Origin of the sequence: Flavobacterium sp. Root901, from assembly GCF_001429765.1 — a bacterium.
Lineage (GTDB): Bacteria > Bacteroidota > Bacteroidia > Flavobacteriales > Flavobacteriaceae > Flavobacterium.
In genome coordinates this window covers 117,604-232,946 of the sequence record NZ_LMJB01000005.1, presented here as the reverse complement: position 1 = coordinate 232,946, position 115,343 = coordinate 117,604, and the positions used below count along the sequence as shown (strand labels likewise).

At 33.9% G+C, this 115,343-nt stretch carries 93 protein-coding genes, 1 pseudogene and 2 riboswitches (2 of these 96 only partly in view); of the genes and pseudogenes, 57 read left to right on the top strand and 37 right to left on the bottom strand.

What is annotated here, in order from left to right:
• A protein-coding gene (gene purH, locus ASE21_RS04700; protein WP_057121423.1) for a bifunctional phosphoribosylaminoimidazolecarboxamide formyltransferase/IMP cyclohydrolase crosses the window boundary here: on the bottom strand, positions 1–356 show its 5' end (the start). The gene continues 1,171 nt to the left of window position 1, outside the view; only the first 356 of its 1,527 coding nucleotides appear in the window; its start codon is at positions 354–356; the stop codon falls past the left edge of the window.
• A gap of 164 nt (positions 357–520) precedes the next feature.
• On the opposite strand from purH, the gene ASE21_RS04695 reads away from it, so the two are divergent.
• Positions 521–1,768 (top strand): ABC transporter permease, encoded by a 1,248-nt coding sequence (locus ASE21_RS04695; RefSeq protein WP_057121422.1) that lies wholly within the window; start codon positions 521–523, stop codon positions 1,766–1,768.
• Between the two features lie 85 nt (positions 1,769–1,853).
• Positions 1,854–2,738 (top strand): cupin-like domain-containing protein, encoded by an 885-nt coding sequence (locus tag ASE21_RS04690; RefSeq protein ID WP_057121421.1) that lies wholly within the window; start codon positions 1,854–1,856, stop codon positions 2,736–2,738.
• Between the two features lie 93 nt (positions 2,739–2,831).
• On the opposite strand, the gene accD is transcribed toward ASE21_RS04690, so the two are convergent.
• The 3 genes from accD to ASE21_RS04675 all read right to left on the bottom strand — a co-directional run bounded on the left by accD (position 2,832) and on the right by ASE21_RS04675 (position 7,449).
• Complete coding sequence (accD, locus tag ASE21_RS04685; protein WP_017498373.1) at positions 2,832–3,686, bottom strand: acetyl-CoA carboxylase, carboxyltransferase subunit beta; 855 nt, start codon at positions 3,684–3,686, stop codon at positions 2,832–2,834.
• 79 nt (positions 3,687–3,765) lie between these two features.
• Positions 3,766–4,833 (bottom strand): class II fructose-bisphosphate aldolase, encoded by a 1,068-nt coding sequence (fbaA, locus tag ASE21_RS04680; RefSeq protein WP_057121420.1) that lies wholly within the window; start codon positions 4,831–4,833, stop codon positions 3,766–3,768.
• Between the two features lie 60 nt (positions 4,834–4,893).
• Entirely contained in the window at positions 4,894–7,449 is a 2,556-nt protein-coding gene (locus ASE21_RS04675; protein ID WP_057121419.1) for a BamA/TamA family outer membrane protein, read from the bottom strand.
• A gap of 37 nt (positions 7,450–7,486) precedes the next feature.
• Between ASE21_RS04675 and ASE21_RS04670 the strand changes: the two genes are divergently transcribed.
• Positions 7,487–8,215 carry a TrmH family RNA methyltransferase gene (locus tag ASE21_RS04670; protein WP_057121418.1) on the top strand — a complete coding sequence of 243 codons (729 nt, stop codon included), beginning with the start codon at positions 7,487–7,489 and terminating at the stop codon, positions 8,213–8,215.
• Between the two features lie 9 nt (positions 8,216–8,224).
• Here ASE21_RS04670 and ASE21_RS04665 read toward each other — a convergent pair whose 3' ends face one another.
• The 4 genes from ASE21_RS04665 to ASE21_RS04650 form a co-directional block, all read right to left on the bottom strand.
• Complete coding sequence (locus tag ASE21_RS04665; protein WP_057121417.1) at positions 8,225–8,941, bottom strand: porin family protein; 717 nt, start codon at positions 8,939–8,941, stop codon at positions 8,225–8,227.
• A gap of 1 nt (position 8,942) precedes the next feature.
• A complete protein-coding gene (gene ubiE, locus ASE21_RS04660; RefSeq protein WP_057121416.1) occupies positions 8,943–9,674 on the bottom strand; it encodes a bifunctional demethylmenaquinone methyltransferase/2-methoxy-6-polyprenyl-1,4-benzoquinol methylase UbiE in 732 nt (243 codons plus the stop codon).
• 540 nt (positions 9,675–10,214) lie between these two features.
• Positions 10,215–10,697 carry a dihydrofolate reductase gene (locus ASE21_RS04655; protein WP_057121415.1) on the bottom strand — a complete coding sequence of 161 codons (483 nt, stop codon included), beginning with the start codon at positions 10,695–10,697 and terminating at the stop codon, positions 10,215–10,217.
• Positions 10,698–10,706: 9 nt separating this feature from the next.
• Positions 10,707–11,051 carry a 2TM domain-containing protein gene (locus tag ASE21_RS04650; protein ID WP_057121414.1) on the bottom strand — a complete coding sequence of 115 codons (345 nt, stop codon included), beginning with the start codon at positions 11,049–11,051 and terminating at the stop codon, positions 10,707–10,709.
• A gap of 238 nt (positions 11,052–11,289) precedes the next feature.
• Between ASE21_RS04650 and ASE21_RS04645 the strand changes: the two genes are divergently transcribed.
• Positions 11,290–11,586: an isoamylase early set domain-containing protein gene (locus ASE21_RS04645; RefSeq protein WP_057121413.1), complete on the top strand. Its 297-nt coding sequence runs from the start codon at positions 11,290–11,292 to the stop codon at positions 11,584–11,586.
• 38 nt (positions 11,587–11,624) lie between these two features.
• Here the strand turns inward: ASE21_RS04645 and ASE21_RS04640 are convergent, their stop codons facing one another.
• From ASE21_RS04640 to ASE21_RS04625, 4 genes are all read right to left on the bottom strand, one after another.
• Positions 11,625–12,476: a thymidylate synthase gene (locus ASE21_RS04640; protein WP_057121412.1), complete on the bottom strand. Its 852-nt coding sequence runs from the start codon at positions 12,474–12,476 to the stop codon at positions 11,625–11,627.
• An 83-nt stretch (positions 12,477–12,559) separates the two neighbouring features.
• Positions 12,560–13,183 carry a bifunctional nuclease family protein gene (locus ASE21_RS04635; protein WP_057121411.1) on the bottom strand — a complete coding sequence of 208 codons (624 nt, stop codon included), beginning with the start codon at positions 13,181–13,183 and terminating at the stop codon, positions 12,560–12,562.
• A gap of 163 nt (positions 13,184–13,346) precedes the next feature.
• On the bottom strand, positions 13,347–14,315 hold the full coding sequence (locus tag ASE21_RS04630; protein WP_057121410.1) for an electron transfer flavoprotein subunit alpha/FixB family protein: 969 nt from the start codon (positions 14,313–14,315) through the stop codon (positions 13,347–13,349).
• 74 nt (positions 14,316–14,389) lie between these two features.
• Positions 14,390–15,136, bottom strand: coding sequence for an electron transfer flavoprotein subunit beta/FixA family protein (locus tag ASE21_RS04625; protein WP_057121409.1), 747 nt, complete (start codon positions 15,134–15,136; stop codon positions 14,390–14,392).
• Between the two features lie 502 nt (positions 15,137–15,638).
• On the opposite strand from ASE21_RS04625, the gene ASE21_RS04620 reads away from it, so the two are divergent.
• The 5 genes from ASE21_RS04620 (at position 15,639) to ASE21_RS04600 (ending at position 23,262) form a co-directional block, all read left to right on the top strand.
• The gene (locus tag ASE21_RS04620; protein WP_057121408.1) at positions 15,639–16,616 is read left to right on the top strand and encodes a pyruvate dehydrogenase complex E1 component subunit beta; all 978 of its coding nucleotides are present in this window, start codon (positions 15,639–15,641) and stop codon (positions 16,614–16,616) included.
• 70 nt (positions 16,617–16,686) lie between these two features.
• Complete coding sequence (locus ASE21_RS04615) at positions 16,687–19,188, top strand: DUF5686 and carboxypeptidase-like regulatory domain-containing protein (protein WP_057122329.1); 2,502 nt, start codon at positions 16,687–16,689, stop codon at positions 19,186–19,188.
• A gap of 175 nt (positions 19,189–19,363) precedes the next feature.
• On the top strand, positions 19,364–19,963 hold the full coding sequence (locus tag ASE21_RS04610; RefSeq protein WP_057121407.1) for a DNA-3-methyladenine glycosylase family protein: 600 nt from the start codon (positions 19,364–19,366) through the stop codon (positions 19,961–19,963).
• Between the two features lie 131 nt (positions 19,964–20,094).
• Positions 20,095–20,625, top strand: a complete 531-nt coding sequence (locus ASE21_RS04605) for an inorganic diphosphatase (RefSeq protein WP_057121406.1) — start codon at positions 20,095–20,097, stop codon at positions 20,623–20,625.
• A gap of 111 nt (positions 20,626–20,736) precedes the next feature.
• The gene (locus ASE21_RS04600; protein WP_057121405.1) at positions 20,737–23,262 is read left to right on the top strand and encodes a sodium-translocating pyrophosphatase; all 2,526 of its coding nucleotides are present in this window, start codon (positions 20,737–20,739) and stop codon (positions 23,260–23,262) included.
• 1,183 nt (positions 23,263–24,445) lie between these two features.
• Here the strand turns inward: ASE21_RS04600 and ASE21_RS04585 are convergent.
• The 3 genes from ASE21_RS04585 to ASE21_RS04575 all read right to left on the bottom strand — a co-directional run bounded on the left by ASE21_RS04585 (position 24,446) and on the right by ASE21_RS04575 (position 26,498).
• Entirely contained in the window at positions 24,446–24,952 is a 507-nt protein-coding gene (locus tag ASE21_RS04585; RefSeq protein WP_128414657.1) for a hypothetical protein, read from the bottom strand.
• A 128-nt stretch (positions 24,953–25,080) separates the two neighbouring features.
• Positions 25,081–25,695 (bottom strand): deoxynucleoside kinase, encoded by a 615-nt coding sequence (locus tag ASE21_RS04580; RefSeq protein ID WP_053470079.1) that lies wholly within the window; start codon positions 25,693–25,695, stop codon positions 25,081–25,083.
• Positions 25,695–26,498, bottom strand: a complete 804-nt coding sequence (locus tag ASE21_RS04575) for a hypothetical protein (protein WP_057121401.1) — start codon at positions 26,496–26,498, stop codon at positions 25,695–25,697. Before ASE21_RS04575 ends, ASE21_RS04580 begins: the two co-directional genes overlap by 1 nt.
• Positions 26,499–26,728: 230 nt before the next feature.
• Between ASE21_RS04575 and ASE21_RS04570 the strand changes: the two genes are divergently transcribed.
• From ASE21_RS04570 to ASE21_RS04560, 3 genes are all read left to right on the top strand, one after another.
• Positions 26,729–27,616, top strand: coding sequence for a GLPGLI family protein (locus ASE21_RS04570; protein ID WP_057121400.1), 888 nt, complete (start codon positions 26,729–26,731; stop codon positions 27,614–27,616).
• A 58-nt stretch (positions 27,617–27,674) separates the two neighbouring features.
• Positions 27,675–30,362, top strand: coding sequence for a carboxypeptidase-like regulatory domain-containing protein (locus ASE21_RS04565; protein WP_057121399.1), 2,688 nt, complete (start codon positions 27,675–27,677; stop codon positions 30,360–30,362).
• A gap of 93 nt (positions 30,363–30,455) precedes the next feature.
• A complete protein-coding gene (locus ASE21_RS04560) occupies positions 30,456–32,687 on the top strand; it encodes a hypothetical protein (protein ID WP_057121398.1) in 2,232 nt (743 codons plus the stop codon).
• A 110-nt stretch (positions 32,688–32,797) separates the two neighbouring features.
• On the opposite strand, the pseudogene ASE21_RS21715 reads toward ASE21_RS04560, so the two are convergent.
• The 3 genes and pseudogenes from ASE21_RS21715 to metK form a co-directional block, all read right to left on the bottom strand.
• Positions 32,798–32,937, bottom strand: a pseudogene (locus ASE21_RS21715) (methionine adenosyltransferase); the annotation flags it as partial.
• Between the two features lie 31 nt (positions 32,938–32,968).
• Positions 32,969–34,744, bottom strand: coding sequence for a DUF4153 domain-containing protein (locus tag ASE21_RS04555; RefSeq protein ID WP_057121397.1), 1,776 nt, complete (start codon positions 34,742–34,744; stop codon positions 32,969–32,971).
• 155 nt (positions 34,745–34,899) lie between these two features.
• On the bottom strand, positions 34,900–36,150 hold the full coding sequence (metK, locus tag ASE21_RS04550; protein WP_057121395.1) for a methionine adenosyltransferase: 1,251 nt from the start codon (positions 36,148–36,150) through the stop codon (positions 34,900–34,902).
• A gap of 529 nt (positions 36,151–36,679) precedes the next feature.
• Between metK and ASE21_RS04545 the strand changes: the two genes are divergently transcribed.
• The 11 genes from ASE21_RS04545 to ASE21_RS04495 all read left to right on the top strand — a co-directional run bounded on the left by ASE21_RS04545 (position 36,680) and on the right by ASE21_RS04495 (position 50,326).
• Positions 36,680–39,526: a TonB-dependent receptor plug domain-containing protein gene (locus tag ASE21_RS04545; protein WP_057121393.1), complete on the top strand. Its 2,847-nt coding sequence runs from the start codon at positions 36,680–36,682 to the stop codon at positions 39,524–39,526.
• Between the two features lie 398 nt (positions 39,527–39,924).
• A complete protein-coding gene (locus tag ASE21_RS04540; protein ID WP_057121391.1) occupies positions 39,925–40,113 on the top strand; it encodes a hypothetical protein in 189 nt (62 codons plus the stop codon).
• Positions 40,114–40,179: 66 nt separating this feature from the next.
• The gene (locus ASE21_RS04535; protein WP_057121389.1) at positions 40,180–41,484 is read left to right on the top strand and encodes an O-acetylhomoserine aminocarboxypropyltransferase/cysteine synthase family protein; all 1,305 of its coding nucleotides are present in this window, start codon (positions 40,180–40,182) and stop codon (positions 41,482–41,484) included.
• 168 nt (positions 41,485–41,652) lie between these two features.
• Positions 41,653–42,741: an aspartate kinase gene (locus ASE21_RS04530; protein ID WP_057121387.1), complete on the top strand. Its 1,089-nt coding sequence runs from the start codon at positions 41,653–41,655 to the stop codon at positions 42,739–42,741.
• Positions 42,742–43,285: 544 nt separating this feature from the next.
• Positions 43,286–43,486 carry a hypothetical protein gene (locus ASE21_RS04525; protein WP_057121385.1) on the top strand — a complete coding sequence of 67 codons (201 nt, stop codon included), beginning with the start codon at positions 43,286–43,288 and terminating at the stop codon, positions 43,484–43,486.
• Positions 43,487–43,677: 191 nt separating this feature from the next.
• Positions 43,678–43,786: riboswitch (SAM riboswitch) on the top strand.
• Positions 43,787–43,865: 79 nt separating this feature from the next.
• Positions 43,866–44,849 (top strand): alpha/beta fold hydrolase, encoded by a 984-nt coding sequence (locus ASE21_RS04520; protein WP_242410222.1) that lies wholly within the window; start codon positions 43,866–43,868, stop codon positions 44,847–44,849.
• Between the two features lies 1 nt (position 44,850).
• Entirely contained in the window at positions 44,851–47,265 is a 2,415-nt protein-coding gene (thrA, locus tag ASE21_RS04515; protein ID WP_057121381.1) for a bifunctional aspartate kinase/homoserine dehydrogenase I, read from the top strand.
• Positions 47,266–47,407: 142 nt separating this feature from the next.
• Complete coding sequence (locus tag ASE21_RS04510) at positions 47,408–47,836, top strand: OsmC family protein (RefSeq protein ID WP_057121379.1); 429 nt, start codon at positions 47,408–47,410, stop codon at positions 47,834–47,836.
• 110 nt (positions 47,837–47,946) lie between these two features.
• Positions 47,947–49,119, top strand: a complete 1,173-nt coding sequence (locus ASE21_RS04505; RefSeq protein ID WP_057121377.1) for a trans-sulfuration enzyme family protein — start codon at positions 47,947–47,949, stop codon at positions 49,117–49,119.
• A 163-nt stretch (positions 49,120–49,282) separates the two neighbouring features.
• Positions 49,283–49,783, top strand: a complete 501-nt coding sequence (locus ASE21_RS04500; protein WP_057122328.1) for an RDD family protein — start codon at positions 49,283–49,285, stop codon at positions 49,781–49,783.
• 132 nt (positions 49,784–49,915) lie between these two features.
• Positions 49,916–50,326 (top strand): RrF2 family transcriptional regulator, encoded by a 411-nt coding sequence (locus ASE21_RS04495; RefSeq protein WP_012023576.1) that lies wholly within the window; start codon positions 49,916–49,918, stop codon positions 50,324–50,326.
• 76 nt (positions 50,327–50,402) lie between these two features.
• Here the strand turns inward: ASE21_RS04495 and ASE21_RS04490 are convergent, their stop codons facing one another.
• Positions 50,403–51,185 carry a sulfite exporter TauE/SafE family protein gene (locus ASE21_RS04490; RefSeq protein WP_057121375.1) on the bottom strand — a complete coding sequence of 261 codons (783 nt, stop codon included), beginning with the start codon at positions 51,183–51,185 and terminating at the stop codon, positions 50,403–50,405.
• A 298-nt stretch (positions 51,186–51,483) separates the two neighbouring features.
• On the opposite strand from ASE21_RS04490, the gene ASE21_RS04485 reads away from it, so the two are divergent.
• The 16 genes from ASE21_RS04485 to ASE21_RS04410 all read left to right on the top strand — a co-directional run bounded on the left by ASE21_RS04485 (position 51,484) and on the right by ASE21_RS04410 (position 70,672).
• Complete coding sequence (locus ASE21_RS04485; protein WP_057121374.1) at positions 51,484–52,371, top strand: sulfite exporter TauE/SafE family protein; 888 nt, start codon at positions 51,484–51,486, stop codon at positions 52,369–52,371.
• Positions 52,372–52,393: 22 nt separating this feature from the next.
• The gene (locus tag ASE21_RS04480; RefSeq protein ID WP_057121373.1) at positions 52,394–53,104 is read left to right on the top strand and encodes a phosphoadenylyl-sulfate reductase; all 711 of its coding nucleotides are present in this window, start codon (positions 52,394–52,396) and stop codon (positions 53,102–53,104) included.
• 235 nt (positions 53,105–53,339) lie between these two features.
• Positions 53,340–54,239, top strand: a complete 900-nt coding sequence (gene cysD / locus ASE21_RS04475) for a sulfate adenylyltransferase subunit CysD (RefSeq protein WP_012023580.1) — start codon at positions 53,340–53,342, stop codon at positions 54,237–54,239.
• A gap of 141 nt (positions 54,240–54,380) precedes the next feature.
• Positions 54,381–55,625 carry a sulfate adenylyltransferase subunit 1 gene (locus ASE21_RS04470; RefSeq protein WP_057121372.1) on the top strand — a complete coding sequence of 415 codons (1,245 nt, stop codon included), beginning with the start codon at positions 54,381–54,383 and terminating at the stop codon, positions 55,623–55,625.
• An 86-nt stretch (positions 55,626–55,711) separates the two neighbouring features.
• A complete protein-coding gene (locus ASE21_RS04465; RefSeq protein WP_057121371.1) occupies positions 55,712–57,802 on the top strand; it encodes a HEPN domain-containing protein in 2,091 nt (696 codons plus the stop codon).
• Complete coding sequence (cobA, locus tag ASE21_RS04460; RefSeq protein ID WP_057121370.1) at positions 57,795–58,568, top strand: uroporphyrinogen-III C-methyltransferase; 774 nt, start codon at positions 57,795–57,797, stop codon at positions 58,566–58,568. Before ASE21_RS04465 ends, cobA begins: the two co-directional genes overlap by 8 nt.
• A 219-nt stretch (positions 58,569–58,787) precedes the next feature.
• The gene (locus ASE21_RS04455; protein WP_057121369.1) at positions 58,788–59,372 is read left to right on the top strand and encodes a bifunctional precorrin-2 dehydrogenase/sirohydrochlorin ferrochelatase; all 585 of its coding nucleotides are present in this window, start codon (positions 58,788–58,790) and stop codon (positions 59,370–59,372) included.
• A gap of 237 nt (positions 59,373–59,609) precedes the next feature.
• Positions 59,610–60,662, top strand: coding sequence for an NAD(P)/FAD-dependent oxidoreductase (locus tag ASE21_RS04450; protein WP_057121368.1), 1,053 nt, complete (start codon positions 59,610–59,612; stop codon positions 60,660–60,662).
• Between the two features lie 219 nt (positions 60,663–60,881).
• On the top strand, positions 60,882–61,016 hold the full coding sequence (locus ASE21_RS22380) for a hypothetical protein (protein ID WP_262487399.1): 135 nt from the start codon (positions 60,882–60,884) through the stop codon (positions 61,014–61,016).
• A 216-nt stretch (positions 61,017–61,232) separates the two neighbouring features.
• Positions 61,233–61,350, top strand: a riboswitch (SAM riboswitch).
• A 305-nt stretch (positions 61,351–61,655) separates the two neighbouring features.
• Entirely contained in the window at positions 61,656–62,657 is a 1,002-nt protein-coding gene (locus ASE21_RS04440) for a homocysteine S-methyltransferase family protein (RefSeq protein WP_057121366.1), read from the top strand.
• A 147-nt stretch (positions 62,658–62,804) separates the two neighbouring features.
• Positions 62,805–63,125, top strand: a complete 321-nt coding sequence (locus ASE21_RS04435) for an NTF2 fold immunity protein (RefSeq protein ID WP_157848770.1) — start codon at positions 62,805–62,807, stop codon at positions 63,123–63,125.
• 245 nt (positions 63,126–63,370) lie between these two features.
• Complete coding sequence (metH, locus tag ASE21_RS04430) at positions 63,371–66,046, top strand: methionine synthase (protein WP_082603437.1); 2,676 nt, start codon at positions 63,371–63,373, stop codon at positions 66,044–66,046.
• Between the two features lie 95 nt (positions 66,047–66,141).
• Positions 66,142–67,098 carry a methylenetetrahydrofolate reductase [NAD(P)H] gene (gene metF, locus ASE21_RS04425; RefSeq protein ID WP_057121364.1) on the top strand — a complete coding sequence of 319 codons (957 nt, stop codon included), beginning with the start codon at positions 66,142–66,144 and terminating at the stop codon, positions 67,096–67,098.
• A 173-nt stretch (positions 67,099–67,271) separates the two neighbouring features.
• Positions 67,272–67,925: a class I SAM-dependent methyltransferase gene (locus ASE21_RS04420; RefSeq protein ID WP_057121363.1), complete on the top strand. Its 654-nt coding sequence runs from the start codon at positions 67,272–67,274 to the stop codon at positions 67,923–67,925.
• A 23-nt stretch (positions 67,926–67,948) separates the two neighbouring features.
• A complete protein-coding gene (locus ASE21_RS04415) occupies positions 67,949–69,172 on the top strand; it encodes a dicarboxylate/amino acid:cation symporter (protein WP_057121362.1) in 1,224 nt (407 codons plus the stop codon).
• A 90-nt stretch (positions 69,173–69,262) separates the two neighbouring features.
• Positions 69,263–70,672, top strand: coding sequence for a pyridoxal phosphate-dependent decarboxylase family protein (locus ASE21_RS04410; protein WP_057121360.1), 1,410 nt, complete (start codon positions 69,263–69,265; stop codon positions 70,670–70,672).
• Positions 70,673–71,021: 349 nt separating this feature from the next.
• Here the strand turns inward: ASE21_RS04410 and gldA are convergent, their stop codons facing one another.
• Positions 71,022–71,918, bottom strand: a complete 897-nt coding sequence (gene gldA / locus ASE21_RS04405) for a gliding motility-associated ABC transporter ATP-binding subunit GldA (RefSeq protein ID WP_057121358.1) — start codon at positions 71,916–71,918, stop codon at positions 71,022–71,024.
• A 145-nt stretch (positions 71,919–72,063) separates the two neighbouring features.
• On the opposite strand from gldA, the gene ASE21_RS04400 reads away from it, so the two are divergent.
• Positions 72,064–72,642, top strand: coding sequence for an outer membrane beta-barrel protein (locus ASE21_RS04400; RefSeq protein WP_057121356.1), 579 nt, complete (start codon positions 72,064–72,066; stop codon positions 72,640–72,642).
• A gap of 187 nt (positions 72,643–72,829) precedes the next feature.
• On the opposite strand, the gene metE is transcribed toward ASE21_RS04400, so the two are convergent.
• Positions 72,830–75,151: a 5-methyltetrahydropteroyltriglutamate--homocysteine S-methyltransferase gene (gene metE, locus ASE21_RS04395; RefSeq protein WP_057121355.1), complete on the bottom strand. Its 2,322-nt coding sequence runs from the start codon at positions 75,149–75,151 to the stop codon at positions 72,830–72,832.
• Positions 75,152–75,308: 157 nt separating this feature from the next.
• On the opposite strand from metE, the gene ASE21_RS04390 reads away from it, so the two are divergent.
• A complete protein-coding gene (locus ASE21_RS04390; RefSeq protein ID WP_057121353.1) occupies positions 75,309–75,770 on the top strand; it encodes an Lrp/AsnC family transcriptional regulator in 462 nt (153 codons plus the stop codon).
• Between the two features lie 85 nt (positions 75,771–75,855).
• Entirely contained in the window at positions 75,856–77,202 is a 1,347-nt protein-coding gene (locus ASE21_RS04385; protein WP_057121351.1) for a deoxyguanosinetriphosphate triphosphohydrolase, read from the top strand.
• A gap of 68 nt (positions 77,203–77,270) precedes the next feature.
• Here ASE21_RS04385 and ASE21_RS04380 read toward each other — a convergent pair whose 3' ends face one another.
• The 3 genes from ASE21_RS04380 to ASE21_RS04370 are packed head-to-tail and all read right to left on the bottom strand — an operon-like array spanning position 77,271 to position 81,013.
• Positions 77,271–78,272 (bottom strand): DUF3078 domain-containing protein, encoded by a 1,002-nt coding sequence (locus tag ASE21_RS04380; protein ID WP_057121349.1) that lies wholly within the window; start codon positions 78,270–78,272, stop codon positions 77,271–77,273.
• Between the two features lie 42 nt (positions 78,273–78,314).
• Positions 78,315–80,096: a 1-deoxy-D-xylulose-5-phosphate synthase gene (locus tag ASE21_RS04375; RefSeq protein WP_057122327.1), complete on the bottom strand. Its 1,782-nt coding sequence runs from the start codon at positions 80,094–80,096 to the stop codon at positions 78,315–78,317.
• Between the two features lie 53 nt (positions 80,097–80,149).
• Positions 80,150–81,013: a hypothetical protein gene (locus tag ASE21_RS04370; RefSeq protein ID WP_057121347.1), complete on the bottom strand. Its 864-nt coding sequence runs from the start codon at positions 81,011–81,013 to the stop codon at positions 80,150–80,152.
• A gap of 62 nt (positions 81,014–81,075) precedes the next feature.
• Between ASE21_RS04370 and ASE21_RS04365 the strand changes: the two genes are divergently transcribed.
• The 3 genes from ASE21_RS04365 (at position 81,076) to ASE21_RS04355 (ending at position 82,985) form a co-directional block, all read left to right on the top strand.
• The gene (locus ASE21_RS04365) at positions 81,076–81,519 is read left to right on the top strand and encodes a nucleoside deaminase (protein WP_057121345.1); all 444 of its coding nucleotides are present in this window, start codon (positions 81,076–81,078) and stop codon (positions 81,517–81,519) included.
• Positions 81,520–81,678: 159 nt separating this feature from the next.
• A complete protein-coding gene (locus ASE21_RS04360) occupies positions 81,679–82,350 on the top strand; it encodes a hypothetical protein (RefSeq protein ID WP_057121343.1) in 672 nt (223 codons plus the stop codon).
• A gap of 2 nt (positions 82,351–82,352) precedes the next feature.
• Positions 82,353–82,985 carry a hypothetical protein gene (locus ASE21_RS04355; RefSeq protein WP_057121342.1) on the top strand — a complete coding sequence of 211 codons (633 nt, stop codon included), beginning with the start codon at positions 82,353–82,355 and terminating at the stop codon, positions 82,983–82,985.
• A 231-nt stretch (positions 82,986–83,216) separates the two neighbouring features.
• Here ASE21_RS04355 and ASE21_RS04350 read toward each other — a convergent pair whose 3' ends face one another.
• Positions 83,217–83,747: a hypothetical protein gene (locus tag ASE21_RS04350; protein ID WP_057121341.1), complete on the bottom strand. Its 531-nt coding sequence runs from the start codon at positions 83,745–83,747 to the stop codon at positions 83,217–83,219.
• Positions 83,748–83,966: 219 nt separating this feature from the next.
• Between ASE21_RS04350 and ASE21_RS04345 the strand changes: the two genes are divergently transcribed.
• Both ASE21_RS04345 and pbpC read left to right on the top strand, forming a co-directional pair.
• Positions 83,967–89,645 (top strand): alpha-2-macroglobulin family protein, encoded by a 5,679-nt coding sequence (locus tag ASE21_RS04345; protein WP_057121340.1) that lies wholly within the window; start codon positions 83,967–83,969, stop codon positions 89,643–89,645.
• Positions 89,646–89,759: 114 nt separating this feature from the next.
• Positions 89,760–92,135 carry a penicillin-binding protein 1C gene (gene pbpC, locus ASE21_RS04340; protein ID WP_057121339.1) on the top strand — a complete coding sequence of 792 codons (2,376 nt, stop codon included), beginning with the start codon at positions 89,760–89,762 and terminating at the stop codon, positions 92,133–92,135.
• Between the two features lie 10 nt (positions 92,136–92,145).
• Here the strand turns inward: pbpC and ASE21_RS04335 are convergent, their stop codons facing one another.
• From ASE21_RS04335 to ASE21_RS04325, 3 genes are all read right to left on the bottom strand, one after another.
• On the bottom strand, positions 92,146–92,778 hold the full coding sequence (locus ASE21_RS04335; protein WP_057121338.1) for a hypothetical protein: 633 nt from the start codon (positions 92,776–92,778) through the stop codon (positions 92,146–92,148).
• A gap of 146 nt (positions 92,779–92,924) precedes the next feature.
• Entirely contained in the window at positions 92,925–94,469 is a 1,545-nt protein-coding gene (locus ASE21_RS04330; RefSeq protein ID WP_057121337.1) for a ribonuclease E/G, read from the bottom strand.
• Between the two features lie 392 nt (positions 94,470–94,861).
• The gene (locus tag ASE21_RS04325; RefSeq protein ID WP_007805026.1) at positions 94,862–95,152 is read right to left on the bottom strand and encodes an HU family DNA-binding protein; all 291 of its coding nucleotides are present in this window, start codon (positions 95,150–95,152) and stop codon (positions 94,862–94,864) included.
• 139 nt (positions 95,153–95,291) lie between these two features.
• Between ASE21_RS04325 and mutY the strand changes: the two genes are divergently transcribed.
• Genes mutY through gldD form a run of 4 tightly spaced genes read left to right on the top strand, consistent with a single transcriptional unit; the run spans position 95,292 to position 98,694 of the window.
• Positions 95,292–96,338, top strand: coding sequence for an A/G-specific adenine glycosylase (mutY, locus tag ASE21_RS04320; protein WP_057121336.1), 1,047 nt, complete (start codon positions 95,292–95,294; stop codon positions 96,336–96,338).
• Positions 96,339–96,374: 36 nt separating this feature from the next.
• Positions 96,375–96,815 (top strand): single-stranded DNA-binding protein, encoded by a 441-nt coding sequence (locus tag ASE21_RS04315; RefSeq protein WP_057121335.1) that lies wholly within the window; start codon positions 96,375–96,377, stop codon positions 96,813–96,815.
• Positions 96,816–96,838: 23 nt separating this feature from the next.
• A complete protein-coding gene (locus ASE21_RS04310) occupies positions 96,839–98,134 on the top strand; it encodes a gliding motility-associated protein GldE (RefSeq protein WP_057121334.1) in 1,296 nt (431 codons plus the stop codon).
• Positions 98,134–98,694, top strand: coding sequence for a gliding motility lipoprotein GldD (gene gldD / locus ASE21_RS04305; RefSeq protein WP_057121333.1), 561 nt, complete (start codon positions 98,134–98,136; stop codon positions 98,692–98,694). Before ASE21_RS04310 ends, gldD begins: the two co-directional genes overlap by 1 nt.
• A 66-nt stretch (positions 98,695–98,760) precedes the next feature.
• Here gldD and ASE21_RS04300 read toward each other — a convergent pair whose 3' ends face one another.
• Positions 98,761–99,135, bottom strand: a complete 375-nt coding sequence (locus ASE21_RS04300) for a heavy-metal-associated domain-containing protein (RefSeq protein ID WP_057121332.1) — start codon at positions 99,133–99,135, stop codon at positions 98,761–98,763.
• 103 nt (positions 99,136–99,238) lie between these two features.
• On the opposite strand from ASE21_RS04300, the gene ASE21_RS04295 reads away from it, so the two are divergent.
• Positions 99,239–100,105, top strand: a complete 867-nt coding sequence (locus ASE21_RS04295; protein ID WP_057121331.1) for a DMT family transporter — start codon at positions 99,239–99,241, stop codon at positions 100,103–100,105.
• A gap of 377 nt (positions 100,106–100,482) precedes the next feature.
• Here ASE21_RS04295 and ASE21_RS04285 read toward each other — a convergent pair whose 3' ends face one another.
• A complete protein-coding gene (locus ASE21_RS04285; RefSeq protein ID WP_057121329.1) occupies positions 100,483–102,531 on the bottom strand; it encodes an insulinase family protein in 2,049 nt (682 codons plus the stop codon).
• A 12-nt stretch (positions 102,532–102,543) separates the two neighbouring features.
• Positions 102,544–103,866: a M16 family metallopeptidase gene (locus ASE21_RS04280; protein WP_057121328.1), complete on the bottom strand. Its 1,323-nt coding sequence runs from the start codon at positions 103,864–103,866 to the stop codon at positions 102,544–102,546.
• A 272-nt stretch (positions 103,867–104,138) separates the two neighbouring features.
• Here ASE21_RS04280 and rplU point away from each other — a divergent pair, with 272 nt between their 5' ends.
• The 4 genes from rplU to ASE21_RS22195 all read left to right on the top strand — a co-directional run bounded on the left by rplU (position 104,139) and on the right by ASE21_RS22195 (position 106,293).
• Positions 104,139–104,579, top strand: coding sequence for a 50S ribosomal protein L21 (rplU, locus tag ASE21_RS04270; RefSeq protein ID WP_057121326.1), 441 nt, complete (start codon positions 104,139–104,141; stop codon positions 104,577–104,579).
• Between the two features lie 24 nt (positions 104,580–104,603).
• Positions 104,604–104,864, top strand: a complete 261-nt coding sequence (gene rpmA / locus ASE21_RS04265; RefSeq protein ID WP_008466657.1) for a 50S ribosomal protein L27 — start codon at positions 104,604–104,606, stop codon at positions 104,862–104,864.
• Between the two features lie 137 nt (positions 104,865–105,001).
• The gene (locus ASE21_RS22200) at positions 105,002–105,544 is read left to right on the top strand and encodes a hypothetical protein (RefSeq protein ID WP_242410221.1); all 543 of its coding nucleotides are present in this window, start codon (positions 105,002–105,004) and stop codon (positions 105,542–105,544) included.
• 8 nt (positions 105,545–105,552) lie between these two features.
• The gene (locus ASE21_RS22195) at positions 105,553–106,293 is read left to right on the top strand and encodes a hypothetical protein (protein ID WP_242410220.1); all 741 of its coding nucleotides are present in this window, start codon (positions 105,553–105,555) and stop codon (positions 106,291–106,293) included.
• An 80-nt stretch (positions 106,294–106,373) separates the two neighbouring features.
• Here ASE21_RS22195 and ASE21_RS04255 read toward each other — a convergent pair whose 3' ends face one another.
• Together ASE21_RS04255 and ASE21_RS04250 are read right to left on the bottom strand one after the other, a co-directional pair.
• Positions 106,374–109,130, bottom strand: a complete 2,757-nt coding sequence (locus tag ASE21_RS04255; RefSeq protein ID WP_057121325.1) for an AsmA-like C-terminal region-containing protein — start codon at positions 109,128–109,130, stop codon at positions 106,374–106,376.
• Between the two features lie 43 nt (positions 109,131–109,173).
• Positions 109,174–109,755, bottom strand: coding sequence for a tRNA-(ms[2]io[6]A)-hydroxylase (locus tag ASE21_RS04250; protein WP_057121324.1), 582 nt, complete (start codon positions 109,753–109,755; stop codon positions 109,174–109,176).
• A gap of 115 nt (positions 109,756–109,870) precedes the next feature.
• Here ASE21_RS04250 and ASE21_RS04245 point away from each other — a divergent pair, with 115 nt between their 5' ends.
• Complete coding sequence (locus ASE21_RS04245) at positions 109,871–111,115, top strand: glycosyltransferase (RefSeq protein WP_057121323.1); 1,245 nt, start codon at positions 109,871–109,873, stop codon at positions 111,113–111,115.
• Here the strand turns inward: ASE21_RS04245 and ASE21_RS04240 are convergent.
• The 4 genes from ASE21_RS04240 to ASE21_RS04225 form a co-directional block, all read right to left on the bottom strand.
• Entirely contained in the window at positions 111,112–111,990 is an 879-nt protein-coding gene (locus ASE21_RS04240; protein WP_057121322.1) for a helix-turn-helix domain-containing protein, read from the bottom strand. The genes ASE21_RS04245 and ASE21_RS04240 overlap by 4 nt on opposite strands.
• An 89-nt stretch (positions 111,991–112,079) precedes the next feature.
• Positions 112,080–112,610, bottom strand: a complete 531-nt coding sequence (locus ASE21_RS04235) for a carboxymuconolactone decarboxylase family protein (RefSeq protein ID WP_057121321.1) — start codon at positions 112,608–112,610, stop codon at positions 112,080–112,082.
• 357 nt (positions 112,611–112,967) lie between these two features.
• On the bottom strand, positions 112,968–114,815 hold the full coding sequence (locus tag ASE21_RS04230) for a hydrolase/aminopeptidase (protein WP_057121320.1): 1,848 nt from the start codon (positions 114,813–114,815) through the stop codon (positions 112,968–112,970).
• A 112-nt stretch (positions 114,816–114,927) separates the two neighbouring features.
• Positions 114,928–115,343, bottom strand: partial view of a dihydrolipoamide acetyltransferase family protein gene (locus ASE21_RS04225; protein WP_057121319.1) — the end only. Its footprint extends 1,228 nt past the window's final position; only the last 416 of its 1,644 coding nucleotides appear in the window; its start codon lies beyond the right edge, outside the window — the gene reads right to left on this strand; it ends in the stop codon at positions 114,928–114,930.

The following is a 115,343-nucleotide window of genomic DNA, read 5'->3' as shown; positions in this document are numbered from 1 at the left end:
CTTGCACCAGAAGCAACAGTTTTTTCAAAAGGATACAAATCAACAATCACTAAATCAATTTGAGGAATATCAAATTCTTTCATTTGCTGGACATCACTTTCATTATCCTGACGGTTCAAAATTCCGCCAAAAATTTTTGGATGTAAAGTTTTTACTCTTCCTCCAAGAATTTCAGGGAAAGAAGTAATGTCTTCAACAGGAACTACCGGAATTCCAAGGTTTTTAATAAAATCTTCTGTTCCTCCGGTTGAGTAAAGTGTTACGTTTTGCTCATGTAATTTTCTAACGATTGGCTCTAATCCATCTTTCGAAAAAACAGATATTAACGCTGATTGTATTTTTTTAGTTGTGCTCATTGTGTAGTTATGATTTTCAGACTGCAAAAGTAGTTTTTTTATATATTATTTTAAAAGAAATTAATGTAACATTCTCTTAAAAAAATCTACTGATGAGTAAGTTAACTTTTATTAGGTTTTTGTTTTTAAATTATTGAATTTTACTTTATTGAAAAATACATAATATGCTTCTTTATCTACGATTATTAAAAGAAAGTCTCAGTTTTGCCATAAACGCATTACGCAATAATAAATTACGGACTTTATTGTCGCTGTTAGGTGTTACAATTGGTATTTTTTCAATTATTGCCGTCCTGGCCGCAGTTGATTCTTTGGATAAAAAAATCTCTAAAGATTTGAGCAGCTTAGATAAAAATACGATTTATTTAATGAAATACTGTTTTGGACCGTCTGAAATTCCACAATGGAAAAGAGAACAGTTTCCAAATGTAAAATATGATGAATATATAGGTCTGAAAAATTCAATGAATAATACAGATCAGGTAGGATATCAACTGTTTGTAAATCACGAAACTTTAAAATATGATTCAAAAACGGTTGCCGATGTAAATATCGTTCCTTCTTCTTTTGAGATGGTAGATATTGACGGATTAAGTTTTGATAAAGGAAGATTCTATAATGAATCTGAATCAAACTCAGGAACTGCAGTTATTGTTTTGGGGTATGAAATCGCTGAAGGTCTTTTTGGTTCCAGTGATCCAATTGGAAAAAATATTCGATTGTATGGACAGCGTTTTACAGTTATTGGCGTAATTACAAAACAAGGAGCAGGATTTTTTGGAGACAGCAACGATACATCTGTTTATCTGCCGGCAAATTTTTTACGCAGAATGTATGGTGACAGCGACGCCATGACACCGGTTATTGTTTTAAAGCCTACAAAAGGTGTTGATATGGATGCTTACAAAGCTGAAGTTGCGCAAAAGCTGCGAGCAATTCGCGGAATGAAAGCAGGAGAAATGGACAACTTTTTTATTAATGTGCTTTCTGGATTTACAGATTTTATCGACGGAATTTTAGGCCAAATGAATGTTGTAGGATGGATTATCAGCGGATTTTCTCTTTTAGTCGGCGGTTTCGGAATTGCTAATATTATGTTTGTTTCGGTTAAGGAAAGAACCAATTTAATTGGAATTCAAAAATCATTGGGAGCCAAAAATCGTTTCATATTATTTCAGTTTTTGTTTGAAGCCATAATTCTATCTGTAATTGGTGGAATTATTGGATTATTGATGGTTTGGGGAATTTCAATTATTCTGACAAAAGTACTTGATTTCGAATTTGTTTTGAGTCTGGGAAATATACTTTTAGGAACCGGTTTAGCAGCATTGATTGGATTGATTTCGGGAATACTTCCGGCAATTTCTGCTGCAAATTTAGATCCTGTTGAAGCTATCCGAACGGGAATGTAGCTGTCATTTTTATTTTATGTAATTCTTGAAGACTGGAGTTGGTTGGATTTTTTTGTGTAAATAACAATTTAAATCACTAAAAAAAATGAGCTTTATATTAAAACATGTTGATATTATTGAGTCTATTTCCAGAGATGATTTTAAAAAGAATTATTTAGATAAAAGGAAACCTTTAATTATAAAAGGACTAACAAAAGACTGGCCCGCCAGAGAAAAATGGTCGACGGAATATTTTAAGCAAATTGCAGGAGATATTGAAGTAAAACTAGTGGACAATTCTAAAGCCGATCCCGCTAAAGTAATTAATGCTTCGATTGCCAGTATGAAATTTGGCGATTATCTCGATTTAATAAAAAGAGAGCCAACAGATTTGCGTATTTTTTTCTTCAATCTCTTTAAACACAAACCCGAATTAGTTAATGATGTAAAAATCCCAAAAGAATTAATGGGCGGTTTTATAGAAAGCATGCCGGCAATGTTTTTTGGAGGTTCAAAAGCAATTACTTTTTTGCATTATGATATTGATCTGCCACATCTTTTTCATACTCATTTTGGAGGCAGAAAACATATTATATTATTTGATAATAAATGGAAGAAAAGGTTGTATTGTCTTCCTAATACCACTTATGCATTAGAAGATTACGATGTTGCCAATCCCGATTTTGAAAAATTTCCGGCTCTAAAGGGAGTAGAGGGTTATGAGGTTTTTCTCGAACATGGAGATACCTTATTTATGCCAACAGGAATGTGGCACTGGATGCGCTATATTGACGGTTCTTTTTCGTTGACACTTCGTGCATGGGATAGTTCTGTTTCAAGAAAAATCGCTAGTGTATGGAGTTTATTTATGCATGGCGCAGTCGATAGTGCTATAAAAATAGTTTTTAGAGAACGTTATGCTAAATGGCGTGAGAAATTGGTTTTCAAAATTGCTGAAAGAGAATTAAGAAATGACAGACCAAAAAACTAATCTAATTTTGCAATTATTTAAAGGCAAAACTTAAATATAAAAAAATCCCAAGAAGCAAATCTTGGGATTTTATATTAATAGCAGTTTTAAAAACTATCTGATATCATTATTCTGAATCAAATCGATATATAAATTGATTTTATCTTTCAATTCTTTTCTTGGTGTAATAAAGTCAAGGAAACCGTGTTCTAAAAGAAACTCAGCAGTTTGGAAACCTTCCGGTAAATCTTTTCCTGTAGTGTCACGAACAACACGCGGACCGGCAAAACCAATCAAAGCGCCCGGCTCAGAGATGTTGATATCTCCTAACATTGCGTAAGATGCAGTTGTTCCCCCAGTTGTCGGGTCTGTACAAAGAGAAATGTATGGCAGTTTAGCTTCAGCTAACTGAGCTAATTTTACAGAAGTTTTTGCCAATTGCATTAAAGAATAAGCAGCTTCCATCATACGGGCACCACCAGATTTAGAAATCATTACAAAAGGAAGTTTGTTTTTGATCGCGTGATCAATACCTCTTGCAATTTTTTCACCTACAACCGCACCCATAGATCCACCAATAAAAGCAAAATCCATACAGCAGATTACAAGTTCTTTTCCTTTAGATTTCCCTACTCCCGTACGTACAGCGTCTTTAAGATGAGTTTTTTCCATTACATCTTTTAATCTTTCTGCATATTTTTTTGTGTCCACAAAATGCAGAGGATCTTTTGATGTCATGTTTTTATCTAACTCAACAAATTCGTTATTGTCGAATAAAATTTCAAAATAGGTTGCGCTTCCAATTCGAACATGAAAATCATCTTCAGGGCTTACGAATAAGTTGCGTGCTAATTCGTCTGCATCAATAATTTTTCCAGTAGGAGATTTGTACCACAATCCTTTCGGAACGTCCATCTTATCTTCTGTAGCGGTCGTAATCCCTTTTTCTTGTCTTTTAAACCAAGCCATATTTTATTGTTTTTTTTGTTTCAGGTTTCAAGTTTCAGACGTGAACTTGAAACTTTAAACCTGATACTTGAAACTTTTATTATAATGTGTTCACATTGTTTAAGTCAGCAAAAGCTTGTTCAAGTCTTGCGTTGAATGTTACTTCACTTTCACGAACCCATCTTCTTGGGTCATAATATTTTTTGTTTGGAGCATCAGCACCTTCAGGGTTACCAATTTGTGATTTTAAATAGTCAAGATTTTTAACCATATAATCACGAATTCCTTCTGTGTATGCAAATTGTAAATCTGTATCGATGTTCATTTTTACAACTCCGTAGCTGATTCCTTCTCTGATTTCTTCAAGTGTAGAACCTGAACCTCCGTGGAAAACGAAATCTACCGGATTGTGTCCAGTGTTGAATTTGTTTTGTACGTAATCCTGAGAATTTTTTAAGATTTTTGGAGTCAATTTTACGTTTCCTGGTTTGTAAACACCGTGAACGTTTCCAAAAGCAGCAGCGATTGTAAATTTAGGACTTACTTTAGATAATTCTTCGTAAGCATAAGCTACTTCTTCTGGCTGTGTATATAATTTTGAGCTGTCTACGTCTGAGTTGTCAACGCCATCTTCCTCACCACCTGTAATACCAAGTTCGATTTCTAATGTCATTCCCATTTTGCTCATTCTCGCTAAATATTCTTTACAGATTTCAATGTTCTCTTCGATTGGCTCCTCAGACAAATCGATCATGTGAGAACTAAATAATGGTTTTCCTGTTTCTGCAAAATGTTTTTCAGAAGCGTCTAACAAACCATCAATCCAAGGTAATAATTTTTTTGCACAGTGGTCAGTATGTAAAATTACAGTTGCACCGTAAGCTTCTGCTAATGTATGAATATGTAATGCTCCAGCGATTCCACCAGCAATTGCTGCTTTTTCGCCTGCGTTAGATAAACCTTTTCCTGCGTTAAATTGTGCTCCTCCGTTTGAAAATTGAATAATAACTGGCGCATTTAGTTTTGCTGCAGTTTCAAGAACCCCATTGATTGTACTAGAACCAGTTACGTTTACAGCTGGTAAAGCAAATCCTTTTTCCTTTGCATAATTAAAAATCTCCTGAACCTGATCTCCTGTAGCTACTCCTGGTTTAATGTTGTGTGCCATTGTAATTTTTTTTATAGTTGTTTTTAGTTTTTAGGTTGCAAAAATAAGAATTAATTAGCATTAGAAAGGATAATTTATACCAAAATTTAAAACAGAGTGTCCAAAATTGTACTCTTTAAACCATCGGTCACCCTTGTCATGTGCCGGATTATAAGTCTTGAAGCCTAAATCTAAACGAATAACAAAAAAGCTTAAATCATATCGTAATCCAAATCCTGAACCTAAAGCAATTTCTTCTAAATCGTTTAAGTTGTCGAATTTTGCTTTCGGGTCTATTACATTATCGAGTACATTCCAGATATTTCCGGCGTCTGCAAAGATCGCTCCTTTAACATCGCCAAAAATTTTAAATCGGTATTCGGCACTAAGGGCAATTTTCATATTTGCTTCGTTAAAATCGTTTAAAGCATTTGTGCTTCCCGGACCCAGAGAGTATGGCTGCCAGGCTCTGTTGTCGTTTGATCCCCCGGAATAATAACTTCGTGAAAACGGAATGTAGTTTGAATTACCAAATGGAATGGCAATTCCAAAAAAGCTTCTTACGGCTAATACTTTTTCTTTTCCAAAATCCCAGTGCTTTATATAATCAAATTCTCCTTTAATATATTCAGCATACTCTAAATTGAAAATCTCGTAATTGCCATTGGTGTTTTTAGTTAAGTTTCCAATGCTGGAAATGGCTGATAATAAAGTTCCTGCAGATTCTAATTTAGTTTTAAACTGATAAAAAGTATTATCTGCCAAATCTGTTTTAGTGGTTTTCGTAAAAGTATAACTGGTAGAGAGAATAAAATCATTTTCAGTTAAACGAACCCTTCTTTCTTCTATACTTTCTACATCTTTATATTGTGCATCGCCAGGTTTTAAGTCGGTTTGCTGCGTTAATACTTCGTTTGTAAAATTAGTTGTCCCCGAAGGTATAATTAAGTTTCCGTCTCCATCAATATTTCCGGCAGAAGGATTGTGATCCTGTGCAATACTATTTAATTCATTATAAGAAGATTTATAAACATTGAAATAGTTATTTGGGTTTAGGTTTCGAACATATTGAGCGTTCAATAAATCAAATTTTACTGTATTACGTCTTTTAGGAGACCAGTTGTAAGCGATTCCTCCGGTAAAATTTTCTTTATCTAAACCAATATTCCGCTGTTTTGAAAAACCTGCAGCAATTGAGGTAGAAGGAATCATTCTCTTCGGAATAATTTTTTCTGTTCCAAAAGGCATCAGGATTCTTGGAAAATTAAGTTTTAAATCCAATCCGTATTCCGAAACGTTGAAAAAGTTATTGTTTGGGTTTGCCATGTCTTTTGAGGAACCAATATTGGCCCGCGCAGAAATCTCTAATGTTTCGGCCCTGTTAAATACATTTCGAATAGTTTCTGAAACACTGGCTCCAATTCCAAAATCCTGAATATTAGAATGGGTAAAATCTAATGTTGCTCCAAAACTGTATTTTTTTCTTGGTGTTAAATAAACTTTGGCAATTAAGGATTCTCCGGTTGGGTCGCGTTTATCAACTTCATACTGAATAGAGGGATAATTGAAAATTTTAAGGTTATTCAAATATCTTGAAGAAAGTGTGGTTCTTGTATCAGAGAAAACGCTTCCTTTAGTAATAAAAATGGCATCTGTAATTGCGCGTGGTTTGTATTTTAGTTTCTTATAACTGTACAGGTTAAAATTATTGTATGTTGTGCTGTCGTTAATTTTACTTTTTGCATTTGCAGGAGAATAATCAGTGTAAATGTTCACATCACTGATAGTGTACAATTTGAATGGCTCTGTTCTGCTTGAATCTCTTTCCTGAATGTTGTTATTGTTGATTATTAAAGTTACATCGGCTTTGTTTTTTTTACCAATTGTATCGATATCAAAAGTTACGTATGTTGGCTGAAAAAAGTAAGCACCGTGATTTCTGTAATAAGTTGTGATGCGGTTTTTTTCATCTTCAAAATCAGTAGTTTTATATTGATTTCCTGATTTTAAAAATGAAGGTTCATTGTTTGTTTTATACAACGAATCGAGTGCAGGAGTTAATATTTTGGTTTTAATAGTATCAAGAATATAAGCAGGGCCCGTTGTAATGTTATAATTTACAGCCGCTTTTTTTCGGGCAATACTATCTATTGTATAATCTGTTACAACATTAAAATAACCATTGTTAAAATAATAAAACTTTAAACGCTGTAATGATTTTTTAGTTCTGGCGGTGTCGATAATAACTGGCGGTTCTCCGGTACTTTTTAAAAACTCATGTATTCCTTTATATAAAAAAGACTGGCCCAGCCTGTCTACCTGTTTGGCTGATAAAATTTTAGCCTGACGTTCGTATAACCCGGGATTGTTTTTAAATTTTGCCTGATAAGTAGAATCTGGATTCAGGTTGGCAAGATTATATAAATTTAAACGCAATTTATAGCCTAATAAAGTACCATTTGGTTTTTGATACAACTGATTAGATGCGTTTTCATCATTTGTAGATTTTCCGTTTACAAGAATATTATTTTTTACAAGAAGGTTTTTTCCATCCGGAACTCTTTTTACAGCATTACAAGCGCAAATAAGTATTGCTATTAGGATAAATGCTATTATTTTTGTGGAATTATTTTTCAAGTGTTTTTTAATATTTAATTCAAAAGTACATTATTTTATGGTTAGTAAAAACCAAATAAAGCTTATATCAGGTCTGCATCAAAAAAAACAGCGTTTTGCAAATCAATTATTTTTTGCCGAAGGGGTAAAGGTAATTCAGGAATTGCTGCAATCCAATTTTGAATTAGAACATTTATACACCACTTTAAACGATTTTGAAAAAGTTCACGAGTCAAAGCGAACTCTCATTAATGAACAAGAACTGAAAAAAATAAGTGCTTTAACTACGCCAAATTCCTGCCTGGCAGTTTTTAAAATGCCTGTCGAAAATCAAATTATAAATTCAGGTTTAATTCTGGCTTTAGACGATATTCGTGATCCCGGAAACTTAGGTACAATTATGCGTCTTTGTGACTGGTTCGGAATCAGACAAATTATCTGTTCAAAAGAAACAGTCGATATTTATAATCCAAAAGTAGTTCAGGCTACTATGGGATCAATTGCCAGAGTAAACGTAAATTATGTTGACCTGAAAACTTTTATAAGTCAGACAAAACTTCCTGTTTTTGGAACTTTTATGGATGGCGATAATATTTATCAATATGATTTACCGCAAAACGGGATCATTATTATGGGTAACGAAGCCAACGGTATTTCAGCAGAAATTGAAAAAATAGTTACCACCCGAATCACAATTCCAAGATTTGGTGAGCTGCAAAAAACGGAAAGTTTAAATGTAGCTACAGCAACAGCAATTATTTTAAGTGAATTTAAACGAAATAGTTAATATTTTGTTTTAATGAAATGTGAAATTTATTAAAATCGCTCTGGATTTCATAGAATCGATATTATCTGTCCACGGACTCGGACCGTTTACAGGCTTATCGCGAATTAATTCATCGCCTATACCAAACATTCCTCTTACTGAGGGAGAGAAAATAAAATATTCAGTAAAGAAATCAATTCCAAAACCAAGTTCATAAGCAGCAGTCCATTGTTTTACCCTGAATTTGCCTTCAAAGTTATCATCATTTGAGCTTGAATTGCTTGATAAATTTAAAGTAGTAGACATTCCTCCAACTAAATACGGGCGGATATTTCCGGTTCTTAAAGAAGAGAATTTCAACAATAAAGGAAAGTGAATGTAAGTACTGTTTACTTCTCTGAGATAATCTTTCTCTAAATTTCCTACGCCGGGATAATACAAATCTCTTTTTGTATAATATAATCCCGGTTCAAAACGAAGATTAATATATTCCTGAAGTCTTAAATCGGCAACAACACCTACATTAAATCCGGTTGTCTTTTTTACCTGAATGTCACCTTGAACTGGATTTTTGTAATCAAATTTAAAATCGAAACTGTTAAATCCTAAATAATAACCAAAATAGACACGCTGTTTCTGCCAGTTTTCAAGGTTGATAATAGGATCTTTACTAAACATACTTTTAGCAAATTGAGAGTATCCTTTTGTCGTTAAGACCAGTAAAATTACGATTACAATTTTTTTCATACTATTTTTTAGATGCTGAATAAATGGTTGCTACACCAAAAGTTTGCGGCATTGCTGCAACATCTATAAACCCAGTTTTTCTTAAAATATTGTTTAACGCCTCGCCATAAGGAAAAGCCGCTGCAGATTCAGACAAATAACCGTAAGCCGAATTGTCCTTAGAAAACAATTTTCCAATAACCGGAAGTATATTTTTAGTGTAAAATTTATATCCTTGTTTATATGGTGTTTTATCAGGAACAGAAGTTTCCAGGATTACAAATACACCATTTGGTTTTAGAACCCGTAAAATTTCGGCAAATCCTTTTTCTAAATTTTCAAAATTACGCACTCCGAAACCTACTGTAATGGCGTCAAAATAATTATCTTCAAAAGGAATGTTTTCAGAATCGCCTAAAACTAAATCAATAACATTGGAAAGTTTTTTTTCATCAACTTTTTTTCTGCCCACTTCAAGCATTCCTGCCGAAATATCAAGACCAATAATCTTTTCAGCATTTGTTCTGGCCATCAAAATAGCCAAATCTCCGGTTCCTGTAGCAATATCCAGAATTACTTTTGGTTTAGAATCAGAAACTATTTTTAATACTTTTTTTCTCCACTTAGTATCAATACCAAATGAAATTACACGATTCAGGTTATCGTAGTTCCCTGAAATGTTATCAAACATTTGGGCAACCTGCTCTTTCTTACCTAAAGAAGAGTCTTTATATGGAGTTATTTTTTCAGACATTACTATAATTTACGCAAATATAAACAATCTAGTTTAACTGTAATTGAGTTTTTTAAATTGTCAATTAAATGTTTTTAACGCATCACCAAAAGTGGGTATTTTTAAAATATAACTAAAAGTGGGTATTGTGCTGAGCCGTTTTTATGCACAACTTTGTCTAAGTAAAAATGATGAAATTTAATGATTGATAATTTCACATTGACTTAATCAGATGACTGTTTTTTTTGCACTGGCAGTTGTTTGTTCAGGAAAGTAGTTTTTAAAGTGTTGTTCTTGGGGGAATACTATTTTAAAAAGTGCGAAGTACGTTCTTAGGATTAAATTTGTTTTTGGAAATTTTAATTTTCTTGCCTTTAATATCTTAGTGGTATTTGTTATTAAAGGCGCTTTTGAGATTCGTCTCAATTAACATTAAATGTTATTCAGTTATTTCAAATGCTTTTTGCATTTGCGATTTTACAAAAACTATTTCTTGAGCAAGTCAAGACTAAAATCAATCGTTTTTTAAAAAACATCCTTCAAAAGAGGATGTTTTTTTATTTATTTTCTAATGTAAGTTTCGTAAGTATAATCATAAAGATGTTTTTCGTCTTTAAAATTTTCTTCAGATTCTACGAGCTGCCATTCGCTTTTGTTGATTTTTGGAAAAAAAGCATCGGCATCAAAAGTATGATGTACTTTAGTAATTTCAATGATATCTGCAAATGGTAAACCTAAATTATAAATTTCTCCTCCGCCAATAATATATGAGTCTTCGTTTTTAGGACACAATTCAATAGCTTTTTCCATGCTGTCAACAACAATACATCCTTCCGGATTGTAATTTTTCTGACGCGTTATAACAATATGAACTCTGTTTGGTAAGGGCTTTGGGAAACTTTCAAAAGTTTTTCTTCCCATAATAATATGATGATTAGTTGTAAGAGCCTTGAATCTTTTAAAATCATTTGGCAGATGCCATACTAATTCATTATTTTTTCCCAGGGCATTATTTTCGGCAACTGCCGCTATCATTATAATCATGGTATATAACTAAATTTTATTTTCAGTGTCGTCGTTTATTTTCGATTCCAATTGGCTGATTCTTTTTTGTTGTAAGGCAACAAGTCTGTCAATTTGTTCTCTTTCCCATTTTTTATTCATAAAACGATCTGTTATATATACTTTTATAAAATGCAGAATAAAAATAAAGAGCCAGATAGTAATACCCCAGATGCACCAGTTTTGGGTTGTTCCTTCTCCAAAGCCAAAAAATCTATTGGCAATAAACAAAAATAAACTTCCTATAAGGAAAAGAACAAAATGAAAATATAAGACTTTTTTTTGTCTTAATCGTCTTCTGGCATACTCATATTGTTCGTGTACTTCTTTTTCCATAAGATAAAAATGAGATTATAAAGTTAAAATTTATTTTTAAAACTCCCTATTTCGGCTATAGAATATTTCCTTCAAAATATTCTCACAATTTGAAATGCGAAAAATAAAGCGTATTAAATTATAGATCTAATTAAAATAACATACTGTTTTTATCATAATCATAAATCGGATATGGTGCTGTCGGATGTTTAAATGAATTTGTTTAATTTTATTCTATAAATCTAAAAACTAAACAGTTATGTCTTTGAAGAAACAATTTATTAAAACAAAACCAGTAGTTAAGGTTACATTTTCTATAGATGCCAAAAATGCTGATTCGGCAGCAGTTGTTGGTGATTTTAATAACTGGGATCCTTCAGAAGGAGCTTTAAGCAAGTTAAAAAATGGAACTTTTAAAGCAACTTATGATTTGGTTAAAGATGCGATTTACGAATTTAAGTATCTAATCGACGGGGCTTATGTTAATGACCCTGAAGCTGATTTTTACAAATGGAATGATTATGCCGGAAGTGAAAACGGTGTTTTGGTTGTATAAAAAAATCCGCTTAATTAATATCAGGCGGATTTTTTTATTTATACAGCAACACTGCCTTTTATTGCAGGATGTGGATCGTAATCTACGAGTGTGAAATCATTAAAATCAAAATCAAAAATGTTTTTAATCTCCGGATTTAAAATCATTTTTGGTAATGGTTTTGGTTCGCGTGTTAATTGCAATTCTAATTGTTCAAAATGATTATTGTAAATATGTGCATCGCCAAAAGTATGAATAAATTCGCCTGGCTCTAAATCGCAAACTTGTGCAATCATCAGGGTTAACAGAGCATAAGAAGCAATATTAAAAGGAACTCCTAAAAATATATCAGCACTTCTTTGGTACAACTGGCAGGATAATTTTCCTTTGGTTTCTCCTTTTTCTAAATCTGGAGTTGCAACATAAAATTGAAAAAAAGCATGACATGGAGGTAAAGCGGCTTTGTTATTAGCGACATTTTCCTCAAAAGATTTTTTAGTATCCGGCAATACCGAAGGATTCCATGCAGAAACCAGCATTCTCCTGCTGTTGGGATTTGTTTTTAATTCGGTAATTAATTCCGAGATCTGGTCAATTTCTTCGCTGTTCCAGTTTCTCCATTGATGTCCGTAAACAGGTCCCAGATCACCATTAGAATCGGCCCATTCGTCCCATATTTTTACTCCGTTTTCCTGTAGGTATTTTACGTTGGTATCACCTTTTAAAAACCAAAGCAGTTCGTAAATGATAGATTTTAAATGTAATTTTTTGGTGGTAACCATTGGGAAACCTTCACTTAAATCAAAACGCATTTGGTAACCAAAAACACTTTTTGTCCCGGTACCTGTACGATCTCCTTTTTGACAGCCGTTTTCTAAAACGTGTTTTACTAAATCTAAGTATTGTTTCATGTTTTTTGTATAATCAATCGTTTAATCGCGTATTTGTTTAATTGAATTAATGAATAAAGGGTTAAACGATTAACATTTAAAATTTATCTTCGAGAGATTTCGTCTCTGATTTTTGCGGCCTTTTCATAATCTTCCTGAGAAACTGCCTGATCCAGCAATTCGTTTAGTTCCTGCAAAGAATGTTTTGCATAAACTTCACCAGATTGATTTGTTTCTTCTTCATGTCCAAAAGTTTCAGGATTAGAAAGCACATCATCAATTTCCTGCGAACCCTGATCAGAATCTGAAGTGTTTGATTTTAAATAAATACCAGCCTTATCTAAAATATTTTTATAGGTAAAAATTGGTGCGTTGAAACGTAATGCTAAAGCAATAGCATCAGAAGTTCTGGCATCAATAATTTCTTCGATTTTGTCTCTCTCGCAGATTAAACTGGAGTAAAAAACGCCGTCAACAAGTTTGTGAATAATTACTTGTTTGACTACGATATCAAATCGTTCTGCGAAATTTTTAAATAAATCGTGTGTTAACGGACGAGGAGGTTTTATTTCTTTTTCTAAGGCAATAGCTATCGATTGGGCTTCAAAAGCACCAATCACAATAGGTAATTTTCTTTCACCGTCGACTTCATTCAAAATTAATGCATATGCACCATTTTGCGTCTGACTGTATGAAATTCCTTTTATAGATAATTTTACTAGACTCATATATGTTTGTAAAAAAGGCACTTAACGCCTGATTTTATTGCTTTTTTTGATTATAAAATAAAAGTGCAATTTTAATCAAAAAATATGGAACAAAAAAGCTGCCTATAAACAAAGATACAATATCTTGTTTTTAGGCAGCAATATTTTTTAAGAGAATTTTAAATTAAGAATGCTGTGCTTTAAAAGCTTTTAATTTCTCAGTTAACTTAGGTACAATTTCAAAAGCATCACCAACAATTCCGTAATCAGCTACTTTAAAGAAAGGTGCTTCAGGATCATTATTAATTACCACTTTTACTTTTGATGAGTTGATACCGGCAATGTGCTGGATAGCTCCCGAAATACCAACGGCGATATATAAATTGGTCGCAACAGGTTTTCCTGTTTGTCCAACGTGCTCACTGTGAGGTCTCCATCCTAAATCAGAAACTGGTTTAGAACATGCAGTAGCAGCGCCTAAAACAGAGGCAAGATCTTCAATTATTCCCCAGTTTTCAGGACCTTTTAATCCGCGTCCGCCAGAAACTACGATATCTGCATCAGCAATAGAAACTTTTCCGGTAACTTTTTCAACAGAGTCTACTTTTACTCCAAAATCATTGTCTCCAATTGTTGGATTAAAATCTTCTTCAGAAGCAGATCCTGCGTTTTCAAAAATTCCGTAAGAGTTTTTAGCCAGACCAAGAACCTTTACATCTGTATCGATTTGTGTAATGTTGAAAGCTTTATTTGAAAAAGCATTTCTTTTTACCTGAAAAGGAGAAGTGCTGATAGGTAATCCTACAACATTTGAAGCAAAACCAGCATTTAAAGCTACTGCAACTAATGATGAAAGATAAATACTATCTGTTGTTGAAGAAAGTAAAACTACTTTTGTTCCTTCTTTTTCAGCAGCTTGTTTGATTACATCGGCGTAAGCCTTAGCAGTAAATCCGGCTAATTTATCATTGTTTACTTTTAAAACTTTATCAACTCCGTATTTAGATAATTCGCTTACATCGCTAATGTTTACTGTTAAAGCGGTAACAGTTGTTCCTAAACTTTCGGCTACTTTTTTTGCATAAGAAGCTAATTCGAAAGCTACTTTTTTAAATTTTCCTTCTGCAGATTCTGCATATATTAATAATGACATAATTTTTTGTTTAGAAGTTTAAAGTTTCAGGTTTCAAGTTCGAAAAACTGAAAACTGCGACTGAATACTGATTACTAGATTACTTTCGCTTCGTTGTGTAATAAATTGATTAACTCATCTAAATTATCTGCAGAAACTAGTTTTACAGCTGATTTTGGAGCTGGTTTTTCAAATTTTACAGCTTTTGTATTTACAGGAGCATCAACCGGCTCAAGAATAGTTAATGCTTTAGTTCTTGCAGTCATGATTCCTCTCATGTTTGGAATACGCAGATCTTTTTCTTCAACAAGACCTTTTTGACCTCCAATAATTAATGGAAGAGTAGTACTTACAGTTTCTTTTCCACCGTCGATTTCGCGAACTGCTTTTACATTATTTCCGTCGACTGTTAAAGAAGTACAGGAATTTAAGAAGTTAGAACCTAAAATACCAGCGATCATTCCAGGAACCATTCCTCCATTATAATCAAGAGATTCTTTTCCTGCAATTACAAGATCGTATCCTCCGTTTTTAATTACTTCTGCCAATTGTTTTGCAACAAAAAAACCATCAGTTGGATTCGCATTTACACGAATAGCTTCGTTTGCGCCAATTGCTAATGCTTTACGTAATGTTGGTTCAGTATCTGGGCCTCCAACGTTTACAACTGTTACATTTGCTCCTTGCTGCTCCTGAAACCAGATTGCACGTGTAAGACCGAATTCGTCGTTAGGGTTAATTACATATTGTACGCCATTGGTGTCAAACTGTGAGTCACCGTTGGTGAAGTTAATTTTTGAAGTAGTATCAGGCACATGGCTGATGCAAACTAATATTTTCATAAGTATATAATTTGAATTTATAATATGCTTTTACAAATTTAGAATTTAATTTGGAATAATTATACTATGCATGCATAATATTTTTTAAAACTATTACGATTTCGAAGAATGTATGGTTTTGAATGGATTTCATCGGAATCTAAAAATAAAAATGCACTCATTTAGCTTCATTGTTAGGAATTTTGCAATGTTTAATGCTTAAACAACGGTTAAAGTTTTGATGTGCCAATACTAATTTTTTAATCTTTACGTTTTTATGGAAGAATTTCAGGAGAAACAAGAATTAACAAATACATTAAAGTTTGTATTAAAAATAGTTTTAAACGGATTAAGTGTCCTTTTTACTCCATTATATCGATTTCGTAAACCGCACAATGAAGTTTAAAAAGTTAAATGCAAAATCCAGAAGGAACTTCATGCGATTTTAAATTCAATTTTTGCTTTTAAGTTATTTAAAATATTTATTTTTGCTCTTCAGAAAATTCAACATACAATAAAAAATATGAGAACAATACAATTTAGAGAGGCCATTTGTGAAGCGATGAGCGAAGAAATGCGTCACGATGAATCCATATATTTAATGGGAGAAGAGGTTGCAGAATACAATGGAGCATACAAAGCTTCAAAAGGAATGCTTGCTGAGTTTGGTGAAAAAAGAGTAATTGATACTCCAATTGCTGAACTTGGTTTTACAGGAATTGCGGTAGGTTCTGCAATGAATGGCAACCGTCCTATTGTTGAGTATATGACATTCAACTTCTGTTTAGTAGGTATTGATCAAATTATAAATAATGCTGCTAAAATGCGTCAAATGACTGGAGGACAGTTTAATGTGCCTATCGTTTTCCGCGGACCAACTGCTTCTGCAGGTCAATTAGGAGCAACTCACTCACAAGCTTTAGAAAACTGGTTTGCAAATACTCCGGGTCTTAAAGTTGTTGTGCCTTCAACTCCGTATGATGCAAAAGGACTTTTAAAATCTGCGATTCGCGATAACGATCCTGTGATTTTCATGGAATCTGAGCAAATGTATGGTGATAAAGGAGAAGTGCCAGACGGAGAATATACAATTCCATTAGGAGTTGCAGATATTAAACGTGAAGGAAAAGATGTTACAATTGTTTCTTTCGGAAAAATTATCAAAGAAGCTTTTATCGCTGCTGATGAATTAGCGAAAGAAGGAATTTCTTGTGAAATCATCGACTTAAGAACAGTTCGTCCTATGGACAAAGAGGCTATTCTTAAATCTGTTAAAAAAACAAATCGTTTAGTAATTCTTGAAGAAGCATGGCCTTTTGCAAGTGTTTCTTCTGAAATCACTTATATTGTGCAGGAACAAGCATTCGATTTCCTTGATGCTCCAATTCAGCGTATTACAACTGCAGATACTCCTGCACCTTATTCTCCGGTTTTATTAAAAGACTGGCTGCCAAATGCAGGTGATGTAGTAAAAGCAGTTAAAAAAGTGTTATACAAATAATACATATTTAAAATACTCACAAAACTTCATCATTCATAGTTAATTGATGAAGTTTTTTTTTGCCCAGACAATGAAAAGAATAATTTTACTCAGCCTATTTTTTGTATTCGCATTTGCGGCTATTGCTACTGCACAAACGAAAGTGAGTGGAATTGTTTTAGACAAGTCTAACCAGCCTATCCCTTTTGCAAATGTTGTTTTTAAGGGCTCAAATACCGGGATCGTTTCTAATGAAGATGGGCGCTTTTATCTGGAATCTCCAAATACGTATACTGCTTTATTAGTAAGTTCTGCCGGATTTTCAGATAAAGAAGTTCCTTTGGAAAAATCAGTCAATTACGATTTTAAAATTGTTTTGAGTGAACCTCAGGCATTAAATGAAGTTGTAATTTATACTGGAAAAACATCCAAAAAGAATAATCCTGCTCTTGATATTTTGAGAAAAATCTGGGAAAGAAAACGTAAAAACGGACTTTACCAATTCAATCAGTATCAAATGCAGAAGTACGAAAAAGTCGAGTTCGATATGAACACGATCGATAGTGCTTTTATGAAAAACAAACTTTTTAAAGGAATGGAGTTTGTCTTTAGTCATGTTGATACTTCAGATGTTACCGGAAAAACGTACCTGCCAATTTTCATCAACGAATCAGTTTATGATGTTTATGGCGATAATAAATTAAAGAAAGTAAAAGAAAATCTTACCGGAAATAAAATGTCTGGTTTTAATGGAAACCAGCAGATTTTATCATTCGTAAAAGATCTTTATTCTGACTATAATATTTACGACAACCACCTTAAATTTTTTGATAAAAGTTTTACAAGTCCGCTTTCAAGAACTGGAATTGATGTATACAATTATGTTCTAAAAGACAGCGCTTACATTGACAAAAAGTGGTGTTTTAATATTGTTTTTTATCCTAGGCGTAAAAACGAATTAACTTTTAAAGGAGATTTCTGGGTAAACGACAGTACTTTTGCAATCAAAAAAATCAATATGGGCGTTACCAAAAGCGCCAATATTAACTGGGTAAAAGATATCTATATCGAACAGGAATTTGAAGTTGAAAACGATTCTGTTTTCCTCTTAACCCGTGATTATATGATGTCTGATTTTGCTTTGAATAAAAAAGAAAAATCAAAAGGTGTTTATGGAAAAAGAACGACTTTATATCGAAACCATAAGTTTAATATTCAAAAACCGGAAAAATTCTATAAAGAAGAAGTCAATTTCATAGATAATGCGGTCTATGAACGACCGCCGGAATTTTGGGAAGAAAATCGTTTTGAGAAATTAAATAAAGACGAAGCAGGAATTTATAAAATGCTTGATACGCTCCAGACCGTCAAGCGATTTAAGCAGATTTACAATCTCGTCTCGATTTTGGGAAGCGGCTATGTTGAGTTTAAAAACTTTGATTACGGGCCGATTTTCTCCACATTTGGGTATAATGAAGTTGAAGGTTTGCGATTAAGAGTTGGAGGAAGAACGTATTTTGGTCCAAACGATCCGTGGCGTATACAAGCTTATACAGCTTATGGATTCGATGACAGTAAATTCAAATACGGTGTTTCTGGAAAATGGATGGTAGACAAGAAAAAACGTGTTATTATTTCTGGAGGAAACAGGCGCGATATCGAACAGATTGGTGCGAGTTTAACCACAACAAATGATATTTTAGGACGAAGTTTTGCGTCTTCAGCCTTGTTTACAACGGGAAGCAACGGAAAATTAACCAACATCAATCTGAGTAATATTTCTGTCGAAATGGAGCCTAAGAAGAACTTTGTAGTTCAGGCAGGACTTTCTTATCGAACATTAGAATCGGCATCTAAAACATTTAGTTTAGATTATTACACAACTTTACCAACTGCAGCAAATCCTGCCGGAGTTGTAAAAAGTGATGTAAAACAATCAGAGGCCAATATTCAGTTTGAATATATGCCAAATCGTAAAACTATTGGTTATGGTGTTGAAAGAGATTTAGTTGATAGTCCTTTTAGTCATTTCTTTGTTAATTTTAGTTATGGTTTAAAAGGTGTTCTTGACAGTGATTTTGCTTACGAAAAAATTCAGGTTTTTTACAAACAGCCTATTATTATTGGGCCTTTAGGAAGATCCAACATTATTTTAGAAACAGGAAAAACATTTGGTACAATTCCGTTAGGATTAATGAGTGTAATTCCGGGTAACCAAACTTATTTTACAATCGAAAATACGTTTAGTAACCTTAATTTCTACGAATTTGTAACAGATCAATATACGACACTGCAGTGGAATCATGATTTTGGAGGAAGATTATTCGCGAGGGTTCCATTTATGAGAAAGCTGAATTGGAGAGAATTTGTTGGGGTCAGGGCAGTTCATGGAACAATTTCTGATGCCAATCGCGCTATTAATGCTTCTGGATTGCCGTATAATGCACCAGAAAAAGTATATTATGAATATCATGCCGGAATTGGAAATATCTTTAAAGTATTCCGTATTGATTTTTCTTGGAGAGGAAATTATTTGGATATGCCAGATGCCCATAAATTTGCTATAAAAGGATCATTTGGATTCTATTTTTAGGTTCAAAGAGACAAATAACAAAGTCGCAAAGGTTTATTTCTTTGCGGCTTTTTTGTTAAATTGAATTTCCTCAACACAATATTTCTCCTTCGTCGAAATGACAAGATTAAGGAAAATGATTAGGTGATTAGAATTAATAATTTTATTTATTTTTGAGAAAACTAAAACTCAAATCATGCAGGAAGCCATTGATTTTCTTTCAGCTAAAAATCCCATATTTCTCGAAATAATCGAAAAATACGGGCTTCCGCCAATTCCAAAGCGGCCGCAGGGTTTCGAAACGCTGGTTTTGCTAATTCTCGAACAGCAAGTTTCTATTGATTCGGCGAAAGCCACATTTTTAAAAATAAAAGCCTTTGTAACCTGTGATCCGGAAAATATGGCTGTTTTATCTGATGAAGAATTCAGGCGTTTAGGAGTGAGCCGCCAAAAGACAAAATACATCAAAATTTTAGCAGAAGCGATTTTGAATAAAGAATTAGATCTTGAAAGTTTGGCTTCGAAACCGGCAAAGCAGGTTCGGGAGGAATTAATCAAATTAAAAGGAATTGGAAACTGGACAATTGACATCTATCTGATGTTTTGTCTGCAGGAACCGGATTTAATTCCATTAGGCGATATTGCAGTCATAAATACAATTAAAGAATTACTGAATATTCATGACAAACAGGAAATGGAAATCCATGCACAGCAATGGAGTCCGTACCGATCTTACGCTACATATTTGCTCTGGCATTATTACCTAAATAAGCGAAATAGGAAAATCACATATTAACTGTCTGTTATATAAAAGAAAAGTATATTAATTAATGTGCAAATACACAGATTAATGTACTTTTTTCATTGTAAAAAAGGATTGTTTGAGTTACTTTTGCAATCGAAATTATAGATATAATAAAAAACGAAATGACCGCAGACAAATTAACGACTTTCGATGTATTAATCGAAATACCAAGAGGAAGCAGAAATAAATATGAGTACGATTTTGAAATCAAAAGAATGCGTTTTGACAGAATGTTATTCTCTTCAATGATGTACCCTGCAGATTACGGATTTATTCCTGAAACTTTAGCCCTTGACGGCGACCCTCTAGATGTATTGGTTTTAGTAAACGAACCAACTTTTCCAGGATGTGTTATGGAAGTAAAACCAATTGGTGTTTTCCACATGGCAGACGATAAAGGACCAGATGAAAAAATTATTTGTGTACCAGTTTCAGACCCAATCTGGAATTCATTAAACGATCTTTCAGATATTAACCCTCACTTAGTAAAAGAAATCGAACATTTCTTCCAGGTTTACAAAGACCTTGAAAACAAAAAAGTAGATGTTGAAGGATGGGGAGACGTAAACGAAGCTTATGCAATTATTGCCGAGTGTACAAAGCGTTTTGATGACATTGAAAATAAACCGGCTGGATTATTTAGTATTAAATAATTTTAACCTTATTCTATTATAAAAAAAGCAATACTGCCGTCAGGAGTATTGCTTTTTTGTTTAAATTCGTTCAGTTAGATTGTTGACTATTAACCAAAACCACTAATAATTATGAATGCATTTATGATTTACCTGCCAATTGTCATGGCAGTTTTAGGATTACTTTTCATGGGAATAAAAAGGACCTGGGTTTTAAAACAAGACGCCGGAGACGGTAAAATGAAAGAGATTTCAGATTACATCTACGAAGGAGCCTTAGCCTTCTTAAAAGCCGAATATAAACTATTAACCATCTTTGTTATTATTGCAAGTTTAGCTTTGGCAGGAATTACTTTTATTCCGGGTGTAAAAACACATTTATTAATCGTAATTGCATTTATATTTGGCGCATTATTTTCAGCTTATGCAGGTAATATAGGTATGAAAATCGCAACCAAAACAAACGTTAGAACAACACAGGCTGCGCGTACAAGTTTACCGCAGGCATTAAAAGTTTCTTTTGGAGGCGGAACCGTAATGGGTTTAGGAGTTGCCGGTTTAGCAGTTCTTGGATTAACTGCCTTTTTCATAATTTTCTTTAATTTATTTTCTGACGGAGTCTGGAAAGATACTGAAACAATGACGGTTGTTTTAGAAACGCTGGCTGGATTTTCACTGGGAGCAGAATCTATTGCGTTGTTTGCCAGAGTTGGAGGCGGAATTTACACAAAAGCAGCAGACGTTGGTGCTGACTTAGTGGGTAAAGTAGAAGCCGGAATCCCGGAAGATGATCCGCGTAATCCTGCTACAATTGCAGATAACGTTGGGGACAATGTTGGAGATGTTGCCGGTATGGGTGCTGATTTATTTGGATCTTATGTCGCAACTGTTTTAGCTGCAATGGTTCTGGGAAATTATGTTATAAAAGATATGGGCGGAAGTATCAACGATGCTTTTGGCGGAATTGGTCCAATTTTACTTCCAATGGCCATTGCTGGTTTCGGAATTCTGTTTTCTATTATCGGGACGACTTTAGTGAAAATTACAGATGATAATGCAAAAGAAGCACAGGTACAAAAAGCTTTAAATATAGGAAACTGGGTTTCTATTGTTTTAACTGCCATTGCTTGTTTCTTTTTGGTACAGCATATGCTGCCGGAAACAATGCAGATGACTTTCTTTGGTGAAGGATCTAAAGCAATATCCTCAATGCGTGTGTTCTACGCCACCTTAGTAGGATTAGTTGTTGGAGGCGCTATTTCATCAGTAACAGAATATTATACAGGATTAGGAACAAAACCTGTTATGGCAATTGTTCAGAAATCATCTACAGGAGCAGGAACAAACGTTATTGCAGGATTAGCAACGGGAATGATTTCGACTTTCCCAACCGTATTATTATTTGCTGTGGCAATCTGGATTTCCTATGCTTTAGCAGGATTTTACGGCGTAGCGCTTGCAGCTTCAGCAATGATGGCAACAACTGCAATGCAGTTGGCAATTGACGCATTTGGACCAATTTCTGACAATGCCGGAGGAATTGCAGAAATGAGCGAATTGCCAAAAGAAGTTCGAACAAGAACCGATATTCTGGATTCAGTAGGAAATACAACTGCAGCAACCGGAAAAGGATTTGCAATTGCATCTGCAGCTTTAACTTCATTAGCTTTATTTGCAGCTTATGTAACCTTTACAGGAATTGACGGAATCAATATTTTTAAAGCACCAGTTTTGGCGATGTTATTTGTTGGTGGAATGATTCCGGTGGTTTTCTCTGCTTTAGCGATGAATTCTGTTGGAAAAGCCGCAATGGATATGGTGTATGAAGTTCGCCGCCAGTTTAAAGAAATTCCGGGAATTATGGAAGGAACCGGAAAACCGGAATATGGAAAATGCGTGGAAATTTCTACAAAGGCCGCTTTGCGCGAAATGATGCTTCCGGGAATTTTAACGATTGGTTTCCCGATCGCAATTGTACTTTTAGGAAAATTAGTTTACTCAGATAACAACCAGCTAATTGCTGAAATGTTAGGCGGATATATGGCAGGAGTTACAGTTTCCGGAGTTCTTTGGGCAGTTTTCCAAAACAATGCCGGAGGAGCTTGGGATAATGCTAAAAAATCTTTTGAAGCCGGAGTTATGATCAATGGCGAAATGACATATAAAGGTTCTGATGCGCATAAAGCAGCTGTAACCGGAGATACTGTTGGAGATCCGTTTAAAGATACATCCGGACCATCAATGAACATCCTGATTAAATTAACCTGTTTAATCGGATTGGTAATTGCGCCAATTTTAGGAGAAGGGCATTCTGAATCCAACATTGCAGGAAATGCTTCTTGTTGTGCAAAAACAGAAATGCATGCAGGAATGTCGAAATGCGGTAATATGTCTGGAATGACAAAAGAAGAATGTATTAAAATGTGTAAGGAAAAAGGCTGTTCTACAGAAGAAACCGCCAGATGTTTAGCTCATTTTGATGCAAATGGAAAATATACGGATGCTGGTTACGAAAGAAAATCTGTAAATGTTGAAGTTAAAAACATCAACGGAAAAACGACCGGAACAGTTACCAAAACAGAAAATGGTAAAACAACCACAGAAGTTTATGAAGGAACTGAAGAAGAAGTTTTGGCAAAAGTTGAAGCTGCAAAATAATAACTTCAATAAAGTTGCTTAAAACTAAAAAAGCAGAAATAATTTATAAAAATTGTCTTCTCAAATAATGTATGTTAAAGCCTTTAGAGTAATCTAAAGGCTTTATATTTTTAAAAATGGATATAATTCAAATTGTTTATTTTATCCAATTCTTCCCAATCCACTATTTAACGCCATTACAAATGCAAAAAAAAGAACAAAAGAAATACAGATTAAAAACGCAATAATTAAATTAATTAGCGCAGTTATCTTTACTTTTTTAATGTTTGTTTTTTTTCCTAAATAAAATATGTAACACTGAATAAGGAAATAAATAAAAGTTGGTGTCCAAAAAAACATTTGGAACAATTTATTAGTAAAGAAGTCATTACTATAAATTGCAAATGGAAAAAATACTAATAAAAGAAATGAAGTAAAACCAATTAAAAAAATTCTTGTCCTAGTTATTATGATCATTATTTTTTTACAAAAATAATAAAAAAAATAACCAGAATTTTCTTTATTTAGTATTCGCTTCATTTTTCGTTAGCTGGACTTTGTAATCTTAAAAATGTCTGTTTTATTATGCTCCAAACAATGAATTTCTAAAGAGGATCCAACAGATACATCTGAAAAAATAAAGGGAGGCTGATTGTCAATAATTGAGATTGCCCAATTATCAATTTTTCTGTATTCTGTCGTTATAATATATCGAATGCCTTTTGTAGTGGTTCTTTTTTCTACATTTAGAATTCTTGTTGTGATTACTAATTTATTTTTTTCTGCAAGATTTTTATATGATCTTTTGTAAAAAGGTAATACATATTTAAAAAATAATAAGACAATTATGATCGCAAATAGTAAAGCGAAAAAAGACATTCCATCATATTCAGAATTCAAAAACTTGTTGCTGACATTAAAAAAAATAAAAAATACCGCATATAATAAAGGGAGCATAAAAAATACACCAATAAATAAACGAAATTTGAATATTTTTTTTAATAGTTTTTGTTCTTCTTCAGATAAAGGATAAGTTATAATTGTCATTAATTTTAAAATTAAGCCACAACAAATGTAGTTTTTTATTTACAAAAAAAAACTTGTTTTTTTAAACTATATAGTTTTAAAAAAATGCCTCTAAAATCTTTTAGAGGCATTTTTATTTTATAATTGAATGTTTTACAAATTTGTTTTACAAAAAAAATTAAATCTTTTCAATTTTAATAATATCAGTTTTGTTATCATTCAAAAAATGAATTCTTATTGGCATTCCTTTATAGATATCCTTAAAAGAGAATGCTGTAGGTTCAAGAACAATAATTCGGGTAGTATCAATTTTGATATTGTTTTCTAATGTAATAAAATATCCTGGAAGCCGTACAGATTTATTAAATTTAAAATCTATTATAAAAGTCGATGCTACATATTTATTTTTTGCTTTTATGTTTTTATAAGAATATATGTAACCAGGAATAACATATTTAAAGATTAAAAAAAATACAGAAATTAAGAGTAGGGAACCAAATAACTGTAATTCATCAAAATTATGAAATGAAAAATCGCTAATATATTCGTAGACGAGAAAACTAAAAAGAGGTAAAAGTAATATTCCTGCAATAATTCGTGTTAAGAATATTTTTTTTAAAATTCTTTTTTCATTTTTAGATAAAGGATAAGAAACAATTGTCATTGTGTAATAAATGAATTTCAAATATAGTAATTTTCTTATATAAAATTTAACGATATAAAACAATTGTAAAAAAACATTTAGAAAAGAAAAAAGCCTCTAAAAATTTTAGAAGCTTTTTTATATTAGTATAAATTTGTGAAATCTGCGTTTTAAAATAAACCGTTCAATTCAGCATCAATTCTATTAATGATATTTCCTAAATCTTCCGGATTATCAACAAAATTAATATTGTCAACATCAATAATTAATAGTTTTCCTTTTGTATATGTTTGAATCCAGGCTTCATATCTTTCGTTCAGACGGCTTAAATAATCTATAGAAATTGAATTTTCGTATTCGCGTCCGCGTTTGTGAATCTGACCCACTAAATTGGGAATAGAACTTCTTAAATAAATCAATAAATCAGGTGCTTTAACCAAAGATTCCATTAATTCAAACAAAGAAGTGTAGTTTTCAAAATCACGGCTTGTCATTAATCCCATAGCGTATAAATTGGGAGCAAAGATATGGGCGTCTTCATAAATCGTTCTGTCCTGAATGATTTTTTTACCGCTTTCGCGAATTTGCAAAACCTGACGAAAACGACTGTTCAGGAAATAAATTTGTAAGTTAAACGACCAGCGCTCCATTTGATGGTAAAAATCGTCTAAGTACGGATTATCGACCACATCTTCATAATGAGGTTCCCATTTAAAATGTTTCGCTAATAATTTAGTTAATGTTGTTTTTCCTGCGCCTATATTTCCTGCTATTGCTATGTGCATTACGGTGTTACAATTTTATAATTTACAATTTCTTTCTTTGTAAAAATAGATAAAATTTGGTCTTTGTAATAGAATTTGTCAAACGTTTTTTCTAAAACTTCAATTTCATAAATTGTGTTGGTATTTTCTCTCAAATACAATGAGTTAGCTTTACTGAAAATCAATTTTTCAGGCGAAATTATTTCAATTTTATCAAAATCAGGAACATTTCCCAAACTGGAAATTTTTCCGAAAATATCACACGAAAACCAATTGTTTTTTTTATCAATCCAATAAAAAGTATTAAAGTCGGTTTGGTAATATTTTATGCTTTCGGTGAATGGAATAGAAACCGTTTTATACTCATTTTTTAAATAATCAAAAAGACCTATTTGCTGATTCAGCGTATTAAAAATCCAAAGCTGATTTTGAGTTGACATTCCAATTGCACTGACAACGATAGGAATCGTATTTTGTGAAAAATTAATTTCGGTCATTTTATTCAATTGATTATCCAATAAAATAACGTTGTTAAAATCTTCATAGAATAAAACAATTTTAAGCGGATTCTGAATATCAACTTTGGTAATATTTCCTAAAGAAACATTTTTGTATTCAAAGATTTCGCTTCCTTTAATTTTACTAAAAACATTGTTTTTTATCTGATAAGAATATCCAAAAGAGTCATAACCAATAAACTCGTCGGTATCAGTTTTAAATTTTGAAACCGCCGAAGGATTTATTGTTTGGTTCTGTCCAAAAAATGTCGAAAACGAACACGCAATAAAAAGCATTAATAAAGTTTGGCGTATTGTTTTACTCATAACGTTATATTTCAATAAGCCAAAATACAAAAACTGCATTAAAGAATATCTTAAAATTAGAGTTTTGACAGATTTTTAGGTTTAAATCTTGTAAATTACAATAGTCTTACAAAGAAGCGATTTTGTCGATACCATTTTGGCATTGATATATTTAACTTTCAGGATTTTAAAATTAGTAATAAATTTGAATGTAAGTTTAACTTGACTTAACCACTTTTAAATAAAAACAAATGAAAAAACTATCATATTTATTTTTTATTCTTGCTTTTGGCCAGATTCAGGCACAAAAAGATTTTCAGGGAATGGCTGTTTATGAATCGAAAACACAAGCTCCAAAATTTGATGGAATAAGAGCCGGAAACAGAGATATTACGCCGGAAATGCAGAAAAATATTGAAGAACGCATGAAACAAATCCTGGAGAAAACTTTCATATTAAATTTTGATAAAACAGCTTCAATTTATAAAGAAGAAGAAAAACTCGAAGCCCCTGGACAGCAGGCAGGAGGAATGCGAATCATGATGAATTCATTTATGGGCGGCGGCGGAACTTTTTATAAGGATGTAAAAAGTAAAACCTATACTGTTGATAAAGAATTTATGGGAAAAGAATTTTTGGTTGTTGATTCTCTCCCAAAATTGAACTGGAAACTGGAACAGGAAACCAAGCAAATTGGCGGATATAATTGTTTTAAAGCAACGGCAGTAAAAGAAGCCAGCAAAACCGATTTTAGAAATTTCAGGCCAAAAAACAACGACGATAAAAAGGATGAGACCAAAAAGACATCCGGAGATACCAAAACCAATTTTGAAGATAATTTTGAAATACCAAAAGAAATTGTAGTTACGGCATGGTATACACCAGAAATTCCGATCAATCAGGGGCCGGAAAACTATTGGGGATTACCGGGATTAATTTTAGAAGTAAATGATGGGAAAACCGTGATTTTGTGTTCTAAAATTGTGTTGAATGCCAAAGAAAAAACCGAGATAAAACCATCTAAAAAAGGGAAAGTAATTTCTCAAAAAGAATACGACGCAACGGTAATTAAAAAAATGGAAGAATTTAGAGAAATGAACCGAGGTCGTGCCGGAGGACCGCCGCCAATGGGAAGATAATATTTAAATTTTAAATCCAAATTCAAAGTTCAAATTCCAAACTTCCAATATTCTTATAATGAATAAGATACTTTTTTTATCTGCCTTACTTTTTGCATCTGTTTCTTTTTCGCAAAGTCTTCGTTTTGATGGATTTATTCAGGATGAGCAGAAAAATCCTCTGGAGATGGCTAATATTATGGCGGTCAATAATACAACTAAAGCCATGGATTCTTACGGAATTACAAATGATAAAGGAAAATTTCAATTGACTTTAAAATCCAATACCTCTTACACCATTAAAGTGAGTTATCTTGGAATGAAATCTAAAGAAATTGCCGTTGTAACCAAAGCAGAAAACATAACTCAGAATATTGTTCTCGATGGCGCAGGAATTGAACTGGAAGATGTTGAAATTGTCCGCGAAATGCCGGTTTCTATAAAAGGAGATACAATAGTTTATAACGCAGATTCTTTTAAATCAGGAACTGAAAAGAAGCTGGAAGATGTGCTTAAAAAACTTCCGGGAGTAGAGGTAAATGCCGATGGTGAAATTGAGGTTGAAGGAAAAAAAGTAAGCAAATTGATGGTAGAAGGGAAGGATTTTTTTGACGGGGATACCAAACTCGGAGTTAAAAACATTCCCGCTGATGCCATAGATAAAGTTCAGGTTTTAAGAAATTATAATGAAATAAGTGCTCTTAAAGGTCTTGAAAACGATCAGGAAAATGTGGCAATGAATATTAAATTAAAAGAAGGTAAAAAGAACTTTTGGTTTGGAGAGGCAACAGCAGGAATTGGCGTTGCAGAACTGGACAGCCGTTACATTATAAACCCAAAATTATTTTATTACAGCCCGGAATACAGTATAAATTTAATTACCAATTTTAATAATATTGGTGAGCTACCCCTTACGGCACAGGATTATTTTAAGTTTACGGGCGGTTTTAAAAATATGATGAAAAAAGGCGGAAGCTTTTTTAATATTTCTTCAAATGATTTAGGGATTTCGGTTTTAAGAAACAATCGGGCTAAAGAAATTGAAACCAAATTTGGTGCTGCCAATTTTTCTTATTCCCCTACAAAACAATGGAATTTAAGCGGTTTCGGAATTCTTTCGGCTTCAAAAACAGATTTAGAAACCAAATCGCAAACTACAATTTTAGATTCTGGGGATCAGCAGAAAAGAGACGAATTAACGCATCAAAAAAATAATTTAGGATTATTTAAATTAAGTTCGAGTTATAAACCAAATTCGAAATTTCAGTTTGATTATGATGTTTTGACCAAGATTTCCAAACAAGATGAAGATACAGATTTACTGCGCGAATCTGTTGTAAATAATATTTCGGCAGTTGAAACAATTTTAACTGGTAAAAAACAAGATCCAACATCTGTAAACCAAAATTTAAGTTTGTACTATACACAAAGCAGTAAAAATGTTTTTGCTTTTGAAATGCAGCATTTATATCAAGACGAAAATCCGTTTTATAATGCTGATTTACAATCACAGCCATTTAATTTTTCGGGATATATTTCGGGACAAAATCGTAATGATTTAAACCAGAATCGGTTTGTAAAAACCAATAAACTGGATGCAAAATTAGATTACTATTATATGGTTACACCAAAAAGTAATTTCAATATTACTTTGGGAAATACGTATTCGTACCAAAATTTCAATTCTCATATTTTTCAAATTCTGGATAACGGAAATGTAAATGATCTGAATACGGCAGAAAACAATAATGATGTTGATTATAGTTTTGATGATGTTTTTCTGGGCTTTCATTATAAAATTCTGACGGGAAAATTTACATTAACACCAGGTTTTAGTGTGCATTCGTACTCCATGAAAAATGTACAGTCAGGAACAGATTATTCTCAAAGTTTCACCAAAATACTGCCTGATTTCTTTGCTTTATATCAAATTAAAAAGTCAGAAACACTGACGTATAATTTTTCTTTAACAAATGATTTTACAGATATTAATCAGCTTGCAGCGGGTTATGTACTTTCAGATTACAGCAGTTTATTTCGCGGAAACCGTTTCTTAGAAAATGCAACATCGCAGGTACATTCACTTCGATATTTTAAATATAACATGTTTAATTTTGAGAACATTTTTGCTAATGCGTCTTATACTAAAAAAGTGGATGCCATTAAAACAAAGGCAGAATTTACAGGAATTAATCAATCTTCATCTCCTTATAATTCAAATCTGGCAGATGAAACATTTAGCGGATTGGGAAATTACGGACGTTCGTTTTTAAAGAATTATAAAGCCTCTGTAAATGCCAGTTTTAACTGGTCAAAATTCAATAATATTCAAAATAATAAGCTGGCGACTACAGAAAGTTTTGTGCAGAGTTATACCGTCAGGGCTTCAACAAATTATAAAAACTTTCCGAATATTGAATTTGGATACAATGCTTTAATTAATAAATACAGCGGTTCGACTTATTATACAGACAAGCCTTTTGCAAGATTAGATTATTACTTTTTAGACAGCTTTTCTTTTGTTTCAGAATACGAATTCTATCATTATTATAACGGAAATAAAACGGTTGATAACGAATATGATTTTTTAAGCGCCAGTTTAATTTATCAGAAGAAAAACAGCAAATGGGAATATAAAGTATCGGCAACCAATTTATTGAATACAACTTATCTTAACGACGACAGTTTTTCTCAATTCTCAACAAGAGTTTCACAATATACGGTTCAGCCGCGTTACATCATCTTTTCTATGAAATACAATTTATAGTATTTGGATTACTAATATTATGACTTTTTATGATTTGTTTAGGTAAGAATCGAATATCTTTGCGCTATATTATTAACAATTAAAAAAATAATCATGCGCAATTTTATTTGGAGTTTATTACTCTTGTTTGCAGGAATGTTTGTTTCCTTTTCTCAAACAAAAAATATCGAAAAAGGGACTTACTTATCTTCAAACAAAGGTCAAAAAATCAAATTAAATTTATTAGATGATAATAAATACGAATTGGTATTTTATACCGGAGGCTACGAAATTCAGGGAGATTCGCTTGCCTTTATCAATACTGAAAAATCACAAAACAGGTTTGATGTATCTTTTGCAACAGATAAAAAAGCAAAAAAAATTAAAGTTAAATTTTTGGATCCTTCTTACTACTCTTTTTATATAGGAACTCAAAAAGGTTCAGAAACAGTTCAATATCAAAAACTTTCGGATATTAAAACCAAATCAGATCCGGAATGGAAAAAAATAGATTTAGAATTTGAAATTGATAAAGCAGACTTTTTGTATCTGGTTTACGAAGATAATAACGGAAAAAGTAATGTTTGTAAATACGCATTGCCAAAAGACGTTTCTGAAGTAACAATTAATTACGAACTTGCACTTTTGTCTAATTTAAATCTTGTTGGATTTTATGATAAAAAAACAAATGAGCTGAAGATTTCTGAAGCGGGAGGAAAAAATCCGATTGTTTTTATCAATGAAAAAGACGTAAAACCAGAAAAAGTTTCAACAGTTGTCCCGCTGGAAAATGAAACGGTTTCCAATTGGACTTATCCGGGGAAAGAAAGTTACAATTATGATAATACAGCTGTAACAGACAGTGTTGCTGTCGATACAGCTGCTCTGCCGGTTTATTCCAATTATAATTTCAAATTAAAGGTTGAAAATAATTTGAAAAATGCCGTTGCAGCAACGAAAGCAGCAACTAACAATAAATTCTTAGCTGTTTTAGCAGACAGCAAAAATAAAGAAGCCAAAGCAGGTTTTGATGCTTTTATAAAAGATCAGGAAACACAGACAGGATACAATATGTACGATGCTTACAATCCTCAATACGATGTTTTTAATTATTATTTTGCCGGAAGCGATGATAAAAAATGGCTGAAAAACAATAAAATTACCAATGATCCAAGTGTATTTGTTTTAAACGGAAATGGTGATGTATTGGCTGTTGCAAAATCTGATTTGACAGATAAACAATATGAGTTTAGTTATTATGGCGATTTCTACAGAAAACTTTTGCGTACAGATGCTTTAGTTTCTATGGACAAAATATTTAAAAACAAAAAAGCCGCTGATGCAGATTTGATTAAGGCATTTAATAAAGCTGCTTTATTAGAATCATCATACGATTATGAATCATATACCACAACAGATGAAAATTCGACAGAATTTGTATTAACAAAAACTACAGTAGATAAAAAAGAAATTGCTCAGGTTTGGAAAAAATTAATCGAAGCACATCAGAAGGATAAACAAGTCAACATGTATCTTACTGAGACTATTGTAAAAGAAATCAAAAATCAGGGGTTTACCAAGCAGCTATTTAATGAAGAAAGAATCTTAAATGATACAGATTATCTTGCTATTGATTATTTACTAAAACATGCTGACGAAATAGAAAACAACCGTGCAGAGTTTAATAATAAAGAAGGAGAATTACATACTTTAGGAAATGTGATTTCTGAAATTTCTTCTGCATTGCAGCAAAACACTTATGTTACTCAGGAAGGAACTTCGGGTGAAGTAAATAAGGACAAGAACATCTCAGTTTATAAAAAGATCATTGCTTTAGGAAAAGGAAATTTTGAATCGTATAGAAACTATTTTGATTATTTAGGTCAGATAGAAGATAAAGACGGCTCGAACACCAGTTTTTTAAAAGAATTTAATGCCTATTTTGAATCAAATTTAGCGCCGGCTAACGGAAGTCCTATTGAAAAATTAGATGCAATATATTCGACACTGGATGCAGCTTCAAGCTATTCTTATGACGGATGGAATTCTTTTAAACTATATCATGCAGATCTTTGTAATAATGCAGCATGGACTGTAGTATTAAAACCTCAAAATGCTGATTTTATTAAAGATGCAGTAAAGTGGTCTGAATATAGTTTAGTACTGGCTAAAAATAATCCTTATTATTTAGACACGCTGGCACAGTTGTATTATAAAGACGGACAAAAAGAAAAAGCAGTGGCAACTCAGGCTTTGGCCGTTAAATATTTAGATAAAACGGTTGAAGAAGTGACGGCAGGAGAGATAAGAGAAACGTTATCAAAAATGCAAAACGGAACGTATTAAGAACATAAAAATCCGACAGGTTTCTAAGCCTGTCGGGTTTATTATTATAATCAAGAAAGGCTGTCTAAATTTTAGACAGCCTTTTTAGTATGTAAATGTTTCAGATTAAATTACAATCCAAATGCAGCTTTTACCTGGTCAACATAATCAAGTTTTTCCCATGTAAAATAGGGTTTCTTAATTTTAATCTTTGTTCGATAAAGTAAGGACGCATATCAAAGATAGCTTCTACTTTTTCAGCGATTTCCCCAGCAAATTTAAATTTCCCGGGGGTTTTGTTTTTAATTTTTAATTCCAACCATTACTTTGATCTGGTAGTTTTTTGGAATTTTTTTATTGTTTTCGATAGAACCGTTTGCATGTACGTAAGTCAGTAAAACTTTGTATTTTGATGTTTCTACTTTTTGTTTAATTTTTATTTCAGAGTTAGAATTGTCGTCGTCAAACTTTGGTTCTGCACTTATGAAATCGTTAATTTTTAAAGGAATTACATCTCCATTGATGAGTAAATCCTGACCGTAATCTTGTTCTTTTGTTTTAATTACATATTTTTTACTGCCAATAACAAAAGCATTTTTAGACTCGAACGGATTGTTTTTGTATATATTGATAATAAAATCATAACCATGAATATCAATTATAGCACTTTCGTTGTTTTCATACGAATAATAATAAAATGAATCTCTTATGTTGTCTTTTCGATCATATTCTGATCGACATTTAAAGCCAAGCGCTTCCATAATTTGAGAATAACCTGACTCCTTATCTTTTTTATAAAGAGCATCTAATTTCTTGTCTGCATACGGAAGCATGATTTCAAAACCATAATTTGAATACAATAAATATACAATACTGCTTAACTCTTGTTCTTGTTCAAAAGTCAGTTTTTTGCCTTCAGATTCTTTAAGGTAATTTTCGAAACGAGATAATTGACTGTGTTTAGAAACAGAATCGGCACTCTGTGGTCCTACAATTGAAAATAAACCTGCAAGACACATACTTATAGGAATAAATTTTATTTTAGGATTTTTATTAAGTAAAAAATAGAAAATAACTACAGATAGCCAAACCGATAATAATAAAACATAATAACGAAGAAGCGTAAACCCGTAAAGATTAATTCGGTATAAAATGGCCCAGTATAATAATACTAACAACGGAATCAGTAAGAAATAAAACCATCGGTTAAAAGTCCGCATCCATAAATTACCGCTTTCGTTTGCAATAGGATGTACCAATAAAAATGAAAGAATTCCAATAATGGCAAAGGCCAGAACAAGATAAGAAACCCACCCAAAAGGAAGTGAAAGCGTAAACACAATTTTTGCTTCATAACAAATTAAAATCACCAGATAAATACTAATAAGTGGCAGTAAAACAAACTGTGTAAAATTCTTAAGTCCTTTTGGATATTTTAATACAAGCGGAACTTCTTTACTATTAGTTTCGGGAACACCGCTTAAAAAGAAAATGGTATTAAAAAGTCCGACAATTGTTACAAATAAATATCCATAAATTTTACTATCAAATTCGACTTTAAACAATTTATCAATGGCTAATATGGCTAATGATAAACCGCCATAGAGAACAAAACTGTATAATCCGGCGGTTAATATTCGTAAAAACAACTGTTTGTTAAATTCCCAAAATTCTTCCTGATTGTATGTTCTTGGCAGAAAACCGGCAAACGAAACTAATAAATGCAAAGATAAGTTGAGAACAAAAAACTGCTGCATTTCTATTTCAGAAACTCTTTCGTGAAAGCTAAAGACAAAAGCAGTTAACAAACCTCCAAAAGCTAAACTAACTAAATAACGAAGAATATTATTTTTGTGTTTAGCTCTAAAAAAGAGCGAAACAGATACAAACCAAACAAGACATAATGAACTGCTCATTATTGCTTTTGAGTAAAAGTATTCAGATTGCGAATTATTTTCATTAATGAGCAAAATAGAGAATATAGTCCCGCAAATTGCTGTAAGGGTTTCTAATGGAAATCTGAAAATCGTTTTTTTAGTGGTGCTAAGTACTTTTTGTAATGAAGGAAGTCTGCTCATTTTAGTAAGTTATTTTGTACAAAGAAAAGAGAATACAATCAAATAAACAAGTAAAAAATCCCGAACTCTAAACAAATAGAATTCGGGATATTTATGAAGTAAGATTAAAAGAAATTTAGCTCTAAAGCTTAAAAATTAATAATCGTTTGAATTTATTATAATCCAAATGCAGCTTTTACCTGGTCAACAAAATCAAGTTTTTCCCATGTAAATAATTCAACAGTAACTGTTTTTTCGTTTCCGCCTGGAGCAGAGAAAGTTTTAGTAACCGTTTCTGGTTTACGTCCCATGTGTCCGTAAGCAGCAGTTTCGCTGTAAATAGGGTTTCTTAATTTTAATCTTTGTTCGATAAAGTAAGGACGCATATCAAAGATAGCTTCTACTTTTTTAGCGATTTCACCGTTAGTTAAGTTTACTTTAGAAGTTCCGTAAGTTTCAATGAAAATACCCATTGGTTCAGCAACTCCAATTGCGTAAGAAACCTGAACTAAGATTTCGTCAGCAACACCGGCAGCTACCAGGTTTTTAGCAATATGACGTGTAGCATAAGCAGCACTTCTGTCCACTTTACTTGGATCTTTTCCTGAGAATGCACCACCACCGTGAGCACCTTTTCCTCCGTAAGTATCTACGATAATTTTTCTTCCTGTTAAACCAGTATCTCCGTGAGGTCCTCCAATAACGAATTTTCCTGTTGGGTTAATATGGTAGTTGATTTTATCGTTAAATAAATGAGCATGCTCTGGATTTTTAGCGATAATTCTGGGAATTAAAATTTCGATAATATCTTTTTTGATTTTAGAAAGCATAGCAGCTTCTTCATCAAAATCATCGTGCTGTGTAGAAATTACAATAGCATCAATACGAGTTGGTTTGTTATCGTCGCTGTATTCTAAAGTTACCTGAGATTTAGCATCAGGACGTAAATAAGTGATTTCCTTGTTTTCACGTCTTAAAATAGCTAACTCTTGTAATAATTTATGAGATAAATCAAGCGCCAATGGCATGAAGTTTTCTGTTTCGTTTGTAGCGTAACCAAACATCATTCCTTGATCTCCAGCACCTTGCTCTTCTGGCTTAGCTCTGTCAACACCCTGATTAATGTCTGCAGACTGCTCGTGAATTGCTGAAAGTATTCCACAAGAGTTTGCTTCAAACATATATTCACTTTTAGTATATCCAATTTTACGGATTACCTCACGTGCAATTTGCTGTACATCAAGATAAGTATTCGATTTTACTTCACCTGCTAAAATAACCTGACCAGTTGTAACAAGCGTTTCGCAAGCCACTTTTGAGTCAGCGTCAAATGCCAGAAAGTTATCAATTAAAGCATCCGAAATTTGATCTGCAACTTTGTCTGGATGCCCTTCACTAACAGATTCTGACGTAAATAAATAAGCCATAATAATTTATTAAATTAACATTAAGCGAGAAAAAGTAATTGCCTGAAAGTGCTAAAGGAGAGTTTCTGCTTTAGCATTTTTTACTACCAAAATCTGTGTTTCGGCATTCATAACGAACCGTTTCATTATGAAGAGGTTGCAATCAGTTCAAATTTTTCCTCTGTATTCGCGTGCAAAGGTATAAAACCATTTTGATTTGCAAATTAAAGTTCAACTTTTTTTATTTTTTACAGCAGAAATTTAACAGTAATATACTAGTTTGATAGGATAATAGAAAATATTTTGATTTTTGTTTGGCTGATTAAAAAATAGTTCGCAAATTTGCTTCGTTAAAATAACAAAACAAATGAAATTTACAATTTGCAATATGATGTCTTGTAAGATGCCGGAATTATCCGCAGAGACTCTATTGTAGTTTTTTTTCAACAACATATATAGAACCTCTGCAGACCGCAGAGGTTTTTTTTGTTTGTAATATAAAGTTGTAAGATTTTTTTTAAGCCAAAAACACTAATAATCAGTAAAAGAAATGAAGAAAAATGTACTAATCGTTTTAGGTCTTTTGACATTTTCAGGCCTTTATGCTCAGGATAATAAAACGGAGCAGGATACTTTAACGAATAACGAACTTTCGGAAGTTACCGTAATTGGAACCCGAAATAAAAATAGAGTAAAAACAGATGTACCGGTTCCGGTTGATGTTTTTAATATTTCCGAAATAACAAAAGGAGCGCCTCAGACCAGCGTAACTCAGATTTTAAATTATGTAGCGCCATCGTTTACAAGTAACGCTACATCAACAGCTGATGCAACAGACCACGTTGATCCTGCACAATTACGAGGCCTGGGACCAGATCAGGTTTTAATTTTAGTAAACGGGAAAAGAAGACACACCAGTGCTTTGGTAAATATAAACGGATCGCCGGGAAGAGGATCTGTTGGAACAGATTTAAATGCCATTCCGTCTTTTGCTATTGAGCGAATTGAAGTTCTTAGAGACGGAGCTGCCGCACAATACGGTTCTGATGCCATTGCGGGAGTTATTAATATTGTCCTTAAAAAAAATGCTAAGTATCTTTCAGGAGGAATTCAGTACGGAACCAATTTGTCATCAGGATCCAATAATTTTAAAGGCGGCGCCGATGGACAAACGGTACAGGTCGATTTAAACTACGGAACATCTTTAGGTAAACCGGGAAGTTTTTTAAATGTTACCGGAACCGCCGTAACAAGACAGGCAACAAGCCGTGCAGGAATTAGAAGCAACGGAATCTTTAATGCTTACAATGCTGTAGAAAACAGAGCAGCACAAAACGGTGTTCAGATTAATTCGCTTTTCAGCAATATCAATACAACTCCAAATTCGGCACAAATTATAAGTTCAATCCAGCAATATGCGCCGCAGGTTACTTATTTTACAACAGCACAGCAAAATGCAATTGCTTCTGCAACAACTATAACACAATTGCAGACAGCACTTAATTTTGACGTTACAAATAATGAGTTAGCTTACAGAGGACAGGAAAGAGCTGATTATAATATGAGTGTTGGTCAGTCAGAACTCGCTTCGGGACAAGCGTATTATAATGCAAAATATCCTTTAACAGAAACCACTTCTTTGTATTCATTTGGTGGAGTTTCGTATAGAGATGGTAAGTCATACGCTTTTAACAGACTTCCAAATGGTTCAGGAACTTTCACGCAAGTATATGAAAACGGATTTTTGCCAGAAATTGAATCAGGAATTTTAGATGCTTCTGCCGCACTTGGAGTCAATACACAATTATTTGGATTTGATACTGATTTGAGTTCAAACCTCGGAACAAACTCTTTTAAATATGATGTAAATAATACCATCAATGCGACTTTGGGAGTAAATTCTCCTTCAAGTTTTGATGCCGGAAAAGTTTCATTTTTACAAAGTACGACAAATTTAGATTTCACTAGGAAATTAGATGTTCTGTCAGGATTGAATGTCGCTTTTGGAGGCGAATTCAGATATGAAAATTATCAGATTAAACAAGGAGAAGAAGCTTCATACGGATTATATGATGTAAACGGAGCTTTGGTTTCTGGAATTCTGCCAAGCAATTCACCTTTAATTGTAACTGATTTCTTTGGAAATAAACGTGGAGCGGGAGCGCAGGGATTCTCGGGATTTCAGCCTTCAGATGCTAAAGAAAGAGACAGGATAAGCGGTGCAGCTTACATTGATTTAGAATTAAATGCAGCCGAAAATTGGCTTGTAAACGGAGCAGCCCGATATGAAAACTATTCAGATTTTGGAAGTACGGTTACTTTTAAACTAGCTTCTCTTTTAAAACTAAATGAGAATATCAATTGGAGAATTTCAGGACAAACAGGTTTTAGAGCGCCATCTTTACAGCAAAAATATTTTGAAAGCAGTTCAACACAATTTATTAACGGTTCGCCCTATCAGGTTGGATATTTTACAAATGATTCTCAGGCAGCAAAAAGTATTGGTGTAGAAAATTTAAAACCAGAAAAATCAAAAAGTATCAGTACAGGATTTACATTTAAAATTCCGGAAGCCAATATCACAATTGCAGCCGATGGTTATTTTACAAGAATCAACGACAGAATTGTTTTGACAGGTCAGTATTCAAGACCTACAGATGCACAAATTGCGGCAGCAACTTCTCCGCAGCAAGCAGAGGCTTTGACTTTGTTTCAACAAGCATTTGATACTAAAGGTGTAGAAAGAGCCTCATTCTGGACAAACGGAATTGACTCAGAAACTAAGGGAATTGATGTTGTAATTTCTCAAAAATATGATGTAATTCAGGATTTTGTAATCAGAAATGACTTTGCCTTGAGTTATAATGAAACCAAAAGAGTAGGAGATTTGCACATACCGCAGTCAATACTCGATGCGGGAGGAGATCCATATAAATATTCCTTTTTTCCGGAATCAAGCAGGGTTTATTTAGAAGAGGCAATTCCGAAATTGAAAGCCAATTTAACAACAACCTTTAGTATCAAAAAACTGGATATTTATTTAAGAAACAGTTATTTCGGAAAAGTTACAGATCCGGGAGCAACAGATGTTAATTTAGATGGATTCGCCTCTGTTTACGAACATCCGGAATACAGTGCAAAATTAGTAACCGATTTATCTTTCGGATATCAAATTAACGAACATTTCAGAGCAACGGTAGGCTTTAATAATATAGGAGATGTTTATCCGGACAGAAATAATCCTTCGACTCCGGCCTTTACAAATACAACTCCAACTTTATCTCCGGCGCCAAGTACCGACTTGACAAACGCAAATCAGTTTGCTTATTCAAGAGCCGTATCGCAATTTGGATTAAACGGAAGATTTGGTTTTGCACGTTTAAGCTTTAAATTCTAAAGTAGAGATGGGCCACAGATATATTGATTAAACGAATTAGCACTGATTTCTTAAATCAATGTAATCTTTTAATCTGTGGCCAGTTCTAATTTATTCAACTGTAAAGGCTTGATTTTACTGGATTGCAAAAATTTTAATGTTAAATATCAAAGTTTTATTTGTCAGTTAAATAATTATATATTACATTTACTCTATCGAATTAGTCGAATTAAAAAGTTAAATTGAAATGAAAGCAATAGCAGGAAAAAATATGATGTGTTGTAGAATGATGCAAATGTGCATCCAACCTTGCTGTTGCCAAAAGTAAAAGATACAATCTTTGTTATAGTTAAGCTATAAGCCCTTTTGGTCGCCATCCGAAAGGGCTTTTTTCGTTTCCACACTTTAAATTACAAATTATGAAAACACTAAATTCAATCGCAATAGAGTATTTATTGAGAAATGATTCTCAAAAAAATAACAACAAATCAGAAGACATAACTAAAGAAGTTGTTCGAATAAATGCAGAACAACATACAAAAAATCAAAAATCTTTATTGTTTCAAATGTATGATCTTGAAGAACAAGGAGAATACCTTTTTGTTTAAATCAGTTACAATTTCAAAAATCCATATCTATATATAGTATTAACAATATTTAAAAGCTAAGAAATCATGAGCACACAAAAATTTGCAACAAGCGCACTACACGCAGGACACGATGTTACTAAAAATTCAGGAACAAGAGCGGTGCCAATTTACCAGACATCCTCATACGTATTTAATAATGCAGATCATGCTGCCAATCTTTTTGGCCTTGCCGAAGCAGGCTTTATCTACACCAGATTAAATAATCCGACAAATGATGTTTTAGAACAGCGTTTAGCGGCGCTCGAAGGCGGAATTGGCGCTGTAGTTACAGCATCCGGAGCATCGGCCATTTCAACAGCTTTATTGACTCTGCTTAGATCAGGCGATCATATTGTCGCATCAAACAGCTTATACGGAGGAACTTATAATTTATTAAGCGTAACACTTCCCCGATTAGGAATTACAACCACTTTTGTAGATCCTTCAAACCCTGAAAATTTTACTAAAGCAGCAAAAGAAAACACCAGAGCTTTTTTTGTAGAATCTCTGGGAAATCCAAAATTAGATGTATTAGATTTAAAAGGAATTTCGGCAGAAGCCAAAGCATTTAAAGTACCCTTTATAGTAGATAATACAGTTGCGACACCTTATTTATTAAACCCAATTAAATATGGTGCCGATATTGTAATTCACTCCTTAACAAAATATATTGCCGGAAACGGAACTTCATTAGGCGGTGCGATTATCGATGCCGGAACTTTTGACTGGTCTAATGGAAAATTCCCTGAATTTACAGAACCGTCTGCAGGATATCACGGATTAGTTTATCATGAAGCCTTAGGAAATGCAGCTTTTATAGCAAAAGCCAGAATCGAAGGATTACGTGATTTTGGAGCGGCTTTAAGTCCGTTTAATGCTTTCCAGATTATCCAGGGATTAGAAACACTTCCTATCCGAATTAAAAAACACAGTGAAAATGCTTTGGCCCTGGCCGAATGGCTGGAAAAACAAGATGAGGTTGTCTGGGTAAATTATCCGGGTTTAAAATCCAGTAAATATTATGATTTAGCACAGCAATATCTTCCGGAAGGACAAAGCGGAATTATCACTTTTGGCTTAAAAGGAGGTTTTGATGCGGCCAAAAAAGTGGTAGACGAAACAAAATTGTTCTCGCTGTTAGCCAATATTGGTGATACAAAATCGCTGATTATTCACCCTGCAAGTACCACACACCAGCAATTATCTGAAGAAGAACAATTGTCGACGGGAGTTTCAAAAGATTTAGTCCGACTTTCTGTTGGGATAGAAGATATAGAAGATTTAATTGCCGATCTGCAATCAGTTTTTGAAAGCGTAACCCAGTCACAGTACAGTATCAATAAAAATTAGGTTTTTTTGTTTTTTGTTTGAAAAATTGCCTTTAGCAGCGTGAGTTCTGCTAGAGGTGATTTTTTATGATAAAGAAATCATTATAAAATTTTCCCCATGTAGAAGCACCGCAGTGCGTCAAATTTATATGGTTCAATAATATTAGGATGTATTTTAAAAATTAAAATTATGTCAAAACTTAAAATAAATATTGTTCTGTTTGGAATAGGAAATATAGGAAGCACATTAATAAATCAGATTATAGAAAGTCAGGAATTTTTTCTGCAGAGTAAAAATGTTGATTTTCATTTTCCTATTATTACCAATTCTACAGTTGCCTTTTTTGAGAAAGAAGGCGTTGGGTATGCCTGGGAAACCAATTTTAGAGAATTGGCCGTTCCGTTTAGGGTGGAGGATATTATAGAATTTGCAAAAGAAAACGAGTTCGAAAACCTAATTGCTGTTGATGCAACCGCAAGTGATGAACTCATTGGTCATTATAATACTTTGATAGAAAATGGATTTAATATCGTTGCCGTCAATAAAAAAGCAAACACGCTCCCAATTGATCTTTATAAGCAATTAAGAGAAAATCTTAAAAAATACGATAAAGAGTTTTTGTATGAAACTTCGGTTGATACCGGCTTTCCGGTTTTGCAGACTTTGAGAGACCTGTATTATTCGGGAGAAAAAATCACGAAAATACGAGGCGTGTTTTCAGACAATCTGAGTTACGTTTTTAATCGTTTTTCTGCTGAAGAAAATTCTTTTTCATCTATTTTAAAAGACGCCAGCCTTCTCGGATTGATGCGTTCAACGTTTAAAGAAGATTTATCCGGAAATGACACTGCGAGAAAGTTATTGATCTTAACCCGCGAAATAGGAAAGGAGTTTGAATTGTCAGATATAAAAATTAATCCTTTAATAGGAGAAGAACATTTAGAAAAAAACGGAATACTGAATAGAGATGCTGTTGACAGGTCATTTAAAATCAGTAAAATAACCCAGAAAGACCATCATGTATTAAGATATATTGGAGAATTTGATGTTGAGAAAAATACTTTGGAAGTAAAATTAGTTTCAGAGCCTGTAACATCGGCAATAGGACAGTTAAAAGGCTCAGATTCTATTTTTGAGATTTATACACAATCCTATGCCAATACGCCAATCGTAATCCAGAGCGCTTCACCATGCAAACAGGCCATTTCGAGAGGTTTAATAACTGATATTTTAAAAGTAGCCGAAAAGATTAAAAATAAAGAAGCGATCTGGCTTTAAAAAGTGGTTAGTATTAGTAGTTCCTTGACAGATTGAGATCCGGAAACAAGTTATTTTTTGTAAGATTTAACTTTCTTTATTTTAAATTGTAATTTTGTAAGAGGTTTTTTAACGGTAAAAAGCTGTTTTTTAACGTTTTTTACGAAAAAATGGGCTTTTGTAACTTGTTTTATTGAAAAAATATTCGCACATTTGTAAGACAAGTTAAAACTGTTAAAAAAAGAGTATTACTTGTTAAAATAAATGCACGCTTTAGAGATTCTAATCACATCTGAAAAAAGCTTTTAAAGAAAAATAATGCAAGATTTTTATAAAATAACAGTCAAATCGCAAATGAATAAGTCCCTGCAGATAAACAAGATGTTTAATGTCGCACGTATTTGTGTACGCGTCTGTTGATGCTAAAAGTATATATAAGTTCTTATAAAACTTAGACCCTTTTGGTATTAAAATCCGAAAGGGTTTTTTTATTCCTTTTGGTTACAATAACAAAGAATTAAAGAAAATATAAAGATTAAAAAATAACTAACTTAAACTTAACAATATGAGCGCAATAACTTATCTAAGAAAAAAACTTTCAACTTACAGAAACATAAAAGCTGAAAGAAACAATCCTCCGCCAGCAAACGAATTAATCCACCCAAGTTTCGGAGTATCTGAAACCGATAAAAAAGCGGAGAAAAAAGCACCAAATTCATTATTGTTTTTGATGTATTCAAAAGAAAATGAAACCCTTTTCATCTAATTTGAAAAAAACAGTCATAAAATAGGTTAAAACCTGCATAACATTACTGGGCATGACGTTCGGTAATTTTGTGCGTACGACAGTTTCTGATTGAATTATATTTAGAAAATTATACAATCAGTTTCGATAAAATTTGTTAGTTTAAGAAATTAGTAGTTAATTTGCACCGTTAAGTTCAAAAACGTATTGAAATGTTATAAAGAAAGGAGGAGGGATTAGACCCGATGAATCCTTAGCAACCCTTCGTTAATTCGAAGAAGGTGCTGCATTCTACCACGCCCAAACGTGGAAAGATAACAACAAGAATTTTTCTGGTTTCAGCCTTAGACTTTCTTTCTAATATTTCCACATACAAATCAAAAAGTAAAAAGATTTGAAATTGGAAAATATACCAAATCCCATTATAATTCAAGATTTCATCACCGAAAGTGGTGCACTATATTCGTCGTTACCGTTAAGTTTTACACTTTCTGGTAAACAGCTGCATAATGCTCCAATTGTTTTGGTAAATCATGCCTTAACCGGAAATGCTCAGGTTACCGGCGAAAATGGCTGGTGGAGTGATTTAATTGGTGAAGAAAAAACAATAGACACTAATCAATATACCGTTCTGGCATTTAATGTTCCGGGAAATGGGAATGATTCTTTCGTAATCGAAAATTATCAGGATTTTACAACCAGAGATATCGCAAAAATCTTCATTAAAGGCTTAAAAGCGTTACATATCGATCAGGTATTTGCTATAATCGGCGGTTCTGTAGGCGGCGGAATTGCGTGGGAAATTTTAGCCTTGGAACCCCATATTACTGAACATTTAATTCCTATTGCAACCGACTGGAAATCGACTGACTGGATGATCGCTAATTGTTATCTGCAAGAGCAGATTTTAAACAATTCGTCAAAGCCAATTGAAGATGCCAGAATTCATGCCATGTTATGTTACCGCTCTCCGGAATCATTCAAAGAAAAATTTAAACGTACAATCAATCAGGATCTTTTGATTTTTAATATTGAAAGCTGGCTGGCGCATCACGGCAAAAAATTACAGCAGCGTTATCAATTATCATCTTATAAATTGATGAACCAGCTGCTCAAAACAATAGATATTACCAGAAATAGTGAGGATTTCGAAACGTTAATATCCAAAACAAGTGCAGCGATTCATATCGTGGCCATCAATTCGGATTTGTTTTTTACACCAAAAGAAAATCTGGAAACCTACAATGAATTAAAGAAATTTAAAAACAATGTTTTTTACAGCGAAATTGATTCAGTTCACGGACATGACGCTTTTTTAATCGAGTACAAACAATTAGATCATTTACTTGCCGATATTTTTAAGGCAGAAACAATAGCAAAATAAAATGAAAATATTAAAATTTGGAGGTAAATCATTAGCCAACGGAGAAGGACTTAACAAAGTAGTTTCAATCATTTCTGATAAAATAAATCAAGGCGAAAAAATAGCCGTAGTGGTTTCTGCGCGTGGAAATGCCACAGATGAATTAGAAGACATCTTAAGAATTGCAGCTAAAAACGGAAATTATAAACCGCTTTTAGAAAGTTTTAAAGCCTACCAGACTTCAGATTATCCTAACGTGGATTTATCTGAAGAATTTAATATTTTAGATAAATTATTTGAAGGAGTAAGTCTGATTGGGGATTACAGCAATAAAATCAAAGATCAGATTTTGTCTAAAGGCGAATTGCTTTCGGCTAAATTACTGACTTCAATTTTAGTTGAAAAAGGAATTCCTGCCAATTTTGTTGATACAAGAGAATTGCTTAAAACAGATTCTAAATTTGGTGACGCTCAGCCTTTGGAACAATTATCTAAGAAAAACGTCATCAATTATTTCAAGCTTCACAATGGTGAAACGGTAAATATTGTTACAGGTTTCATTGGCTCCAACAACAACAACGATACGACAACTTTAGGAAGAAACGGAAGCAATTATACAGCTTCGTTAATTGCTAATTATTTAGATGCAGAAGAGCTTCAAAACTTTACACACGTTGACGGAATTTACACGGCAAATCCTGATTTAGTTGCCGATGCAAAAAAAATAGAATATTTATCTTTTAATGAAGCAAATGAGCTGGCCAATTTTGGAGCAACAATTCTGCACGCTAAAACGATAATTCCATTATTAGAAAAAAATATTCCGCTTCGTATTTTAAATACATTTAATCACGAAAATCACGGAACTTTAATTACTTCAAATTCTCAAAAAGAAGGAATCAAAACACTTTCTGTTTTAGAAAATGTTTCTCTTGTAAATCTTGAAGGCCGCGGATTACTTGGAAAAGCCGGAGTCGATGCCCGAATTTTTAAAGTAATGGGCGATCATAACATCAGCGTAAGCATCATTTCGCAAGGTTCTTCAGAAAGAGGAATTGGACTTGTTGTGGCAAAAGAAAAAGCAACCCTGGCAATGGTAGAATTAGAAAAAGAGTTCGAAAATGACTTTTATTCTAAAGATGTAAACCAGATTACGGTAACAGATAATGTGTCTGTAATTTCGATTATTGGACAGGATTTAAGTACTTTCCACAAACCTTATACAGCATTAATTAAAAATAAAATAGTTCCAATTTTATTCAATAACACCGTTACAGGTAAAAACGTGAGTTTGGTTGTTAAAAAAGAAGAACTGAACAAAGCTTTAAATGTAATTCACGGAGAGATTTTTGGGGTTTCTAAAAAAATTAACATTGCGATTTTCGGTCACGGATTGGTTGGCGGTACTTTGATTAATCAAATTTTAGAATCAGCTTCAGCAATTGAAAAACGTAAAGATATTAAGCTGAATGTTTTTGCGATTGCCAATTCTAAAAAACTGCTTTTAAATAAAAATGGCGTAACTTCAAGCTGGAAAAGCGACATTGAAACAAAAGGAGAACCTTATACAATCAAAGATATTATTGCTTACGCAAATGAATATCACTTAGAAAACCTAATTGCAATTGATAATACAGCAAGTGCATCATTTGTAGAAAATTATGTTCCGCTTGTAGAGAGCAGTTTCGATTTGATTTCTTCAAACAAAGTGGCCAATACATTAACGTATGGTTTTTATAAAGAACTGAGAAAAGCTTTAACAGAAAATCAAAAGAATTATTTATACGAAACCAATGTTGGTGCAGGTTTGCCGCTAATTGATACAATTAAATTGCTTCATCTTTCGGGAGAAAATATCACAAAAATTAAAGGAGTTTTCTCCGGAACGTTAAGTTATTTATTTAATAATTTCTCTTCAAAAGATGTTCCGTTTAGTGAAATCCTAAAAGAAGCAATTGATAACGGATATACAGAACCAGACCCTCGCGAGGATTTATGCGGAAATGACGTGGGAAGAAAATTATTGATTTTGGCAAGAGAGTTAGATTTACAAAATGAATTTGAAGAAATTTCAATTCAAAACCTGATTCCGGAACATTTGAGAGAAGGAAATGTTGCTGATTTCTTAACGAAATTAAAAGAATTTGATCCTATTTATGAGAAGATAAAAGCAGAACAACAGCCAAATCACGTTTTAAGATACATTGGAGAATTGTCTGGTGATTTGCAGAATGACAAAGGAAATCTGGAAGTGAAATTAGTTTCTGTTTCTTCGGATACTGCTCTTGGCGGTTTAAAAGGATCTGATTCTTTCTTCGAAATTTATACAGAATCTTACGGAGATCGTCCAATCGTTATTCAGGGAGCCGGTGCAGGCTCTGCAGTAACAGCAAGAGGAGTTTTTGGTGATATTTTGAGATTATCGGATAAGGGATAATTTTAGATTTTAGATTCAGTTTGTCATTGCGAGGAACGAAGCAATCACATTTGCAAAATTAAGCTTTTTGTAATTGCTTCGTTCCTCGCAATGACAAAAACTGAGAAAATTGAATTAAAAAACAAAAAAAATTAACAACACAATGAAAGTAACTTTAAACAGAGTAAATGACGCATTTCATTTTAAACTAAAAAATGAACGCGGACACGTAGTTGACGTTGACAGCAGGGCCGAATTTGGCGGAAGCGATTTAGGCGCAAGTCCAATGGAACTTGTATTAATGGGTGTTGCCGGATGCAGTGCAATTGATATGATTTCGATTTTAAAAAAGCAGCGTCAGGAAATCACTTCTTTTAATGCTGAGGTTGAAGGAACACGTGTACAGATTGAAGAAGCAAAACCTTTTAAAGAAATCGATGTGGTTTTTTATTTAGAAGGCGACATCAATCCGGAAAAAGCACAGCGTGCCGCACAGCTTTCTTTTGAGAAATACTGCTCAGTTGCCAAAACAGTCGAACCAACCGCAGCAATTAAATACAAAGTTGTCCTGAACAACGAAGAATTAAAATAATTAGAAAATTAGTCATTTAGATAATTTCTCTAGGCAGTTTGAATTTTAAGTTTGGTAATAACATGAAACGTTAAACCTGAAACTTCAAACAAAAAACAAAAAACAACACAATGAATATAGAAGATTTGGGTTTTGAAACACAAGCCATCAGAACACATTTAGAAAAAACGCAATTTCAGGAGCATTCAACTCCTTTGTACTTATCATCAAGTTTCATATTTGAAGATGCAGAGGATATGAGAGCTTCTTTCACCGAAGAAAAAGTCCGTAATATTTACTCTCGTTTCAGCAATCCGAATACAACAGAATTTGTAGATAAAGTTTGTGCGATGGAAGGTGCCGAAGCAGGTTATGCTTTTGCAACTGGAATGGCGGCAATCTACTCAACTTTTGCAGCTTTATTAGAATCAGGAGATCATATCGTTTCTGCAGGAAGCGTTTTTGGTTCGACTCACGCATTGTTTATGACGTATTTTCCAAAATGGAAAATTGAAACTTCGTATTTTGATATCAATAAACCAGAAACAATTGAGAGTTTTATTAAACCAAATACTAAAATTTTATATGCCGAAACACCTACAAATCCAGGTGTAGATGTGATTGATTTAGAATTATTGGGGCAAATTGCAAAAAAACACAATCTGATTTTAATTATCGACAACTGTTTTGCAACGCCTTATATTCAACAGCCAATTAAATATGGTGCACATATTGTAGTTCATTCTGCTACAAAATTAATAGACGGTCAAGGCCGTGTTTTAGGAGGAGTTGCAGTTGGAGACGCAGAATTAATTCGTCAAATATATCTGTTTTCAAGAAATACAGGGCCGGCAATGTCCCCGTTTAATGCTTGGGTTTTGTCAAAAAGTTTAGAAACTTTGGCTGTTCGAGTAGAGAAACATTGTGAAAATGCTTTAAAAGTAGCTGAATTTTTAGAAAGCCATCCGAATGTAAATAGTGTAAAATATCCATTCCTGAAATCACATCCAAAATATGAAATTGCCAAAAAACAAATGCTTTTAGGCGGTAACATTATTGCAATCGAGATTAAAGGCGGTCTTGAAGCAGGAAGAAAATTCCTGAACAAAATTAAATTATGTTCTCTTTCTGCAAATATTGGCGATGTAAAAACAATTGTAACACATCCTGCATCGACAACTCACAGCAAATTGTCTGAAGAAGATCAATTAGCAGTTGGAATTACGCAAGGTTTGGTTCGTGTTTCTGTTGGTTTGGAAGCCGTAGAAGATGTAATTGCTGATTTAAAACAAGCGCTGGAATAAAAATTTTAGATATTAGATTTTCAATTTATATTTTATATAATGACGATTTTTGACTGTAAATTTATTACTGTTAAAAATCGTCATTCTTTTTGGTGGTTATTTGAGTAAAAAATATATTTTTGCTCCAACTAAATTAATAATTAACCAATTTAAAAAACTAACTATGAGCAGCTCTACTTATATTCTTGATGAAAAATTAATAGCTTCAAACGGAAGCCGATTTGCAAACTATATTATAGATATTATTGCCATACTTTTTCTAATTTTTGTTTTTGGGATTGTTGTGGCTCTTTTAGGAAATCTTTTTGGTTTGCAGGGAATAGTATTCTGGCTGGGAAATATGAGTGATTTTGAAGGGCAGATTCTTTTTCTTGCTATTTCTATTTTTTACTATTCTTTTATGGAAGGCATTTTTGGAAGATCATTAGGTAAATTTATTACAGGAACTGTTGTGGTAGATGAAAATGGAGAAAAACCTTCTTTCGGAACGATCTTTAAAAGAACATTGTGCAGATTAATTCCTTTTGATGGATTTTCTTTTTTAGGAAGCAGAGGCTGGCATGATTCTATTTCTGATACCTATGTTGTCAATAAAAGAGATTTGGAAAAAGAAGTAAAACTATTTCATGAGTTCAACTTAATTGGGAGTAACGAATTAAATTGATAGAATAAGTAGAATATAAATCTTAATCTTTATTTTTCTCATTTAAAAAGCCTATTTTTGTTGCAGAATAATATAAAGCTTGTTTATTTTAGAAATAACCTAAAATTTGCAGCCGAAATCTAAAATGTAAAGATGCTTTCAAAGAAAACAAAATACGGAATTAAGGCTTTAACTTATTTAGCGAGGAGAGAAAACAATGAACCTGTTCAAATTGCCGAAATTGCGAAAAGTGAACATATTTCGATAAAATTTCTGGAAAGTATTTTATTATTATTGAGAAATTCGGGATTTCTTGGAGCCAAAAAAGGTAAAGGCGGAGGTTATTACCTGATAAAAGATCCAAAAGATATCAGTATGGCCAAGGTTTATAGAATTCTTGAAGGCCCTATTGCGCTGCTTCCTTGTGCAAGTCATAACTTCTATGAAAAATGTGATGACTGCGATGACGAATCAACCTGTGCCGCGAGACGTTTGATGACAGAAGTTAGGGATAATACACTTAAAATACTAGAAAGTAATTCATTAGCAGATATTGCTTTTTAAGCTAAATTGACTGCAATAAATATAAAACAAAGGCCATTTCGTGAATTCATGAAATGGCCTTTGTTTTTATTACATTCTAAAAAATCAGTTTATATCCTGCAATAAAAAGCATTACTGCAATGGCATTTCTTAAAAATAAATCAGGTACTTTTCCGCTTAAGCTGCTTCCGATATAAATTCCGGGAAGAGATCCCAATAATAATTGTCCCAATAATACTAAATCTAAATTTCCCATAGACGCGTGTCCAATTCCTGCGACCAATGTTAAAGGAACAGCATGCGCAATTTCAGTACCTACCAAACGAGGTGTTGGTAAAAGCGGATAAAGGAAAAATAAAGTTACTGTTCCAAGTGCGCCGGCTCCAATAGAAGTTAATGTAACCGTTGCGCCCAATAATACTCCAATTCCCACCGTGAGCATATTTTGAGTGTGGCTTTCGCTGTGAAATTTATCTCCGGCATGCTTTTGAGAAAATTTTAAAATTTTATTTTTAAAGATAATAGCGACCGAAGTAAATAACAATGCCCACCCTAAACTGTATTTAATAACACTGTTTATAGTTTCTATATCTGTTTTGATGCTGTTTAAGATCCATAAAGTAAGCAAAGAAGCCGGAACACTTCCTAATGTAAGCCATCCTGTAATTTTCCAGTTGATATTGCCTTTTTTATTGTGAACAAATATTCCGCCGGCTTTTGTAAATGCGGCATAAAGTAAATCGGTTCCAACAGCTGTTGTGGGAGAAATATTAAAATATAATAAAATAGGTGTCATTAAAGAACCGCCTCCAACACCTGTTAACCCAACAATAAAACCAACTACTAAACCGGCAATTACAAGACCTATTTGAAAATCCATAAAAAAAATTTGCCGCTAAAATAAAGACATTTTTATAATTATCCTATGGAAATTGTAGAGATTAAGATTTATTTTGACAGCCAAACTTTTTAATCGGATATATTGTTTAAATACGTCGATATTATGTGTTATTTGTGATATTAATTTGATTATTTCTTTCAATTTGAACCAGAGCAGGTTAAAGGTTAAAAAAAACGAGGCTATTTATTTTGAGTTTTAGAAATAAATAGTATTTTTGCAAAGTAATCTATTAACCCGATAGGGTAATAGTTTTTAAGTAAATCAATCATTTCTAAATATGGAAAAAGAACTGAAAATAAATACGGGTGATTCTTTTAAAGAAAAACTCTGGATTGGAATCCCTGTTGTTTTACTAGTAGGTTTGTTAAGTGTATTGATATACAATCATCACGCTGAATTTACGTGGAGCGGATTTGTGAATGGATTTAATGAAGAATTCCTGGTGTTTTTTGCGATTGGAGTTTTTGCCCAGTTAGTAGACGGGGCTTTAGGAATGGGATACGGAGCAACTTCTACGTCATTTTTATTGGCTTATGGAGTTCCGCCGGTTGTGAGCAGTACAGCAGTTCATGTTTCTGAAATGTTTACAACGGGAGCATCAGCGCTATCGCATCATCGTTTTGGGAACATTAATAAAAAACTGGTAAAACATTTATTGATTCCTGGAGTTTTGGGTTCTATTACAGGAGCTTATTTATTGTCTGATATAATTAATGGAGATATAATTAAACCTTTCATTGCGGTTTACATGATTATTTTGGCAGTAATCATTATTAAAAAAGCTTTAAAGAAAAATGTTGAGAAAAAGAAAACTAAAAAATTAGGCATTTTAGCTGTTTTTGGAGGTTTTATGGATTCAGTTGGAGGCGGAGGATGGGGGCCAATTGTGACTTCAACATTATTAGGAAGAGGAAGAAACCCAAAATATACTATTGGTTCTGTGAATGCGGCTGAGTTTGCAATTTCGTTTGCAAGTGGCATCACATTCATGCTTTTTGGCGGAATTCACGGCTGGCAGGTAATTATCGGATTGATTGTAGGAGGAGTAATTGCAGCACCTATAGCCGCATTTTTAGTAAATAAAATTAAAAGAAAACCAATGATGATTGCGGTTGGAATCTTAATCATCATATTGAGTTTAAAAACATTATCTAAATTGTTATAAAGATTTAGAAAGGAAAGAGAATATGAGTGCGACAATTGTAGAGTCATTATTAGAACAAACTAAGGATTTTTCGTTAGAACAAACTTTAAGTTTTTTAGCAGAAAAATATCCAAATCAGGTGATTTTTTCCACTTCATTTGGACAGGAGGATCAGGTAATTACCGATTTTATCTTCAAAAATGATATTGCTATTAAGGTTTTTACCTTAGATACAGGAAGATTATTTCAGGAAACGTATGATGTTTTTCACAGGACATTAAAAAAGTACAAAAAACAAATTGAAGTGTATTTTCCGGAAGCGGCATCAGTAGAAAATTTACTTCAGACAAAAGGCCCGAACAGTTTTTACGATTCGGTTGAAAACAGAAAAGAATGCTGTTTTATTCGAAAAGTAGTTCCGCTTAGAAAAGCTTTGGCAGGAAATGCAGTCTGGATTACCGGATTAAGAGCCGAACAATCGGAAAACAGACACGATTTAAATTTGTTTGAATATGACGGCGGTTTCGAAATTATCAAATTCAATCCGTTATTAAAATGGACTTTAGAAGAAGTTGAAAATCATCTGAAAGAATTTAATGTTCCACAGAATGCTTTACACAAAGAAGGTTTCATAAGCATTGGATGCGCGCCTTGTACAAGAGCCATTTTTCCCGGAGAAGATATCAGAGCCGGAAGATGGTGGTGGGAATCGAGCCATAAAGAGTGTGGTTTGCATAGCGCTAAAAAAGAATAAAGAAGCAAGAGGCAAGAAAATAGAGAATAGAATAAAGATATAGATTTAAAGTTCCGAAGGAACAATTCATATTGTAGCGCCGGATTTTAATCCGGGAGAGATAGGAGAAGAAATTTATATTTTATGGGTTTTAACCCGATGAAGAATAAAGAACAGAATAAATAGCGTAAAGTTTTAGAGTAACTCACAACTTAAACCTAAAACCTGAAACTAAAAAATATCAAACAAAAAAACAATGAGTTCAGTATTAAAAACAAACGCTTTAGAGAGTGAAGCAATATACATTTTCAGAGAAGTAATTTCACAGTTTGACAAACCGGTTTTACTTTTTTCTGGAGGAAAAGATTCTATTACATTGGTGCGTTTAGCACAAAAAGCATTTTTTCCTGCTAAAATTCCGTTTCCTCTATTGCACGTTGATACGGGACACAATTTCCCTGAAACAATTGCTTTCAGAGACAAATTGGTAGAAGAATTAGGTTTAGAGTTGATCGTTCGTAATGTTCAGGATGCTATTGATGAAGGAAAAGTGGTGGAAGAAACCGGAAAATATTCTAGCAGAAACAGCTTGCAAACGACTACACTTTTAGATGCAATTGAAGAATTCAAATTTGATGCTTGTATTGGTGGTGCGCGTCGTGATGAAGAAAAAGCACGAGCTAAAGAACGTATTTTCTCTGTTCGTGATGATTTCGGACAATGGGATGAAAAAAATCAAAGACCTGAGTTGTTTGATATTTTGAATGGAAAAATCGAAAACGGACAAAACGTTCGTGTTTTTCCAATTTCAAACTGGACAGAATTAGATGTTTGGAGTTATATCGAAAAAGAAAATATCGAGATTCCATCGATCTATTTTTCACATAAAAGAAAAGTTTTTTTGAGAGACGGTTTAATCTGGTCGCATTCTCCTTTTGTGTACCAGGAAGAAGACGAACAAATCGAAGAACGAATTGTTCGTTTCAGAACCGTTGGAGATATGAGTTGTACAGCGGCTGTTGAATCGTATGCAGCAACAATCGAAGAAGTGGTTGGCGAAATCAGATCGTCAACAATATCAGAAAGAGGAGCCAGAATCGATGATAAAAGATCTGAAGCTGCAATGGAGAAAAGAAAACAACAAGGATACTTTTAATTCAATTAAAAATTTAGAATTAAAAATTAAAAATTTCAAAAAAACAAAAAACATACAGATTTAAATTTTAGTGAGAGCGTTTCAATAGCTTGAAACATTAAACTTGAAACAAAAATTTAAACCTGAAACAAAAATATTAGAATGGACGTTTTAAAAATAGCAACAGCAGGAAGTGTAGATGACGGAAAAAGTACTTTGATCGGAAGGTTATTGTACGATACAAAATCGTTGACAACAGATAAAATCGAAGCAATCGAGAAAAGCAGTAGACAAAAAGGATACGATTATCTTGATTTTTCTTTGGCAACAGATGGTTTAGTAGCAGAAAGAGAGCAGGGAATCACGATTGATGTTGCACACATTTATTTTTCTACAGCAAAGAAAAGTTACATTATTGCCGATACTCCGGGGCACGTAGAATATACCAGAAACATGGTTACAGGAGCTTCGACTTCTCAGGTTTCTATCATTTTGATCGATGCAAGAAAAGGAGTTATTGAGCAGACGTATCGTCACTTTTTTATCAATAATTTATTGAGAGTAAAAGAAGTAATTGTGGCGATTAACAAAATGGACTTAGTAGATTATTCAGAAGAAGTTTTCAATAAAATCAAAGCTGATTTTCAGGCATTGAATGCAAAAAGTACTTTCAAAGAACAAAATGTTAGTTACATTCCGTTAAGTGCTATCAACGGTGGAAATGTAGTAGACAAATCAGAAAATATGCCTTGGTACGACGGACAAACTGTGTTGGAACATTTAGAAGGATTACATTCTCATGATGTCTACGAAGCAGGAAAAGCGCGTTTTCCGGTTCAGACTGTGATTCGTCCAAAAACTGAGGAATATCATGATTTTAGAGGTTATGCCGGAAAATTATACGGAAACTCAATTAAAGTTGGAGATGCGGTAACGGTTCTTCCTTCTTTAACAGAATCAAAAGTTTCAAAAATTCATTTCTTCGATAAAACATTTGATGAAGCTACAGCAGGATCTTCGATTACAATCGAATTAGAAAATGATATCAATGTAACGAGAGGCGATATGATTGTAAAATCAGATGAGCTTCCAAGAATTGAAAAAGATATTACAACAACAGTTTGCTGGATGGACAGCAAAAAACTGGTTGCAGGAACAAAATATTTGATACAACACAATACCAACAGAGTTTTGGCGAAAGTAGAAAGTATCAAAAATACAATCTCAACTGATTATTCAGGGACCAAAGAAGCTTCGCAATTAGCGATCAACGAAATCGGAGAAGTAAGCATTAAATTAAGCAAACCTTTATATTTTGACGCTTACAACGAAAATAAATCAAACGGAGCTTTTATTTTAATTGACACTGCAACAAACACAACTGCAGGAGTAGGATTCATTAGATAGTTGATAGTTTTTGGTTTGTAGTTGATAGTTATTCTGCCAACAACAATCCTAAACAACCAACAATAAACTACAAACGAACAAGGAACATGGAAAGTTTTAGAACAGAAATAGAAAATCCGATCGTACAAAAGGAGATCATCGATTTAGAGAAAAAAATTCACTTATTCCGCGGAGGAAAAATTGATGATGAGCGTTTTCGTAGTCTTCGTTTAGCGCGTGGAATTTATGGTCAGCGTCAGGAAGGCGTACAGATGATCCGTATCAAACTGCCTTACGGTAAAGTCAGCAGCGAGCAATTAGTGCGTATCACACAAGTTTCTGATGAATATTCAACAGGACGTCTGCATATTACAACACGTCAGGATATTCAGATTCACTATGTAAGTCTGGACAGAACGCCTGAACTTTGGGCAGATCTGGCTAAAGACGATATTACATTGCGTGAAGCGTGTGGAAACACAGTAAGAAATATTACAGGAAGCGAATTGGCTGGTGTAGATGTAAACGAACCATTTGATGTTTCGCCTTATGCACACGGAATGTTTCAATATTTATTAAGAAACCCAATCTGTCAGGAAATGGGACGTAAATTCAAGATTTCGTTCTCTTCTTCAGACGAAGATACGGCTTTGAGTTATTTACACGATTTAGGATTTATTCCGAAAATTAAAGACGGTCAACGCGGATTTAAAATCATGTTTGGCGGCGGATTAGGTTCTCAGCCGGCTCATGCGGAATTACTTTCTGAGTTTGTTCCTGTAAACGAAATTATTCCGACAGCAGAAGGAATCATCAGGATTTTTGACCGTTACGGAGAACGTGCCAAAAGAATGAAAGCGCGTATGAAATTCTTAATCAAAGAAATCGGGAAAGATGTTTTCTTAGATTTAGTTGAAAAAGAAAAAAAAGCAATCGCTTTTGAAACATACGAAATAGATACAACTGCTTTTGACGGGCCAATTCCGGAACCATTATTAGCTGTCCCACAGGTTACAATTGAAGATACTGAAGCATATGAAGCCTGGAAAAAATCAAATGTAATCAAACAGAAGCAGGAAGGATATTACGCAATTGGAATCAAAGTTTTATTAGGAGATTTTTATACCGATAAAGCCAGATTATTAGCGGCTTTAATTAAAAATTACGCAGCAAACGAATTACGTTTTTCATTGCGTCAAAATATAGTAATACGTCACGTAAAAGAGGAGAATTTACCCTTCTTTTATCAGGAATTAGCCAAGCTTGACTTTGTTCAATTAGGATATAATTCGGTTGGAGATATTACGGCATGTCCGGGTACTGATACTTGTAATTTGGGGATTGCAAGTAGTACCGGTATTGCAGAAGAGTTAGAAAGAGTTTTAAAAGCAGAATATCCTCAGTATTTAAACAACCGCGAAATTGAAATTAAAATTTCAGGCTGTATGAATGCCTGCGGACAACATAATATGTCTGCAATCGGGTTTCAGGGAATGTCTATCAACTCAGGAAAATTAGTCGCTCCGGCTTTACAGGTTTTGCTGGGTGGAGGAAGATTAGGAAACGGAGAAGGACGTTTTGCCGATAAAGTAATCAAAATTCCAAGCCGTAGAGGACCAGACGCTTTGCGTACTATTTTAAACGATTTTGATGCGAATGCAAACGGAGAAAAATTCCTTAATTATTATGATGCAAAAGGAGAGAAATATTTTTATGAAATTTTAAAACCTTTCGCAGATGTTACCAATTTAACAGAAGCCGATTTTGTTGATTGGGGTAATGCAGATAATTACGTAAAAGCAGTTGGAGTTGGAGAATGTGCCGGAGTTGTGATCGATTTAGTTGCAACATTATTGTTTGAAGCAAAAGAGAAACTGATATTGGCTCAGGAATCTTTTGAAGACAAAAAATGGTCAGATGCAATTTATCATGCTTACGCAGGATTTGTAAATGGTGCAAAAGCTTTGTTATTGTCTGAAAACCAAAAAACAAATCATCACGCTGGAATTATTGATTTATTTGACACTGTTTTTATCGAAACCAATAAAATAGAATTGAATTCGACTTTTAAAGACCTGGTTTATCAAATCAATAAAAATGAACCATCAGAAGCTTTCGCTAAAGATTACATTGCACAAGCAGCGGTTTTCTTTGATAAAATCGAAACATTCAGAGCACAAGAATTAGCAAATGCTTAATATAAAACCCAAAATAACTTTAGTTGGTGCAGGTCCTGGCGACCCTGATTTACTTACGCTAAAAGCTGTAAAAGCATTGGCTGAAGCAAATGTGGTTTTATATGACGCTTTGGCAAACGAAGAAATTCTGGATTATGCACCAAAAAATGCAGTTAAGATTTTTGTTGGAAAAAGAATTGGAAATCATACCTATACGCAGGATCAAATTAATCAATTGATTGTTGATAATGCTTTGACATATGGAAATGCAGTTCGGCTAAAAGGCGGAGATCCGTTTATTTTTGGAAGAGGAAGCGAAGAAATTGATTTTGCAGAAAGTTTCGGTATTGAAACTGTTGTTATTCCGGGAATTTCATCTGTAGTGGCAGTTCCGGCAAGTCTCGGCATTTCAATTACAAAAAGAGGCGTTTCAGAAAGTTTTTGGGCGATTACCGGAACAACTTCAAGCAGAGAATTATCTGCAGATGTAGCTTTGGCCGCACAGTCTTCTGCAACAGTTGTAATTTTAATGGGAATGCACAAACTGCCTCAGATTATCAATTTGTTTCAAAAAGAAAATAAAGGTGATTTACCGGTTGCCATCATTCAAAACGGAACAACAGCAGAAGAGAAAGTAGGCGTTGGAACAGTAGATTCTATTGAAGAAGTTGTAAAACAACAAAAACTAAGTTCACCAGCTATTATTGTTCTAGGAGAAGTTGTAAAAGAGAGCCATAAATTAAAAGGTTTTTACGAAGAATTTCTATCAAAAGAAATCGCAAGATAAGTTCCGTACGAACACCCCATATTGTAGCGCCGGATTTTAATCCGGGAAAGATGCAAAATTAAATTGAATTCAATTTAATAAAACGAAAGATCGAAAAAACATAGCCCACGGTTTCAACCTGGGGACAATGGGATTTACGCATAGCATATAAAATCGGATTTGATCCGACAAATATTGTAACGTCAGATTTTCGTAATTTCGACGAAAGAAAAAATTAAAATGGAACAAAACGAATTATATCCGATCTTTTTAAAACTGCACAATTTAAATGTTTTAATTGTGGGCGGAGGAAATGTAGGATTAGAAAAACTGTCTTTTTTATTAAAGTCGAGTCCGAATGCCAATGTTGAGGTCGTAGCAAAAGATTTTCATCTGGACATTAAAGTTTTGGTAGAAAAACATCCTTCGATAACATTAACCGAATCGAAGTTTAAAAAGAAAATGCTCAAAAAGCGCCACATGGTAATTGCCTGTACGGATAATCTTGAAGTAAATAAAAGGGTATATGATTTAGCCAGAAAGCGTTATTTGATTTGCAATATCGCCGATACCCCGGATTTATGTGATTATTATCTGGGCGGAATCGTAACAAAAGGAAATGTAAAAATTGCTATTTCAACCAACGGAAAATCACCGACAACAGCAAAAAGGCTGAGAGAATTTTTTGAAGAAGTGATTCCGGAAGATATCAACTCCATGGTTGAAAACCTGAATGAATACCGAAAAACCTTAAAAGGTGATTTCGAAGAAAAGGTTAAAAGAATGAACGAGATAACCTCGTCGTTAAAAAATAAAGAATTGTAAGAGTTCCGGAGGAACGGTTCATATTGTAGCGTCAGGTTTTAACCCGATGATTACGGAGAAACGAGCAATTTGCAGCGTCGGATTTAATCTGATGTTAAAGAATGAATGAAGATTATCTCGTCATTAAAAAATAAAGAGTAAAAAGTTTCGGAAAGAAATTAATGATAAAAATCATTGAAAGTACAAGGATTTATTCGTTTCTTTGCGTTATTAAGAATGATTATAAACAACAACATAATGATTAAAACAGATATACTTATAATTGGAGCAGGCCCAACAGGTTTATTTGCCGTATTCGAGGCAGGATTGTTAAAATTAAAATGCCACATTCTTGATGCTTTACCACAACCGGGTGGACAGCTTTCGGAACTTTATCCAAAAAAACCAATTTATGATATTCCTGGATTTCCAGAAGTATTAGCCGGAGATTTAGTGGACGGTTTAATGGAACAAATTAAACAATTTGAACCAGGTTTTACATTAGGAGAGCGTGCAGAAACAATCGAAAAGCAGGAAGACGGAAGTTTTATCGTGACGTCAAACAAAGGAACTAAATTTCACGCGCCGGTTATCGCTATCGCTGGAGGTTTAGGAAGTTTTGAGCCTCGTAAACCACTTATTGAAGATATCGAGTTTTATGAAGACAAAGGAGTAAAATACTTCATCAAAAATCCGGAGAAATTCAGAGATAAAAGAGTTGTTATTGCAGGAGGAGGAGACTCAGCCTTAGACTGGTCAATTTTTCTGGCAAATGTAGCTTCAGAAGTGACTTTAATTCACCGTAGAAACGAATTTAGAGGTGCTTTGGATTCTGTAGAAAAAGTACAGGAATTAAAATCTGCAGGGAAAATTAAATTAATCACACCGGCAGAAGTTATCGGAATCAACGGCGCAGAACATGTAGAGTCTTTAGATATTGAAGAAAACGGAGCACACCGTAAAATCGAAACAGATTATTTTATTCCACTTTTCGGATTAACACCAAAATTAGGTCCAATCGGAGACTGGGGATTAGAAATCGAAAAAAATGCAATTAAAGTAAACAACGCATTAGATTACCAGACAAACATTCCGGGAATCTTCGCCATTGGAGACGTTAATACTTATCCGGGAAAATTAAAGTTAATTCTTTGCGGTTTCCACGAAGCAACTTTAATGTGTCAGGCTGCATACGGAATCATAAATCCAGGTAAAAAATACGTATTAAAATATACAACAGTTTCCGGAGTAGACGGTTTCGACGGAACTCGTAAAGAAGCGCCAAAAGCAGTTGTGAAAGCGATTGTCTAAGAATCTAAGTTTCTGAGATACTAAGAATCTAAGTTTTTATATACTAAGCCCAAACTTTTAAAGTTTGGGCTTTTTTGTTGATGTTAACTTAATCTTGATCGCTCGAAAGCTAAGTAACTTTGCAATTCTAATATTTTTACAATAAAAAATTGGTTTTAGTATTTGAAAAACCAAGATAAAATACTAACTTTAAGAGACTATTCAAATAAATTATCTATTATGAACAATTGGGATGAAGAAACAATACTAGAAGAAAATGCACAAATTGAAAATGAGATGAGTATGACAGATAATGAATTTACAGATCATCAGGAAGTCATCGATACATTTTTAAATTGGGACAGAGGTTTTTAAACAAACATTCTGACAGCAAGACCTATACGCTCAAATTTTTGAGTTGAAACCAAAAAAAATCAAACAAAGCTCAAACTTGTAAAAAGTTTGGGCTTTTAGTTTTTAAACTTTCCTGCTTCGCAGCTTACTATCTTTAAAAAGCTTTTTAGAATCTTAAAAAAAACTTGCAATTGTTCAGCTTATGTCGTTACTTTGCAGCGTTCATAATTTTATTGAAAGTTATCACGAAAGGCGGAGGGATAGACCCGATGAAACCTTAGCAACCCTTTACCATAAAGAAGGTGCTAAATTCTACTTTGTACTTGTAAAATACAGTATTTAAGATAGATAACACAAATACAAACAGTATTTCTCAAAACTTTTCCTGACAACTTATATACATTTTACCAGATTCATTCCTGGTAAGAGGAGCAAATCATTGACGCATTTTTGCCGTCATGGGTTCCCGCTTTCGCCTATATCTCTCCGTTTCACTTCGAGGATACCGGCTCAATCGGGGCTAAAGAGCCGTAATTTTGAACTTTTGGAATTAAAATAATAAAAATATCAGAAGAAGCCAAATCTTCAGGTTTTGTTTCAAATTAAAAAAGCTTAGCATCTTAGAACCTTAGCGTCTTAGAAGCTAATACAAAAAAAGATATGTCAACAATACAACAAGCAATAAAAGAGAGAATCCTGATCCTTGATGGAGCAATGGGAACTATGTTACAACGCTACAACTTCTCTGAAGAAGATTTTCGTGGTGAGCGTTTCAAGGACTTTCCACATCCTTTAAAAGGAAACAATGATTTATTATCACTGACACAACCGCAGGCTATTCGTGCTGTTCACGCAGCATATTATGAAGCCGGAGCAGACATTGTAGAAACCAATACTTTCTCTGGAACGACAATCGGTATGGCCGATTACCACATGGAAGATTTAGTTTACGAGTTAAACTACGAATCTGCAAAAATTGCCCGTGAAGTTGCAGACGAATTTACCGCAAAAAATCCGTCAAAGCCGCGTTTCGTAGCAGGTTCTATCGGACCAACAAACCGTACGGCAAGTATGTCGCCAGATGTAAATGATCCGGGTTACAGAGCGGTAACATTTGATGATTTAAGAATCGCTTACAAACAACAAGTGGAAGCTTTATTAGACGGAGGCTGCGATTTACTTTTGGTAGAAACGATTTTCGATACCTTAAACGCAAAAGCTGCGCTTTTTGCCATAGAAGAAGTAAAAGACGAACGTAATATCGATGTGCCAATCATGGTTTCGGGAACCATTACAGATGCTTCGGGAAGAACACTTTCCGGACAGACTGTAGAAGCGTTTTTGATTTCGGTTTCACATATTCCGTTATTGAGTGTAGGTTTCAATTGCGCTTTAGGAGCCGATTTGTTAAAACCATATTTAAAAACATTATCACAGCATACACAGTTCAATGTTTCGGCACACCCAAACGCAGGATTGCCAAACGCATTCGGACAATACGATGAAACCCCGGAACAAACTCAGGCTTTCATCAAAGAATATTTAGATGATAATTTAATCAATATCATTGGCGGCTGCTGCGGTACAACGCCAGATCATATCCGATTAATGGCTGAGGTTGCGAAGGACTATAAGCCGAGAGTTGCGCCGGTTGTTGCTTAATATAAACGAATGAACATCATTTCGCTGATGGATTAAAATCCATCCCTACAAAATAAACCGAGCCAAAGGCTCTCTAAAAGTTCCGTAGGAACGATCTATTTTGTAGCAATGGAATTTATTCCGTTGAAATATGATTCAAAATATAACATGAAGAAAATTTTATTTCTGCTTAGTTTAATATTTATCAGCTGCAATTATACAACGAATACAGCTTTTCAGAAAAGTATTAAATGCGAAGATTGTTTAGTTACAAAAGAAGAAACAGCAGTTGGGATAGCTGAACCAATTTTATTTGAAAACTATGGCAAAGATCAAATAGAAGATCAAAGACCTTATACTGTAACAATAGAAAATGATTCTATTTGGCATATCGAAGGTACTTTTAATAGTATTGGTTTTGGAGGTGTATTTAATATTAAAATCTCAGCAAAAAACGGCAAAGTTCTTTATATGATGCATGGAAAATAATGTGATAATTGAAAAGCAGAATAAACGCAAACGTATTATGAAATCAGGTTTGCGTGAGGGATAGAAGTGGAAAGCCCACAGCCTGACGAAGGAAGAGCGAGGACTTGCAGCGAATAGCCCGGCCCTTGGGACACGCCCAAAATATTAAACATAAAATTTACAAGGTTTTGAAAACTTGTGGAAAGAAATAAAGAATAAAAAAACTCAGAACCTAAGAACCTTAGGAACTTAGTACCTTAAGAAAAATGACTGAAAAAAGAAGAGACCTTGTATTATCAGGATTAGAACCGTTGATTATTACACCGGAAAGCGTTTTTGTAAACGTTGGAGAACGTACAAACGTAACGGGTTCGCGAAAATTCCTTCGACTAATCAAGGAAGAAAAGTATGATGAGGCGCTTGACATTGCAAGACAGCAGGTAGAAGGAGGAGCACAGATTATCGATATTAATATGGATGAAGGAATGCTGGACGGTGTTAATGCCATGACCAAATTCCTAAACCTGATTGCCGCAGAACCGGATATTTCACGAGTGCCTATTATGATCGACAGTTCAAAATGGGAAATTATCGAAGCAGGTTTAAAAGTGGTTCAGGGTAAAAGCGTTGTAAACTCCATTTCGTTGAAAGAAGGAGAAGAAGCGTTCATTCATCATGCCAAATTAATAAAACGTTACGGAGCGGCGGCAATTGTAATGGCTTTTGACGAAGTAGGTCAGGCAGATAATTACGATCGAAGAGTGGAAATTTGTCAGCGTTCGTATGATATTTTAGTAAACAAAGTTGATTTTCCGCCGCAGGATATCATCTTCGATTTGAATATTTTCCCGGTTGCAACCGGAATGGAAGAGCATCGTCTAAATGCCATTGACTTTTTTAGAGGGACAAAATGGGTTCGTGAAAACCTGCCTCACGCGCACATCAGCGGAGGAGTAAGTAATGTTTCGTTTTCTTTTAGAGGAAATGATACGGTTCGTGAAGCGATGCATTCGGTTTTTTTATATCATGCAATAAAAAACGGAATGACGATGGGAATCGTAAATCCGGAGATGCTTACGATTTACGATGATATTCCGAAAGACTTATTAGAACACGTAGAAGATGTAATTCTAAACCGACGCGACGATGCCACAGAACGACTTTTGGATTTTGCAGAAAACGTAAAAGGTGAAGTAAAAAGTGATGAAAAAACCATTCAGGAATGGCGCTTGGGATCTGTTCAGGATCGTATTACACATTCGCTTGTAAAAGGAATTGATGCTTTTATTGAAGAAGATGTTGAAGAAGCACGTTTGGCAGCTGCAAAACCAATCGAAGTTATCGAAATCAATTTAATGGCCGGAATGAATGTCGTTGGGGATTTGTTCGGGAGCGGAAAAATGTTCCTTCCACAGGTTGTAAAATCGGCAAGAGTAATGAAAAAAGCCGTTGCTTATTTATTGCCTTTTATTGAAGCCAGCAAACAAGCCGGAGATAAACAAGGAAACGGAAAAATCCTGATGGCAACCGTAAAAGGTGATGTTCATGATATTGGAAAAAACATCGTTTCGGTAGTTTTGGCGTGTAATAATTATGAAATTGTAGATCTGGGTGTTATGGTGCCTCCGGAAAAAATTATTTCGGCTGCAATTGAACATAATGTTGATATTATCGGTTTAAGCGGGCTGATCACACCTTCGCTTGACGAAATGGTGTATCTCGCCAAAGAATTAGACAAACAAGACATTAAAATCCCAATTATGATTGGAGGAGCAACGACTTCGCGTGCGCATACAGCCGTGAAAATTGCACCGCAATACAGGGAAACCGTAATTCATGTAAACGATGCTTCGAGAGCGGTTACTGTTGCAGGAAACTTATTAGACCATAACCGAAAAATATATGCAAGCGATATTCGTGCAGAATATGATGCTTTTAGAGAAACATTTTTAAATCGTTCGAGAGATAAGAATTTCTTAAGTATTGAAGATGCCCGTAAAAATAAGTTACAATTGGACTGGAGTGAATATACTCCGACTAAACCAAAAGTAATAGGCGCTCAGACTATTGAAGTTGAATTAGATGTTCTGGTACCGTACATTGACTGGACACCGTTTTTTAGAACATGGGAATTGTTCGGGAAATATCCGGCAATTTTAACAGATGAAGTTGTTGGCGAGCAGGCCGCTTCTGTTTTTGCAGATGCACAGGAAATGCTGAAGGTAATTTTAGCAGAGAAAAAGCTAACAGCAAAAGGCATTTACGGAATTTTTCCTTGTAATCAGGTTGATGACGATGATATTGAATTACGTGATGAAAACGGAAAAGTTTTAGAGAAATTTTTAACGCTTCGTCAGCAGTCACAAAAGACAAAAGGCGCTCCAAATATTGCATTGTCAGATTTTATTCTGCCAAAAGAAAGTGGAATAGATGATTATATGGGAGCTTTTTGCGTAACAACTGGTTTTGGTGTCGACGAATGGGCTGCAGAATACGAGAAAAATCTGGACGATTATAATTCGATTATGGTAAAAGCATTGGCAGATCGTTTTGCGGAGGCTTTTGCCGAATATCTTCACGAAAAAGTGCGTATGGAATTCTGGGGTTATGATCCGGGAGAAACATTATCTAAAGAAGATCTGATTGAAGAAAATTATAAAGGAATCCGTCCCGCGCCGGGTTATCCTGCATGTCCGGACCACTTGGAAAAACCCACAATTTGGAAACTATTAGATGTTGAAAAACAAACAGGAGTAAAGCTGACAGAAAGTATGGCAATGTGGCCTGCGTCATCAGTATCGGGATATTATTTTGGAAATCCAAAAAGTAAATATTTCGGACTCGGAAAGATAAAAGAAGATCAGGTTGTAGATTACGCTAAAAGAAGAAATGTACCAACTGATTATGCCATGAAATGGTTAAACCCTAATATAGCAGACTAAAAAGTTTATTTTGTTTCAGGTTTTAAGTTTCAAGTTCTCTACAGCAACCTGAAACCTGAAACCTGAAACCTGAAACTTGAAACAAAATACCAATAATGAAAGTAACAGAACATATAGAAAACGCAAAAGGAAAAACATTATTCTCATTTGAAATTATTCCGCCTCAAAAAGGAAAAAGCATTCAGGAATTGTACGATAACATCGATCCTTTGATGGAGTTTAAACCACCGTTTATTGATGTAACCACTTCTCGTGAAGAATACATTTACATCGATCGCGGTAACGGACTTCTGGATAAAAAACTGACTCGTATGCGCCCGGGAACGCTTGGAATTTGCGCTTCTATAAAACATAAATATAATGTGGATACCGTACCTCATTTATTGTGCGGCGGTTTTACACAAGAAGAAACAGAATATATGCTGGTTGATTGTCATTATTTGGGAATCAATAATGTAATGGCGCTTCGCGGAGACGCGATGAAAGACGAACAGTCTTTTACACCAAAAGCAGGTGGAAATCACTATGCAATTGATTTGGTTCGACAAATCAACAATTTGAACTGTGGAAAATACCTTCACGAAGTAATGGATGTAGATAATAAAGCAGATTTCTGTATTGGTGTTGCGGGTTATCCGGAGAAACATTTAGAATCACCATCTTTACAATCAGACTTAAAAAGATTAAAGGAAAAAGTGGATGCAGGGGCAGATTATGTGGTAACACAAATGTTTTTTGACAATGCCAAGTATTTTAATTTTGTAGAAAAAGCAAGAGAAATGGGAATTACAATTCCAATTATCCCTGGTATCAAGCCAATTGCTGTTCAAAGACATTTACAAATATTGCCGCAGATTTTCAGAATCGATCTTCCTGAAGATTTAATTGATGCTGTAGACAAATGCAAAAATAATGCTGAAATCAAACAAGTCGGCATCGAATGGGCAATTCAGCAGTCATTAGAATTAAAAGCTGCCGGAGTTCCGTTTTTACATTATTATTCAATGGGAAAATCTGAAAATATTCGTCAGATTGCTAGTCAGGTATTCTAGCTTTTAGATATAGTTTATTATTTCTATTCAGGAAAAATCTTCGCGAGTAAATCCGCAATGTATTAATCTTTGTATATTTAGCAACAAGATTTTCCCTGAGTAGAAATGACAAAAAATACTGGAAAGGCCGGAATTTGGATTTTGTTTAATTTAGAAGTTTAAATTTTTGTACCATGAAACAAGAAGAATTACAAGCCATAGCCTCTCAATTAAAACATCCTTCCGGAGAAAAAGGAATCGAAATGGCAAATATGATGAACGAAACGAACATCAATATGACTCGCCATTCTATTCAAAATCTAAATATATCAACAGCAAATAAAATTCTTGAGTTAGGGCACGGAAATGCGGGACATGTTGAATTCTTATTTGAACAAGGCGGGGAATTAAAATATTACGGACTTGAAATGTCTGAGTTAATGTTTCAGCAAGCGCGCCAAATCAACAGGAATTTTGTTTCTCAAAAACAAGCTTTCTTTTCGCTTTATGACGGAAATAAAATTCCGTTTGAAGATGCATCTTTCGATAAAATTTTCACGGTAAACACTATTTATTTTTGGCAAAAGCCAGAAGAATTACTTTCAGAAATTTACAGAGTTTTAAAACCAAATGGAAATTTCTGCTTAACATTTGCCGAAGAAGATTTCATGAAGAAACTCCCTTTTACGCAATTTGAGTTCAAATTATACAGTACAGAAAAAGCACAGGAACTGGTTAAAAAAACGCCTTTTAAAATTGTATACACAGAAACGCAGACAGAAAAAGTAAAAAGCAAAACGGGTGAATTAGCCGACAGAGCTTTTACCACTATTGTTCTGGAGAAATAAAATTAAGAAATACTTGTTTGAATATGGAAGTTAAAAAAATCAATTTTATTCAAAATTACAGCAGTATACTTTTACTCCTTGGCGGTATTATAATCGGAAGTGTTTTTGGTTTAGTGTTTGGAGAAAAAGTTTTAGTCATAAAACCACTTGGTGACATTTTCCTAAACTTGCTTTTTACGACCATAATTCCGCTCATCTTTTTTACCATTGGTTCTTCGATTGCTAATTTGGAAAAAACAGAAAGATTAGGAAAACTGTTTATTATAATGGTATTAGTATTTTTAATGACAATTCTGATTTCAGCAATTGTAATGATCTGCGCTGTTTATCTTTTTCCAATTCATCAGGATATTGCCATTACGCAGGTTGCAGTTGAAAAAATTGAGTCAGGATCAGTTGGAGATCAAATTACTAAACTGCTCACAGCAAATGATTTTTTCGAATTATTGTCCCGAAAAAGCATGCTGGCCTTAATTATTTTTTCTTTTTTAATTGGTTTTGCAACCTTACAGTCTGGCGAAAAAGGAAATGCTTTTAAGAGTTTTCTGGATTCAGGAAATGAAGTTATGAAGCAGCTTTTGAATATTATAATGAAATTGGCACCAATTGGTCTTGGTGCTTATTTTGCGTATCAGGTTGGAATTTTCGGTCCGCAGCTGCTGGGCATTTATGCAAAACCTATGGGTGTTTATTATGCCGCTTGTATCTTTTATTTCTTTGTATTCTTTAGTTTGTATGCGCTTGCTGCGGGCGGAAAAAGAGCTTTCAAAGTATTTTGGAGCAATAATATTACACCTTCACTAACAGCAGTTGGAACTTGCAGCAGTATTGCAACAATTCCGGCAAATCTGGATGCAGCACAAAAAATGGGTATTCCATCGCACGTCCGTAATTTGGTTATTCCGCTTGGAGCGCCATTGCACAAAGATGGTTCGAGCATGTCATCCATTTTAAAAATCACTTTTTTGTTTGCCATGTTTGGAAAAGATTTCACAGATCCTATGACCATTCTTCTGGCATTAGGGATTACAGTAATTGTTTCGATTGTTGAAGGCGGAATTCCAAACGGAGGTTATATTGGTGAAATCTTAGCCATTACCGTTTATGGTTTTCCGATGGAGCAAGCGCTTCCGGTTGCTATGATTTTAGGAACATTAGTCGACCCAATTGCAACGTTATTAAATGCTAATGGAGACGTAATCTGTTCTATGATGGTTTCCAGATTGTCAGAAAAAACCAAGTGGTAGCTTAAAAAGAATTTTTAAATACCAAATTCCAAAATTCAAATCTATTTTTATACACGCAATCTGCGTGAACATAACTAATACCATAAACTTATGAATTCAATATTACAACAAGATCTAAACGATCTTGAAAATATTTTAGAAAAAGCAAAGCAACAAGGAATTAATTTTTTGAATAACCTTGAAGATATTCCAACTTCAAATACTAATAAAATTGATCCAAAACGTATTTTAAATGATTTAGGTTTGGGATCAGAAGAAACTTTAAAAGAGTTTAATGAAAGATTAGCGCCTTTATTGGTTTCTTCTCCTGGTCCGCGTTATTGGGGATTTGTAACCGGAGGATCAACTCCTGCATCTATTGTGGGCGATTGGCTGGCATCTGTTTACGATCAAAACACACAATCTGTAAGTTCTCAGGGCGGAAATTCGGCATTAATAGAATTTGAAACCATTAATTTAGTCCTCCAGCTGTTAGAACTCCCGGATTCTTTTGTAGGCGGATTTGTAACAGGGGCAACAATGTCAAATTTTACTTGTCTGGGAGCTGCCAGACAATGGTTTGGAAAACAATTTGGAAAAGATTTTGCTAAAAACGGAATTTCAGAAAACATTCATATTTTAACTGCAACACCTCATTCTTCTTCTATAAAATCATTGTCAATGCTGGGAATTGGAAGTCAGAATTATACCGTTGTAAAAACTGTTGAAGGAAATCGAGAAGCTTTGGATATTGTCGATTTAGAAGAAAAAATTAAAACTTTAAACGGAAAACCTTTCATACTAATTTCGAGTGCCGGAACTGTAAATACAGCCGATTTTGATGATTTTGAAGCCATCTCAAAATTAAGAGAGAAACACAATTTCTGGTGGCATATTGATGGGGCTTTTGGAGGATTTGCGGCTGTTTCAGAAAAATACAAACATTTTGTAAAAGGATGGGAAGGAGCAGACAGTATTACAATTGATTGTCATAAGTGGCTTAACGTTCCTTACGAAAGTGCTTTTTATTTAATTAAAAAGGAACATTTGAGCCTGCAGATCGAAACTTTTCAAAATTCAAATGCTCCTTATTTAGGTAATCCGCTGGAAAATTTTAATTATTTAAATGTTGTCCCTGAAAACTCCCGCCGATTGAGAGCACTGCCGGTTTGGTTTTCATTAGTAGCTTACGGAAAAGAAGGTTTTTGTGATATAATTGAAAAAAGCACTTTACTGGCACTTCATTTTGGCAATGAACTTATTGAGGAAGGAAGCTTTGAAATAATGGCACCAATTAGATTAAATAATGTTTGTTTTACATTAAAAGGAGATGAAAATCAGGATAAAGTGAGTGAGTTTTTAACGAAATTAAATGATACCGGAAAAGTATTTATGACACCAACAATTTACCAAAACCGTAAAGGAATCAGGGCTTCGTTTGTAAACTGGCGTACGGCAGAAGATGACATCAGAATCGTAATGGAAGAAATGAAAAAAGTTCTTAAAGATTTAAATCTATAAAATATAATAAAAGAGCCTGACTAAAATTAGCAGGCTCTTTTTTCAAAAAAAAAATAAAAAACAAAAAAACAAGTTTCAAGGATTGAAATCAATCTATATTTAAAGCCGGGCTTAAAATTCATTTGCGTATATATTCCATTCAGGAATTGGCATGCACAAATATAATATTATTTATAACAAGTCTAAATAAAAATTGTGAATAAAATGATATTTATGTTGTATCAAATAGAAGTATTTGATACAGAGGAAGAAAAGTGTTGAAAAGAAAAAGGATTAAAATAAAAAAACCAATTATCCATAAGAATAAATTGGTTTCTATTAGTGTAAACTAAAAAACTGAGATTAAAAATTACTTGGTAATTTCTCTAAATACAGCTTCAAGGTTTTTATTTTTTTGATTCAGCTGGAGTGTTTTCAAGCCATTTTCAGCAGCAAAATCAAATATAGCCGGGCGCATATCTTTTTCGGTAATAAAAGTCAATTCCCAAGTCATGTCATGCGTGTTTTTGTATGAAGAAATGTTTTCTAATTTGGCTAAAAGCTGTTCTTCAACTTTATAATCAAACTCAACTTCAATAACCTGTTCTTTGTTTGCGGCAATCAAATGGTTTAATTTATTATCGGCTACAATTTGTCCCCTGTCAATAATTATGACACGATCACAAATTGCTTCTACTTCCTGCATAATGTGTGTTGAAAGAAAAACCGTTTTGTCTTTACCTACATTTTTAATTACATTCCGAATTTCCATTAACTGATTCGGATCCAGTCCTGTAGTTGGCTCATCCAGAATTAAAACATCCGGATTGTGTAGTAAAGCGTTCGCCAGGCCAACACGCTGACGGTATCCTTTTGATAACTGACTTATTTTTTTATGACTTTCCGGTGTCAGTCCTGTCAGTTGGATTACTTCTTCAATTCTTGAATTTGGAACTTTATAAACATCGGCATTAAAAGCCAAATACTCACGAACATACAAATCCAAATACAACGGATTATGTTCCGGCAGATACCCTATCGACTGCTGAACTGCTTTTGCATTTGTCATGACATCGTGACTATTTACAAGTGCTGAGCCGCTGTCGGCCAATAAATAAGTGGTCAAAATTTTCATTAAGGTAGATTTTCCTGCTCCGTTTGGGCCAAGAAATCCAACGATTTCTCCTTTCTCAATTTTAAAAGAAATTTCGTTTAAAGCTTTTTGCTCTCCGTAACTTTTTGATATACTGTTTACTTCTATTGACATGACTTTTTATTTGCTACAAAAGTAAACAGAAATAGTCTCGATTGCTAAAATTTATCTTGTAAAGTAATTATAAAAAAAACATAAAGCCCAGTATTCACGGCATTGTTATTGTTAAAGGAATGCTAAATAAAATAAAACCCAAATTATGAAAAAAATTTTAGTGATGGCTGCATTGGCTGTCTGCAGTTTTGCAAACGCTCAAAAAGGAACAATCTTAGTAGGTGGAAACATCGGATATTCTTCTGAAACGGTTGAATACACAAATTCTGAAACAAAAAGCAATGAATTCAGTTTTTCTCCTAAAGTTGGTTACCAATTTCACGAAAACTGGACTGTAGGGGGTGAATTGACTGTAGCTTCTTCAAAAAATGATCAGGGAGTAAATGAGTACAAAACAAATGAGTTTAAATTTGGTGCTTTTGTACGTTACACTGTGCCATTGAACCAAACATTCTCTGTATTTGCTGATTTAGGAGCTGGTTTCCAAAACAAAACAGAAAAAGATTATGTTGGACCAAACTACACTAAATACAAAGCAGATGGTATGTATGTTGGTATTACTCCGGCTCTTTTCATTAACATGAAAAAAGGTTTCGGTTTAAACTTCAGCATTGGTGGTTTAGGTTATGATACATATAGTTATGATAATAACGGTCCGGATGTTAGTAATTTCAACTTCAACTTTGGAAAAACATTTAACATTGGAATTTCTAAAAACTTCTAATCTTACGTTATATATTCAATTTCAGAAAGCACTCCAAATGGGGTGCTTTTTTTGTATTTTGGAAGAATAAAATCCTGAAATTCTAATAATTATACTGCCTGCAAAAGTGAAGTCGAAACTAAATCATAACTAACTTCCGACTCCACTAAGCTGACATAAAAAACAAAAATATATCTAAAGAAAACTATTAATTCACAGGAGTTTCTACAGCAACTCTCATTTCCTGAGCCGCAGCCACCATCTCGATCAAGGCTTTTTTGGTTTCATCCCAGTGACGGGTTTTTAAACCGCAATCAGGATTTACCCATAACTGATATACCGGAATTACCGCCGAAGCTTTTTCAAGTAAACGAACCATTTCTGCGCTTGAAGGTACACGCGGCGAGTGAATATCGTAAACTCCGGGTCCAATTTCATTTGGATATTTAAAGTTGGCAAACGCATCTAAAAGTTCCATTTGCGAACGCGAACATTCAATTGTAATCACATCGGCATCCATATCAGCAATGTTTTGAATAATATCATTGAATTCACTGTAACACATGTGCGTGTGAATCTGTGTATCATCATTAACACCGCTTGCTGAAATTCTAAATGCTTTTACAGCCCAGTCTAAATATTTAGCCCATTCTTCTTTTCTCAACGGCAGACCTTCACGAATGGCAGGTTCATCAATTTGAATGATTTTGATTCCTGCTTTTTCTAAATCGACAACTTCGTCACGAATAGCTAAAGCGATTTGTGTACAAGTTTCAGAGCGCGGCTGATCGTTACGAACAAATGACCACTGCAATATGGTAACAGGCCCTGTAAGCATTCCTTTTACCCATTTTGAAGTTAAGGATTGTGCATATTTTGACCATTTTACCGTCATAGGCACTGGTCTTGAAACGTCGCCATAAATAACCGGAGGTTTTACACAGCGGCTTCCATAACTTTGAACCCATCCGTTTTTGGTAAACGTGAATCCGTCAAGCTGTTCTCCAAAATATTCCACCATATCATTGCGCTCAAACTCTCCGTGAACTAAAACGTCAATCCCTGTTTCTTCCTGAAAACGAATTGTATCTTTGGTTTCTTTTTCGATTAAATCGTTGTATTCTTCAGTAGTTAATTCGCCTTTTTTAAATTTTGCTCTCCAGCTTCTCACTTCGGCAGTTTGAGGAAAAGAACCAATTGTTGTGGTTGGAAATAATGGGAGTTTCAAGGCATCAACCTGACTTTTTCTTCTTGCTGCAAATGCGCTTTTGCGTTTGTCATCAGCAGCTGTAATACCTGCCACACGTGCTTTTACATCATTGTTATGAATTAATTTTGATGTTTTGCGATTGTTATTTGCAATGACGTTTCTTTCGTAATCAACAGAATTTTTGACATCGATTTTACCCGAAGCAAATTCTTTTAAAAGAACAATTTCATTGATTTTTTGTTTGGCAAAAGCAAGCCACTGCTTAATTTCAGGCGTAAGTGTCTGATCGTTTGTTTCCAGATCTAAATCGCACGGACTGTGAATTAAAGAACACGATGGAGCAATTAGAATTCTGTCCTGACCTAATGCATCAGTTGCTTTTTTAATTAATTCTAAGGATTTTTTGAAGTCATTTTTCCAGATATTTCTTCCGTCAACCACTCCCAGCGAAAGATTTACATTAGGAGCCAGTTTTCCGGATTCTAAAATATCATCTAACTGAAGCGGACAGCGAACTAAGTCTAAATGAAAAGTGTCTACCGGCAAAGCCAAAGCCGTTTCAAGATTTTCTCCAAAACAATCAAAATAATTGGCTAAAACGATTTTCAGTTTTGGAAAACGAATATTGATTTCATTATAAACCTGTGTAAAAGTATTTCGCTCTTTATCAGTTAGATTTAAAGCAAGAAAAGGCTCATCAAGCTGAATGTAAGCTGCGTTTTCTGCCTGCAGTTTTTCAAAAATTTCAAAATAAACAGGAAGTAAAGCATCAATAAGATCAATTCTGTTAAAACCTTCTTCTTTTTCTTTTCCTAAAAGCAAATAAGAAATCGGTCCAATTAAAACAGGTTTTGTTGCAATTCCCAGCGCATTTGCTTCCTTAAATTCATCAATTATTTTTTCTGAAAACAACTCGAATTTTTGGTTCTTTGTAAATTCAGGAACAATATAATGATAGTTGGTATCAAACCATTTTGTCATTTCCATTGCCACAACATCCTGACCGTCTTTTTGTGCTCCTCTTGCCATTGCAAAATACAAATCAAGAGATGAATTTGTTTTTGCCAGTTCATGATAACGCTGCGGAATAGCTCCAACTGTCAATGTCAGATCCAAAACCTGGTCATAAAAAGAAAAATCATTACACGGAATTAAATCTACTCCGGTTTCTGATTGTAAATGCCAGTTTCTGCGGCGAATGTCTTTTCCGGTTTCAATTAATTCTTCTGCCGAAATTTTTCCTGCCCAATACAGTTCACTGGCTTTTTTTAATTCTCTGTTACTGCCAATTCTTGGATAACCTAAATTATTTGTTCTCATTTTTATTTCAGTATTTTTTACTGAACAAATTTATTGTATTAGATTTTATAACTTATATTTGACGATTATTTCAGTAAAATGTATTTTAAAATCAGTTTTAAAAAGATTTAATTACTGTGAATATCTTTAAAGTAAACCTTTAGCCGTAAAAAAAACTATGGAAAACCTCGATAAAACCGATTTATTGATATTGAAATACCTTCAGGAGAACTCCAATATCAATACAAAAGACCTTGCCAGTAAATTATTTCTTACAGTAACGCCTGTTTATGAACGCATAAAAAGACTGGAAAGGGACGGTTACATAACTAAATATGTGGCGCTCCTGGATAAGAAAAAAATGAACCGCGGAATGACAGTTTTTTGTAATGTCCGCCTAAAAGAGCATGCAAAAAATGTAGGGAGCAATTTTGTAAAGGATATTGTGGCACTTCCGGAAATTATAGAATGTTATAATATAGCAGGAGATTACGATTTTATGCTCAAAATTTTAGTTCAGGATATGGCTAGTTATCAGGATTTTGTAATGAATAAGTTGTCTACTATAGAAAACATAGGAAATACAAACAGTATTTTTGTAATGGGAGAAATAAAACACAGCACGGCATTAGAGTTTTAATCACTATAAAATCCTAAAATAAAATGTATTTTTGATGTTTAGATCCTCAATCTAAAATCAATAATCTACAATCTAAAACAGAAAAATGAACTGGGAACAACTTTTATCATTAAAACGTCAGGGCGATACAAGCAAAAGATTACGTGTAGAACAAGATGATACACGATTAGGTTTTGAAGTTGATTATGACCGAATTATCTTTTCGGCTGCATTTCGGTCTTTGCAGGATAAAACTCAGGTAATTCCACTTTCTAAAACAGATTTCGTACACACCAGATTAACACACAGTTTAGAAGTTTCTGTTGTAGGAAGATCTTTGGGGCGTTTGGTTGGTAAAAAAATCATCGAAAAATATCCTTATTTAAAAGAAATTCACGGTTATCACATGAACGATTTTGGGGCGATTGTTGCTGCAGCTTCGTTAGCGCATGATATTGGAAATCCGCCTTTTGGACATTCAGGAGAAAAAGCAATTGGGGAATATTTTTCCATCGGAAAGGGGTTAAAGTATAAAGACAAATTAACAGCAAAGCAGTGGCAGGATTTAATTGATTTTGAAGGAAATGCTAATGGATTTTCTGTTTTAACAGGAAGCCGCCCCGGAATTGAAGGCGGGCTTAGAATTTCATACGCAACGCTTGGGGCTTTTATGAAATATCCTAAAGAAAGTCTTCCGAAAAAACCAACCCATAATATTGCGGATAAGAAATATGGTTTTTTTCAGTCTGATAAATTGTTTTTTGAAGAAGTTGCCGAAGATATGGGAATGATCCCAAATAAAGAAGAAGGCGATGTTGGATTTGAAAGACATCCTCTGGCTTATTTAGTAGAAGCCGCTGATGATATTTGTTATACTATTATCGATTTTGAAGACGGAATAAATTTAGGGCTCGTTTCTGAAGATTATGCACTAGAATATTTAATTAAACTAGTAAAAGATAATATTGGAGTAGCAAAATACAAATTACTGGAAACTAAAGAAGACAGAATCAGTTATCTGCGTGCTTTGGCAATTGGTGCATTAATTAATGATGCTGTTGATGTTTTTGTCGAAAATGAAGAAGCAATTCTGGCTGGGAATTTCCCTTTTGCTTTAACAGATAAAAGCAAATATAAAGCGCAGATGGATGACATTATCAACTTAAGTGTTGAAAAAATCTATCAGAGCAGGGAAGTGATGGAGAAAGAAATTGTAGGTTACCAAATCATTCAAACGCTTTTGGATAAGTTCATCACGGCATTTAATAATAAATATGATGGAACAGCATCCAATTATGATAAATTAATCCTGAAAATGCTGCCGGAAAAACATCATTTAGAAAAAGGGAACTTATACGAACGTCTGCTTCATATTTGTCATTATGTTTCGCTTTTAACAGACGGAAATGCATTAGAATTATATGAAATGATTCAGGGGCGAAAAAAGAATTAATTCTCAATTTACATCATAAAAAAACTGCCTGTAACTGTTTACAGGCACTTTTTTTATGATAGTATTTATTATTGAAAAGCATAAACTAAACCAACTCCCAGAACCTGGCGTAACTGTGCTCTTGGTCCGTCGTTAACCTGAGAAGTATTTCCAGTTACTGGATCAACAACATCTTTTTTGGTCTTAATATCGTCATCATAAACTAAATGAACACCAATATTTGCTTTAACATACGCATTTACAACTAGATCCAGACGTGTATCGTAATCTACATCGACATTTCCAAATCGGTTTAAATAATCTGTATACAAGCTTAATCTGTTTTCATAAAAAACGTTTTTATAGATTTCGTTTTTCATATATCCAGTAAAAAGGATACCAAACTCAGCTTTTACTTTTTGGCCTTCCTGAATTAAAATTTGATTATTAGGATCTAAAGGATCTGGTGCATATACTGCTTTTTTAACACCAAAAGAACCTTGATTTGCTAAATATTGGTCAAGAACCAAAGTAGTTTTTAACGTAATAGGAGAGAAATAAAAAGTCCTGTTTTTCTTTTTGTTAGAATTCTCCGCTCCGGCTCCCAGAAAGATATAAGCTGGTGCAAAGGGTTTAGAGATAGCAATATCACGGTTTGGATAATTGTAACCGTTTGTAAACTGGGTGTTGAAATTAAATTTAGCCGAATAATACCAGTTTGAAATGGTATCTTTTCTAAATCCGTATGTTGAGTTTACTAAAACAGCATCATCTGTTTTTCTGAGTTCTGTTCCGTCTTGTTTATTTAAACCATATTTTACAATGAGTTCGTTAACCCATTTATGATTTCCTTTTACAAAAGTTCGGCCAAATTCGCCTTTAAACAAACCTGAAATAGAACTTGTTCCCCCGGCACTCCAATTTACAAAAGCAATTTCTGAAATGTCAAAACCTAATTGATTTTTTTTAGTCCAATTTGAAGGCGGTTTTGGTAATTGATTTGGATCTAAAGTCGTTTGTATAAGCTGTGCAAAGTTTTTTGAAGAACACAAAAGCAACAGCAGCAAAAGGGTAGAACGTAATAATTTCATTAGGCTTATTTTATTTTTTTTTGGTGTTGCAAAATAATTATTTTACACCGTTTGAAAAAGATTTATTAAAGATTTAACGTCAATTTCACACAATTGTTGCAGCTGCGGCACGCTTCCATGCTCAATAAACTGGTCAGGAATACCTAAAACTTCAATTTTATTTTTGAAGTTATTTACTGCGGCAAACTCTAAAATTTCACTTCCAAAACCGCCTTTTTTTGCACCATCTTCTATGGTAATTATTTTTTCAAAAGTTGAAAAAATAATATTTAACAAGTTGGTATCTAGTGGTTTAATAAAAGGAAAATGAAAATGAGCAATCGTTTCCGGATTGGTGCATTCGTTCAAAGCTTCAATAACATTATTTCCAATTGTTCCTGTAGATAAAACAGCTGTTTTTGTACCGTTTTTTAAACAATATCCTTCTCCAATTTTAACTTTTGTATAATGTCCGAAATTTTCTACTTCCCAATTTGGCAAAACACCGCGCCCTCTCGGATATCGAATTGCGATCGGATTATCAAGACCTAACTGAGCAGTATATAAAATATTCTGAAGCTCAATTTCATTAATTGGCGCATAAATAATCATATTTGGAATAGCACGTAAATAGGCAATATCAAAAACGCCATGATGTGTTGCTCCGTCTTCGCCAACCAAACCTGCCCTGTCGAGGCAGAAAATAACCGGTAAATTTTGCAATGCAACATCATGAATAACCTGATCATAGGCACGCTGTAAAAATGTCGAATAAATATTGCAGTACACAACCATGCCCTGTGTTGCCATTCCGGCTGCAAGTGTTACAGCATGCTGTTCTGCAATTCCAACATCAAATGCACGTTCCGGCAGTTCATCCATCATAAATTTTAAGGAACTCCCGGATGGCATTGCGGGTGTAATTCCTATTATTTTTTCATTCTTTTTAGCTAAATCTAAAATAGTTAAGCCAAAAACATCCTGATATTTAGGCGGAAGATTTTCTTCAGATTTTAAATGAATTTCTCCGGTCGATGCATCAAATTTTCCGGGTGCATGATATTTAACCTGATTTTCTTCGGCCTGTTGTAATCCTTTTCCTTTTGTGGTTACAATGTGCAGAAATTTAGGTCCTTGGATTTTCTTTAATCGGTTTAATTCTTTGATTAAAGTTGGAAAATCATGTCCGTCAATTGGTCCTGAATAATCAAAATTCAGCGATTTGATAATATTATTTTGTTTTGGATTTTTTCCGTTTTTAACTGCAGTCAGATATTTTTTTAAAGCACCTACACTTGGATCAATCCCAATTGCATTATCATTTAAAATAACTAAAATATTAGCATCTGTAACTCCGGCGTGGTTTAAACCTTCAAAAGCCATTCCGCTTGCGATAGAAGCATCGCCAATCACTGCAATATGCTGTTTTTCAAAATCTCCTTTTAGTTTAGAAGCGATCGCCATTCCGAGTGCTGCAGAAATAGAAGTGGAAGAATGCCCAACGCCAAAAGTATCATAAACACTTTCGGTTCTTTTCGGGAAACCGGAAATTCCTCCAATTTGTCGGTTGGTATGAAAAATTTCTCTTCTTTCAGTCAGGATTTTGTGTCCGTAAGCCTGATGCCCAACATCCCAAACCAATAAATCTTTTGGGGTATTAAAAACATAATGCAGCGCAATTGTAAGCTCTACAACGCCTAAACTGGCGCCTAAATGTCCTTCTTTTACAGAAACGACATCAATAATAAACTGACGCAGTTCCTGAGCAATCTCAGAAAGCTGTTCTTCTTTTAAAAGACGTAAATCGGCTGGATTGTATATGTTCGAAAGTAAATCGCTTTTCATTGTAAGGTAAAAAGCAAATTTACGGTTTTTAAATTTAATTTTATTGCCGAGATCTATTGCAATACAATTGGTAAAGAATACTGCATCCTGATTTTTTTTCCGTTTGATTCTCCCGGCTGCCATTTCGGACATAAACTTAAAACTCTGATAATTTCTTGTTGTAGGGCATTATCCACGGCAGGAGCGCATTGCAGATATGATACAGATCCGTTTCTTTCTACTGCAAAAGCAAGATTGATTTTAAGATTTTTGGTAGTTATATTTTCAGGTTTTTTAAATTCTTTTCCAAAATAATTATAGAATTGTTCAATTCCGCCCGGAAATTCTGCATTGGTTTCAATCGCAACTCCTCTGTTATAAACAGGTTCTTCTACAGTTTTTTTGGTGCTGGCTTTTGTAGATTTTGTTTTTTCATTTTTGGTGCTTGTAGGTTTTACAAACTTGACATGATCAACTTTTGGCGGAGGCGGAGGCGGAGGTAAATGGTTCCCTGCAGAATTTGAATTAACTGTAGGTTCTCCAACCATAATTTGTTCTTCTGCAACGGTATCTTTTACAACTTCGATTTTATCAATTTTCTGTTTTTTACCTTCTTTATCCTGACAGCTAAATAAAGTTGTTCCCATTGCGACAAACAATGCTAATAAAAACATTTTGTAATAATTAGTTTGTGCATACAAAACGCGATTCGGAATTTGAATGGTAACATTATCCAATTGTGATTTTCTAAACCTTGCGCAAACTTTATTATTTTGATTTTGAACAAAAAAATGCTGGATTTCATCAGGAAGCATCGCTGTAAAATCAACTACAGTTTTAGAGCAGCTCAAACAAAAACGGCCATTTCCATTTGGAGACATTTTGTTCCAGTCTTCATGGCACGGTTCAGGAATAGTGATTTTATGTTTTCTTTCCATTATACAAATATCAAAGTTTAAATGTAATAAAAAATATATTCTAAAATCCTATTTTTGCAATTATGGAAAATCCTTTCACCGACGAATATTTCATGAAAAAGGCTTTGCAGGAAGCTGAAGAAGCCTTTGCAAAAGGCGAAATTCCTGTTGGAGCCATTATCGTTGTGGCCGATAAAGTAATTGCAAGAAGCCATAACTTAACAGAATTGCTTAATGATGTTACCGCTCATGCCGAAATGCAGTCCATAACCGCAGCAGCGAATTTTCTTGGCGGTAAATATTTAAAAGACTGCACACTTTATGTTACGCTTGAACCCTGCCAAATGTGCGCAGGTGCTTTGTACTGGAGCCAGATTTCTAAAATCGTTTTTGGTGCACGCGACGAACAGCGCGGATTTTTAAATATGGGAACAAAATTACATCCTAAAACTACCGTTGTTTCCGGAGTTATGGCCAATGAAGCTGCCGATTTAATGAAACGTTTTTTTCTGGAGAGAAGGAAATAGTTTAAAACATTTCTTACTTTTTTATATCTTTGCCAGATGATGATTAGGGGTTTCTCGATATGTGGGGAAATGATTCAAATGTTATTAAAGCGGTTCAAGAACAAGTAGAAGTTTTAAAAATTAGATTAAGCGATCTAAACTAATATATTTTTTAAAATTATGTTATTAAAAAATATTTTCCTTTATCCAGATTTGGTAGAATTTCAAAATAGACCAGAAGATTTGTCACTTATAAGATATCAGACTAGATATATTGGGAATTACCTTTCTCGAAATTTGGCAAAATTAAAATTTAATGCAGGAGGATTTAACAGAGTTTGTGTAGTCGGACAAAGCAATCCTGAAAAAGTATATCGTAACAGTTCCTCTGCTGTTTCGGTTGGAATTCATTTTGATATTGATGAATGTCTAAAAACAGGAAAACAATATTTGGGAGATTATTATTCAAAATTATATAAGCTGGGGTTAGAAGAATGCAATAAAGTATACAAATTACCACTTTCCGAATTATTTTTTTGGCTTGATGAATTAAAAAACCTTAATTATAAAAATGAATGGACTTTTAAAGAAAGAACATTTAAAAAAAATGGATTAAAATGTAAACTCCATTGTTCTATCGATCTTGATAAATTTGAGCTGCGATTAATTGTTTCAGATAAAGGGAATGAAATTTTTAATCAAATTATATTAACAACTCCTCCAGATGAAATTATTTTCTATTATAAGTTTAAAGATATAGAATTGATTAATAATAATATTGTAGTTATTAATAGATTTCATGGAGATAACATTTTGTTTCAACTTCCTCTTAATTTTTATCAAGATAAATAAGTATGACAGATTTCTCAACAATTAAAAAGCTATTTCATATTACAGAGCCAAATGGTTTTTCTGTTGATGAAATGCAAATGGTTAAAAATGCTTTGGGAAATCTTCCACAAACATTTGTAGACTATTATACTGAATTAGGGAAAATTTTTGAATTAAATCAGTCACAGGATTCATTGGTTACCCTTGATCGTTTGCCAAATTACGCCACTAATGAATACCTGATTTTTTATACCGAAAATCAACATGTTTGTGTTTGGGGAATTCGTAAAGATGACTTATCGAAACCAAATCCGCCGGTGTATATGAGTTATGATGAAAAAGAATGGAATCTGGAAACAGAAACTTTGACAAATTTTTTTACGGCAATGGCATATTTACAAGCAGGATTTGCCTTAGAATTTACAAGTGAAACATTTTATGAGTTGGAACCTAATGAAATTAATTTTGTTACCGAAAATTTTTCTAACAAAGGAGTTTCATTAACGCAATGGGTTGAAGGAGCTAAATTTTATGGAAATTATGACGATGATGTAATTGTGATTATGAGCAGCAATCAAATGTTTTATGCATCAAATTCCGAAGAGCATTTTGATGAAATGAATGCTGTTTTATCTAAACTTGGAACAGAGCTTTAATTTTTTTTTTTATAAATATAAATTCTTTGATTAAAAAATTAAAGATATTCCTATTGAGACTTTCAATGGATAAATGGTCCTACTAAAGCAGGCAATGCCTGTTACAATATCTACTAATTTTCGAATGACGGCAATTGAGTACTAATTTATTTTTAAGGCGTTATGGTCAATGAATTGGCTGATGCAATGAAATGATTTTTTCTGGAAAAGGAGAAAAATAATTACGTGCTTTTAATACAAATACATCATATAAAGACATACAAATACCATAAAGCCATTAAAACAAATAATGTTGAAATAAGTATTTTCGGAGTAACCTTTTTTGGACATAAGTATTTTCAAACTTATTGCAATTGAAAAAAGAAAGACTAGGCAAAAATAGAATAGAATTCCGTTATTGCTTAAACCATTAGAAAGCCGATTTGTATAATCATTGGTTTTAGACTTCACGCTTGTTACAGATTTAAATAATAAAGAATATTTAATTTCGATATTATTCTCTTCAATATATTTTTTTACTGTTGAAAAAGTAAAACCTTTCTGTGTGTAATAATGATAACAAACCTTATCCTTGGACTTTCCGGAAGTTTGAATGGCATAATGAGTTATTACATCAGTAGTTTTTGAAGCCGGCAAAACATAATAATCGAAAAAACCTAGTGATATAATAAATGTTGCTGCACACAAAAGATATATAATTACGGGTTTGTCCTTTGTAATTGATTCATTTACAGCAGAATGTTTTCTATTAATGCTTGACATTTTTTGTATTCTTAAAAGTTCGAAATATAGCATATTTTAATGCACCATCTTTGTTAATCTTCAACAAAAGTTAAATAAGTAATGATAGCGAATTTTCTTCTTAAAAGATTGTAAAAAAATTTTACTTTTAACATAATTTAAAATCAGATTTTGCTGTTATTGGCTTTAACGGTAAATCGTATTAAATTCTAGTTTGTTAACCATTAACTCTAAATAAAAGTGAAAGCAAAAGGTTTAGTTCTCGTATTTTTTGTGTTTTTTATTTTTCAATCCTGCGGCAGGAAATCGGCTGCAGATTTCAATTCCGATTTTTCATTATTTAAAGAGTACATAACCAGCTTTACAGGCGGAATCGTTTCTTCCGATTCTGATATTCGGGTTGTTTTGGCATTCGATAAAAACGACTGGAAACCCAATCAGGAATTAGACGACGATTTGTTTGATATTTCACCAAGTGTACACGGAAAAGTAGTGGCACTTTCTACTAATACGATAGCATTTATTCCAGAGAAAAAATTAGCACCGGGAACAGAATATCAGGTTACTTTAAACTTAGATAAGCTGACAGCAATTCCGAAAGAAAAAGAGGAAACGCTTTCTAAATTTAACTTTACGGTTAAAACGATAAAACAGGATTTTACCATTAATACTGGTGATATTCAGTCCTATAGTAAAGAATATCAGTACTTAAACTGTGTTTTGAAAACAGCCGATAATATTGATCTTCAAACTGCTCAAAAACTGGTTGAAGCCAAACAAAAAGGCAGTAATCTTAAAATTAAGTTTGACAAAGTGTCTGGTCCGGCAAAGGAATTCCGTTTTATAATTGACAGTATCCAGCGCTTTTCTGAAGCATCAAATCTTGAAATTTTATACGATGGAAATGATTTTGATATCGATCAGAAAGGACTAATAGATTTTCCGGTTACGAGTATAAACGAATTTAAAATTGTAAAGGTTGAAGTTCCGGACGGAAACAATCAGTCGGTTTTGATTAATTTTTCTGAACCTTTAGAAAAAGGGCAGGATTTTAAAGGATTGGTTTCGATTCAGAACACTAATAATTTAAAGTTTTCTACACAGGGAAATTTACTAAAAGTATATTTTACAAATGAAACCACGCCCAAAAAAGAAGAACCTGCGCCAGTTGTTGTCGCGGAAGAATCTGCAGTTGTAACAGTTGATTCTGCCGCAGTTGTTGTCGATTCTGCTGCCTCCGCTCCAGTTGAAGCTCCGGCAGAAGATATAGTGGAAGTTGTTCCCGATGAAGCTCCGGAAGAGGTGATAACAGGAGAATTGCTTTTGGAAGTTTTTCAGGGAATTGAAAGCCAGTACGGCAAAAAAATGGAAGCAAACTATTCTGAAAAAATATCTTTTGACCAGATAAAACCAAATGTCCGTTTTATTAAAAACGGAACAATTCTGCCTAGTTCCAATAATTTAAAACTGAATTTCGAAGCCGTAAATTTAAGTGCAGTTGATGTAAAGGTTTATAAAATTTACAAAAACAATATATTACAGTTCTTACAGTATAATGAACTAAACGGCGCACAAAACCTCAAAAAAGTAGCGCAGCCCATTGCCAAAACAACGCTGAATTTAAAAGAAAGCACACTTGTCAATTTGACAAAATGGAATACATATGCCTTAGATTTATCTAAAATTATCAAACCGGAACCGGGAGCGATTTACAGAGTTGAGTTTGAGTATAAAAAGAAATATTCGCTTTATAAATGCGAAACATCTGATGATGATTCAGGTAATGAAGAGGAAGAAGAAGTTGATGAAAATGACGTAAACTACAGCGGTAACTCTTACGACGATTATTATTATGATGATTATGAATGGAGAGAAAGCCAGAATCCCTGCTCAGGATCTTATTATTATAATGCGAAAATTGCCACTAACATTTTAGCATCAGATTTGGGAGTTATTGCAAAAAGAGGCGAAAACAAATCGTATTTGTTTGCTGTAAATAATATTGTTACCACAGAACCGATATCGAATGCAAGAGTTGATTTGTATAATTTTCAACAGCAAAAAATTGGAACAGAGGCGACAAGCAGTGAAGGAATTGCATCGTTTCAGCTGGATAAATTCGTCTATTTTGCTATTGTGTCTTTAGGCGACCAATCGACTTATGTGAAACTGGATGACGGACTTTCTTTATCTGTCAGTAATTTTGATGTTGCCGGAGAGACTTTACAAAAAGGTTTAAAAGGATTTATTTATGGAGAAAGAGGTGTCTGGCGTCCCGGAGATAATTTGTATTTGTCTTTTATTTTGAATGATGCAGCGAATAAACTTCCAAAATCACATCCAATTAAATTCAGATTAAACGATCCGAATGGAAAAACAGTTTATCAAACTGTTCAAAAAACAAACGACTTAAATCACTACGCATTTATAGTGCCGACAAATCAGGACGCACCAACAGGAAATTGGGAAGCAATGGTAAGCGTCGGCGGTGCCAAATTTTACAAAAGCATTAAGATTGAAACGATTAAACCAAATCGTTTAAAAATCAAAAACACATTTACAAGAAAAACACTTTCATCATCATACCCAAATACGGACAATCTTGAAGTAACCTGGCTTCACGGAGCAATTGCTAAAAACCTGAATGTAGAAATGCAGGCTAAGTTTTCACAGCAAAGCACCACTTTTAAAGGATATGAAAAATATACTTTTGACGATTTAGTACGTCAGTTTAGTACAGAGGAAATTAATGTTTTCTCCGGAAAATTAAACGAAAATGGAAAAGCAGCCGTAAATATTCAGCCAAAATTACAAGGTCAGGCGCCCGGAATGCTGCGTGCTTCATTTATTACAAAAGTGTATGAAGAAGGCGGAGATTTTAGTACAGATGTGATCTCGACGACTTATTCGCCATATAAAACATATGTGGGAATAAAATCTCCTGAATTAAACAAGTACAACATGCTTGAAACCAGAACGAATAATCGTTTTGAAGTGGTTACTGTCGATGAAAACGGAAGACCAAAAGCCGTTAGAAATCTGGAAGTAAGGATTTATAAAGTAGACTGGAGATGGTGGTGGGATTCTTCAAGCGATAATTTGTCAAACTATAATTCATCGAACTCTACAACTGCTTATAAAACTTTAGCAATTAATACGGATTCCGGCGGAAGAGGAAGTTTTCAATTTACCTTAACCGATGAAGAATGGGGACGTTACCTGATTAGGGTTGAAGATCCAAACGACGGGCACGCTGCTGCTTTGACGGCAAATATAGACTGGCCAATCTGGTCTGGAAAAACGCGTAACAGAGACGCTTCAACAGCCAATATGTTGGTTTTTTCTACAGATAAAAAGAATTATGCTGTTGGCGAAAAAGCACAAATTTCTTTCCCTTCAAGTGAAGGCGGACGCGCTTTGATTTCTATTGAAAACGGATCAAGGGTTATACAGACAATTTGGGCAGAAACAAAAAAAGGAGAAACGAAAGTAGAAGTTCCAATTACGGGAGCAATGGCACCAAACGTTTATTTTAATATCACATTGTTACAGCCTCATGCTTCTACTAAAAACGATTCACCGATTCGTATGTACGGAATCGTGCCAATTGAAGTTGTAGATAAAAATACGATTTTGGCACCAACCATAAACATGCCTGATGTCCTGAAACCAGAACAGCCATTTACTGTAAAAGTTGGAGAAAAATCAGGTAAGGAAATGACTTACACCATTGCAGTTGTCGATGAAGGGCTTTTGGATTTAACCCGTTTTAAAACACCAAATGCATGGGATAGTTTCTACGTTCGAGAAGCTTTAGGAGTAAAAACCTGGGATATTTACGATGATGTAATTGGTGCTTACGGAGGAAAGATAAATCAGATTTTCAGTATTGGTGGAGATCAGGATTTAGGCGGCGGAAAAGCTAAAAAAGCAAATCGATTTAAACCGGTAGTATTGTATTATGGACCGTTTAAATTAGAAAAAGGAGAAACAAAATCACATCAATTAAAACTTCCAAAATATATCGGCTCAGTACGAACTATGGTTGTAGCAGGAGATGCAGCGACAAGTGCTTATGGAAGTGTTGAAAAAGCAACTCCGGTTAAAAGTCCGTTGATGGTTTTGGCTTCGTTGCCAAGAAAGATTTCTCCTTCGGAAAAAGTGACTATTCCGGTTACTGTTTTTGCTACAGAAAACAAGATTAAAAATGTTTTGGTTCAGATAAAAACAAGCAGCGGATTAAAAGTTATAGGAAGTACGGTACAGAAACTGAATTTTGCACAGCCGGACGAAAAAATGGCTTATTTTAATTTGGCCGTAGGATCTGCAACCGGAATTGCCAAAGTACAGGTTATTGCAACATCCGGAAACGAAAAATCGACTTATGATGTTGAAATTGATATGACGAACCCAAATCCGGTTACAAGTACTTTTACAGATATTATTTTGACGCCAAACAGTACTAAAACACTTTCGTGGAAAACATTTGGTGTGGCTGGAAGTAATAAAGCAAGACTGGAGGTTTCGTCTATGCCTTCCATGAATTTAAATGGAAGACTGCAATTTCTTATTCAATACCCGCATGGCTGCGTGGAGCAGACAACATCGTCTGTTTTTCCACAATTATTTTTAGCAGATGTTGCTGATATTGACACCAGACGTAAAGATATAATTCAAAAAAATATCGCCGCAGGAATTGCCAGATTAGGGAATTTTCAATTAGCAAACGGAGGATTGTCTTATTGGCAGGGAGATGCAGCAGCAGATGATTGGGGCAGTTCTTATGCCGGACATTTTTTAATTGAAGCAGAGAAAAAAGGATATGTTCTGCCAATTAATTTTAAATCAAAATGGCTTTCTTATCAGCAGAAAGAAGCCAAACAATGGCGTTTTGAACGAAAATATGGTAACGATCTGGCGCAGGCCTACAGGTTATACACTTTGGCTTTGGCAGGAAATGCCGATTTATCTTCGATGAACAGATTGAGGGAAACAAAGGGTGTTTCTAACGAAAGTATGCTTCGTTTAGCTGCTGCTTATGTTTTGGCAGGTCAAAAATCAGCCGGACAAAGTTTGTTCTTAAAAACAAGTATTGATGTTTCTGATGACTATAATTATTACTATTATGGTTCAGACGAAAGAAATAGGGCAATGGCTTTAGAAACAATGCTGCTTTTAGGACAAAAGCAAAAAGCATTTGTAATGGCTTCAAAATTAGCCAAACAAATGTCTGCAAATCAATGGATGAGTACACAGACAACTGCTTACTGTTTGTATTCAATGTCAAAATTTGCAATTAGTAACGGCCCAAAAGGAATCAATATTCAGTTTAACAAAAATGGTAAAGGAGAAACTATAAACACGCAAAAAACAATTGCAGACCGCAGTTTGTCTGCAGCGAGCGGAGCAAATAGTATTACACTAAAAAACCTTAAAAACAATACAGTTTATGTTCGCGTGCTCAATACAGGTATATTACCAATCGGTCAGGAAAATGCTGTCCAGAGTGATGTTTCTGCAAGTATCGTTTTCAAAAACAGAAAAGGAAGTGTTATCAATGTTTCAAAAATTAGTCAGGGAACAGAATTTATTGCCGAGGTTACTGTTAAAAACCAAAGAAATGAAAGTATTCAAAATGTCGCTTTATCTCAAATTCTGCCTTCTGGATTCGAAATTGTAAATACACGTTTTACAGATTACGGAGATGCGGTAAACAATACTGCCGATTATATTGATATTCGTGATGACAGAACTAATTTCTATTTCGGAATGCAGTCCAGAGAAACTAAAGTCTTCCGAATTCTGTTAAACGCATCCTATTTAGGAAATTATTATCTGCCTGGATTACAATGCGAAGCTATGTACGATAATACATTCTTAGCGAGAACAAAAGGATTCTGGGTTGAGGTTGTGAAATAAGAATGAAAAATAGCCTACGGATCGCACAGATGAAACAGGTTTTCGCAGAGTAATTTAAAAATGTCTGTGTAAATCCGTTTCATCTGTGAAATCAGTAGGCTAAAATCTTAAGCTTTGAAAAATAAACTTACTGCGTTTTTCCAGCGCATCATAAACTGGATAAAAAAAAATAAAATAAAATCAGCAATTGCATTTCTGCTTTTGCTGATTTACTATTTTTCGATACCCCGAACTTTATTTAAAGAACCTTATTCTACTGTTATAGAAAGCAAAGAAGGAGAATTGCTTGGCGCAAAAATTGCACGAGACGGACAATGGCGGTTTCCTGCCCAGGACAGCGTTCCTGATAAGTTTAAAAAATGTATTGTTTATTTTGAAGATGAATATTTCTATAAACATCCGGGATTTAATCCGGCTGCAATGATAAATGCTTTTAAACAAAACAGAAAAGCAGGAAAAGTAGTTAGGGGAGGAAGTACTTTAACCCAGCAGGTTATTCGGTTATCGCGAAAAGGAAAAAACAGAAACTATTTTGAAAAATTAATTGAAATTATTCTCGCTACAAGATTAGAGTTAGGATATTCAAAAAATGAAATTCTGGAAATGTATGCAGCACATGCGCCATTTGGAGGAAATGTTGTAGGATTAGAAATGGCTTCGTGGCGCTATTTTGGAGTGCAGTCGAATCAGTTATCGTGGGCTGAAAATGCCGTTTTGTCTGTTTTGCCAAATGCGCCAAGTTTAATTTATCCGGGAAAAAATCAGATAAAATTATTAAATAAACGAAACAGGCTTCTTTTAAAATTACATCAGGAAGGAATAATTGACAAGCAGACTTATGAACTTTCGATAGAAGAACCCCTTCCGCAGAAACCGTATGACCTGCCTCAAATCGCTCCTCATTTACTGCAGAGAGTAGCTAAAAGCGAAGAAGGAACCCGCGTAAAAACTACCATCGATTATACCTTACAAAACAGGGTAAATCAAATTGCGAGATATTATTACAATCAATACAAGCAAAATGAAGTTCATAATCTGGCTATTTTGATAATTGATGTGCAGAACAGAAATGTAATGAGTTATGTTGGAAATTCACCAGCTGATGCAGATCATCAAAAAGATGTTGATATTATTGACGCTCCCAGAAGCACAGGAAGTATTTTAAAACCGCTTTTGTATAGTGCAATGCTGGATGATGGCGAATTGCTGCCCAATACATTAGTTGCAGATGTCCCTACACAAATTTCCGGATATACGCCTCAAAATTTTAATCTCACTTTTGATGGTGCTGTTCCGGCACATAGGGCTTTGTCACGCTCGCTGAACATTCCTGCGGTATTAATGCTCCAGGATTTTGGAGTAAATAAATTTTATGAAGAACTGCAAAAATTTAAATTAAAGAATATCAATAAAACTCCTGATCATTATGGCTTGTCACTTATTTTAGGAGGTGCAGAAAGTAATTTATGGGATTTGTGCAGGACTTATGCAAATTTGTCTTCTACATTAAATTATTACACTAAAAATAAAAGCAAATACAGAATAAATGAGTTTACAGAATTAAATTATAAAAACGATTTTAAACCTGATTTTGGATCAGAAACTGATCAGAAGAATATTTTGGGTGCCGGATCAATCTGGCTGACTTACAATGCAATGGAAGAAGTTAACAGACCGGAAGGCGATGAAGCATGGAAATTTTATGACAGTTCTTTAAAAATTGCATGGAAAACAGGGACAAGTTTTGGGAACAGAGATGCCTGGGCAATTGGGACAAACTCAAGATATGTTGTCGGAATTTGGGTTGGAAATGCAACCGGAGAAGGAAGGCCGACTTTAACAGGAGTCACGAGTGCTGCGCCAATTTTGTTCGATGTTTTTAATTTACTGCCAACACAAAGATGGTTTGATACTCCGTATAAAGATCTGGAAGAAGTTGAGGTATGTCGTTTAAGCGGTTATCTGGCAAAAGAAAACTGCCCAAAAATTAAGCAATGGGTTTCTAAAAAAGGAAAATCAACAAAAGTTTGTCCGTATCATAAAACAATACATTTAGATAAGACAGAACAATTTCAGGTAAACAGCAGCTGCGAAAGTGTCGAAAATATTGTAACTAAAAACTGGTTTGTACTGCCTCCGGTTATGGCGTGGTATTACAAAAGCCAGCATATCGAATATCTGCCTCTTCCACCGTTTAAAGAAGGCTGTGAGGGAACACAAACAACAACAATGGATTTTATTTATCCAAAAGCAAACAGTAAAATTTATCTAACAAAAGATTTTAACAGCAAAGTACAGCCAGTGATTTTAAAAGTTGCTTATTCTGAAAGAGATAAGGAATTATTTTGGTATGTTGACGATGTTTATAAAGCTACAACCAAAACGTTTCATGAATTACCCATAACACCAACAACCGGAATACATTATGTTACAGTTGTAGATGCTTCCGGCAACGAAATCAGAAGAAAAATTGAAATTGTGAGGGAATAAAAAACTATGCTTACATTATTTTTAATTTTTGGTAAGCATCAGGGTTTTTAGTTATTCTAAAAGCAGCTCCAAAAGTAAATCCCTTAATTACAGGGTTGTTTATATTGCTATAAGGCAGAGAGTATCCAATTCCCAAATCCACCATATTGAAAGCAGATATTCCTGCTAATGCATAGGCATGTCTGTTTGAAGTTCCGGCTTTAATAAACAATAAACTTCTATTTATCGAAAGATGTAAATCAGGTAATCCGTAATATTTGTTATTATAACCAGTTATGCCATACCCAATTCCTAAAAAAGCTTTGGTCGTACCTGATCCGCATTTCCAGTATTCCAAACCAGCCGTAAATTGGTTTCTTTCAGCATAAGAATATGATAAATTCAGGATTAGTGATTCGGGAAATTGAAAACTATTATGATGGTAAGATTGTTTGTAATTAAAATCCTGTGAATGCGATTCATGGTTATTTTCACCGTACCATTTTGCGGTATTTATTAAATGATTGCGATTTTCACCAGTTGAAAAACCTTCAATTTGCTTCCAGTTTTTCTCAACCAAAACGGTATCATTTTGTGCTGATATTTTTGAAGAAAATAAAAAAAGAATTATAAATAAAAAGCACGAATGCAGCCTAATGAACATTTGTTGAAAATTAAATTTATGAGTTACAAAAATAATTACTTGCGTTATTTTCTAAATCCTCTAAAAGCTTTATTAGTATAAATATAAGGCATGAAATATTGGGCACAAAAAAACCGCCAGTCTTGCGAAAGGCGGTTTTTTGTTTTTTATTCTGTAATAACATTTCCTTTTTTGTCGTAGAAATGATATTCTAAATACGTGTAAGCGTCACGAGGTATGATTTTCACCCATTTCTTATGTTCAAAAAACCATTTTGAACGTAATGATGGAAAACCTTTGCTGAGGTATGCAGCCACAAACGGGTGTGTATTTAACACAACTTTATTGTGGGTTTTAAGAAGTCGGTCTAAATCAGATGAAATCTTATCAATAATTAAAATTGGTGCTTCAATTTCACCATTTTCATTGTTAGGATCTTCTTCTCTGGTTTTGATGTTGACTTCCGGTCTTACGCGCTGTCTTGTAATCTGGACCAAACCAAATTTACTCGGCGGTAATATTTTATGTTTTGCTTTATCGTCGCTCATTTCTTCTCGCAAGAAGTCGAACAAGACTTTCCTGTTTTCGGGATTAGACATATCGATAAAATCAACTACGATAATTCCGCCCATATCACGCAGACGAAGTTGTCTTGCGATCTCTGCAGCGGCAATCATATTAACTTCCATGGCCGTGTCTTCCTGGTTGGTTGCTTTATTCGAACGGTTTCCGCTGTTAACGTCTATAACGTGCAGCGCTTCAGTATGTTCGATTATAAGGTAAGCACCTTTACTCATTGAAACAGTTCGTCCAAATGAAGTTTTGATTTGTCTCTCTATATTGTATTTCTCAAAAATTGGAGTATCATTTGATTGATAAAACTTAACAATCGATTGTTTTGAAGGTGCAATTTCCTGCAGATATTCCTTCGTTTGGTGGTACAACTCTTCATCATCTATTTGAATACCGCTGAAGGTATCATTAAATACATCTCTTAATATTGAAGAAGCTCTGTTAAGCTCTCCTAATACTTTTGATGGATGATGAGCAGTTGGTAATTTTTTACACATTGCAGACCATCTGCCAAGCAGGTTCTGCAAATCTTTTTCTAATTCGGCTACGTTTTTGCCTTCGGCTACTGTACGAACAATAACACCAAATCCTTTAGGTTTGATCGATAGAACAAGTTTTTTTAGACGATCCTTTTCTTTTTTGTCTTCTATTTTTTGAGAAATAGAAACGCGGTCAGAAAAAGGAACCAGAACAATAAATCTTCCAGCCAATGAAAGCTCAGCACTTATTCTTGGGCCTTTGGTCGATATAGGTTCTTTAACTACTTGAACTAAAACAGATTGATTGGCACTTAAAATATCAGTAATGATGCCATCTTTGTCAATCTCTTTTTCAAACTGAAAGGTTTTTAGGGAGAAATCTTTTAATTTACCTGCGCTTACAAGTTTTATGAATTTCAGCTGAGAAGCTAAGTTTGGTCCTAAATCATGATAATGTAAAAAGGCATCTTTTTCAAAGCCTACATTTACAAAAGCAGCATTAAGTCCAGCAACTGGTTTTCTGATTTTAGCAATAAAAATATCACCAACCTGAAAGTTGCTTTTCTCTTCTTCTTTGTGTAATTCAATTAGTTTTCCATCTTTTAATAAGGCAAAATCTACGGCATCAGAACTAGATCTAATGATTAATTCTTTATTCACACTGTAAATTTTTATCTGTTTTTTCAGAAAATAGAAAAGAGAGAGAAGAGCATAGATTCAATAAAATCTAAAATCTAAAGTCTAAAGTCTAAAATCTTATCTACAGATGGATTAAACAATATTTAAACAGGTATTATACCCGGAGGATATTAGTTTGCAGTTTTCAGTGACAGTTTTCAGTTTAAATATTAAGCTGAGTACTGAGACTGTATACTGAGACTAATTTCCAATTTCAATGAACGTTTAAAAAGAAAAAAGTAGTTTAAAACTACTTTTTCTTTTTGTGGCGGTTAGCTCTCGCTCTTTTTTTTCTTTTGTGCGTCGCTACCTTATGTCTCTTTCTTTTTTTACCACTTGGCATATCGTGTCAGATTTTATGTTAATTAATAGTATTATTTTGCTTCGTTGTTCGTTTTTACGCCTTCTACAAATACTTTTGCAGGCTTAAAAGCAGGGATGTTGTGTGCTGGAATTTTAATTGTAGTGTTTTTAGAAATGTTTCTACCAGTTTTTTCAGCTCTGGTTTTTACAATAAAACTACCAAAACCTCTTAGGTAAACATTGTCTCCTGTTTCTAGAGAAGTTTTTACTTCTTCCATAAAAGTTTCTACTGTTGCTTGAACATCTCCTTTTTCAAGACCTAATTTCTCTGAAATTTTCGCTACGATATCTGCTTTCGTCATTTTCTTTCCTATTTTATTTATAAATGGTGTACTATTTTTTTGAGTTTGCAAATATAGGAATTAAAAAAATAATTAATCAAGCTAATTCGTTAAATTTTAATTACATAAACATTTACTTTTGCATTTTAAGGATTTAACGATGGATTTTCATAAAACACTGATAAATTGGTATTTACAAAATAAACGTGATCTTCCATGGCGAAAAACCGCCGATCCGTACCAAATTTGGCTCTCAGAAATTATGCTGCAGCAAACAAGAGTTGCGCAAGGAATGCCTTACTTTTTTGCATTTACAAAGGAATTTCCTACGGTTTTTGATTTGGCAAATGCCTCTGAAGAACAAGTTTTAAAACTTTGGCAGGGACTTGGATATTATTCCCGTGCCCGAAATCTTCATAAAACAGCAAAATTTGTCGCTGAGGATCTGAGCGGAAGTTTTCCTCCTTCATATAAAGAACTTTTAAATTTAAAAGGTGTAGGCGAATATACTGCGGCAGCTATTGCTTCTTTTTCTTATAATGAAGCGGTTCCTGTTGTAGACGGAAATGTTTTTAGGGTGCTTTCCCGATATTTTGATATCGAATCTGATATTGCACTGCCGGCATCAAAAAAAGAATTTACAAAACTTGCTTATGAATTAATGCCAAAAGATAATCCTGCAATTTTTAACCAGGCAATTATGGAGTTTGGCGCACTGCAATGTGTCCCAAAAAGTCCTAATTGTATGGTTTGTGTTTTTAATGACAGCTGTCTGGCTTTGCAGAAAAAGAAAGTAGATGCCCTTCCGGTAAAATCTAAAAAGGTAAAAGTAACCAATAGATTTTTTAATTACCTGATTTTGGAAGATTCTCTACAAAATACTACTGTACAAAAAAGAACAGCAAAAGGAATCTGGCATAACTTATACGAGTTTCCCCTTTTAGAAACTAATGAAATTGTTGATTTTGATTATATTTCAAAAGCAGTAAAAAATGATATATTTCCATCGTATACTATATTAAGTATAGAAGATTGCAGTGAAGCGACGGTAATCCATAAACTTTCGCATCAGCATCTTCATATTCAGTTTTGGAAAATAAAAATCAATGAAGTACTGGAAAATGGAATTGATTTAAAAACTTTAAAAAGTTTTCCTTTTCCAATTGTAATTTATAATTTTATAGAAAAGCAGGAAATAAATTGCTAAAAAAATGTATCTTTGGTAGAAATACCGCTATTAATTATGAATGGAACATTAAATAAGGTTATGCTTATTGGTCATTTAGGTGATGATGTAAAAATGCATTATTTCGATGGAGGAAACTGCATTGGGCGTTTTCAGCTGGCTACAAATGAAGTTTATATTAATAAAACGACCAATGAGAAAATAACGTCGACAGAGTGGCATAATTTGGTTGTGCGTAACAAAGCTGCTGAAATTTGCGAAAAATACCTTTCTAAAGGAGATAAAATATATATTGAAGGACGCATTAAATCAAGGCAATGGCAGGCTGAAGATGGGACGACAAAATATACGACAGAAATTCAGGTTACAGAATTTACTTTTCTGACTACCAAAAAAGAAACTGCAAGTCATAAACCAAATCACGATCAGGAATCAGCAAAAAACCCTAACTTTGATGCACCAAACGAAGGCTTACCAATAAATGATCTGCCTTTTTGATTGTTTAACTAATCTTATGTAATTTGGACCCGGAGCCCAGTTTATTATTTAATACAACTTTAGACACCAATTTAATAATTGGTTTTGTCGGAATATTTATTTTGCTGTTTTTATCGGCAATTGTCTCAGGTGCCGAAGTAGCACTTTTTTCTTTATCTCAAAAAGATATTGATGATACTCTTCAGGAAAATGTCTCAAAAGGAAAAATTATTTCTGACCTTTTGGATAAGCCCAAAAAACTTTTAGCGACCTTATTAGTAGCCAATAACTTTTTAAATATCGGAGTTGTAATTTTATTCTCTTTTATCGGAAGAAATATTTTTGCCACTGTTGAATCTCTGGTTTTAAAATTCATTTTAGAAGTAATTCTGGTTACTTTTCTGATTTTATTGTTTGGCGAAGTACTGCCAAAAGTATACGCAGCCCGAAACAATATAAAATTTGCCAAACGTTTTGCTTACTCCATTTCTGTTTTAGATAAATTACTCTCGCCAATAAGCTTGCCAATGCGGAGTGTTACTTTATATTTGCACAATAAATTAGGAAAACAAAAAAATAATTTTTCGATCAATCAGCTTTCTCAGGCTTTAGAATTAACAGATTCTGAAGGAACATCAACTGAAGAGCAAAAAATTTTAGAAGGAATTGTTTCTTTTGGTAATACTGATACAAAGCAGGTTATGAGTCCGCGGATTGATATATTTGCCTTAGAAATATCAGAATCATTTGCCTCAATTTATCCTAAAATAATCGAAAAAGGATTTTCAAGAATTCCTGTTTACAGAGATAATATTGACCAGATAGAAGGCGTTTTGTTTGTTAAAGACCTTCTGCCGCATATTGATAAAGACGATTTTGACTGGACATCGTTAATTAGAGAAGCTTTTTTTGTTCCCGAGAATAAAAAACTGGATAATTTGTTAAAGGATTTTCAAAGTTTAAAAAGCCATTTGGCAATTGTGGTTGATGAATATGGCGGAACCTCCGGATTGGTTTCTTTAGAAGATGTAATTGAAGAAATAGTTGGAGATATCAGTGATGAATTTGACGATGAGAATTTGAATTTTTCGCAAATAGATGAAAAGAATTTTCTTTTTGAAGGTAAAATAAACCTCAAAGATTTCTATAGAATTGTCGATGTTGATGAAGATGTATTTGAATCACACAAAGGTGAGGCAGAAACGCTGGCAGGATTTATTCTGGAAATTTTGGGTAATTTCCCTAAAAAAGATCAAAAAGTCGCTTTTGAAAATTGTGTTTTTACCATTGAAACCGTTGATAAAAAGCGCATAAAACAAATTAAAGTAACAATAGAATAATGTTTAAAAAGATAATTTCGGCTGCGGTAATTTTACTAACCTTAACAGTTATAAGCTGTAAAGACGAAGTACTGCCAAAACCGGCAAGTTTCCTTCGATTAGATTATCCGGAAGCAAAGTATGTCAATTTTGAAAATACCTGCCCGTTTACTTTTCAAATGAACGAAGACGCTGTTATTAAAGGTGAGAAAGAATGCGGATTTGCGATTACGTACCCAAAAATGAAAGCGACAATATACCTGACTTATAAGCCTGTACACGGCGATATTGAAAAGTTGTTGAAAGATGCTCAAAAGCTTACTTACGAACACGTAATTAAAGCCGATGATATTCTGGAACAGCCTTACTTAAATCCGGAAAAGAAAGTCTATGGAATGTTTTATCAGGTTGATGGAAACGCCGCTACAAACTCTCAGTTTTATGTTACCGACAGTACAAGACATTTTATAACAGGATCGGTTTACTTTTATGCAAAACCCAATTTTGATTCTATTATGCCGGCCGCAAGTTATATTAAAAATGATATGCAGCGTTTAATGGAGACATTAAAGTGGAAATAAAAATAAAACAAAAACGGCGTTCAATCTGAGCGCCGTTTTTGTTTTGGTAAAGTTTAAATTTAAGATTTAAGATTTAAAATTCGAAACCTTATATGTTTTTCCGTCTCCGGTTTGCTGAACAATTTTGGTCAATGATTCAGGATTTTGAACCGTTTTGTCAAAAGTTACAGTTGCTGTTTTTTTGTCAAAATCGACCGCGGCTTTTTCAACACCGTCAAGATTTGATAATTCTTTTTCGATTGTTTTGGCGCATCCAACTGCACAAGTCATTCCTTCGATTGTAAAACTTGCAGTTTGTACATTTTCCGGTGCAATTGCTTTTTGTTCTTTAGGAGTTTCTATGCTTTTTATATTCGCCAGATTTTTATCTTCTTCTTTTTTGCAGCTCACAAATACAAGACCTGCAATGGCTAATGAAGCTATAATTTTTGTAAATTTCATTATATATGATTTTTAATTGAATAATCGTATTTGGTTGCAAAATTAATAAAAAACGAGAGGTCAGTTCATAAAAATAGTACAAATTTGCAGTAAAATAATTTTTATGGATGCAAAACAATTAAAGTGGGCTTACTTGCTGGTATTGTCCTTAATTTGGGGAAGTTCTTTTATTTTAATTAAACGAGGACTGGTTGGTTTAACAGCAATTCAGGTTGGTTCTTTCCGAATCATTTTTGCAGCAGTTTTTTTATTGATTGTTGGTTTTAAAAGTCTGAAAAAGATTTCCCGCCGCCAATGGAAATTTGTTGCTGTAACTTCTTTATTTGGAACATTTACTCCGGCCTTTCTTTTTGCAATTGCCGAAACAGAAGTTGACAGCTCCATAGTAGCCATTTTAAATTCACTGACACCTTTAAATACTTTAGTTTTAGGTATTCTTATTTTTGGGATTCAATTTCAAAAACGACAGGTTTTAGGTGTTTTTGTTGGTTTGGCTGGCTGTATGCTGTTAGTTTTAAGCGGTGCATCTGCGCATCCAGGGCAAAATTATTATTATGTTATTTTGGTTGTTATTGCGACACTTAGTTATGCTGTAAATGTAAATTTAATCAAGAAATATTTATCTGATTTAAATTCTCTCAGCATCACCACAGGAAATTTTGCCATATTGCTTATTCCGGCTTTATTGATTTTAAGCACAACCGATATTCCGCAGAGAATAAATCTTGAAGCAGCACAGCATTCTATTTTCTTCGTCATGATTTTAGGTATTTTAGGAACCGGAATCGCAAATGTTTTGTTCTTTAAATTAATTCAGATATCGTCTCCGGTTTTTGCAACTTCGGTTACGTATTTAATTCCAATAGTCGCCTTTTTCTGGGGATTATTAGATAATGAAATGCTTACGCCAATTCAGTTTTTTGGTGCTTTTATTATTTTGATTGGCGTTTATTTATCGGCTAAAAAATGATTTCTTTTGAGTTATGAATTATAAGTTATAAGTTTCGTGCCGTTGTTACCCTCAGCGAAGTTGAAGGGACGCAAAGAGCTTCGATATTAGATTGGCGGCTTATTTTGCAGGAGTAAATTGTATTCAAAATTCCACAAAGATTATCAAACATAGCCCAAGGTTTCAGCTTTTGGGAACGCATTGTAAATTACGTTATGTTCCAATGGTTGAAACCATTGGCTATATTTTTAAAAAGCTTTGTCAAAGTTTTAAACTTTGACAAAGCTTTTATCTCAGAATCTCAGAATCTCAGAATCTCAGAATCTCAGAATCTCAGAATCTCAGAATCTCAGAATCTCAGAATCTCAGAATCTCAGAATCTCAGCGCCTTAGCACCTTTATAAAAAATCTGCCTCAGAAACTCCTTCGTTAATTTTAATTTCAGACATTTTGATATCCAATTCAAAACCAATATTCTGAACTAAATTAAAAGGGACTTTTACACCTTTTACTTCTCTGTAATCGTTAAAATTTGTTATTTGTGTAACCGATTTTCCGCCTTGCTCGCGAAGTTTGGATTCTGCTGTTTTTAGCCCCGATTTTACATCGTAAAAATAAGTCGTTTTACCGTCTTTAATTACATAAGCATCACTTCCGTTAACTGGTTCAATGCTGTCAACTTTTAAATCTGTTCTTTTTACTAATTGTAATTCTTCAAAAGGAGCGGCATTTGCTTTCATTTCTTTAAGATCTTCACCTTCAAGGTTCTTGCGCTGTCCTTGCTGTTCGATATAAGCACCTTTGTCATTAACAACCTGTTTCATTAAATTCATAGTTCCCATAGAAAGCGAAACCATCATTTTTCCTTTAGAATCTAATTTTGATATAAAAGTCAATGGAGTAGGTGCCTGCGGAATAGTTGTAGAACCATTCATATAAAGAGTTTTTACTGTTGTTACAGCTTTTTCTCCGCCAATGGCTTTAATATAATTCTCAAAAACAGTTTTTGCTGAAATGTTTGTCGGGGCTTCTTTTTTAACGGCAGGTTTTTCAATCGGATTTCCGTATTTATCAAAATAATAAATCGGAATTTGAAGTTTTTCTAAACCTGAAATTACATCAGAGCCTTTTCCAACAATAACAATTCGCATGTTGTCCAGTAAAAAATACTTGTTTGCAACGCGGTAAATATCATCTGCAGTTACATTATTTATGGTCTGAATATATTTTTCATAGAAATCAGCCGGAAGTTTTTCTGTTTCAATGTTTAAAGCATAACGGGCAACAGCCTGAGGTTTTTCGACCTGCATAACAAAACGGCCTATATATCCGGCTTTTACATTTCTTAAAACTTCAGGATCAACTCTTTCCGTACGAACTCTTTTAATTTCTTTGATAAACTGAATCACTGCACTGTCGGTAACTGCATTTCGTACGGCAGATGAAGCTTTGAATTTGGTTACATATTTACCGGCGCCAATGCTTGAATTTGCACCATAAGTCCACGCGTGTTGTTCGCGTAAGTTCATATTTAAGTAGCTGTTAAAATCACCGCCTAAAATTTGATTTGCAATTACGGCCGGGAAAAAATCAGGATCGCTCATTCTTAAATTTACGGTGTTTACCAAAGATATTTCAGATTGAACAGCATTTGGAACATCAACAAAATCAATTTGAAGTTTAGATGCGTTTTCCGGATTTGGATATGTATTTTTTGGCGCGGCTTGCTTTTTCCATCCGCTAAAAAGTTTTTCAACTGCAGCTTTTGTTTCCTTGAATTTTACATCACCGATAACAACCAGATAAGCATTTTCAGGGACAAAATAGGTGGCATAATTTTTCTGAACATCCTCAAGTGTAACATTCTTTACGGTTTCTTCAGAAAGATATTCGCCGTTAGGATGGTTTTTTCCAAAAGCTAAAACATCAACAACACGATTTGCAATTGCCGGTACGCTTTTTTCATCGGCTTTAAGCCCTTCCAGTAATTTTGCTTTTTCTTTATCAAATTCAGTCTGCGTAAAATTTGGCTGTAAAGCACCTTCGGCTAAAAGTTCTAAAACACGTCCTGAATATTTGGACAATGAACTCGCAAAAGCACCTTGGGATGTAAAGTTTATGTTGGCTCCGTAAAAGTCAATTTCTTCATTAAAAGCTTCTTTTGGAGTTTTTTTAGTTCCGTTGCCTATTAAACTGCTGGTCAGTTCGTCGACACCTTTTTTGTTTCCTTCGGTAAAGGGGGCATTGTCGAGTGTAAGGTTAAAACTTACTCGTGGTAATTTATGGTTTTCGACAACCAGAACTTTCATACCGTTTGCCAGAACAAAGGTTTGAGGTTTTTTAATATTGACTACAGGTGAATTTCCTGGTTTTGGTTGTGGACGGTCTTGTGCTTGCATAATTCCAGTTAGGAATAAAAGGATTAAAAAAGTATGTAGATTTTTCATGATTCGATATTCTTAGTTCTGCGATTTTGGGGACGGAATATAATCTAAAATTAAACGTTGGTTTGTATTTAGATATTTCTTGGCAATCTCTCTAATTTCTTCTCTTGTAATAGAGTGGTAAATATCAATTTCAGTATTAATTAAATTTACATCTCCGTAAAGCAAATAATACGAAGCCAGATTTTCTGCAATTCCTTCTACGCTCGCATTGGCATTCACAAAATTATTATCGAATTTGTTTTGTAATTTCTCGTAATCTTTTTCAGAAATCAAATCGGTTTGGATTTTTACGATTTCTTCATCCATTTCTTTTAAAATATCGGCCGTGGTATACGGAGCCATCGGTAATCCGTACAAAATATAAGTGCCGTAATCTTCCTGACTAAAACCAACTGCACCAATCTGAAGTGCCATTTTTTTATCGTCGACAATTTTTTTGTACAATTTCGAACTTTTTCCATCACTTAAATAAGAAGAGATTAAGTCTAAAACTCTGGCGTCTCTTGTTTTCATAGACGGTGTTCTGTACGATGCTACGACCATTGGAATCTGAATATTAGGATCCTCATAAGTTGCTTTTATCGGCTGTGTTATCGGTTCTTCTGTAAAGGTTTGTTTTTTAACTTCCTCACCTCTTGGGATTGGTCCGAAATATTTCTGAACCCATTCTTTTGCTTTGGCTTTGTCAAAATCTCCTGCAACAACCAAAACAGCATTATTTGGAGTATAGAATTTTTTATTGAAGGCCTGAAATTCTTCAAGTGTTGCTGCATCCAGATCTTTCATAGAGCCGATAGTTGTCCAGCGATACGGGTGGTTTTTGAACATATTCTTTTTAACTTCCGGAAGAATATTTCCGTAAGGCTGATTGTCGTAACGCATTCTTTTTTCTTCTTTAACCACTTCATTTTGCGTTTCAACTCCAATTTTGTTGATAATCGGATGCATTAATCTTTCAGACTCCATCCATAAACCTAATTCTAAATTATTGGAAGGGAAAACTTCATAATAATAGGTCCTGTCGTCAGAAGTATTGGCGTTATTGACACCGCCATTTGCGGTAACGATTTTCATCCATTCGCCGCGTTTAATATTTTGAGTCCCTTCAAATAATAAATGTTCAAAAAAATGTGCAAAACCAGTGCGATCCGGTCTTTCGTCTTTTGAACCAACATGATACATAACAGAAGTAATAACTACCGGCGCCGATGGATCGTTGTGCAGAATGACATGCATGCCGTTATCTAAATTGTATTCTTCAAAAGCTACCTTTTGAGCATGAGCTACCCCGCCAAGCATTAGTGCTGCACTTAACATCATTATTGAATTTTTCATAAAGATTAATAAATATTATACCTATAAAATATTGGTAGTAAAGATTTGTTTATAGTTACATCAAAAGTAACCTTTTTTATGCAGGTTTTCTAAATTTGAAGCAAATGCATTTAAAATTAATAGTAATTTACACCTGTTTAAAATTGTTGTTGTCTTTAAAAGTGCCTGAAAAACAGAGTTTAAAAGGAAATAAATATTTTTAGAACAAGAGATTGCACAGTAAATTATTAGTTGTATATTTGCAACCTTAAAAATCAATAAATCAATTTGGTATGTATGCAATCGTAGAGATAGCAGGGCAACAATTTAAAGTAAGCAAAGACTTAAAGGTTTATGTTCACCGTTTAGCTAACGAAGAAGGTTCAAAAGTTTCTTTTGACAAAGTTCTTTTATTAGATGATAACGGAAACGTAACTTTAGGCGCCCCAGCTATAGAAGGTGCTTCAGTAGAAGCTAAAGTGTTACAACACTTAAAAGGTGATAAAGTTATCGTTTTCAAAAAGAAAAGAAGAAAAGGATACAAAAAAAGAAATGGTCACAGACAATATCTTACACAAATTGTAATTGAAGGTATTACTGCAGCAGGAGGAACTAAAAAAGCAGCAGCTAAAAAAGCAGTTGTAGCAGAAGAAGCTCCGGCAGCTACTGAAGAAGCTCCAAAGGCTAAAAAAGCAGCAGCTCCAAAAGCAAAAAAAGAGACTACTAAAGAATAATAACAATATTTAAACTCATACGTCATGGCTCACAAGAAAGGTGTCGGTAGTTCGAAGAATGGTAGAGAATCAGAATCAAAACGTTTAGGCGTTAAGATTTATGGTGGTCAAGCTGCTATTGCTGGAAACATCATCGTAAGACAAAGAGGTTCTAAACATAATCCAGGAGAAAACGTTTACATTAGTAAAGATCACACTTTACATGCAAAAGTTGATGGAGTTGTTAAGTTCCAAAAGAAAAGAGATAACAAATCTTATGTTTCTATTATTCCATTTGAGGCATAATAATCATAAAGATTACTTTTTACAAAAACCCGTTCTGAAAAGATCGGGTTTTTTGTTTTTGTATTTTTTGAAAGACTTTAAAACTTATATTTGTCGTTAAGGATTTTTAATCCTTTTGATATTTTAAAATTTAGAAGTTGAAAAAAATAATATATTTTATACTGCTGCTGGGTTTCTGTACTTATGGAAAACCTGTTTCAGACAGTATAAACAGTAATTTAAGTTCGTTAAATGATGAGCAGAAAAGTGTTTTGTATGAACTTGCCGTTCTGAAAAAAAATGGTTTCAATCCAGATCAATTTTGGCTGAAACATAAAAACGAATTTCCAAAATTAGGCGATAAAGTTAGAGATGAATTAGCGCTGCAGGTTTATGCTAATTCTAAGGTTTTATACACTGCGCCTAAAAACTCAACAATTCAGTTTTGGATGCAGACTCAGCTCCTTACCAACTGGATGTTTTATTTATCAGCATTTATTGCTATCTGCGCCATTATTGCGTTGTTTAAAAAATATTGGAATCTTCTTATTAACTTTTTAATCAAACATCTGGCACCTTTATTTCGATTTTTGTTTTCTCCGGTTCTGCTCACTTATGAATTGCTGCTAATAAGCGTAATTTGTATATTTTACGGCTGTACAGTTGAGGAATTTGTACTTCGCACCGTTATATCCATATAGGATTATGTTTGCTTTGGAGTCAGTCTACAGCAATATTTACAAGAGAATATTTTATTAATAAATATGCTTTTAAATTAAAACATAATTTTTGGGGAACAGATCCTTGGGAAACTGTAAAAACGGTCTGCATTCCTGCATTTGCGCTTACGCAGGCTCTTTTGTATGTGTTGTACAAAGTTCCGCAGGATGTTTTTTATAATTATGAAATAGTTTTATCCGGAATTGCAGCGATTTATGCTTTACCGTTTTGGCGATTTTTAGAGAAATATCTATATCCTCTTTTGTTTCCTTTTAAAAGCGACAGCAGGACAAGAAGTATCAGTTCGCTTGGAGGTTGTACAGTTATTGCGCTTATTGCTGTTATAGTGCTGGTTCTTCAATGGAATCCGATTTTTTATAATGTAATATCTGCGTTGACTGCTTTACTTCTGTTTTCGTTTTTGATTTTATCAACAAAAGAGAACTACAGAATCAGTTTTAGGAATTATTATTACCTGCAGTTTGTTACGGTTCTGTTTCTAAGTGCAGTTTTTCTATACGGTTTGTATGTTCGTATAAATGAGGTTATATGGTTTGCTATAATCGGAACAAGTATTTATATCATGATAAAATATTTAGAATTGTTTTCGTTTTTCCCTAACGAAAAGACTAGTAAAACCAGGGCATGGAAATTACTTGGAGCAGCGGCTTTGCTGTGGCTGATGGGAAAAGGAATTTTGTATGTTTCTAAAGTTTTATTTGTCAACTAATAAAAAACCTTTGTCAAAGTTTTAAACTTTGACAAAGGCCGTTATCTTTAATTTTGAGATTTGGAAATTTTAAAATTTCTCTATTCTGTATCTTTAGTTTCTTCTAAATCTTCTGTTTTTCTTCCCACTTTTACTTTTGGATTATCCTGAGTTCCTGTAACGGTTAACGGAATTCCGAAAATCCCTAAAGGAGGTAATCCTAAACGCATTTTTAAATTGAGTTTTCCGTCCAGGCTTGTTGTTCCTTCAATTCTTGGTCTAAAGCCTGCAAACTTAAATTTAAAGCGCTCTATGGTCATTATATTGTTTTTAATTGTTGTTTTGATATCAACTTTAGAAACATCAGGGTTTTTCATGGATTCGTTATTTGTTTTCTTGCTTACGGCATTGAACATTTTTAAACCACGCATTTTTACATCCTTTACAGAAAGTATTCCGCCGCCGGTTAGCGAAGGATAAACAGGTTCCATATTTCCGTTTAAACGTCCTTTTAACTGATAATCCAGTGAAACAATTCCCTGCGCTTTTTCAGCAGCACTAGCCATTTTTCTGAATACTTCAATTTCATTGTACGCTCTTTTGATATCAAAATCCGACGCTTTAACAGTGTAATTGAAATTTGCATTTTGAGGTGTCACAGCCTGATAATTAGCATTCATAACAACTTTGCAGCCAATTAAATTAAAGCCGGTATTCTGCATTGTCAATTTGCCTTTGTTCATAGTCAGATGTCCGGCCGCATTTTGAAGATTTAATTTATCAAAATTTACTTTTTGGGCACTGGCTAATAATTGTATGTCTAAATTGGATGGAATAATAATAACGCCTGTTTGGTTAGCCTCTGTTTTAGTTTGTGGTTTTGAGGTTTCAGTTTTTGCTACAGAAGCATCTGCCGAAGTATTCGACATAAATTCATCAACATTAATATATTGAGCCGAAACTTTAAAAGAACCTTTTAAAATACCTGTTTTAGTTGTTGCATAATTGAATACATTCTGCAGATAACCATTCATTTTAAAATCTGACTGACCGTAAGCTGCCAAAAAGTTATTGAAGGACATTTTATCCTGATTGATTTTAAAAAGGCCTTCTTTAATGATAAATTTTTTAGGCAGATATTCAGATGCGATTCCAATGTTTCTTAGTTCTAGTGTTCCTTTGTTGTAGAGTTTGCTATAATTTCCTCTTTCTGCATCACTTTGTTTTCCTTTTAAAACTAAATCGGCTTTGATGAAACCATCTAAATCCAGTCCTTTTTGAGAAAAAACTTTATAGATTTTATTTACATCAAGTTCTCCTTTTGCTTTAATATCGTAAACTAAATCATTAAAATCACTCAAGTCTGCCTGTACAAAAACAGGTTTGCCTTCAAAAGTAAACTGAGCTGGTTTTAATTTAATTTTTAAATCTTCAAAAGTTCCTTTTTGATTATCAATTTTAGATTTTATAATGATATTGGTAATTGGGTTTGGATAATATTTTGTTTTTAAATAACCATTTTCCAAATTAAAAGTGCCTTTTGTAATTGGGAACAGTTTGTTTTTTTGATCAAATTTTCCATTTGCCCGAATGTCTCCGGCCAAAGACCCTTTTAGTATTACATCAGGAATTCCGAGTGCCTTGGTTAATTTTCCAAGATCTATTTTCGCTTTAAAATCAGCATTAATGTCTGGCGTGTTGGCGCCTTTTATAAAGAATTTAGATTTTAAATAATCCTTATTGATGTTTAATGATAAAATTTTAGCATCGACAGTTAAAAGATCCGGATTTAATGACGGAACTTTCGTTTTAACTTCTAAGTTTAAATTTGATACAGGAAAGGCGCTTTTCTCATAATTAACAGATCCGTTGTCGATTTTTACGTCAAGATTTAAATCGGGAGCAATGTTTTTAGAAGCGATGTAATTTCCTTTTAAAGTAAAAAGTAAATTGGTGTTTCCTTTTAATTCAGTTTTGGAAAGCCATGTAATATATTTAGGAGGAAAAGCCGTAAACACATCGTATAAATCACTATTGTCAGATTTAATGACAAAATCCATGTTATAACCGTCTTTCAAAATGTCAAATTTACCTTTAAAATCGACTAAAAGCTGATTGATTTTTAAGTTGTTCTGCTGAAAGAAAAAAGATAACGAATTGATGTTTACTTTCGTTATTAAGTCGGCATCGATTTTCTTGTTCATTAAATAAGGTTCATTTTCATAAACAATATTCAGTTTTTCAATTTTAGCTTTTGAGTATAAATCGAACACGGCTTTGTTCAGGTCGCCTTTTCCTAAATAATTAAAACCTAATGCGTCAAAATGAACTTTCGTCGATTGATCATCATAAATAATTTTACTGTTTATAATTTCAATTCGGTCTAATTTTAAAGCAGTTTCGGTTGTGTCAGTTGATTTTGAAGCTTCTGCCTTAGATTTGTAAATGTTATAATTGGCTTCTCCTTTTGGATTTACTTTTACATTTATAAAGGAATCAGATAAATAAATCTGATCAATTTTTACAGATTTGCTAAATATTAAACTGGCGACATTTATACCAAAAGATACTTCTTTGGCCGTAATAAATTTTTCGTTTTTGTAAGGTGCCGATCCGTTTAGACTTAAATCGTCTAATGTTAGTGTTAAAGAGGGAAAGTGACGAAAAAAAGAAACTGAAACATCAGAATAATTAAGCTCTGCGCTTAGTCTTTCGTTAGCTGTTTTTTTAATTTGTTCTTTAATCTGATCTTGAAAAACGATAGGCGTTAAAAATAGTAATCCTAAAATAACGGCGAAAGTGATTCCGAAATACTTCGCAATTTTAAATACGATTGATCTGGATTTACTTTTTTGCATGGTGAATTGTGTGATATTAAATATAAAAGAGTATCAGGGGTAACTATCCGTGAACAGTTTCTTTTTTACCGTAATTAGTAATGATAGAGCCTTCATATTCAATCCATTCTTTCCATCTTTTGTCGATATCAATATTGTCCTGATATTTTCTGGCAAATCCTAGAAAAGTAGTATAATGTCCCGCTTCAGAGATCATTAAATCACGATAGAATTTGGCCAGTTCTTCATCTTTTATATTTTCAGAAAGGACTTTAAAACGCTCACAGCTTCTGGCTTCGATCATAGCAGAAAACAACAAACGGTCGCAAAGGGCATCGCGTCGGCTTCCGTCTTTTTTCATGAATTTAAAAAGTTCATTTACGTAATGGTCTTTTCGTTCGCGTCCTAAAGTAAGTCCGCGCTTTTTTATAACCTCATGAACCATTTGTAAATGTTCCAGTTCTTCTCTGGCAATAACAAGCATTTCGGTCACTAATTCCTCTAATTCAGAATTATAAGTAACAATACTTATGGCGTTTGAAGCTGCTTTTTGTTCGCACCATGCATGATCAGTCAAAATTTCTTCAATGTTTGACTCCACGATATTTACCCAGCGAGGGTCTGTAGCTAATTTTAATCCCAACATAATTTCCCGGCATTTTAGTTCCTGCAAAATTAGTGTTTTTTATTGCTAAAAATCAGGAAATATTGAGGGATTACGCTTAAAAAAGTTATTATTTTGTATGATCAAAAATATTACCATGAATCAGATAAAAAAACTTCTAATAATTGGGTTTGTCTGGCCTGAGCCAAATTCTTCTGCGGCAGGTGGAAGAATGATGCAGCTGATTTCTATTTTCAAAGAAAATGGATTCGAAATTACGTTTGCAAGTGCGGCTCAGGATAGTGATTTTATGGTGGATTTATCTAAATTTGGCGTTGCTAAAAAAAGTATTGAACTCAATTCGTCAAGTTTTGATGACTTTATAACCGAAATAAATCCTGATGTTGTTTTGTTTGATCGTTTTATGATCGAAGAGCAGTTTGGATGGCGTGTAACGGAAAAATGTCCAAAAGCGATAAGGATTTTAGATACGGAAGATTTACATTGTCTGCGGACTGCTAGACAAAAAGCTTTTAAAGAAAAACGAAATTTTGAACTGGTAGATTTGTTTTCTGAAGAAGTTGCAAAAAGAGAAATAGCCAGTATTTTAAGATGCGATTTGTCTCTGATTATTTCAAGGTTTGAAATGGATATTTTAAAAGAAAGCTTCAAAATAAATCCTGATTTATTGTTCTATCTTCCTTTTTTAGTCAATAGGATGGAGGAGAATGATCTTTTAAAACTGCCTTCTTTTGAAGAGCGTAAAAGTTTTGTGTTTATCGGAAATTTTCTTCATGAACCCAATTGGAATACGGTTCAGTATTTAAAGGAAGCCATTTGGCCTTCTATACAAAAAGACTTTCCAGAAGCTGTTTTAGAGGTTTATGGCGCCTATCCTTCTCAAAAAGTATTACAGCTGCACCAGCCTAAAAATGGTTTTTTTATAATGGGAAGGGCGGCAGATGCAAATGAAGTGGTAAAAAAAGCAAGAGTTGTTCTGGCACCAATTCGTTTTGGAGCAGGTTTAAAAGGAAAATTATTAGAAGCGATGCAATGCGGAACGCCCAGCGTGACAACCTCAATTGGTTCGGAGGCAATGCATTCTGATTTAGACTGGAATGGTTTTGTGGAAAACGATCCTGAGGAATTTGCCAAAAAAGCTATTTTGCTTTATAAAGATGAAAATCTTTGGAAAGCATCTCAAAAAAATGGAATCAAAATCATTAATAAATGTTATCAAAAAAGTGACTATTCAGGCAGTTTAATTTCTTCCGTACAATCCCTTTTAACGGATTCAGCCAATCATCGCCTTCATAATTTTATGGGTAATCTGCTGCAGCATCATAACTATAAAAGCACGATGTACATGTCTAAATGGATCGAGGCCAAGAATAAAAATTAAACAGCCATTTTTCCAAATCCTACCGTTTCGCGATAAATTTGCGGAGAAACATCGGCATTGGTTTTAAAGAAACGGCTAAAATAATGTTCGTCATCATAACCCAGTTCATAAGCAATTTCTTTAACTGTTTTATTTGTCAGATACAATTCTCTTTTAGCTTCAATAATAATTCTTTCTGAAATTAAACACGTTAAGGTTTTATTGAAATAATTCTTGGATAATTTTGCGAGTGCTTTTGGAGAAATATTTAATAAGTCAGCATAATTTCCGGCCGAATGTTTGGTTTTGAAATTCAGTTCGATAGCATCTTTTAAATTTTGAAGAATAAAGGGCTCTTTTGAATCCGGAACCGATTTCATTTCTTCCAGCTGTTCTGTTTTCAGTCTGGAAGCGGTGATTAAAAATATCTTTAAATACGAAATTAATAATTCATATTGTGCTAACTCTGCATTCTGAATTTCCGCTTTCATCTGTTCAATTACCATTTTAAATGTCTGCTGCGCCTGTTCTGTAACTATCACATACGGCGGCTGGTAAATATTATTAAAAAGGACACCATTGCAGGAAACTTCTTTTTGATGCATGTGAATGCAGTAAAAATCGGGATGAAAATGAATGGCAATGCCCTCAATTGGCTCCTTGACACAAAGCATAAAGGGCTGGTAAGGCGAAAAGGCAAGTAGTGAATTTTCTTCAAAATGGTGCTCTGCAAAATCAGCTTTTACTTTACCTTTTCCTTTGGATACCCAAATTAAAGAATAATAATTATTGCGCTGTAAGTGATCAAAATGGCTGTTGTCATCAAAAGTCAGAATCTTAAAAGCCAAATTTCCATTCTGCGGATTTATTAAAGTAGAAACGTTTTGAGAACTCATAATGTATTCATTTTTGGAAATATAAAGATAGCTGTGAAATAATTTCGCAGCTATCTTTATACATTGTTTTTTATTATTGAGATATTGACTTATACTGTTGGAAAATCAATTTCAGTATTTGCTAAATTGTTGAAGTAGTTTGTCAAAACATTCAGAGCAGTATGAGCAACAGTTTCTGCAATTTCAGCATCAGAAATTCCGGCATCTTTTGCTTTATTTACATCTTCATCATTTACTAAACCATTTTTACTGATTAAGGTTTTAGCCAATTGCAAAATTGCTTCTGTTTTAGCATCAGCAGAATTTCCTGATCTTGCAGCTTTTAGAACTTCCGGGTCTGCTTTTACCAATTTTTCTCCAATAAAAGTGTGAGCGGCTAAACAATAATCACATGAGTTGCTTTCTGAAACTGCCAAAGCAATTAATTCTCCCGTTTTGGCACTTAATTTTCCGTGGCTCAAAGCGCCGCTTAAGTTTAAATATCCTTCCAATACTGCCGGAGAATTTCCCATTGTTCTCATCATGTTCGGAACAACACCTAATTTTGCCTGTACAGCGTTGAATAAATCTTTAGTTTTTCCTGTTACTTCTTCTGGTTTTAATGCTGTTAATCGTGTCATTTTATTTAAATTTTAATTGTTATTATTTGTTATTGTCTTTTGACATTACAAAGGTGCGACGATTACAGATTTTAAAACATGGAGAAAATACGCTATGTAATGGACAATTTTCCCTAGTGTTTTTAGAAATAAAAATCCTCAATTACAATCATAATCAAGGATTAATTTTTATCCCGAAGGGATTGCATATCGGTAGAAAAATGGTTGCATTAAATCATTTGTCCCGTCAGGGACTACACATTCAGGATAATTAGTGTAGTCCCTGACGGGACAATAAAATGATCGAATATTTTTCTACCGATATGCAATCCCTACGGGATTTTTTTTCTACCGATATGTGATCCCTACGGGATGTTTTTATTTTAGAATTCCTTCAACAGCCTGAATAGTTGTTGCATGATAACCAGATTTGGCTTTTTCAAAAACCTGTTTTGCCCAGACTTTTCCCTGTGGAGTTTTAACCATTTCCTTATACAACATCATTACAGATCCCGTTCTGCTGATTCCAATTAAAAATTGTTCAATTGCAGGATAAGCCAGTTTGTACTGGTGAATTAAGGACTGAACAAACCATTGACGTTTGATAATGAAGTTTACGCCCTTTGTAAAGCTGAATTCATTGTCAAGTTCTTCCATTTCTTTTGGAGTAATATCTGTTGGAAGATGATCTATAAAGTACTGCTTTTCTGTCGTTGTCGTAATATTTTTGCTTAATCCTTTTACGCCGGTTTCTCTCCAGCTTTTTTGAATTTTATCAATTACATCAAAGTCTGCAGCACTTACCGGAGTAATATTAGAAGGAATTCCGGGTTTGTAGATCCAGTCATCTAATTTTATTTTATCAGCAAGAGCTTTGTCTCCTTTAATTAGGTTTTCATTTAAATACTTTACAAAATCCTCTGTTGTAATAGATTTAAATGCGTGTGCATCAAAATAATTTTTGATAAAAACATCAAACTTCTCACGTCCGACAGCATCTTCAATAACTCTTAAAAATGCATAACCTTTTACATACGGAATTAAACTTATTCCGTCATCAGGATTTCTGCCTGTTAAAGTAACTTTAAGTCTGGTATCCGGATTTGTTTTTCCAAATTCAGCGACATTATCAACTAACTCTTTGCGGGTAATAACATTTTGCATGTCAAATTCTTTCTTTCCAAAAATGGCTTCTCCAATTCGGTGTTCTACATAAGTAGTAAAACCTTCGTTTAACCAAATATCGTCCCATGTGGCATTTGTTACTAAATTTCCGCTCCAGCTATGGCCTAATTCGTGTGCTAAAAGGCTTGTTAGTGAGCGATCTCCTGCAATAACGCCCGGAGTTAAGAAAGTTAAATTAGGATTTTCCATTCCGCCATACGGGAAGCTTGGTGGTAAAACCAAAACATCGTAACGTCCCCAGCGGTATGGACCGTATAATTTTTCGGCAGCAACAACCATTTTTCCAAGCTCAGCAAATTCCCAAGCCGATTTTTTCAGCATGGACGGTTCTGCGTAAACTCCGGTTCTCTGGTCAATTGATTGAAATTCAAGATCTCCAACTGCAATTGCCATTAAATAGGATGGAATTGCTTTGTCTTGTTTGAAAGTATAAACGCCTGTATCATTTTTCTTCTGTGGATTTACAGCGCTCATTACAGCTAATAAATCTTTAGGTACAGTAACTTTTGCATTATACGTAAAACGAATTCCAGGTGAATCCTGACACGGAATCCAAGTTCTTGACCAAACACTTTCTCCCTGAGAGAATAAAAAAGGTTTCTTTTTGTCTGCAGTTTGTTCTGGTTTTAGCCACTGTAACGCAACAGCATCTTTAGTTGTGCTGTAGTAAATGTTTACTTTGGTTGTGTTCGGTTCAATTGTAATATGTAGAGGTTTTCCGTGAAATTCAACATCTTTTCCGAGTTCGAATTTCGTTTCTTTTTCATTATCGCCCAACGTTACTTTAGTAATGTTTAAAGTGTTTTCGTCGAAAATAATTTCATTTCCTTTGCTGATATTGTCAATAGTCCAGGATGCTTTTCCTGAAATAGTCTGAGTGTCAAAGTCAACTTTAATGTCAAGATCGAGATGTTTTGCAACAGCAAGTGCTGGTTTAGAATAACTATGCTCATCGACAGCGGCTGTAGTTTTTTCAGTTTGTTCTTTTTTCTGGCAGGCAATTGCGGTAAGAAATAAGATTAGAAAGGTTAGTTTTTTCATTTTATGAAGTATTGAATTTGAGAAGGAAAATTAAACAAAAAATCCCGTTTTGAATAAACAAAACGGGATTTTAATTATGGTCTTCGACTACGCTCAGACTGACAATGCGGGATTACGCTAACATTGTAACCGGGCTTTCGATGTATTGTTTTAATGTTTGTAAAAACTGAGCACCAGTTGCGCCGTCAATTGTTCTGTGGTCGCACGCCAATGATAACATCATGGTGTTTCCAACTACAATCTGACCGTTTTTAACTACTGGTTTCTCCACAATTGCACCTACAGAAAGAATTGCAGAGTTTGGCTGATTGATAATTGAATTGAATTCGGTGATACCAAACATTCCAAGGTTAGATACTGTAAAAGTACTTCCTTCCATTTCTTGTGGTCCTAGTTTTTTGTTTTTAGCTCTTCCGGCAAGGTCTCTTACAGAAGCGCCAATTTGAGATAAACTCATAGCATCTGTAAATTTCAATACAGGAACTACTAATCCGTCTTCAACAGCTACAGCTACACCAATATTTACGT

Bases quoted from the DNA above. Each gene is read 5' to 3' on its own strand.
- ASE21_RS04555 (WP_057121397.1), bottom strand. From the start codon at position 34,744: ATGAGCAGACTTCCTTCATTACAAAAAGTACTTAGCACCACTAAAAAA.
- rpmA (WP_008466657.1), top strand. From the start codon at position 104,604: ATGGCTCACAAGAAAGGTGTCGGTAGTTCGAAGAATGGTAGAGAATCA.
- fbaA (WP_057121420.1), bottom strand. From the start codon at position 4,833: ATGGCACACAACATTAAACCAGGAGTAGCTACAGGAGATCAGGTTCAG.
- ASE21_RS04435 (WP_157848770.1), top strand. From the start codon at position 62,805: ATGAAGAAAATTTTATTTCTGCTTAGTTTAATATTTATCAGCTGCAAT.
- ASE21_RS04480 (WP_057121373.1), top strand. From the start codon at position 52,394: ATGAGTGCGACAATTGTAGAGTCATTATTAGAACAAACTAAGGATTTT.
- ASE21_RS04490 (WP_057121375.1), bottom strand. From the start codon at position 51,185: ATGGATTTTCAAATAGGTCTTGTAATTGCCGGTTTAGTAGTTGGTTTT.
- ASE21_RS04295 (WP_057121331.1), top strand. From the start codon at position 99,239: ATGGATGCAAAACAATTAAAGTGGGCTTACTTGCTGGTATTGTCCTTA.
- ASE21_RS04650 (WP_057121414.1), bottom strand. From the start codon at position 11,051: ATGGAAAAAGAAGTACACGAACAATATGAGTATGCCAGAAGACGATTA.
- ASE21_RS04495 (WP_012023576.1), top strand. From the start codon at position 49,916: ATGCTTTCAAAGAAAACAAAATACGGAATTAAGGCTTTAACTTATTTA.
- ASE21_RS04455 (WP_057121369.1), top strand. From the start codon at position 58,788: ATGGAACAAAACGAATTATATCCGATCTTTTTAAAACTGCACAATTTA.
- ASE21_RS04450 (WP_057121368.1), top strand. From the start codon at position 59,610: ATGATTAAAACAGATATACTTATAATTGGAGCAGGCCCAACAGGTTTA.
- gldD (WP_057121333.1), top strand. From the start codon at position 98,134: ATGTTTAAAAAGATAATTTCGGCTGCGGTAATTTTACTAACCTTAACA.
- ASE21_RS04565 (WP_057121399.1), top strand. From the start codon at position 27,675: ATGAATAAGATACTTTTTTTATCTGCCTTACTTTTTGCATCTGTTTCT.
- ASE21_RS04635 (WP_057121411.1), bottom strand. From the start codon at position 13,183: ATGAGTCTAGTAAAATTATCTATAAAAGGAATTTCATACAGTCAGACG.
- ASE21_RS04570 (WP_057121400.1), top strand. From the start codon at position 26,729: ATGAAAAAACTATCATATTTATTTTTTATTCTTGCTTTTGGCCAGATT.
- ASE21_RS04240 (WP_057121322.1), bottom strand. From the start codon at position 111,990: ATGAGTTCTCAAAACGTTTCTACTTTAATAAATCCGCAGAATGGAAAT.
- ASE21_RS04630 (WP_057121410.1), bottom strand. From the start codon at position 14,315: ATGTCATTATTAATATATGCAGAATCTGCAGAAGGAAAATTTAAAAAA.
- ASE21_RS04335 (WP_057121338.1), bottom strand. From the start codon at position 92,778: ATGTTCATTAGGCTGCATTCGTGCTTTTTATTTATAATTCTTTTTTTA.
- thrA (WP_057121381.1), top strand. From the start codon at position 44,851: ATGAAAATATTAAAATTTGGAGGTAAATCATTAGCCAACGGAGAAGGA.
- ASE21_RS04300 (WP_057121332.1), bottom strand. From the start codon at position 99,135: ATGAAATTTACAAAAATTATAGCTTCATTAGCCATTGCAGGTCTTGTA.
- ASE21_RS04525 (WP_057121385.1), top strand. From the start codon at position 43,286: ATGAGCGCAATAACTTATCTAAGAAAAAAACTTTCAACTTACAGAAAC.
- ASE21_RS04325 (WP_007805026.1), bottom strand. From the start codon at position 95,152: ATGACGAAAGCAGATATCGTAGCGAAAATTTCAGAGAAATTAGGTCTT.
- ASE21_RS04545 (WP_057121393.1), top strand. From the start codon at position 36,680: ATGAAGAAAAATGTACTAATCGTTTTAGGTCTTTTGACATTTTCAGGC.
- ASE21_RS04390 (WP_057121353.1), top strand. From the start codon at position 75,309: ATGGAAAACCTCGATAAAACCGATTTATTGATATTGAAATACCTTCAG.
- ASE21_RS04440 (WP_057121366.1), top strand. From the start codon at position 61,656: ATGTCAACAATACAACAAGCAATAAAAGAGAGAATCCTGATCCTTGAT.
- ASE21_RS04470 (WP_057121372.1), top strand. From the start codon at position 54,381: ATGGACGTTTTAAAAATAGCAACAGCAGGAAGTGTAGATGACGGAAAA.
- ASE21_RS04695 (WP_057121422.1), top strand. From the start codon at position 521: ATGCTTCTTTATCTACGATTATTAAAAGAAAGTCTCAGTTTTGCCATA.
- ASE21_RS04235 (WP_057121321.1), bottom strand. From the start codon at position 112,610: ATGACACGATTAACAGCATTAAAACCAGAAGAAGTAACAGGAAAAACT.
- ASE21_RS04625 (WP_057121409.1), bottom strand. From the start codon at position 15,136: ATGAAAATATTAGTTTGCATCAGCCATGTGCCTGATACTACTTCAAAA.
- ASE21_RS04605 (WP_057121406.1), top strand. From the start codon at position 20,095: ATGACCGCAGACAAATTAACGACTTTCGATGTATTAATCGAAATACCA.
- ASE21_RS04505 (WP_057121377.1), top strand. From the start codon at position 47,947: ATGAATATAGAAGATTTGGGTTTTGAAACACAAGCCATCAGAACACAT.
- ASE21_RS04415 (WP_057121362.1), top strand. From the start codon at position 67,949: ATGGAAGTTAAAAAAATCAATTTTATTCAAAATTACAGCAGTATACTT.
- ASE21_RS04645 (WP_057121413.1), top strand. From the start codon at position 11,290: ATGTCTTTGAAGAAACAATTTATTAAAACAAAACCAGTAGTTAAGGTT.
- ASE21_RS04620 (WP_057121408.1), top strand. From the start codon at position 15,639: ATGAGAACAATACAATTTAGAGAGGCCATTTGTGAAGCGATGAGCGAA.
- ASE21_RS04380 (WP_057121349.1), bottom strand. From the start codon at position 78,272: ATGAAATTATTACGTTCTACCCTTTTGCTGCTGTTGCTTTTGTGTTCT.
- ASE21_RS04375 (WP_057122327.1), bottom strand. From the start codon at position 80,096: ATGAAAAGCGATTTACTTTCGAACATATACAATCCAGCCGATTTACGT.
- ASE21_RS04360 (WP_057121343.1), top strand. From the start codon at position 81,679: ATGTTATTAAAAAATATTTTCCTTTATCCAGATTTGGTAGAATTTCAA.
- ASE21_RS04655 (WP_057121415.1), bottom strand. From the start codon at position 10,697: ATGATTATAATGATAGCGGCAGTTGCCGAAAATAATGCCCTGGGAAAA.
- mutY (WP_057121336.1), top strand. From the start codon at position 95,292: ATGGATTTTCATAAAACACTGATAAATTGGTATTTACAAAATAAACGT.
- cobA (WP_057121370.1), top strand. From the start codon at position 57,795: ATGCTTAATATAAAACCCAAAATAACTTTAGTTGGTGCAGGTCCTGGC.
- ASE21_RS04230 (WP_057121320.1), bottom strand. From the start codon at position 114,815: ATGAAAAAACTAACCTTTCTAATCTTATTTCTTACCGCAATTGCCTGC.
- gldA (WP_057121358.1), bottom strand. From the start codon at position 71,918: ATGTCAATAGAAGTAAACAGTATATCAAAAAGTTACGGAGAGCAAAAA.
- ASE21_RS04365 (WP_057121345.1), top strand. From the start codon at position 81,076: ATGGAAAATCCTTTCACCGACGAATATTTCATGAAAAAGGCTTTGCAG.
- metF (WP_057121364.1), top strand. From the start codon at position 66,142: ATGAAAGTAACAGAACATATAGAAAACGCAAAAGGAAAAACATTATTC.
- metE (WP_057121355.1), bottom strand. From the start codon at position 75,151: ATGAGAACAAATAATTTAGGTTATCCAAGAATTGGCAGTAACAGAGAA.
- ASE21_RS04670 (WP_057121418.1), top strand. From the start codon at position 7,487: ATGGTTAGTAAAAACCAAATAAAGCTTATATCAGGTCTGCATCAAAAA.
- ASE21_RS04285 (WP_057121329.1), bottom strand. From the start codon at position 102,531: ATGAAAAATCTACATACTTTTTTAATCCTTTTATTCCTAACTGGAATT.
- ASE21_RS04400 (WP_057121356.1), top strand. From the start codon at position 72,064: ATGAAAAAAATTTTAGTGATGGCTGCATTGGCTGTCTGCAGTTTTGCA.
- ASE21_RS04580 (WP_053470079.1), bottom strand. From the start codon at position 25,695: ATGCACATAGCAATAGCAGGAAATATAGGCGCAGGAAAAACAACATTA.
- ASE21_RS04500 (WP_057122328.1), top strand. From the start codon at position 49,283: ATGAGCAGCTCTACTTATATTCTTGATGAAAAATTAATAGCTTCAAAC.
- rplU (WP_057121326.1), top strand. From the start codon at position 104,139: ATGTATGCAATCGTAGAGATAGCAGGGCAACAATTTAAAGTAAGCAAA.
- ASE21_RS04540 (WP_057121391.1), top strand. From the start codon at position 39,925: ATGAAAACACTAAATTCAATCGCAATAGAGTATTTATTGAGAAATGAT.
- ASE21_RS04370 (WP_057121347.1), bottom strand. From the start codon at position 81,013: ATGGAAAGAAAACATAAAATCACTATTCCTGAACCGTGCCATGAAGAC.
- ASE21_RS04420 (WP_057121363.1), top strand. From the start codon at position 67,272: ATGAAACAAGAAGAATTACAAGCCATAGCCTCTCAATTAAAACATCCT.
- ASE21_RS04245 (WP_057121323.1), top strand. From the start codon at position 109,871: ATGAATCAGATAAAAAAACTTCTAATAATTGGGTTTGTCTGGCCTGAG.
- ASE21_RS04465 (WP_057121371.1), top strand. From the start codon at position 55,712: ATGGAAAGTTTTAGAACAGAAATAGAAAATCCGATCGTACAAAAGGAG.
- ASE21_RS04560 (WP_057121398.1), top strand. From the start codon at position 30,456: ATGCGCAATTTTATTTGGAGTTTATTACTCTTGTTTGCAGGAATGTTT.
- ASE21_RS04350 (WP_057121341.1), bottom strand. From the start codon at position 83,747: ATGTCAAGCATTAATAGAAAACATTCTGCTGTAAATGAATCAATTACA.
- ASE21_RS04640 (WP_057121412.1), bottom strand. From the start codon at position 12,476: ATGAAACAATACTTAGATTTAGTAAAACACGTTTTAGAAAACGGCTGT.
- ASE21_RS04280 (WP_057121328.1), bottom strand. From the start codon at position 103,866: ATGAAAAATTCAATAATGATGTTAAGTGCAGCACTAATGCTTGGCGGG.
- ASE21_RS04250 (WP_057121324.1), bottom strand. From the start codon at position 109,755: ATGTTGGGATTAAAATTAGCTACAGACCCTCGCTGGGTAAATATCGTG.
- ASE21_RS04530 (WP_057121387.1), top strand. From the start codon at position 41,653: ATGTCAAAACTTAAAATAAATATTGTTCTGTTTGGAATAGGAAATATA.
- metK (WP_057121395.1), bottom strand. From the start codon at position 36,150: ATGGCTTATTTATTTACGTCAGAATCTGTTAGTGAAGGGCATCCAGAC.
- ASE21_RS22380 (WP_262487399.1), top strand. From the start codon at position 60,882: ATGAACAATTGGGATGAAGAAACAATACTAGAAGAAAATGCACAAATT.
- ASE21_RS04610 (WP_057121407.1), top strand. From the start codon at position 19,364: ATGCAGGAAGCCATTGATTTTCTTTCAGCTAAAAATCCCATATTTCTC.
- ASE21_RS04600 (WP_057121405.1), top strand. From the start codon at position 20,737: ATGAATGCATTTATGATTTACCTGCCAATTGTCATGGCAGTTTTAGGA.
- ASE21_RS04410 (WP_057121360.1), top strand. From the start codon at position 69,263: ATGAATTCAATATTACAACAAGATCTAAACGATCTTGAAAATATTTTA.
- ASE21_RS04315 (WP_057121335.1), top strand. From the start codon at position 96,375: ATGAATGGAACATTAAATAAGGTTATGCTTATTGGTCATTTAGGTGAT.
- ASE21_RS04355 (WP_057121342.1), top strand. From the start codon at position 82,353: ATGACAGATTTCTCAACAATTAAAAAGCTATTTCATATTACAGAGCCA.
- ASE21_RS04575 (WP_057121401.1), bottom strand. From the start codon at position 26,498: ATGAGTAAAACAATACGCCAAACTTTATTAATGCTTTTTATTGCGTGT.
- metH (WP_082603437.1), top strand. From the start codon at position 63,371: ATGACTGAAAAAAGAAGAGACCTTGTATTATCAGGATTAGAACCGTTG.
- ASE21_RS04665 (WP_057121417.1), bottom strand. From the start codon at position 8,941: ATGAAAAAAATTGTAATCGTAATTTTACTGGTCTTAACGACAAAAGGA.
- ASE21_RS04535 (WP_057121389.1), top strand. From the start codon at position 40,180: ATGAGCACACAAAAATTTGCAACAAGCGCACTACACGCAGGACACGAT.
- accD (WP_017498373.1), bottom strand. From the start codon at position 3,686: ATGGCTTGGTTTAAAAGACAAGAAAAAGGGATTACGACCGCTACAGAA.
- ASE21_RS04485 (WP_057121374.1), top strand. From the start codon at position 51,484: ATGGAAAAAGAACTGAAAATAAATACGGGTGATTCTTTTAAAGAAAAA.
- ASE21_RS04510 (WP_057121379.1), top strand. From the start codon at position 47,408: ATGAAAGTAACTTTAAACAGAGTAAATGACGCATTTCATTTTAAACTA.
- ASE21_RS04385 (WP_057121351.1), top strand. From the start codon at position 75,856: ATGAACTGGGAACAACTTTTATCATTAAAACGTCAGGGCGATACAAGC.
- ASE21_RS04690 (WP_057121421.1), top strand. From the start codon at position 1,854: ATGAGCTTTATATTAAAACATGTTGATATTATTGAGTCTATTTCCAGA.
- ubiE (WP_057121416.1), bottom strand. From the start codon at position 9,674: ATGTCTGAAAAAATAACTCCATATAAAGACTCTTCTTTAGGTAAGAAA.
- ASE21_RS04255 (WP_057121325.1), bottom strand. From the start codon at position 109,130: ATGCAAAAAAGTAAATCCAGATCAATCGTATTTAAAATTGCGAAGTAT.
- ASE21_RS04615 (WP_057122329.1), top strand. From the start codon at position 16,687: ATGAAAAGAATAATTTTACTCAGCCTATTTTTTGTATTCGCATTTGCG.
- cysD (WP_012023580.1), top strand. From the start codon at position 53,340: ATGAGTTCAGTATTAAAAACAAACGCTTTAGAGAGTGAAGCAATATAC.